Origin of the sequence: Campylobacter sp. CNRCH_2014_2452, from assembly GCF_025772865.1 — a bacterium.
Lineage (GTDB): Bacteria > Campylobacterota > Campylobacteria > Campylobacterales > Campylobacteraceae > Campylobacter_D > Campylobacter_D lari_D.
In genome coordinates, this window is record NZ_JAKMSX010000001.1 from 57,672 (window position 1) to 173,014 (window position 115,343).

A 115,343-nucleotide genomic window follows, 5' to 3' on the forward strand; every position below is an offset into this window, starting at 1 on the left:
TTTTTTAAAGGTATAAATTGCTCTTTATTATCACTTAATGCAAGATTGATTACTCCATAACTTACTCTTTTTACAAAACCATCAGCTCTAACTTCACTAAGTTGAGCAAAAAGCATAGCTTTTTCTTGATCGCTTGCAATTTTTACATTTAACATAGGAAAGCCTAAGACATCTAAATCTTGTTCTAAAAAATCACTTTCAAAAACAACTGCCATCCCATCATCTAACCTTTGATCGCTAGGACTTTCTCCTAAAACACCAGCTCCCATCCACTCTCCTGATAAAAGCCCATGATTTAATGGAGTGTTAATTTTGATAAATTCACTTGATTTTTTACATGTTAATTTATGCGGATTTAAATAGTATCTTTTATAGCTAATATCATTTTTAAAATCATTTAAAGCAACAAAACGACCTTCTACTTTCTCTGTTTTTGAATTTGGCTTAGAGCTATTTTCAATATATGCTTGTATCATAGGAGCTTCAAGCACATCGTTTTCTTCATTTTTAAGCCATTTATCCCACCATTTAAGTGCTTCTTGTAAAAAACCCATTGCAGGCAAAGGTAAACCATCATGAGGATAAACATGAGCCCAAGGACCAACGATAGCTTTTTTTGGAACTTTCAAACCATTCATTAGAGTAAAAACAGGATTAGTATAAGAATCAGCCCATCCATCTAATGCAAAAACAGGGACTTGTATATCATCATAATTTTCCCCAACAGATCCATGCTTCCAATAATCATCTTTTAAAGTATGCTCAAGCCATAATGTGGGCCATAAAGGCATATTCTCAAGCCTATTGAGCCATTTTTTTCTACCATTTGGATCAATTTTTGGATCAACAAAGCGTGATTGATATGCAAGCATGATATTACCCCACCAAAAATTATCATTAAGCAAACATCCGCCTTTATAATGAATATCCTCATTAAACCTATCATCAGTAAAACCTACTACTATAATTGCTTTTAAATTTTTAGGTCTTCTTGCTGCAACTTGTAAAGAATTAAAGCCACCCCAAGATTTACCCATCATACCAATATTCCCATCACACCATTCTTGCTTTGCAATCCACTCAATGACTTCTAAGGCATCATCTTGTTCTTGTTTTAAATATTCATCTTCTAATAAACCATCAGATTCCCCACTTCCTCTAATATCAACCCTAACAACCGCATAGCCATTACCACTAAAATATCCGTGCATAGGCTCATCTCTACCCCTTGTTCCATCATTTTTTCTATAAGGAATGTATTCTAATATAGCAGGAACTTTTTCTTTTACTTGAGGAAGCCAAATTCGTGATGAAAGCTTAGTGCCATCTTTTAAAACTATCCATTCATTTTCTATTACTCTAACCTTGTTTTTAAAGTTAAAAACAATTTCCTTCATTTCATCTCCTTTTTATTGTATTTTTTAATCCAAATCAAACAAAACATTACACCCAAAATAGCCATAACTATCATGATGGTAAAATATATATGAAAACCTTTTACACCTGGGTATCTATCTAATAAATCTCCAGCAAGTAATGGTGCAAAAACTTCAGGCAAATACCCAAAAGTAGATACAATACCTATAGCCATACCCGCTAAATGTATAGGAATTTTTCCCTTACTAAGTAAAGAATAATAAATTCCAAAATTAGAATACATAGCTATATAAATTACGACACAAGCAGAAGTTAAAACACTCATTTGTAAAAATCCATTTAATTTTGAACTAAGCATTAAAAAAATAACACCAATTCCCATTAAAATAAAGCCTATCATCATTATTTTAGCTTTTCCATATCCATCTGCTATAAATCCACCCACTACAGAAGAAACCGGACGAATATATTGAGCCAATACCGTTAAAATAGCTGCAAAAACAGCAGAAGTTCCTATAACATTGCTTGCATAAGGAGTAAAATAATAAAAACTCATGTTAAAAAAATATGTACAAAAAGTAATAGCAACCACAAGCCAAAGAGCAGAATTTTTCAAAAGAAAAACCAAGTCTTTGATTTTAATCTTCTCACTTTGCTCATTAATATCATCTTTCAAAAGAAAAAACAATAAAATAGCACTTGCAATAGGAGCTATAGAATAAAACACAATAACCATTTCTATACCTTGTGCGGCCAAGGCTTTTGTTTGAAAATATCCAAAAATACTCGTAGCTATAGCCAAATGTGCAGCACCAACAACTCCTCTACCGCCTTCAAAAATTCCATAAGCCCTTGCTTGTTCTTTAGAATTTGCTAAACTCCTTACTATTTTCATCAAAGAAGGCCAAAAAGTTAATAATGAAGTAATCCCCCAAATTCCATAAATAATCAAAAGTGCATTTAAAGAAGTAAAATATAAATGCAATAAACCACCAAGTCCTGTAGCAATTAAAGAAAAAATCAATAATTTTTTTGGTGCAAAACGATCTGCTAAATAACCTCCTAAAGCATAAGAAAACAAACCAAGCAATCCATAAGCACTACCCAAAAGCCCCATTTCAAAATTATTTAAATGATAAAGACTCATATAATCATCATAATAATACTTTCTAAAATAAGGTAAACCATAAATAATAGATCCGCAAAAGGATAATAACAATAATGTTAAAAAATTATTTTTTAAACTTTGTCCTGTATTTTGTCCCATCAAAAACTCCTTTTGCATACTATATATAATTTTTATGTTTTTTTGCTTTTATATAAGTGATTTTATGCAAAAAATATTATAATAATATATTTTTTACACATTTTAATCTACTTTATTATAAAATTTTATTAATTTAATAATTTATAAGCATAAAAAATTTATTTACAAAATAAAAATAATTTCTGTTTTTTATTTTTTATTATTGTTTTTTTGATACATTTACATAAACTAAAAATTAAAAAAGGGAAATAATGAAAATTTTTGATATGGTAGTTATTGGCGCTGGCCCTGCAGGTATTGCAGCAGGAGTAGAAGCTAAAATAAAAAATAAAGAAGTTATTGTTTTAGAAAAAGCTGATGCGATTTGTCAAACCTTAGTAAAATTTTACAAAGAAGGTAAAAGAGTAGACAAAGCTTATAAAGGTTGTGATAGCACAAATCACGGGCATATAAATTTTGAAGATGGAACTAGAGAAAGTACGATAGAAACTTTCCAAAATGCTATCAAAGAGCATAATCTTGAAGTAAAGCTTTCTAGTGAAGTTGAAAGTGTTAAAAAAGATGGAGAAAATTTCATCGTTAGTACTGCAAATGAAAATTATATTTGTAAAAATGCAGTTATTGCCATAGGTAGAATGGGTAAGCCAAATAAACCAAGCTATACTTTACCTATAACTTTAACAAAAATCATCAATTTTAATGCAAATTCAACAAGCCAAGATGAAAAAATCTTAGTTGTAGGCGGTGGAAATTCAGCAGCAGAATACGCTATAGATTTAGCTAAAAATAACGATGTTACACTTTGCTATAGAAGAGAAACTTTCTCAAGATTAAACGATATTAATCTTGAAGATATTCAAAAAGCTTTTGAGCAAGGCAGTGTAAAAGCAAAACTCGGCATAGATATAACTGGTATTGAAGATGAAAATGGCAAAGCTAAAGTAAATTTCACTAACAATACAAGTGAAATTTATGATCGCATTATTTATGCTATTGGTGGTTCAACTCCACTTGATTTCTTACAAAAATGCTCTATAGAAGTTGATGAAAAAGGTGTGCCAAGCTTTGATGAAAACAAAGAAAGTAATGTAAAAGGATTATTTGTAGCAGGCGATATAGCGAGTAAAAACGGAGCTTCTATTGTAGTGGGTTTAAATGATTCATTTAAAATCTGCGATCATCTTTATAAATGCTAAAACTCTTTCAATATTCAAAAGGCTATCGTTATAATAATGATAGCCTTTTACTTTTTGACTTTTTATCTAAAAATAACTTAAAAGGAAATATCCTTGATATAGGATGTGGATGTGGAATTTTAGGACTTTTAGTAAAGCAAAAATTTCCAAATTCAAAAGTTTATCTACTAGATATTCAAGAGCAAAATATCAAACTAAGTTATAAAAATGCCAAAGAAAATAAACTTGAAATTCAAAGCATTTGCGAAGACTTTTTAAACTATAAAAGTGATATAAAATTTGATTTTTTAATCTCTAATCCTCCATTTTATAAAAAAAATACACAAAAAAGCCAAGATTTGCATTTATGTATATCAAGATATCAAGAATTTATGCCGCTTGAGAAGATGTTTGCTAAAATAAATACTTTAATCAAGCCAAATGGTAGTTTTTTTATGTGCTATGAGGCAAGTTTTTTAGATGAAATTTGTGCTTCTTTAAAGCAATTTAAATTAAAGCTAGTTTCTCTTCAATGCATTCACACCAATACACAAACTAATGCAAGGCTTGTTTTAATGCATATTAAAAAAAATAGTAAAAGCCCTTGTGTGATAATGCCTACGCTTTTTATGTATGAAAATAATGTTTTAAATCCAAAAATTAGCGAAATTTATGAAAATACAGGAACTATAAGCTATGATATGTGAAAAAAACTTTGATTATTCTTTTGATGAAAATGCTTGTAAAACATGCGGTGGAAAATGCTGCACTGGAGAAAGTGGATATATCTATGCTAGCAAAGAAGAGCTAGAAGCTATTGCTGCTTTTTTAAATTTAAGCTTTGAAGCCTTTAAAGAACAATACCTTATCAAAGTTGGATTTAAATATAGTTTTAAAGAAGTAAAGCATGAAAATGGCTATCGTTGTATTTTTTTTGATACAATGTATAAAAAATGTTTAATTTACAAGCATAGACCAAAACAATGTAAAACTTTTCCATTTTGGGAGTATTTTAAAACACACAAAGAGGAGTTGAAAGAAGAATGTATAGGGGTTTGCTTTCACTAATTATCGTTTTTATCCTAACAAACCTTGCTTTGGCTAAAAGCGAAGATAAAATCTTACAAGCACTCATTTATGAAGAACATGGACAGTTTCAAAAAGCATGTGATATTTATACAAATTTATTTCATGAAAATAATGAAAGTATCTATTTACAAAAAGCATTGCTTTTAGCTTTGGGTGCTAACTTAAAACAAAAAGATGAACTTTTAAAAGCCTCTAAAGAATTTTTAAATCATACAGCTATTGCAAGATTAAATGCTTTGCATTTTTTTGAAATAGGAGATTATAAACAAGCCGAAACTATACTTTATAAACTCATTAAAGAAGAGCAAGATTATAGAAACTATGAAATACTAGGTGATATTTTTGCTAAAAAAGCTTTATACACCAAAGCTTTAGAGCAATACAATCTTGCTTATAAGCTTTTTGAACATGAAAATTTATTACTTAAAATAGTTGAAATTAATATTAAAAATAAAAATATCGATCAAGCTAAAAAAGCTTTAGAAGAATTTGTAAAAAATTCACAATGCACTCTTAAAACATGCACCCTACTTTTAAAAATTTATCAAGAGCAAAAAAACAATAAGGCAAGCATTCAAACCCTTGAAAAACTATATAAACTCAACAATGATATTAAATATATATATGCTATGATAGAATTACTAGTGCAAGAAAAAAATTATAAACAAGCTCTAAATTTAGTCCAACAATACAACATAGATCCTGATACTAAAATTTTCTTATATACACAAACAAAAAATTATAAAAAAGCTTACGAAATAGCTTTAAAACATTATGAACTTAGCAAAGATAAAAAATACCTTTCTATGGCAGGGGTTTTAGAATTTGAAATTTATATGGATTCTAAAAGTAAAAAAATCACGGATCCAAAAATTCTAGCTTCTATTATGAAAAAATTTGAACAAAGTGTAGATGTGCGTAGCGATGCTTTATATCAAAACTACTATGGCTATGCCTTAATCGAATATGATATTGATATTGCAAAAGGCATAGAATTAGTAGGCTGGGCACTTGAACAAGAACCACAAAATCTTTACTACCTAGACTCTTTAGCTTGGGGCTATTATAAACTTAAAAATTGCAAAAAAGCTTATGAAATTTTACAAAAAACATTCCACGATAAAGAATTTGCAAATTCCCAAGAAAGCAAAGATCACTTAAAGGCCATTGAAAAATGTTTAAAACAATAGATTTAAAAGATCATTTTTCAAAAACACAAAAAATTCTAGAAAATAAAAAAGAAATTTTTCCTTATGATATGCTGGGCAGAAGCCTAGCTTCTAATGCTTTTTATCCTAAAGATATTTACACACTTTTGCTTGAAAGAAAACTTTCGCATTTTTTATACTCCAAAGATTTAAATTTTAATCATGAAAATTTTGATGCTATCGTTTTACCAACAAGTCCTTTGCTTAATCAAGACATACAAAATTTAAGTCTTTTTAGACGCTATCATGACAAACCCATTGTGCAATTTGACTTTATTTTTGATGAATATCAAATTTTGGAAAGCTTGGTATATGGAGCTGATGCGTTTATTGTATTTCCTAAAATACTAAAAACTATGCAACTAAAAAAACTTTATAGTTTTGCAATACATCTTGGCTTAGAGGCCATTTTTTATATTGAAAGCAAAAGCGATCTTAATAATGCTATTTTAGCAGGAGCTAGAATTTTTTTATTAGAAGATGAAAAGCTATTACCTTTGATACCAAAAAATAAAGCTCTTATAAGTAAAAATATCAAAAATCTACATGCTTGCATAAAGGAGAGTTGATGGAGTATTTATACGCACCTTGGAGAGATGTTTATTTTAATAATAAAGATAAAAATTTTTGTCCTTTTTGTCATTGTAAGTATGAACTCAATGAAGATGAAAAACTTGGGGTAATTTTTAGAGCTAAAGAATGTTTTGGCATTATGAATAAATACCCTTATAGTCCGGGTCATTTCATGATTATCCCTTATGATCATTTAGAAAATATAGAAGATTTAAATAATGATACATGGCTAGAAATTAGCCATTTTGTGCGTATTGGAGTTAAAATTTTAAAAGAAAACTTTCATGCCAAGGGTGTTAATATAGGTATGAATTTAGGCAGTGCAGCAGGAGCTGGCATAGCGCCGCATTGTCATTATCATTTAATCCCAAGATGGCAAGGGGATACAAATTTTATCACTACCATAGGACAAACTAGAGTTTGTGGGAGTGATTTGGGAAAAGTTTATACCACCTTATACAAAGCTTTTAAAGATTATGTATAAAGAAGTTGATTTTGAAAATTTTTTAAAATTTAATTTTGATCTTTTAATTGATGTAAGAAGTCCCAAAGAATACAAACTTGCTCATATAAAATCTGCGCAAAATTACTACGCATTAAATGATAATGAATTTGAAGAAATAGGCACACTTTATAAGAAAAATAAAGGCTTAGCTAAAGCAAAAGGTGCAAGTTATATTTGTAAAAATATGAGTGAACATATTAATAAACTTTATCAAAATTATAAAATAGGTTCTTTGGTGGGAATTTATTGTGCAAGAGGTGGTAAAAGATCAAAAGCTATTGCTTTAATCTTGGCTGAACTTGGTTATAGAGTTGTAAGATTAGAAGGTGGATACAAGGCCTATAGAAGTTATGTGAGTGAGTTTTTTAGGAAAGATTTAAATATTGAGTTTTTATGTCTTTGTGGTAATACGGCAAGCGGTAAAAGTGATTTAATCGAAACTTTAAATAATGCTTTAAATTTAGAAAAACTAGCTAACCACCAAGGATCAAGTTTTGGTAAAATTTATGGAGAACAACCAAGCCAAAAAGCCTTTGAAGATAAGTTGTTTTATTTTTTAAAAGATTATACTCACAAAACTTGTTTTATAGAAGCTGAAAGCAGACAAATTGGAAATTTAACTATCCCGCTAAATTTATATAATAGTATGCAAAAAGCTAAGAAAATTTGGTGCGAGTGTGATATAAATTTACGCATTCAAAGAGTTTTAAAAAACTATACTCCAATGGATAAAAAAGTATTTTATCAATGCGTTGAAAAAATATCACCTTATATCAGCAAGGATTTTAAATTAAGACTTTGTAAAAATTATGAAGAAAATAATTTAGAACTTTGTGTAAAAATGCTTTTTGAATATTATGATAAAGTATATAAAAAACCTGCAAAAATTGATTATTTTATAAATAGCTCTAATTTAAATGAAGCTAAAAAATATCTTATGAGTTTAAACTCATAAGATTATATTTACAAAAATTACAAAAATAATACTTGAAAGAATTCCAGCAACTGGTAAAGTAATAACCCAAGCTAAACCAATAGGTTTCATCATACCCCATTTAGCATCTTTATTAAACACCCCTATACCCAAAATAGCGCCGATTAAAATATGGGTTGAGCTAACTGGAATTCCAAGTTGAGTTGCTAAAAGTATAACAATACTTGCACCAAGTTCAGCACTAAAGCCTGTTGTTGGCTTAATTTCTGCTAGTTTTGAACCAACAGTTTGAATAACTTCTTTACCTAAAAACCAAAGTCCAATAACCAAAGCTATACCAAACATAAGCATTACAGCAAATGGCACTGGCGAACTTGGATTAATGGTATTATTTTTAAGCACATCTAAAATCGCAGCAAATGGTCCAAGAGCATTAGCTATATCATTAGCTCCATGCGAAAAAGCAAAACTAGAAGCAGTAAAAATTTGAAACCACGAAAAAATCTTTTCTATAGTTTTATTTACTTCAGTTTTTTTCATCAATCTTACAACAGCCAAAGTAACTATATAAGCAAAAATAGAAATAATAGAAACTATCCATAAATTCTGCACCATATCTAAAGTAGAAACTTTATTTAAACCTTTAAATAAAAACATTGACGCTATTATTAAAGCAGCTATCCCTGCAACCAAAGGAACATGAAATTTCATTTTAGAAAAAACATCTATATTTTTTTCTTTTTCTTTTAATTCTTTAATTTTTAACTTATATTCACTTCTTTTTTCATCATCATCTAAAACAATGGCACTTAATTCTTTAATTTGCTCTTCTTGACTTTTGTTTTTTAAATTGATAAAAAAATTTTCTTTAAACTCCTTTTTTTCTTTTTTAATTTCTTTTATTTGCATATTAATCAAAGCCGAAGGTTGAAGTATTTTTTTATAAATATAAGCATAAATTAAATACGCCACAAGTCCACCAAGTAAAGGAGAAATAACCCAACTCATAGCTATTTTATAAATACCATTCCAATTTACCATAGAAAAAGCTTGGTCTTGATCAAAAAATACAAACCCCATAGCTATACTTGAACCTACAATACCACCTATAATGCTATGAGTAGTAGAAACTGGAAGTCCTTTTTTTGTTGCTATAAATAACCAAATACCTGAACTTAGCAAAGCTGAAAGCATTACACATACAAACACCATAGGATCAACACTATCTGGTAAAACTACTATACCACTTCTTATAGTATTAGTTACTTCCCCACCTGCAAACACAGCTCCACTTAATTCAAATACTGCTGCAATAATTAAAGCTTGCTTAATAGTAACTGTCTTAGCTCCCACGCTAGTGCCAAATGAATTTGCAACATCATTACCACCAACATTAAAGGCCATAAAAATTCCAAATACACTAGCAAGAATAAATAATATCATGGAATTATTAGGAATATAATTATAACCCCAAACAAAAAAACACAAAACGCTTACAATAAAAATAAAAAATGCAATGGTATTGTCTTTACTCAAGCATTCTCCTTAAGAAATTATTTTAAGAATATTTTAGTAACTTTTACTTATTTTTTTCTTTGATTTGTAAAAATTGTAAAGCAGATTTTACTGCTTGCATATAACTTTGTAAGTTTATTTTTTCATTTTTATAAGCCTTATCATAAGCTGTTCCATGATCAACACTAGTTCGAATTATGGGTAAATTTAAACTCGCATTAATGCTTTTATCAAAATATAAAGCTTTTAAAGGTGCTAAGGCTAAATCATGATACATACTGACTAAATACTTGCATTTACTTAATGCAAAAGGAGTAAAAGCACTATCGGCCACTAAAGGCTCACTTAAAAAAATATTTTCCTTATAAGAAAACTCTTTTTCTTTTTGACTTAAAAAATATTCATTTTCTAAATTTTGTAAATTTAATGCATGATCTTTTAAAAATACATTTGCCATTCTTATAGCCTTTTTTATTTCTTGCTCTTCCTCTCCACCTATTACGCCATTATCGCTTGCATGAGGATTAAAACCCAAAACTCCAATTTTTTCAAATAAAGTGCATTGATAAAAATTAATTAAAAATTTCGCAAGTTCAAAAGCCTTAATTTCTTTATAAACATCTCTTAAAGGCATATGCTCAGTATATAAAGCCACAAAAAGCTCATCACACCCTAACATCATAATAGCATCTTGTTTGAAAAAATCTCTTAGTGCTTCAGTATGACCTTTATAGCTCACTCCTGCCATTTGCCAAGTTTTTTTATTAATCGGTAAAGTTACTAAAGCATCTAAAAATAAATGCGTGCAATAACTAGCTCCTTCAAAACTTAAAAAAGAATAAGCTCCACTTTTAGCGTCTAAATTTGCAGGATTTAACTCAAAATCAAAATCAATAATTTTATTAGCTTGATATGAAAACTCATAAATTAAAAAATTTTCTTTTTCTTCTTTAAAGGCAAAATGTGGTTTTGAAGCATTAGAAATTTCAACTAAATTGATTTTAGATTTAGGATTTATTTTTAAAAGTTTATTTGCTTTTTGAAATAATTCATAATGCACAAAATAATATGGCTCACAAATTTTTACTAGCTCATCATGACAAGATAATAAAATTTGCATACCTATACCATTTAAATCTCCTATACTAATAGCAATTTTTTTCATCTTTTAATCAAAGCTTTCATTTGCAATATAGCTTTTTCTAAGCCTACAAAAACCGATCTTGCTACTATGCTTTGACCTATATTTAACTCTTCTATTTCTAAAATATCCACAATATTTTTTACATTTTTATAATTAAGCCCATGACCAGCTGCCACTCTTAAATTTAAACCCTTAGCCAAACTCGCACTTTGTTTTAATCTTTGGAGTTCATTTTCTAAAAGCTTTTTGAGTTCATTTTTACTTAAAATTAATTCAGGCAATGCATAAGAAGTTTGATTGATATTGGTATATAATGCATTATAAATATTAGCATACAATCCTGTATGAAGCTCTATAAAATCAGCATTTAAAGAAGATGATTTATTAATATCTTCTAAATTTGGATCAATAAATAAAGAAACTTCAATTTGCTCTTGTTTTAAAGCATTAATGGCTTCTTGTAGTTTTTTATTGTCTAAATTTAAACCACCTTCTGTTGTAAGCTCTTGTCTTTTTTCAGGTACTAAAGTAACGCGCGAGGGTTTGTATTTTAAAGCATATTCTATCATATCAATAGAGCATTCTAAATTCACTACACACTTGCAGTATTTTAAGATATTTTCTAAATCAAACTCATTAGCATGACGACGATCTTCTCTTACATGGATAGTGATTTGATCAGCTAAATTTGCACTCAAAAACGCAGCTTCAAGCAAATCAGGATCATTTACTTTTCTAGCTTCTCTTAAAACTGCTATATGATCGATATTAACCCCTAAAAGCATAAGTTTTCCTTATAAGTTTTTTGCTATTATACTTTAAATTTTTTAAGGAGAGCTAGTGCTAGGTATTGATATGGGTTCAAATACATTGAGAGCTGTTTTGATGGATGAGAATTTTAATAAATTAAAAAGCGAAGAATTTATCATAGGAGCAGCTAAAAATATGCAAAATGACACCATTAGTGATGAAGCTATAGAAAGAATTTTTAGCGCTTTGAAAATCTTAAAAGAAAAAAATTATAACTTAAGTCAAGCTAAAGCAGTCGCCACAGCTGCTTTTAGAAAAGCAAAAAATACTAAGCTTATTTTTGAAAAAATTCAAAAAGAATTTAAACTTGATATAAAATTAATCGATGCAAAAACCGAAGCAAAACTAAGCATTTTAGGTATGCAAGAGCGTCTTAAAGCTCTTAAACTTTTTAGAAAAGACTTAAGTTATTGTGATTTGGGCGGTGCTTCTTGTGAAATTTCAAATGATAAATTTAGCAAAAGTTATGATTTTGGAATCATTAGTTTTTATGAAAGAATGCATTTTAAAGCCATAAAACCAAGTGTTTATGTAAGATTTTTTAAAAAATATCCACAAAATCTTGTGCGTATTAAAGATGAAAAATTAAAAATTCATCTAAGCCCCTACCCTGCGCATTTAAAGCAACTTGCCTTAAAAGCTTTTAATCTTAGTAAAGATATAAAATTAAAAGGAAATTTTTTCATACTAAATTCAGGAGTACCTACCACACTTTGTGCTTATAAACAAAACATAAAATACAAAGACTACCTAGAAGAAAGTGTAAATGGTAAAATACTCAAACGCAAAGATTTTTTTGATTTTGCATTAAAAATTTGGAATTTAGAACAAGAAAAAGCTAAAATTTATCTTGGAGAAAATAGAAAAAAATACCTCATAGCAGGCTCAATGATACTTTTTGCTTTATTTAATAAGCAAAAGCTCATTGTGATTGATGATGGTGTTAGAGAAGGTGTGTGTATAGCACATTTTAAAAATATCAAATTTTAAAGGAGAAAAAATGAGTTTAAAAGATCAAATTTTAGAAGATATCAAAGAAGCTATGCGTAATAAAGATGATTTTAAAAGAAACACTTTAAGAACACTTAATGCTAGCTTTAAACAAATAGAAGTTGATGAGAGAATCACACTTAATGATGAAAGAATATATAAAATCATTGCGAGTGAGATTAAAAAACGAAATGAAGCTGCACTTGCTTTTAGCAAAGGTTCTAGAGAAGATTTAGCACAAAAGGAACTCCAAGAAGTAGCTATTTTAAGTGCTTATTTACCAAAACAACTTAGCGATGAGGAATTAGAAAGTGAGCTAAAAAAACTTATAGAAAAATTACAAATTAGCTCTTTAAAAGAACAAGGTATTTTGATGAAAGAAGCTAAAGCGGCTTTTGGTGCAAGCGTTGATGGTAAAAGACTTAATGAAATGGTAAGAAAGCTTTTAGCATGAAAAAAGTTTTAACACTTTGCGCCTTAGCTTTAAGCTCTTTTGCTTATACTCAATATGAATTACATCCTAGTTTTAAAGCTTATTTTAAAGACTGCTCTTTATTAATGGATAAATATTATTATATTAATTGTTATGATTATAATTATAAAGGCACTAAAGCAATTGCTTATAAACTAGAAGCTAAAATTTTAAATCAAGGACACATCAAAAAACGCCCAAAATTTAAAGATGATACCAATATTCCTAAAAAGTATAGAACTTATTGGGAGGATTATCTAAGAAGTGGTTATACAAGAGGACATGTCGTGCCAAATCAATCCATGAATGCAACCCCACAAGCCCAACTTAGCACTTTTTTAATGAGCAATATCACTCCGCAAAAAAAAGATATTAATGCAGAAATTTGGAATGAAATCGAACAAAGAGAAAGATATTTAGCAAAGAAAAATAAAGAATTAGAAGTCTTAAATTTAGTACTTTATGATGATAAGCCAAAACGCATTAAAAACAACATAGCCATTCCTAGTTTTTATATCAAAATTCTTAAGGCTAAAAATTTCAGCGAATGTTATAAAGTGCCAAATAATGATAATTTTGCAAGATTTGATAGAAATTATTTTAAGGAAGATTGTAAAAAATATATTGATTAAACTAGAAGCAACAAGGCTTCTAGTTTAGTTTTTACTCAACCTCAGCATCGATTACATCATCGTCTTTTTTCTTTTGAGCGTTTGGTTCTTCTTTTTTATACATATTTTCTGCTAATTTATGAGAAACTTCACTTAAAGCTTTCATTTTGCCTTCGATTTCTTCTTTAGAAGCATTAGCATTTTTCAATGTCTCTTTTAACTCATCTAAAGCTTTTTGAATATTTGCTTTATCATCATCACCTACTTTATCTCCAAGCTCACTTAAAGATTTTTCTACTTGATGTACCAAACTATCAGCAGCATTTCTAGCTTCTACTGCTTCTTTGCGTTTTCTATCTTCTTCTTTGTGAAGCTCTGCATCTTTTACCATATTATTGATTTCTTCTTCACTTAATCCACTTGAACCTGTGATTTTAATCTCTTGAGCCTTACCTGTAGCTTTATCTTTTGCACTAACTGTTAAAATACCATTTGCATCAATATCAAAAGTTACTTCAATTTGTGGCATACCACGAGGTGCTGGTGGAATTCCTTCAAGATTGAAATTTCCTAAAGATTTATTATCACGGCTAAATTCTCTCTCACCTTGTAAAACATTGATAGTAACTGCGCTTTGATTATCTTCAGCAGTTGAGAAAACTTGCTCTTTTTTAGTTGGTATAGTTGTACCTTTTTCGATGATTTTAGTCATCACACCACCTAAAGTTTCAATACCTAAAGAAAGCGGAGTAACATCAAGCAATAATACATCTTTAACATCACCTTTAATAACCGCACCTTGAATCGCCGCTCCAATTGCAACAACTTCATCAGGATTTACTGATTTATTAAGCTCTTTTCCAAAGGCTTTTTTAACTTCTTCTTGTACTAGTGGAACACGAGTAGAACCACCCACCATAACGATTTCTTTTACTTCACTTTTATCAAGTCCTGCATCTTTTACTACTTCGTTAATTTTACTAATAGTTTCAGCAACTAAACCATCAATCATACTTTCAAATTTAGCTCTTGTTAGAGTTTTAGTTAAGTGTTTTGGGCCACTTGCATCAGCTGTGATAAATGGTAAATTAATATTAGTTTCATTAGCTGAACTTAATTCTTTTTTAGCATTTTCAGCTGCTTCTTTTAATCTTTGTAAAGCCATTACATCGTTTTTAAGATCAATACCTGTTTCATCTTTAAACTCATTTGCTAAAAAGTCGATTAATTTATTATCAAAATCATCACCGCCTAAAAATGCATTACCGCCTGTTGCTAAAACTTCTACAACATTATCACCTGTTTCAAGCACAGTAACATCAAATGTACCACCACCTAAATCATAAACTACAATTTTTTCACTTTCTTTTTTATCAAGTCCGTAAGCTAAAGCTGCTGCAGTTGGTTCGTTGATAATTCTTAATACATTCAACCCTGCAATTTGTCCTGCTTCTTTTGTAGCTTTTCTTTGTGCATCATTAAAATACGCTGGAACAGTAATAACCGCATCTTCTACTTTTTCACCCAAGAAAGCTTCTGCATCTTCTTTTAATTTCATTAAAACTTTTGCTGAAATTTCTTGTGGAGTATAAATTTTACCTGCTATTTCAATCGCACAAGCCCCATTTCTCTCTGTGATATGATAAGGTAAGCGATTTTTAGCTTCTTTTGCTGCTTCTTCATTGATCATCAAACCCATAATTCTTTTTATAGAATAAATAGTTTTTTCAGGATTAGTCACAGCTTGACGCTTAGCGCTATCTCCAACTAAAACTTCTCCCTTATCTGTAAAAGCAACTACTGAAGGAGTAGTGTTTTTACCTTCTTTATTTGGGATAACTTTACTCTCGCCTCTTTCATATACACTCACACAAGAATTTGTTGTACCTAAATCTATACCTATAACTTTTGCCATTTTTTATCCTTTTTATTAAATTTTATTTTGCAACACTAACTTTTGCTGATCTAATTACTCTATCATTCATCATATAGCCCTTTTGTAAAAGTTGGACAATATGATTACTTTCATGATCGGCGCTTTCAACATGAAACATCGCTTCATGTAAATTTGGATCAAACTCACCATTTGCTTCTATTGCTTTAACCATATGTTTTTCAAGTTTTTTCAAAAGCAAGTCTAAAGTGTTTTGAACCCCTTCTTTTATTTTCAAACTTAATTCATCATTAGCTTCTACATTAATAGCCGCCTCTAATGCATCAACTACATCAAGCAAATCTTTAGCAAAACTTTCATTTGCATAAATTGTTGCTGAAATTTTTTCTTTTTCCATTCTTTTTTTGATATTTTCAAATTCAGCATTTGCTCTTAAATAAGTATCTTTTAACTCATTATACTCTGCTTGAAGTTTTTCTAATTCATTGTTTTGATTTTCTGAATTTTCCACTGCTTCTTCTTGCATTTGCTCATTTTGCTTTTCTTCGCTCACGCAGCCTCCTTTATAATATTTAACATTGTTTTAAAATCAGAATACACACTACCAGCAAAAACCACATTAGATTCTTTGCCTAAAAATGTACTCTTAAGCTTTAATCCCATAAAACCCTCTTCAAATAAAGGATCAAATTGCAATTTATCGTTAAAATAAAATCCAATTTGAGGAGATAAAAGCTTAGCAAATTCATCATTTTGATAAATTTGATAAGCTTTACTCTCATTATATCTATAATAAACCATAGCTTCTTTTAGCATAGTTATTTTTTCCAATAACTCTTTAAACTCAACTCTAAAAGCTAAATTTTCAATACTTTTTAGATCAAGCCCTATAAGTCTTTGTAAGAAAACCAGACTATCTTGGCTAAATCTTAAAACCAACTCATTTTGTCCAAAATCAAGTATGATAAATTTATCATTAACCTTGGTAATATCTTGCAAAATAAGCTCATCGCCACCATAAACTAAGGTATAAATTTCAAACTTATCAAGCAAAAACTCCAACAATGCAAGATCGTTAATCACAATCTCATCTTCGCAAAGTTGCTCATACCAATAAGCCTTCATAGCACTAAAAGTTGGTATGCGACCACTGCTAATATGAAGTTGCGTTAATACACCCTCATCGCTTAATTTTTTAAAATAAACTCTTATAGTAGAAGCAGGTATGCTAACTTTATGATTTAACTCATTAGAACCCACAGGGTTATTACCCTCTAGATAGGTTTCAATGATAGTTTTTAAAATTAAATCTTTTTTACTATAAGACTTCACTATAAAACCTTAAATTTTTTATTTTAGCACTCAATGTTTTTAAGTGACAAAATAATTATACAACTTTAGTATAATAATGTCAAGTTATTTTTAAATAAAAATATTTAAAATTATTTAGTCTATATAACTAAAGTTTATTTAGCCATTTATATATAATATATAAAAACTTATTTTTCAGTTTTTTTAAAAGAAAAGATAATATAATTGCGTCTAGCAATATTTTTTAAAAGGTTTATAATAATGAAAAATCTTACTTTAAGAGAAAAGCAAGATCTTGAAGCTTATGTGTTTTCCAATATAGAAAGAAAAAAAATGGCTTTAAGTAGAATTTTAAAGTTATATTATTTAAGATTTTTTAGATTAGTTTTTTAATTTATATTTTCTCATACCCTCTTTTGTGAAAGATAAGTCTTTAAAATCAGGGGATGAGATTAACTCCATACAAGTTTTATCCAAATTTTCTATTCCACTTACTTGCATACTAGCTTGCAAATTTTCATCTAAATATAAATCAAAAATTACACAAGCTTGATTATTGACCTTGTAGAGAATTTTTCCACCTTTTTTCTCATCTAGTTCATACGCTTGTAATTTATCATTTTTACTCATTTTTTTAATTTCATTTGCAAAAGATTGATGTAAGGTATAATAAATCATAAAATCGCGCATAATATTTTTAATATCAGCAATTTCTTTTCTTAGTTTTGATAAATCTTTAGTGTATAAACTTATAAATTGCGTATTTAAGTATTCATTTAGACTTTTTTCGTTTAATTTTTCACACAATGGATAAATTTTAACCACGAAAGCCTTATCTTTAGCAAGTACTATATCCACACAAGCTTGCTTGTTTTGTTTGTATTCTAAAAATAAAGCTTGACTAGAGCTTAAATTTAGCGTGTTTTGTTTATTATAAGCAAAATCACTTAAATCTTCATAGATATTTGCATAAGAAAAAATTCCTATAAAAAGCAATAATAAATTTTTCATTCAAATAAATCTTTATGATGAATTTTTAAGTACTCCACTACTTCTAAAATCTCATCAACTCCTTCTTTTTGGGTATTTTGACAAACCTCATCAATACAATCAATATAAACTCCAATTGCTTTTTCTAATTTTGTTCTTTTTACCCCAGTAAACAAGAGCATTGCTTCTAAAACTATGCTTAATTCATATTGTAAATTTTCTATTTCTTCTTTAAAATCATGATTTGTTTTCATTATTTTCCTTTAATTCTTTGCTTTTAATCAAATCTACAAATTGTGCTTTTATAAAATCATAATTAGAGCTATCTTTATACGCAGCAAACAATCCTCCGCTAGCATTTTTATGCCCTCCCCCATTGACCAAACTTTTAGCCATCAAACTCACATCGATTTTATTATTTGCTCTAAAACTTAAGGTTTTTCTCGAACTAAGATCAACAAAAAAATCAAAATCAGGATTTTGCATTAAAAAATCATTTCCAATTACGGAAGTATTGCCTATATTTGAAGTTAATAAACCTTTACTTCCTTTATAAAATACACTAAATTTTTCTTTATTTACACTTAGTCTTTCTACCACAAATTTTGAAATTAAATTGCTTAAGGTATCATCATTTTCTTTTTTAAAAAAAGATTTTTTTAAGCCATGCAAATCATCATCTAAATTAATATGAGCATTTTTTTGATGAATGTATTTTCTACAAACATCAAAAAGATAAAAAAGATATTTGATATTTTCTTGTGCAAACATTACCCTATTGATTTCTTTTGCTCCAGAAACCATACCAAGCAGTACTTTTCCAAGTTCAAAATTCTCATCTTCACTCAACCAAATATCTACTGCATTTACCACATCCACAAATTCTGACAAAGCCTTATTTTCACCATAACATTTACTAAAAAAATCATAAACAATCTTAGTAGCACATCTTTTATCATCTAAAAAATACCAAGGATATTTTTGCATACATTCTAAGCCACTTTGATGATGATCTAAAAGTAAAAGTTTGATTTTTTTGCCTTCTATGGCTTTTTGAAAATCTTCACATTGACTTAATGTTAAATTTAAATCCGTGATTAAAATCACAAATTCTTCATTAGGATTTTGCTTTAAATCTTCCTCTATATTTTTAAAAATCACATTAAAATTTTCATTAATCTCTTTACCATAATTAGAATTATAAAAATAACAATTCTTAAAATAAAAATCTAGCACATACTGACAAGTATAGCCATCTAAATCCGTATGTGAAAGATGATAAATTTTCATATTTTTCCTTTATAAATTATCAACTTTTATGATACCTTCTGTTTCAAACTTGGTATTTTCTGCAATCTCAGCAAAACTTAAGACCGTAATATTAATACCAAAATTAGAACAAATATCAGCAATGAATTTTCTAAGTTGTGGCTCAACACAAAGCAAGAAAGGCTTAATTCTTGTATTTGCCACACTTGCAAGTTCAGCTTTTAAAGCTTCTACTAAAGCACCAGTTTGAGCTACATTTATCATTAAATGATACGAACCATCTTTAAACTGCACATGTTCCATTAATTTTGCAGCTGCAGCAGCATCAAAAATATAAAAGCTAATTTGCCCTTTTTCATCCACATATAAATTTGTAATTGCTCTTGCTAAAGAAGCCCTTACATGCTCAATAATCATATCCAAACTCTTGCTTACTTCAGCTATATCACTAATTGATTCTAAAATTGTAAGCATATCTTTAATAGGAATATGCTCTTTAAGTAAAGCTTTTAAAACTTTTTGAATTAAACCTATGCTAGCAACCCTTAAACAATCATCTACCACGATAGGATAATCATTTTTGATTTTATCTAGTAAATTTTGCACTTCTTGTTTAGTTAAAAGCTCTGAAGCATTAGCTTTTATAAGCTCACTCATATGGGTTGAAATCACACTTGCTGGATCAATTACAATATAACCATTCAGCGTTGCCTCATCTTTTAAAGATGATTCTATCCACAAAGCATCAGAATTAAAAGCAGGTTCTTTAGTAGCTATACCTTCGATAGGTTCAGTGATAAAACCACTATCCATAGCTAGATATTTATCAGGATAAATTTCAGCACTAGCTATACCCACACCTTTGAGTTTAAAAGTATATTCATTTGGTTTTAATTGCAAATTATCTCTAATTCTAATTTTTGGCATTAAAAAACCTAAACTTTGAGCTATATTGCGTCTTGTTGATCTAATACGCTCTGTTAATTCACTTTCTGCTAACTTAATAAGTCCATAGCCTAATTCTAATTCTAAAATTTCTAATTTTAAAATATCTGTGATTTTATTTTCTTCTTCTTTTAAGATTTCTTCTTCGCTGCGTTTTTGAGGTTTAGCTTGTTCTTCTTCATGGGTTTCTTGAGACTTTTTAGCTGAAATTGCATTGATTTGAATTTTACCTTCTTGCACTTGCTTTATCATATAACCAAGTCCTAAAAACACCAAAGCCATAAAGCCCAAAGAAAAATGTGGTAAGCCTGGTACTAAAGCAAATATAAATAAAACAAAGCCTACAATTAATAAAGTTTTGTATTCCCCTAAAAGCTGATTGATAGAACCTTCAGCAAAATTATCCTCATCTTTACTAGCACGCGTGATGATAATTGCAGTTGCCGTTGAAGTTATAAGTCCAGGAATTTGAGAAACAAGTCCATCACCTATTGTTAATATAGTATAAGTTGAAGCACATTCTCCAAGCTCCATATCATGCTGAAAATAACCTATCATAAAACCACCAATTAAATTTACAATGGTGATAATAATCCCAGCAACAGCATCCCCTTTTATAAATTTAGAAGAACCATCCATTGCTCCATAAAAATTTGCTTCAGCTATGATTTCTTGGCGTCTTGCGCGTGCAGTTTTTTCATCAATCAAACCTGCATTTAAATCCGCATCAATAGCCATTTGCTTACCTGGCATTGCATCAAGGGTAAATCTTGCTTGAACTTCAGAAACCCTTGTACTACCTTTAGTTACAACCATAAAATTGATTAAAACTAAAATACAAAAAACAACCATACCTATAACATAATTTCCACCAACAACAAATTCACCAAAACTTGCCACTATATCACTAACAGCAGCTGGACCTTGATGACCTTCGCTTAAAATCATACGCGTTGTAGCTATGTTAAGTGAAAGTCTAAAAAGCGTAATAATTAAAATCATAGTTGGAAAAGTTGTTAAATCTGTAGGTTTTGGTATATATAAAGAAATTAAAATAATTAAAACTGAAATTGCTATACTTAATGCAAGAAAAAAATCTAAAACTATACTTGGTAAAGGTACTATAATAATAGCTAAAATTGCAATAATTACAGCTACTATAGTTAGACTCTTTGCCTTTAAAATAGGTGCAACAAGTGGAGCAATCCAAGGCAATACTAAGCTAAAAATATCCCTTTTAGCCATTATTTTGAATAATATCCTCTAGAGTAATAGAAACTAAAAAATCATCTATCTTATTTTGAAGCTTCACCAACACAGGCATAATTTTACAATTTTCTTCTTTTTGCGAAGGACAAATTCCATTACTGCACTCAAATACATTGATAGATTTTTTCTCTACACTATTAATAATTTCTTTTAAAGTGTATTCACTTGGCTTTTTAACAAGCATAAATCCACCTTTAGCACCCTTATAAGATTTCAAAAGTGCGTCTTTGGCAAGCGCTTGTAAAATTTTCGCCAAAAAACTTTTTGGTATATCTAAAACACTTGACATAGTATCTACATCTTGTGGTTCTTGGGATTTTGCTATATGAATTAAAGACAATAAAGCATATTCGCTAGCTTTGGTAAATAACACTTTTTTCCTTTTCATTGAAATATTAATAAACAATATCTATTTTTAACTTTAAATAAAAATTTTAATTATATCAAAAATATGTGTTGTTAAATATTAAATTTCTTATTTTTTAAATTTCAGCATTTTTTTTGTTTTTTTAGTTATAATTGCACTTTTTATTTTAAATACCGCTCAGGAGGTCTATTATGGCTTTAGATTCGGCTAAAAAAGCAGAAATAGTTGCAAAATTTGCTAGAAAAGAAGGAGATACGGGTTCTCCAGAAGTTCAAATCGCACTTTTAAGCGCAAGAATTTCAGATTTAACAGAACATTTAAAAATCTACAAAAAAGATTTTTCTTCTCGTTTAGGTCTTTTAAAGCTTGTTGGTCAAAGAAAAAGACTTTTATCTTATCTAAAAAGAAAAGATTATCAAGCTTATTCTAAATTAATCAGCGAATTAAATTTAAGAGATAAATAAGCCTCGTGCTTATTTATCTTTAATATATTTTATTTTAGTTATTTACCACTTCTTTAATTTAAGTTTTCAAAATTTCAATATTTTATTCACAAGAGTTTCACGATGTGATTTTAGCTTCTAAGTATCTAAAAATAGCACTTTAAGTTTTATGAGTAAAAATATTTTTCACATTTAATTTTATTGATTTTTAATGTTTTTTCACTTTTGCTATAAAAAACCCATCTGCATAATTATCTGGTAAAACTCTTTTGGCAAATGACAAGTCAAAATCATCACTTTTTGCATTAATGAAGTTAACATTTAATAAATCAAAATCTAGTAATTCTAATTTAAAATTTTCATTTCTTAACGCATTTTCTAAAACAGCTTCATTTTCTTCTCTTAAAAATGTACAAGTACTATAAACCAATTCCCCACCATGTTTTAAGGCTAGTAATGCTGAATGTAAAAGTTTTTTTTGTAAATTTGCTATTTGCTTAATTTCTTTTGTGTTTTTTTGTATTTCAAAACCCATTTTTGCAAAAGTTGAACAAGGCGCATCAAGCAAAATTTTATCAAATTTCAAAGGACAAGCTTTACCTATAGTGCGTGCGTCTTTTAAAAAGCATTTTGCAATTTTAACTTGATAATTTTCCATAGTTGTTTTTAAGGTAAAAAAGCGTGTTTTAGATAATTCACAACTTGCTAAATAACCTTCATTTTGCATAAAATTGGCCAAATTTAAACTTTTTCCACCAGGAGCTGCACACATATCTAATACACTCTCACCAGCTTTAACGCCCAAGGTTTTAGCACATAAATACGAAGAATAATTTTGTATATAAAACTTACCCTCATTAAAAGCATTCATTGAGCTTAATTTGCTTTTAAAAATACTAGGTATTTTATAACAATACAAATCAATTTTTTTAAATTTTATATTTTTTTCATTTAGAATTTCTTCTAGTTTTTCATTGTCAATAAGCAAAGAATTTCTAAAAATATTGACATATTTTTCTTGATTAAAACTTTGAAGGATTTGTTCTTTTTGCTCTTTTGTATAAATTTCATCTAAAGCTGTATTTAAATCAATCAAGGCCATAAAAATCCTTTAAAAGTAAATATGCAGCTAAAGAATCAAGTTTGCCATCTTTTTTCTTTAAATTCACTACACCAAGCTCTTGTGCATTTTTAGAGCTAAAACTCTCATCAACAAAAAAAACTTCTTTATCAAAATCAAGTAAAGATATGAAATGCTCTATTCTTTTTCGCATTTCATCTTCACTAGATCCGCCCAAAGGAATTCCTACCACCAAAGTATTTACATCATAGTCTTTAATGTATTTTTTTACCTCATTTGCTGCTTGATTGCGGTTTTTTCTAATGATAGCTTCAAGCGGCATGGCCATGCTTTTATTAATACACAAAGCAACACCAATACGCTTTAAACCTATATCTAACGCTAAAGTATTCATATGTAAGCTCTTATTTTCACTCCAGAAATTTCCACCAGACCCTCAAGTTCATATTCATAAACTCTATCACCAAATTTTTTCAAAACTTTTTCTAAATCATTTTCATGCTTTAAAAAGCTTAACAAATCATCCTCACTTTGATCTTGATAAAGCTCTCCAAACATTTTTGCAAATTCCTCAAAATTATGAATTAAATTTGCTTTTTTTGTGGCTAAAAGTAAATTTGTTCCTTCACTTTCATCTTTCCTATGAGGTAATACATATATAGGTTTATTCATACTCAAAGCAAGCCTTGCACTTTGCATAGAACCACTTTTTAAATCAGCTTGAGCTATTATAACAACCTCACTTAAAGCAATAATAAGCCTATTTCTTAATAAAAAATCATATGGCTTTGCTTTATATTTTGCTTCATTTTCACTTAAAGCTAATGCATTTTCATAAATATTTAAAATTTCATTTGTATTAGCTTTTGGATAAATCTCATCAAGTCCATTAGCAAATATGGCTATAGTTTGAGGATAAGCTATTTTAGCTGCTTGGATATCCACACCCAAAGCCCCACCACTTACTACACAAACCTTAGTCTTTTTTAACAAAGATACTAACTCAATGAGACAATTTTTAGTATAAGCACTCATTTTTCTAGAACCTATAATAGCTACTTTTCTAGCATTTAAAAGCTCTAAATTGCCTTTATAATAAATCTTTGAAGGTGGATTTAAAAGATTTTTAAAATCTTCAATATTCTCAATAAATTTCATTTAAATATACAAGTTCAACTGAATTTAACAAATCTTTACTTTGCACCAAAGCTTTAAAAGTCTTTTCTCTTGGATGACCAATAGCTATAGCAAAACCTTTCTTTCTTGCCTCTTCTACTGCTTGTTTGAGTTGATTTTTAATATATGCTATATCATCTTCATTATCTAAAAAAATATCTCTGGCTATATAAGGCTGATTAAATTGACTTACTAAATTTTTAGCTTTAGAATTTCCTATGGTTCTTGAATCTACAAAAATAAAATCATTTTGTTTAAAAGCATTAAATAATTTTTCCATAGCCTGCTTATTTGCAGTAAATAAACTTCCTGTATGGTTGTTAATAAATTTTACTTTTGGAAATTGTTCTTTTACAAAAGCTACGCGCTTGCTTATTTTTTCCATATCATCACTAGGGTGTAAAGTGTTTAATTCTGCCTTGTCATATTTTATAGCAGCAAGAGGCAAATGCACCATAAAAAAGTCAAAATCCTTTGCAAACTCAGCTGTATAAGGATGGCGTTTATCAGGTGGAAAAAAAGATGGGATTAATTTTAAATTTGTTTTTTTAAGCATATCTACATGAGTGTGACTTGCCATATCATCTATGATAATTGCTAGACGAGGCTTGGTATTTTTTTGTACTAGAATTTGAGTTTTATTATCCTCGCTTTTATCTGATATATTTTGCTCTTCATTTTTTGATTCTTTGCTTGTATTTTGATCTATTACTTCTAAAATTGAAGTTTGATTATCTTCTTTAGTTTGATTTAACTCTGTATTTACAGGGTTTAAATTTAAAATTTCACTAATATTTTTATCTAAAAATTCTAAATTTTCATTTTCTAAAGTCAAATTTATATCATTAAAACTAAAATTATTTTCTTGTCCTATTATAGGTAATGGTTCTTTTTTGTTTATTGTTTGATTGTAATCTGAACCTTTATTTTCTTCTTTTTTTAAAAACAAAGCTCCAAATGCAAAAAGAAAAATTCCAATTACAACAAGACAAAGCGCTAAAAGCACTTTGTATTTTTTATTTATAGTTTTCAAATTAGTTTTTATCTTTATCAACTAATTTTTTAGCACTAATCCAAGGCATCATAGCGCGAAGTTCGCGTCCTGTTTTTTCTATTAAAGAATCATTCATTAATTTACGCTCTGCATGCATTCTTGCAAAATTCGCTCTTCTTTCTAAGATAAAATCTTTGGCAAAACTTCCATTTTGTATATCTTTTAAAACACCTTTCATAGCTTCTTTAGTTTCTTTGGTAATAATCTTAGGTCCTGTGATATAATCTCCATATTCAGCAGTATTAGAAACAGAATATCTCATATCAGCAATACCACCTTGATAAATCAAATCTACAATTAATTTCATTTCATGCAAACACTCAAAATACGCCATTTCAGGTTCATACCCTGCTTCAACTAAGGTTTCAAAACCAGCTTGGATTAAAGCACTAAGTCCTCCACAAAGCACCGCTTGTTCGCCAAATAAATCTGTTTCAGTTTCAGCTTTAAAAGTCGTTTCTATAATACCTGTTCTACCACCACCTATAGCACTAGCATAACTTAAAGCTAAATTTTTAGCATTTTTACTTTCATCTTGGTGGATAGCAATTAAGCAAGGAGTACCCCCGCCTATACTAAATTCATGTCTTACAGTATGACCTGGAGCTTTAGGAGCTATCATAATCACATCTATACCTTTTGGAGCAACAATTTGTCCATAATGGATATTAAATCCATGTGCAAATGCTAGAGTTTTACCTGCTTTTAATTCAGGTTTAATTTCTTCATTAAAAATTTCACTTTGAATTTCATCAGGAGCTAAAATCATAATCAAATCTGCTTCTTTAGTAGCTTCTTTTACACTTTTTACTATAAAATTTGCTTTTTGAGCTTTTGCCCAACTTTGCCCACCCTCTTTTAAGCCTATGATCACTTCTACACCACTATCTCTTAAATTCATAGCATGAGCATGACCTTGAGAGCCAAAACCTATAATAGCTACTTTTTTTGATTTTATTAAATTAATATCACAATCTTTATCATAATAAATTGACACAGCCATTATACACTCCTAAAATTAAAATTAAAGCAAAGATTATAACTAAAAAATATAAATTTAATCCTTTTATGATAAAATTTAAGTTTTGAAAAATTACTATAAAGAGTATTATGAAAGAATTATTTAATCAACTAAGCTATGGTCTAAATGCTGATGAAATTACCAATAAAAGCAAGCAAATCATTAGAGAGTTACTAACTTGCGATATCATTAAATTTTATAAAAACAAATACTATTTAAAAGATGGCTTTACTTTTGGTAAGATTGATATTTCAGCTAATGGAACGGGATTTTTAGAAAGTTTTGATCCTGCTTTTAAGCGTGATTTGCTCATAGAAAATAAAAATTTAAAAGGAGCAAATTATGCTGATATAGTTGTGGCAAAATTACTTCCTCTTAAAAAAAAGCGTCCAAGTGCTAAAGTTATCTTAATACTTAAAAGAGCCCATGAAACTTCTTTGGTTATAACTAAAAAATACGGCGAAGCAGTCCTTGGAGTAAATATTCAAACAGGACTCACATGTGCCTTAAAAGCCTCTCAAAAATCCTTAAAAACTCTACCTTTAGGAACTATTTTAAAAATAGAAAATCATGATAATAATATCACTGAAGTGATAGGGCATATTGATGATGATTTTGTAGATGACAAAATTTCCTTAGCACTTTTTAATAAAAATGCAGTTTTTGATAATTTATGTGAAAATGAAGCAAGAGCTTATGGAAATGAAGTTGATGCGAGTATGTATCCATCAAGAAAAGATCTTAGAAATTTAAATTTTTGTACCATTGATCCAATTGATGCAAAAGATTTTGATGATGCAATTTATTATGATAAAAATGAGCATGCTATTTATGTAGCCATAGCTGATGTAAGTGCTTATGTGCATGCTTATAGTGCTATTGATAAAGAAGCAAGATCGAGGGGTTTTTCGATTTATTTTCCTCATATTGCTATACCTATGTTACCAAGAGCTTTGAGTGAAAATATTTGCTCACTAAAACCTAATGAAGATAGGTTAGCATTTTGTTTTAAAATAAGCTTAGATCAAAACAATGAAGTGATTAAAGAAGAGCTTTTTGAGGCTATTATCAACTCAAAACGCCGTTTTAATTACGATGAAGTTGATGAGTATTTACAAAAGCAAGAAGATTTAGGCACAATCAATTGGCTTTATGAGGTTTTCAAAATCACTCAAAATTTACGAAAAAAACGATTAAAAAATGCTTGTGAGTTTAAAACCCAAGAGCTAAGAATGACTTTAGATGAAAATAATAAACTCATAAAAACACGCCTTGAAAATGACACTGCCTCGCATAATTTAATCGAAGATTGCATGCTTTTAGCTAATAAAGCTGCAGCAAAACTCATTGATATAGGAGTTTTTAGAAATCATTTAAATCCTGATTATAAAAAAATAGATCAATTGCTAGCTGATCTTTCAACACTTAGTATAGATATTAATCCTAAAAATAATGTCATAGAATTATTTAAAGACATTCAAGTCTTAGCAAATGAGCTAAATATAAGAGAAGAAGTAGATAAACTCATCATCAAAGCGCAAAAAAAAGCAGAATATTCTAGTGAAAATGCAGGGCATTTTGGCTTAGGTTTTGATAAATATACCCATTTTACAAGTCCTATTAGAAGATATTCTGATCTTATATTGCATAGACTTTTAAAAGCTAAAATCAACAATGATGAAAAAATGTTTAATTATTTGCTTTTAAATATACAAAGTACTTGCGAGGAATTAAGTTTATTAGAAAGAGAAGCAGATAAGGTTGCTTGGCATTTTATGGATAGAAAATTTGCAAGATGGGCAAAAGAAAATATAGGAAAAAGATTTAAGGCTTTAGTGGTAGAAAATCAAAGTTCATTGCAAGTAAAATTAAATGATGAAATTAAGGGAGCTTTGATTACCATCATAGGTTCAAGGGCAAATTTATTAGAAAATGTAGAAGTAGAAATCACTGAAGTAGATATTGTTAGTGCTAAAATTTTTGGCAAAATTACCAAGCATTTTAGTTTAGAAAGAAACTAAAATGTATAAAAATCAACTCCAAAGCTTACTTAATGGTAATAGTTTTCCCAATTATTTCTTGCTTTATGGAGCGGATAATTTCCAAATAGAGCTTTATACTAAATTTATTAAAGACAAATACTCTTTTGATGAGAGTTTAAGATTTTATTTTGAAGAATATGATTTTAAGCAAGCATATGATTATTTATCTAGCGCTTCTTTATTTAGCGAGAGAAAACTGCTAGAAATCAAAACTCAAAAGAAAATCTCAAGTAAAGAACTCAAGCAACTTTTACAGCTTTGTCAAAATTCGCAAGATAATTATTTTTTACTTGAAATTTATGATGAAAGCTCCAAACAAAGTGAAGCGGAGAAAATTTTTGCTAATAATTTTTGTAGATTTTATAAAGTAAATTCAGCTAAGGAAGGCATGGAATTACTAGCTTTAAAAGCTAAAGAATTAAATATTAACATTACTCAAAATGCCCTTTATGCTCTTTTTTATAATTTTAATGAAAATTTATATTTAGCGGCTAATGAGTTAAATAAATTTAGTGGTCTAAATATCAATGAAAAAATCATCCAAGAGCATTGTTATAGTTTAAGTACTATTAGCTTTGAAAGTTTTTTTGATAAATTAATGCAAAAACAAGATTTAAGAAACGAACTTGAAAATATTTTAGAAAATTATAATGAAATAGCATTGATTAATGCCTTATATGCAAATTTTTCTAGACTTTTTAAAATAGCTTTACATATTAAAATTTATGGAAATTTAGACTTAAAAGAAATTTTAGGCTATGCTCCACCTATTTCTGTGGCACAAAATCTTCAAAAACAAGCTCTTATGATCAAAATATCACAATACAAAAATATCTTTCTGACACTTTGTAATTGCGAATATGAATTAAAAAAGAATTCTAAAATAGAAAAAAAAGAATTTTTAATCGCAACACTTTTACAACTTAGCTCCATATTAAAAAGTTAAATTAAGAAAACTTATGGTAAAATGAAATTTGCATTTTATGCAAATCCTTGCCTAAAATTTTAGGCTTTATATCCATAAGGAGAAATTAAATGAGACATTATGAAGTTTTATTCATATTAAAACCAACACTTACAGAAGAAGAAGTAAGTGCTAAGTTGGAATTCGTAAAAGAAGTCCTTACAAAAAATGGCGCAGAAATTGAAAGCGTAGTTCCAATGGGAACAAGAAAACTTGCGTACAAAATTAAAAAATACGAAAGAGGAACTTATTTTGTAATTTATTTCAAAGCTCCTACAAATTTAATAGCAGAGCTTGAAAGGGTATTAAGAATCACTGAAGAAGTAATCAGATTTTTAATCGTAAAATATGAAAATAAAAAAGAAATTGCAGCTTGGGAAAGACTAAGCAAGGGTATCAAACAAAATAAAAAAGAAATTAAAGCTAGTGAAAGCACAGAAAGCTAATTAATGTTTAACAAAGTCGTTTTAGTAGGGAATCTTACAAGGGACATAGAAATGCGTTATGCTCCATCAGGTAGCGCAATAGGCTCTTCTGCTATAGCTGTAACAAGAAGATTTAGTACAAATACAGGAGAAAAAAGAGAGGAAACCTGCTTTATCGACATTAGCTTTTTTGGAAGAACTGCAGAAATTGCTAATCAATACCTTAACAAAGGTAGTAAAATTTTAATCGAAGGTCGTTTGAGATTTGAGCAATGGAGCGATCAAAATGGACAAAACAGATCAAAGCATAGTATTCAAGTTGAAAATTTAGAAATGCTAGGTTCAACTGTACAAAATAATCAACAAAGTAATTTTGAAAATCAAAATTATGGTTATAATCAAAATTTTAATCAACAACAAAGCTTTGATCCTTATGCTCAAGTACAAACTAGAACAAATTCATCTAATAATACCTATCAAAATCCTCAAAAGGAAGCCCCTATGAAGGAAATTGATATTGATAAATATGATGATGATACAGAATTACCATTTTAAAGGAAAAAACATGGCAGAAAAAAGAAAATACTCACGCAAATATTGTAAATATACTGAAGCTAAAGTTGATTTTATAGACTATAAAGATACAGCATTGCTAAAACATGCTTTATCAGAAAGATTTAAAATTATGCCACGCCGTTTAACAGGTACTAGCAAAAAACACCAAGAAATGGTTGAAGTTGCTATTAAGCGTGCAAGACATGTAGCACTTATCCCTTATATCGTAGATAGAAAAGAAGTTGTTACTAATCCTTTTGAAGGACTATAATTATTAAATCAAACCCAAGCTTTTTAAGCTTGGGAAAATAAAAGGTTGTTTTATGTTTTCAGATATAGAATCTGAAATTTATGTTATTTTACTTGCATCCGTTGCTATTATAGCGGTTTTAAATCCTTTTGGAAATCTTCCACAATTTATTGCAATGACTGAAGGTTTAGATGCTGATACAAGAAAAAAACTTTTTAGAAATATCATTTACACTGCATTTTGTATTGTTTTAGTTTTTTTACTTTCTGGACCATTTATCATGAAATATTTATTTAAAATAGATATTAATGATTTACGAGTTGCAGGTGGTTTGATTTTAATCATTATGAGTACAAAAAATCTACTTTTCACCCCATCAAGCACTCAATTTCAACACTATCAAGGATTAAGCCACAAAGAATTATTAAAAAAAAGTATAGTACCAATGGCATTTCCTATGCTTGTAGGACCTGGAACACTTTCTACCATAGTAGTTATTTCAGAAGATCAAAATTTAGCTATAGCCATAGCTTCTGTATTACTTACTTTTGCTTTTATTTTTGCTTTATTTCACTTTTCAGCTACTATTGAAAAAGTTATCGGTAAGCTTGTGCTTTATGTTTTTTCGCGCATTGCTTTAGTTTTTATTATGGCTATGGGAGTAAAAATGATAGCTATTGGGGTTCAAACTTACATTCAATCTACCTAGGATAAATAAAAAAACTTTTTTGCAAAAACACTTCTTCATTTACTGCTTTATTAGTATTTAACAACACACTAATATTTACCACTACAATACTTTTTGCATGAACATACTTTGCAATTAATTTATTATTTTTACATTCACCCAAAGGATAAGCATAATCAATTCGTATTTTTGTATTATTATATTCAAAATTATATTCACTTAAGCATTCTTTACCCTCCAAATAGGCTTGATATAAAAAATATTTAGCAAACTCTTTAGCATCATGAAGTAAAATATTTCCTTGGGTATAAAGCGTTAAATCTTTCATAATTCTTGGTGGATATGAAGAAATTTTTATTATAAACGCCATAATAAAAGAAATAAATAAAATAAAAAATATTGTATATATCATTGCAAATGATTTTTTCACAAAAGCATCCATTTATCTAAACATCTATTTTGAGTATTACTGCAAATTGTAATTTTTAATAACTCACCATCATGCTTGAAAATAAGTTTTGAAATATTTTGAGCTAATAAAAATACTTGTTTGTTATGATTTAAATCATCAATTTGCATATAAATATTTTTATTTTTCAAATACACCTTAATATAAGCATATAAAATAGTATAAAATCCGCTAAAACTCTCATCAAAAAAATTGATTTTTTCTCTATCATCAACTAATATTTTATAGATTTTTGAATTTTTTATATCATAAATATACATATAATCACTAGTGTATATTTTCAACTTCTTCATACTATGCATATCTTTATAATTGCTCAAAATTCCTTCAGAAATTCCATTTTCTATAAAATACAAATTACTTTTTGGGCTAAAAAAACTTTCATTATTTTCTAAAATAATACCACTGAAGTTTAATTTTTTTAATGACAAATCATAAAAAATATCATCATTTGCGCTCATATAACACTCAAAAGAATTACTTGTAAATATTGCATTCAAGCAAGAATTATAAATTTTCTCCATGCTAAGTAAAGCTTGATTTAAATCAAAAAATATTTCACTAGATTTTTTAACATTAAAACTATAATTATAAATATACATAGCTGGATTAATTAAAATAGTAATCAAAATACCCAAAATAACAAGGCTTAACGCAAGTTCCAATAAACTAAAAGCCTTTTTCATCTACAAAAGCTTCTTTATAGGATAAATCTTTTATTTTTAAAGATTTGAGTTTAAATTCATCACTAGTGTATTCTAAAAAGTTGTAATTATTTATATTTATCTCTTTTGCTTTATATGAAGGAATTTTCTTTAGCAATTCTTTTTCTTCATTAAAAAGGGTTTGATTTTGCCATATAGCATTTAAAGATTTATTTGCAAATACAAGATAATAAGATCCAAAAATAAAAGATAAAATTACAATACAAAAAGCAAGCTCTAGGAGACTAAAAGCTTGCTTCATTTATTTAAACTTGCATTAAAAGCTTCAAAAAAGGCACCGCGTAAAGCTCTTTTTTCTAAAGCTTCAATTCCTTTTATAGTTACTCCTGCTGGAGAACAAATTTTTTCTTTAATAATAGCAGGATGAGCATGATTAAACAAAGCACTAAAGCTTTCAAAACTTGCACGAGTAAGCCCATAACTAAGCTCATTTTTTAAACCATTTTTCACACCTGCATTAGCTAAACTTTCTGCTACCAAAGCTAAAAATGCAGGAGCACAACCGCTCAAAACCATAGCTATATCAAATTCTTTTTCATTTTGCAAACTTATGGCTTTACCAAAAGTATTTAACAAAGATAAAATTTCATCTTTAAATAAATCTTTTTCCATTAAATAAGCAGTTGTAGAAGCTTTAAATTCGGCTGCTGTATTTGGCATAATTTTCACATAATTTTGTGCATCAATACAATGAAGCCGCTCAAAAGTAGTGTTTGCTAAAACCGAAATAAGCCATCTTGCCTTGCCTTTTAATTTAACAGCTACTTCTTCTAACGCATAAGGTTTAAAAGCCAAAATAATATTTTTATTATCCATATCAAACTCATCATATGATAATACTTTTAAATTTAAACCACTGGCTTTTTTTAAATCCCTAGCAACAATAACTACTTTATAAGTATCCTCTAAACCTTTAGCTATAGCACTTGCCATAGCACCATTTCCTAAAATATAAATTTCAGACATTATTTTGTTTGTTTAATAAAAGCTGAAATCTTTTCAGACTGAAAATAATTAGGATATTTGCTTGTATCTAAAATCACTTGCACTAAAGAGTTATTATCATAATTCATCACAACAGGTGCTAAAAAATTTACCGTAGATTCTTCTAATGGCTCATTAATAGCCACTATAACAAACACACCAAAATTAGTTTGCTCATTTAAAGCTAATAATTCTTGATAATAATCAGGCACTTCAAAATCATAATCAGGACGGATCATATAAGGATCAATCATCACAAAAGAAAAATCTTTACCATCAAGGCTTTTAAGTCTATAAAAAACCTCGTCTATTTTATAAAAATTCATATTTTTGGTATCTTCAAAACCTAAAATAGGACATTTAACTTCTAAGTTCATCTTGCCTCCTAAAATCTATTGACTAAGAAATTACAACTCATTAAGCAATTTTAGTTCCAATTTTAAAAATTACACTAATTAAGAGTTTTTGACTATAATTTTAGTTTTAAAAATTAACAATTTCATAAACATAAAAACATTATAATTACAATTATTAAATTTATTAAGGTAACACAATGAAAAAACTTTTTATTTTTTCACTTATTATTGCAGGTTTATTTTTAGGAGCATGTAGCTCGAAAAAAGCTGAAGATTTATATAATCTAAGTTCTATGGAATGGTATCAACAAATTATAAAAGATTTACAAGAAAAAAATCTTGAAGCAGCTGATAAACACTATACTTCAATGGCAGGTGAGCATATTGCTGATCCATTATTAGAACAAACTTTACTTATATTAGCTCAAGCTCATATTAGCGAAGAAGAATATGAAATGGCAAATTTTTATCTTGATGAATATTTAAATAAATTTGGCGATTCTAAAAATGTAGCTTATATAAGATATTTAAAAATCAAAGCTAAATTTGACTCTTTTGCTGTTCCAAATCGTAACCAAGCCTTAATGCTAAAAACAATAGAAGAAATCAAAGAATACAATCAAAACTATCCTAATGTACAATATAATGATTTAATCGATACTATGCTAACTAAATTTAATCTTGCAGTTTTTTACCTTGATACAAGTATAGCAGAGTTATATCAGAAAAAAAACAGAGAGCAAAGCTATGAGATTTATAAGCAAAAAATCGAAAATTCCGATTTTAATAAAATCGATATGATTAAACCAGAACTTCCATGGTATAGAAAAATATTTGAAGAAGGTATAATGTAATGAAATTAGAAAATACTCAAAACTATCCAACAAAACTTCCCATTCTTGTAGAAGATGAGCTTTTTTTATACCCCTTTATGATAACACCTATTTTTTTAAATGATATGCAAAATATTAAAGCCTTAGATACCGCTTTACAAAATGAAAGTATGATTTTTGTGGCACCATCAAAAATTGAAGGTGGGCGTGGCTTTGATGATATATATGATTGTGGTGTCATTGGGAGTATTATGAGAAAAGTTCCACTGCCTGATGGTAGGATAAAAATTTTATTCCAAGGATATGCAAAAGCCAAGATTGTTGAGAGAATTTCGGATGATCCTTTATATGCTTTAGTTGATTTAATTCATCAAGAGCCAATTTGCAATACAAAAAAAGAAGCTATTATAGAAGTAGTTAGAGAAAAAGCAAAAGCTTTATCGACTGTGAGTCATTATTTTCCACCTGATCTTTTAAGAACTATAGAAGAAGATGTCGAGCCTAGCAGAATTTGTGATCTAATATTAAATTCTATTAAAATCAAAAAACAACAAGCTTATGAATTTTTTATCGAAACTAATTTAGAAACCAAGCTTTTAAATTTAATTGATTATTTAGCTAAAGAAATTGAAGCAAATAAAATCCAAAAAGAAATCAAAAATAAAGTTCATTCTAAAATTGACAAGGTTAATAAAGAATACTTTTTAAAAGAACAACTCAAACAAATTCAAAGAGAGCTTGGAAGCGATATACAAAAAGAAAGCGAAGTAGAGGAATATAATAAAAAATTAGAAAAGAAAAAAGCTTTTATGTATGAAGAGGCTTATAAAGAAATCAAAAAGCAAATTCAAAAATATGAAAGAATTCATCAAGATAATTCAGAAGCTTCTATGGTGCAAACTTACATAGAAACGGTTTTAGATATACCTTTTGAGCACTCCTCAAAGAAAAAACTAAATTTAAAAGATATATCTTTACAACTCAATAGTGATCACTATGCTCTAGAAAAACCAAAAGAGCGTATTGAAGAATACTTTGCAGTTAAAGAACTTTTAGAAAAACGCAAGATTAAAGATAGAGATGGTGCAAAAGTCATCTTGTGCTTAGTTGGCCCTCCTGGTGTTGGCAAGACTTCTTTAGCAAATTCAGTCGCAAAGGCATTAAAAAGAGAGTTAGTGCGCATAGCTTTAGGTGGTTTAGAAGATGTTAATGAACTAAGAGGACATAGAAGAACCTATATAGGAGCTATGCCAGGACGCATTATACAAGGCCTTATAGAAGCAAAACAAAGCAACCCAGTAGTTGTGCTTGATGAGATTGATAAACTAAGTCGCAATCATAGAGGAGATCCAAGTGCAGTTTTACTTGAAATCTTAGATCCTGAACAAAATACTAAATTTAGAGATTATTATCTAAATTTCAACATCGATTTAAGCAAAATCATTTTCATAGCTACTGCAAATGATGCAAGTTTAATTCCACCTGCTCTAAAAGATAGAATGGAATTTATAGAACTTAGCTCTTACACCCCTCAAGAGAAATTCCAAATAGCCAAAAACTATCTCATACCTGATGAAATAAAAAAACATGGATTAAAAAAAGAAGAAATAAGCTTTAGTGATGATGCTATAGAATTAATAGTAAATGAATATACTAGAGAATCAGGTGTAAGAAATTTAAGAAGAAAAATTGCTGAAATTTGTAGAAAATGTGTTAAAAAACTTCTTTTAGAAAAAGATATTAAAAATATTGAAATTGATGATAAAAATTTAAAAGATTTTTTAAGTAAAAAAGTCTTTGAAATAGAAAAGCACGAAAAAGAAAATAAAATCGGACAGGTAAATGGACTTGCTTGGACTGCAGTAGGTGGAGATGTATTGAAAATCGAAGCCATTAAAATCAAAGGCAAGGGTGATCTAACTTTAACAGGGAGCTTAGGTGATGTAATGAAAGAATCAGCAAAAATTGCTCAAAGTCTTGTTAAGAATTTAATCGATGATGAACAAATTAAAGTCTCAAAGAAACTTTTCTACAAAGAAGATGAAAACATATACAATCAATACAATCTTCACATTCATGTACCAGATGGAGCCACTCCAAAAGACGGACCAAGTGCAGGCATAACTATTACCACAGCCATTGCTTCTATTTTTAGCGACAAGAAAGTAAAATCAAATGTTGCAATGACTGGAGAAATTGATCTAATGGGCAATGTTCTACCAATAGGTGGTTTAAAAGAAAAACTTATTGCTGCTTATAAAGCTGATATTAAAACAGCCATTATCCCACATAAAAACTATGAAAGAGATTTGAAAGATATTCCTGAAGAAGTAGTAAAAAATATGAAAATTATTGGGGTGAAAAATTTACAAGAAGTTTTAAAAATAGCTCTTATCTAAATTAGAAGCTTTAAGCTTCTAATTTATTCATAACTACTCTACTTTCATTTTCAAGTTCTCTTATATCATTAATAATAGAGTCATAATCTTCTTTTGATATATTATCCTTTTTAGCTATTTTTATAGCTTTACTTGCCGCGCTTTGTATTTTCTCACTCTTAATCTCCATTTCATTTTGAGAAATTAAAGGACAGAAAATACTTTTTGCATCTTCATCTTTACATAAAGTTGAAATAGGATCTAGATTTTGAAGATTTTCTTGAGAACCATTTAGAGTTAAATAAACATCAGATTTATATAATATATGATCTATTTTCATTGCAGAAAGAGTTAAATCAGAAGCAAAATTAACAAATTCTTTTCCTAAATGAGAGCTTTTATCCTCTAATTCTTTAAATGCCTCACTAAAATCAGCAACTTTACTATCAGAAGAATTTGCAATATCAAACACTTTTTCGCTATTTTCTTGTATAGAAGCAATTTCTTGATTCATTACTTGAATTGCTAAAGTAATTTCACCTGTTGCTTTTTGTGTTTTTTCAGCAAGTTGTCTTACTTCATCTGCAACTACCGCAAAACCTCTACCATGCTCTCCCGCACGAGCTGCTTCAATAGCTGCATTTAATGCAAGTAGGTTAGTTTGATCTGCAATATCCCTAATTACCTCAACAATTGCATTGATACTCTGAGCATTAGATGCAAAAGTATTTACAGCATTTTTACTTTCATCAGCCACTTGCATCATTGATGAAATTGAATCCTGTAAATTACCTACTTCTAAACCATTTTTTTGTGCTGTATTTGAGATTATTCTAATATCACCAAAAACTTCTCTCATAAGTTTGATGATTTTATTTAATGCAGAAGACAAATCGTTTAAATTTTTATTTTGACTATTTAAACTCAAGTCCATAAGTTCTCTTGATAAAGCATTTTTAAAAACAGATTTTCCTGTTTTTTCTATATCATCTAAAGCTTTATTAATAAAGTTAATATTATGAACAAAAATACCTTTTAAACCTTCAGGGATAGCTCTTCTAAAATATTCACCTTTTTGAGAACAAGCAATTGAAGTATTTATCTCTCTTAAATAAGCTTCTAAACCATCTATTGTATTATTAAGATTATCAGCAATTTCTTTTAATTTTTTATTAGCACATTTAATATATACAATTCTTGAATCAAAATTACCATTTTTTAACTCTCTACTAAGATGTAAAATCTTATCGCTAAATTGTTCTTCTTTTTTTAAAATAAACAATCCATATATAAATAAACAAAACAAAACTAAAAAGAAACCTAAGGAAATAAACTCTGCATAAAACAAAGAATTAATACAAGCTACTATGCTTAAAACTATACCAAGAAACAAAATATTTTTCATAAGAAATCCTTTTTTATTTTTGAATTTTCATCATTAGTTCATTATAGGTCACCCCATAAGATTTTACTATTGCTTTTAACTCTTCTATTCCAGATTTAATACCACCATCTTTTTCTTTCAACAAAAGAACTTTATAAATTTCTTCTATTGTTTTGATAGCTTCCATATTTGGTTTTCTTCTAACTGAATAATAATTTAAAATGTTTCCATTTTCATCACATGAAGCAGTTATATTAGCAAAAACCCAATAATAATCATTATATTTTGTTTTATTTTTTACAAAAGCAAAAACTTCTTTTTTAAGCTGAATGTTATCCCATAAATATTTAAAAACCGTTCTTGGCATATCAGGATGACGCATGATACTGTGAGGTTTGTATAAAATTTCCTCAATTTTATAATCAGAATATCTCAAAAAATCCTCATTTGCATAAATAATCTCACCTTTTAAATTAGTTTTTGATGTTATTAAAACATCCGAGGTTAGAATTTTTTCTGAAGACATAACACAATCTCCTTAGTTTAAAATTAAAATGGGAGTAATTATATCTCAATATAAAATAATAATTTATAAACAAAATTTATCAAATTCATCTTTGAAGCTCTAAAATTAATTGATTATAACTCATACCATAAGAATTAACTATCTTAACAAGTTCATCCACTCCGGCTTTTATACCATCTTTTTCTTCTATTTCTAAAAGAATTTTATAAACTTGCTCTATGGTTGATATTGCCTCTCTTTTAGGTTTTCTTCTAACTGAATAATAATTTATAATATTTCCTTGTTCATCAAAAGAAGCTGTAACATTAGTAAAAACCCAATAATAATCATTTTGTTTGGTTTTATTTTTAACAAAAGCAAAAATTTCTTTTCCATCTTGTATATAATCCCATAAACATTTAAAAACAGTTTTTGGCATATCAGGATGACGCACAATATTGTGAGGTTTATATAAAATTTCCTCCATTTTATAACCCGCATATTTTAAAAAATCATCATTAGCATAAATAATATCCCCTTTTAAATCTGTCTTAGAGGTTATTAATGTATCTGGTTCTAAAATTTTTTCTTGCGACATTTTTTTCCTTATAATTTATTTACAAAATATTATATTTCATTTATCATAAAATTTCATTGAAATTAAAACCTTTGTCATAAAGTATCTTTCTGACTAATTCTTGATGTTCTTTTCCTTTTGTTTCCAAAGTAATTGAAATCATCGCATCACCATATTCTAGCTTAGTGGAAAATCTATCATAATCAATTTTAACTATATTAGCTTGAGCTTCTTTTATAGCATCACTCAAAGTACTCAAAGCTCCTGGTTTATCAACCAAAGTAACATTGATAAGCATTTTTCTAAAAGCTTTAAACAAACCTTTTTCTATGATAATATTTAACATTTGTACATCAATATTTCCACCGCTTAAAATCACGCCTATTTTTTTATGATTTTTTAAATCTATTTTTTTATGTAAAAGTGCAGCAACTGCTGATGCTCCAGCACCTTCAACTGTGATTTTATGTTTTTCAAGTAAATATAACACCGCATTAGCTATTTCTTCATCATCAACTTGAATAAAATCATCAACACATTCAAGAATAATATCAAAATTAATTTTATTTACATCACGCACTGCAATACCATCAGCTATGGTTCTCACAGCCTTTGAATTGATTATTTTTTTACTTTTAAAACTCTCATACATAGCAGGAGCTCCTTTAGCACTCACTCCAATAACTTTTATATTAGGATTAATCTGCTTAGCAGCACTCGCCACTCCACTAATCAAACCTCCACCACCAACTGGAGCTAAAATCATATCTAAATCACTTATTTCATCAAGCATTTCAAGCATTAAAGTACCCTGCCCTGCTATAATACTTTCATTTTCAAAAGGATGAATAAAATTTAAATGATGTTCTTTAGCATAATTTAACGCATAAGCATAAGCCTCATCAAAATTATCTCCTTTTAAAATCACTTTTGCACCTAAATTTTTAGTCGCACTTACTTTTAGCAAAGGTGTAGCTTCAGGCATAACAATCACAGCTTCTATCCCAAATTTTTTAGCACTAATTGCAACTCCTTGTGCATGATTTCCAGCGCTTGCAGCTATTACACCTGCTTGCTTTTGTTCTTTACTTAAATTAGCAATAGCATTATAAGCACCTCTGATTTTATAAGCACCTGTTTTTTGCAAATTTTCACATTTTAGAAAAACATCAGTATCTAAAAACTCACTTAAAAAAGAAGAGTGCACAAAAGGGGTTTTTAATACAAAATCTGCAATTTTTTGCTTTGCTTGATAAATTTTATTTAACTCAATCATGATTTACCTTTTTTATCTAATTCTATTTTGATACAACGATCTTGAACACAATTTATACCAAATTTTTTACATTTTTGCATTATTTCATCGTTAATAATACCAAGTTGCATCCAAAAATTTTTAACATTTTTAGCTAAAAGATCTTCAAAAATTTCATTTGCGTAACTTGCTTTTCTAAACATTACAACCGTGTCGATTTCAAAAGGAATTTCACTTAAATTTCTATAAACTTTCTCGTTTAAAATAAAATCTTCTTTAGGATAGATAGGATAAATTATGTAAGATAAATCTTGTAAATATTTGCTTACAAAATACGAAGGTTTTTCTTGATTAGGACTAAGTCCTATAATGGCGATATTTTTCATAGAACTTAGTATTTTATGAGTATCACACAATGCTTTTTCCTTATTTTAAAAAAAGCATTGTATCTAAAATAAAATTAACAAAAAGTTTTTTTAACTATTAATAAATAATATAAAACAAGAGCAAACAAAACAAGTACAGCACAAAGTACATAGACATTAGCAAAACCTATACTTGGTTCAACAATACCCAACAAATAAGGACTAACTCCTATGCCAAAATCCAAAGATAGAAAAAAAGTAGAATTAGCTAACCCCATTTTTTCTTTAGGAGCTAGTTTGATAGCCAAAGCTTGTGCACTTGAAGTAGCATTTGCATAACCTAGTGCACAAAATATACCGGCGATAATAATCATATAAAAATTTTTTGCAAACGCAAGTAAAAGTAAACACAATATAAAACTAAATAATGAAAAAATTATTACAATATTAGCTCCATGTTTATCAAATACCTTTCCAGCAAGAGGTCTAAAAACTATAGAAAATCCAGCATATATTACAAAAAACATAGATCCAGCAAAGCTTAAATTTAAACTTTGAGTATAAGCACTCATATAAGCTATAATAGCTCCAAAAGGACATGCGATCAAAAAAGTAATCAAAGCCAAATTTAAAACTGATTTTTCAAAGTAATTATAAATACTAAATTTTCTTTTTACATGATAATGTTTTTTAAATCTTCTTACTTTTAAAAAAATTGATAAAACTAATGCAAAGATAATACTCACACTTGCAATTAAAAAGCTTAGTTGAAATAAGTTGATAGAGTCAAGTTTTATGGCCAAAAAAGGCCCTAAAGCTGAAGTTAAAACAACACTCGTAGCATAATACCCTATACCAATTCCTCTTTTATTACTAGGTATTATTCTAGCAATAGCTGCCCCACAAGCACAAGAACAAATTCCATAGCAAACTCCAGCTAAAAAGCGTATCAATACCAAAAAATACACATTATAAAATTTCAAATACATTAAATTAATAAAAAGATAAAATAAAAGTGAAAATATAATCACTTTTTTTATATTAATACCATCAATAATAGAACCAAAATAAAGTCTAGAAAGCAAAGCACCTATAACAAAAGCACCCATTATAAGTCCTGCGGTGCTAGTTTGAAGATTTAAAACACCCAAAACATAATCTGTACTAGAAATAGTACTCATATAAAAAACAAGACAAATAACAAAATTTATCCCAAAAATACAGAAAAAATTTATATTAAATAAATTATATTTCTTACTAAGACCCATGAAAAAACCTTTCTTAAATTTTTTCATTGATATAATCAAGTAATTTTAAAAGCACTTCTTGATCTTGTTCATCTAATATATCTAAGATTTCTTTTTCATATTTTCTTATACAAACATTTGCATCAAAAAAAATTTCTTTACCCTTGGCACTTAAAGTAATGATCTTTTCTCTTTTATCATCAGCTTTTAAAAACTCTATATATTCAAGTTTTGTTAGTTTAGAAACAACTCTAGAAAGTATAGCTTTATCCATTTGATAAAATTCACATATTGGAGCTAAAGTGCTATTTTGATGATGGCTTAAATAAACAAAAACTCTCCAATCGCTTGATTTCAATCCAAATGGCTTCAAAATTTCATTGACCTTATAGAGTATTTTTCTATTTGTATAAGTAATTTTTTGAAAAAATATGAGAAATCCTTTGTAAAAATTAATTGATTAAATCAACTATTTTAATAGTAACAAAGATTACATAAATTCTAACTTATATAAGTTTTTTCCTTAAATACATTCTACATTTAAGATAAAAAATATCAAAAAAATTAAAGCTTGTAACTTTGTTATAATATTTTAAATTTACAAATATTTGTAGTATTGACAAACTCAATTTAGCTTAGATTAAACTATGACATTAGAGACTTTATTTATACTAATAAAACTTGCATTATTATTTTATAATGCTTAATATAATTTAACATAAGTCAATAAATTTTACCACTGAGTATTGTAAAATATTAAAAATTATCGCAATAAAGGTTGTAATCATGATCGATATTTATCCTTATATACTAATAATACATTTATTTTGTGCTATATTTTTTATAGGATTTTTATTTACCGATGTATTCTTATTAAGAAAATTAAATTTGGATATAAAAAATACAATTAAAATAATGCCACCTATTGTATTGATTTTATTTCTTAGCGGTTTATATTTAGCTCATTTTCACTTAAATTCATTAAATTGGATATTTATTTGCAAAATATTCTTTGCTTTTTGTATTTTTATATTAATACTATTTTCTCTTTTTTATAAAATAATCTTAAAAAAACAAAATCCTTTTCATGCATATATTCACCCTATTGTATTTATTTTTACTATAATTATTGTAATATGTGCAAAATTAATGTTTTATATTGTTATTTGATTTTCAAATAAACACCACATTCAAGATGATTTGTGTTTGCAAATTGATCAAAAAATGCAAATTTGGATATTTTATGAGTTTTGCATAATTTCTCAAGGTTTTCTTTTAAAGTGATAGGATTGCACGATATATAAATGATATTTTCATAATTTTTAATAAGTTCGATCACGCTTAAATCAAGTCCTGCTCTTGGAGGATCAACTAAGACATGAGATATTTTAAAACCATCTAAATCTATGTCTTTTAAGCGATTAAATTCCCTTTCTTTTTTCAATGCTTGACTTAACTCTTCACTAGAAAGCCTTGTAAAAGTTATATTTTCAATAGAATTTAAAACGCAATTTTTTAAAGCAAACTCAATATTTTTCTTAGAAATTTCAGTTGCTAAAACTTTTTTAAAATTTCTTGCTAAAGCTATAGTAAAATTTCCATAACCACAATAAAGCTCTAATAAATCTTGCTTAAAATCACTCTCTACACAAGATACAACCCATTCGATCATCTTTTCATTAATAAAAGTATTGGGTTGGATAAAACAATCATTATTAAACTCATATGAAAATTCATTTGTATTGATGTTTAAAATTTGTCTTAAATTTTCTCCATTAAATACAAGTTTTTTACCCCTACTTCTTGCTATGAGCTTAAGGTTTAATTTTTCTGCTAATTCTTGTAAATCTTGTGCAATTAGCTCTATATTTTTATGGAAAAGTAAAGTTATACTTAAATCTAATTTTGTAGCTAAAAACTCTACTCCAAAAAGCTTTTGTTTTAAATTTTCATTTAGATTATTTAATAAAATAGGCATATATTTTTGAATTTTTTCATCTGCTATATCAAAATTTTCAATAGGAATTTTTTTCTTATTTTCAAACATTGCATAAGAAATTTTCCCATTTTCATGATGATATATAGAAAATTCCGCCCTAGTTCTATAAGCTTTTAAAGGTGATTTAAAGCACTGAATTTCTCCATCATATAAAGAAGAAAACAATGCTTTGTTTAAAGCAATTTTTTCTTCAAAATGCATTTACGCATCTACCTTTTTGCCAACCACAAAAAGTAAAACTATCATAGCTAAGATTCCAAAAACAAGTCCTAGCCACACATTAAGTCCTAATGCTACCGGTAAATAACCACAAAGTATACTAATAGCACAAACACTCAAAGCATAAGGCATTTGTGTACTAACATGAGCTAAAAGATCACACTTACTTCCCATAGACGAAAGTATAGTTGTATCAGAAATTGGCGAGCAATGATCTCCAAAAATAGCTCCTGTTAAAACCCCTGAAATATTAATAATCATATATTGGTGTAACTCTGCTCCGCTTAATTCATTATGAACCCCAACAGCCATAGCTAAAGGAATAGCCAAAGGCATTAAAATACCCATAGTTCCATAACTAGTTCCCGTTGAAAAAGAAATAATAGAAGCAAAAATAAAAATTGCTGTAGGAAGCAAATAAAGAGGTGTTTTATCTGAAAATAAGTCAATTAAATATTTAGAAGTCCCCAAATCTTTAATCACAGAAGCTAATGACCATGCACAAAGTAAAATAATCACAGTCATAATCATAGTTCTCCAGCCATGAGTCCAAACCGCAATAGCTTCTTTTAAAGTAAATATTTTTCTATACATTCCCAAAATAATAGCTACTATGGTAGCTAAAAGTGCTGCTTGAAACAATACAACTGAAGCATCAGCTGCGCCAAAAGTCTCTCTAAAAGCAAATAAACTAAGCGGTGCTGCATCAATTTGTGCTTTAACACTCACATCATCTAAGGCATTATAACCACTAAAATAAAAACCTATAAATGAAAACACAATCAAAACAGCCAAAGGTATAATAGCATTAGAAGCTTGTAATTTTACATGCTCTTTTGGCTCTAAGACCTTATCTTCTATATTATCAATTTGTTCATGACCATGAGAAAATTTACCCGCTCTAGCTCTAAGCTCAGCTTTTAACATAGGTCCAAATTCCCTACCTGTATAAATAGTCAAAACAACAAAAATCAACATAAAAAGATTATAAAATCTATAAGGTAAGGTTTGTACAAAGATTTCAAAAGCGTTAATTTCTTCTTTTACTACACCTAAATGTGCAAAAGTTGCATTATCAATTAGATCATATCCGCTACGAATTAAAGAAATTTCAAGTCCTATCCAAGTAGAAATGATAGCAAGACCGGTAATTGGTGCTGCAGTTGCATCCATAATAAAAGCAAGTTTTTCACGGCTTACTCTAAATTTATCTGTTACCGGACGCATGATAGGACCTACGATTAATGAATTGGCATAATCATCAAAGAAAATAAAAATTCCCATACACCAAGTAGCAAATTGTGAGCTTTTTGCTTGTTTAGCTTTAGTAGAAAGCCAAAGAGCTACTGCTTTTGTCCCCCCTGTTTTAGTAATAAGAGCTACAACACCACCTATGGTTAAAACTTGCAATAAAATTCCTGCATTACCAGGACTTGCCATAGCATTTACCACTTTAGAAATAAAGCCTGTAAAAGAAGCTATGATAGCATGGTAAATACTATTTTCAATAAGTCCTAACATAAAAGTACCACTTAATGCACCAATAAATAACGAAAGTACTACATCTTTAGTAACAAAAGCTAAAATAATAGCTATCACCGGTGGTAAAAGCGTCCAAGCTCCAAAAAGTTCTGCATTTGCTTGTGCATCAGCAAATAACAACAAAGGAGCTAATAATAAATAAAAAATTTTCATAATTATCCTTAGTTTTTATATTTTTTCGCTAAAAGTTCCCGCCCAAGTTTGAGTCACAGGCATAAGCTCTATTTCATTAATATTAATATGCTCAGGCAAGCTAATAATAAAAGTAATAATTTTTGCTATATCTTCAGCTTTGATATATTTAGTATTTTCATAAACCTCATCAGCTTTTTTAATATCACCTTTAAATCTCACTTCACTAAATTCAGTTTTACAAAGTCCTGGAGCAATATTTGTTACTTTTATATTACTTCCACGCAAATCCGTTCTTAAAGCTTTGGAAAATTGTGCCACAAAAGCCTTGGTTCCACAATAAACATTACCTCCATAATAAGGCACATTAGCTGCAATTGAGCCAAGATTAATTATGTGGGCATTTTTTACTTTTCTAAGTAAAGGTAAAGCAGCTCTTGCTACATATAAAAAGCCTTTGATATTAGTATCTACCATGGCTTCAATATCTTCAATATCCAAAGAATCAAATTCATTTAAACCTAAAGCAAGACCTGCGTTGTTAATAAGCAAAGAAATATTGCCAAAATCTTGAGGTAAATTTTCAATTGATGCAAAAACTGCTTGTTTATCTCTAACATCAAGTTCTATGGGATAAATTTTATCCCCATAAAGCTCTTGTAGTTTTTCTAATCTATCTTTGCGTCTTGCTATAGCTATAACTTTATAATCAAGTTCTATCAAAGCTTTTAAACTCTCTAGTCCAAAACCTGAACTTACTCCAGTTATTAAAGCAGTTTTCATGGTTGTGTCTCTTCATATAGCATCAAATTCTCATTTTCCTTTAAACCAAGTTTTTTTAGATATTTAATATTTTGTTCTTTTTTTGCAATTATGGCAAAATCAAGAGCGTTAAATCCCAAATCATCAATTTCTTTATAATTTGCTTTGTAATCTATAAGTAACTTAAGCATTTTTACATCTGCATAGTTTGCTCCATGCATAAAAATATTTTTAGAAGTATGCTCAAGTGCACATAAAGTAATGAAATATGGCGTATTGCTTCCCATACTAGTAATAGAAAGTTTTTCATTATCGTTAATGTATTTTTGATTTACATTAGCTCCATTTTCTAACAAAACTTTTGCGACCTTATAATTGTTATATTCAACTGCATAAAACAAAGGTGTTTTTCCAAAAGAATTTCTATAATCAATAATAGCTCCATTTTCTAATAAAAGCTTGACATTATCTGCACTATCTAATGCAAAAAACAAAGCAGACTCATAACCTTCATTTATTTTTACACCTAATTTTATAAACTCACTTATAATTTGACTTTCTCTATTGTTTAACAAAGCAGATTTAAAACCATTATTTAATTCTAAATTGCTAATTTTTTTAGAATAAATATATTCTTTTATTTGTTCTAAAGAGTTGTTTTTATTAGCCACAAATTTTTCAAAGTCCGAAATATCTTTAAAGATTTTAGTCTCACCAACTGCCCAATTTAAAAATTCATTCAAAGCATTACTAGCAAAGTAAATAGCACTTGCTTTATCCAGATTAAATTCGTTTTGAAAATATTTTGTTAAAGGATTAATCGCATTATTATACTCTTTCCAAAATTCCTTAAAGAGCTTAAAATTTCCTATACTTTGATAAGCCCAAAATCTAAAATAAGCTTTTAATTTTGCAAATTTTTCTTCAAGTATTATAGGATCTTGTAAAGTTTTTTGATAAACTTGCGGATCAAGCGCAATTTCTAATAATTTAAAATCAAATTTTCTCAAATCGCTAAAATATTCCCCTCCCATACAGGCACTATTACTTCCTCTAATTTCATTAGCAAGCTCATATAATCTTTTTGTAATTTGACTATTTTTTAAAGAAAAATCGCAATTTAAATCTACTTGAGCAAAATCTTGAGAAACTTGTGGTTTAAACTCTTTAAAAAAATCCATCTTATTTTCTTTGACATACCCGCAAGTGTAATCTAAAGCTAATGCATTTAAACTTATAATCAAACTAAATAATAAAATCCTCAAATATTTTCCTTTGATATAAATTAAATCACTATTTTAACTAAATTTTTGCTTTAATAACAATTAATTAATTTAAAATTCATACAATGATTATTTTAAAATGAGGAAAAAATGTATCAAAGTTTTTACAAAGCTAGTTTTGCTTATATTCTTTTGCAGAGCAATGAAAATAAACTTATCAATGTTGATTTTATAACATATAAGCCCAATTTTACTAAAGATAAACACACTATTTTAGAACAAGCCTTAGAAGAGTTAGACCTTTATTTTAATAAAAAACTTTTTTTCTTTAACACACCCCTAGCTCTTCAGGGGAGCGAATTTGAGCAAAAAGTATATAAAGCTTTAATTAAAATTCCCTATGGACAAACTAAAACATATCAAGAAATTGCTTCTTTTGTCAATCATCCAAAAGCTTTTAGAGCGGTAGGCAATGCAAATTCTAAAAACAAACTTGCAATTTTTATACCTTGTCATAGAGTGGTAGCTAAAAATCACTTAGGCGGATACAATGGTGGTTTATTTATCAAAGAAGCTTTACTTAAATTAGAAGGTGTGCTTTAAAATGCCAAGTTTATTACTAGCAAGTTTTATTTGGGCTTTTTCTTTTCCATTAATTGGGCATTTTATAACCTTAGAAATGGATAGTTTTTTTGCTGCATTTGCAAAAGTTTTTTTGTCTTTATTAGTATTTTTACCTTTTTTAAATTTTAAGCTGAATTTGCATTTAAAACTAAAACTCATAAGCATTGGAGCTTTACAACTTGGTGTGATGAATTTATTTTATTATCATTCTTTTTTATATTTAAGTGTAAGCGAAGTGGCACTTTTTACTATTTTTACACCTTTTTATGTTGTACTTTTTTATGGGCTTTTTTCAAAAAATCTTAGATATTTATATTTTATAAGTATTTTTATATGTATTGTAGGTGCTTTTGTAGTTAAATTTGATAATATTAACTCTAATTTTTTATATGGTTTTTTACTTATTCAAGGAGCTAATTTAGTATTTGGCGCTGGACAAAGTTTTTATAAAATTTTATTAGAAAAAAATACAAATTTAAATCAAAAAGAAGCTTTCGCTTATTTTTATTTAGGCGCAACTAGTATAACCCTACCTGCTTTTTTATTTTTTGGAGATTATAATAATTTACCATCCAATTTAAGTTCTTGGATAGCTTTGATTTATCTTGGAACTATTGCTTCAGGATTTGGATATTTTTTATGGAACAAAGGCTCCACTGAAGTAGATAGCGGGGTTTTAGCTTTGATGAATAATGCTATTATACCTATAAGTATTTTTATCAATATGAGTATTTTTGGAGTAGATGTAGAGCTACTACCTTTTTGCATAGGAACCTTGATCATTCTTTTTTCATTTTTTATACATAAAAAAATCATGCATTATTATAATAAGAAATCTTACTCAAATACAAACCACTAGCAGGAGCTAAAAATCTACAATGAGCTTTTTTGGCATTGATTTGATCTAAAAGCTCATTTTTGCTCATTTTTCCTTCTAATACTTTTAAAATACTTGCCATCATCATTCTAATTTGAGATCTTAAAAAACCATTTGCTTCAAAATAAAACACAGTGTAATTTTTATAAGCATAAACTCTAGTTTTATACATTTTTCTTATACTTGTTTTATTATCAGAGCCTTCTTTTTGAAAGAGTTTAAAATTATGCTCTCCTTCAAATAAAAAAGCAATTTCCTTGGCTAATTTAATATTTATTTTTGGATAAAAATACACATATGAGGCTAAAAAGGGATTATATTTTCCATGACTTATAATATAGCGATATGCTCTTTTTTGCACATCAAAACGCACTTGGAAATTTTCTTGCATTCTTTGGATATGCTTTATATGTATAAATGGGTGTGCAAAATGATTGATTTTATTTTTTAAATATACAAAATCCTTAAAATGTTCTCCCGCTTTTACGCAAGCGACTGCATTAAATGCATGCACACCTTTATCAGTTCTTGAAGCAAATAAAGGCTTTTCATAAATACCCAAATGCGACAAGGCCTGCGCTAAGGTATCTTGAACACTAAGCTTATGTGGCTGGGTGGCTGAACCTTGAAATTTAGAACCATCATAAGAAAAAGTTAATTTTAAAAGCATTAATACTTACTTGCAATTTTTGCTTTAAAATAAAACAAAGAAGTAATTAAAAAGCTTGAAAAAATCACAGCAATAGCTACAAAAGGAGGATTATAAAAACTAATCAAAAGCGTAAAATAGGCAAAAATAATCACAAAAATTCCAAAATAAGCAAAACCTTTTTCATAACGATAAGTTACTATACCAAAAGAGAGTGCAAAAAGCACACTAGCTAAAGGAAATAAAGCTATAAGAATATAAATAACAAATTCTTTTGCTTTTTCTTTATTGCTTGTTACATCAGACCAATACCCATAAAAACTTTGAGTATTTAATTCTTTAGAAGAAAGTTTGCTTTTAATTAATAAATTTTTAAAACTAGAAATATGCCAATCTTCTTCTTTAATCTCATAAGCTTTTCCTTCATCTAGCTTAAAAGTAATAACCCCATCATTTGTTTCTAACTTTCCTTCTTTAGCTAAAATCACTTGTTCTTTATCTTGTGGGTTTTTCTTTGGATGATACATTATGATATTTTTATAAGTTTCATCAGAATTTTTGGCATCGATAAAAACAAGCCATTCTCCATATCTTTGTCCAAATTCCCCTGTTTTTATACTTACTTTAGCACTAATTTTTTTATAATCTACAAAATTATCAAAAAGTTCAAAAGATATAGGTATAAAAACCAAGACCACCACAAGCATAAAAGCACTTACTAAAGCTGCAATTTTTGCAAAAAAACTTGCTATCATGCTTGGAGCTATACTCAAAGCAAACAGCACTGTGCTTTCATTTTCCCTAGAAAGTCTATAAAAGGCCAAAGTCAAAGCTATGAAAAAAGATATGGGTAGAGTAAAAATTAATATCTTTGGTAAAAGAAAAATATATAATTTGATTAATTCAAAAAAAGTAATTTCAATATAAGCGGTAATTTTAGCAAGTTGTATAAAAAAAATAATCGAAACAATAATAAATAAAGTAAAAAATAAAGATAACATTGTACTTAAAAACTGATTAAGCAAATACTTATAAACTAGTTTCATAATATACTTTCTACACTTAGATTAATCAAAATTCCACAAAATAAAAAAGGAATCATAGGCATTTGATAATCTTTCTTGGCTATTTTTATAAACATCAAAAGACTTAAAAAACTTGCAATAAATAAAATCAAAAAGCCTTTTTCATAGCCAAAAATTCCAAAAATCAAAGCTATTATTATAACATCACCTTCCCCTAAACTTTCTAAAATTTCATCTCTTTTTTTAAAATTTTTAATAAAATTAATCACACTTTTTAGTATGAAAATTAACCCCGCTCCAAAACACACTCTAAATAAAAAGCTATCTTGAAAATCCTCTAAATTTAAACCATTTTGCAAAAAATCAAAACAAAAAGCTAAAACAAACAAAATCCAAAGCCAAAGCTCACTCACTGCTTTTAGATAATAATCCATCCAAGAAAGTGCTAGTAATACAGCTAGCATACAAGCAAAAATTAAAATTTGAAAAACATCTTCGATTAAATAAAAAGCAAAGACAAACAAACACGCACAAATAAATTCATTAAAAGGATAAATCAAAGAAATTCTTTCTTTACAAAAAGCACATTTGCCTTTTAAAAATACAAAAGATAATAAAGGAAAAAGATGATAAAATTTCAAAGTTTTAAAACACTTAGGGCATTTTGATCTTGGGCTTATTATGCTTTCTTTATTAATCGTTCTTAAAATCAAAACATTGACAAAAGAACCCACACAAAGCCCTAGTGATAAAAATAAAAATATCATTTACCAAAGGTTCTTTTGCGTTTTTTAAACTCAGTAATGATATTTGTGATTTCTTTTTTAGTAAGTGCAGGAAATAAAGTTTGACTAAAATAAATTTCTGCATAACTTGACTGCCATAATAAAAAATTTGAAATTCTTTTAGCACTCCCTACCCTTAAAAACAAATCCACATCTTCACTTAAGTCAAGATTTGCTTGTATATTTGCTTCATTAATTTCAAGATTTTTTTCAATCACCTTTTTAACCGCTCTAACTATTTCATCCTTGCCTCCGTAAGAAATAGCTAAATTTACGCATAATTTTGTGTAATTTTTAGTTTGTTCTTGAAAATTTTGTATTTTTTTTAAGGTTAATTCATCTAAAAGACTTAAATTTCCTATGGCTTTAAAACGCACTTCATTAGCTATAAATTTATTTAAAGATTCATCAAGATATTTATTTAACAGCTTAAAAAGAAACTCCACTTCTTCTTTTGGTCTTTGCCAATTTTCTGTACTAAAAGCATAAAGGGTTAGATTTTGAATTTTTTCATCTATACATACTTCTATAATTTTTTCAACAACTTTAGCACCTTGACTATAACCAATTTTTTCTAAAAGTCCATTTTTTCTAGCCCATCTTCTATTACCATCCATTACTACAGCAAGATGCTTTAACTCATTCATTCTATCCCTTTATATCCATCAATCTTTTAAAAACAAACATAGGATTGAGCGTATTAACTACTTCAAATTTAAAATACTCGTTTAAAAAATGTGCTACTTTGGCAAAAGGTGTTTGTATGCGTATGATTTTACCATTATCAATTATAATTTTTAAAGCACCAAAAATTTCAAAATACAAATATACCTCTAAAATATTTCCATTTTTCTTAGCTTCAAATAAAGCTCTATTTCCCTCATAAACAAAAGGTATATGATAAATTCCTTCAAAAAACGCAAAAAACATTTCCTTATAAATTTCAAACTCATATGCGCTTTTGCTTTCCATAAGTCTTTGGATAATGAATTTTTTATACCAAGCTTTTTCATCACCTTCTTGTAAAAGCTTTTCTATAAGTTCAGTCCCTTCTTCAAAAAGTCTAATTTTAGGCTTTTTCAAAAGATTTTTAAAAGAAATCACGCCTTTGTCTTCATAAACTTCAGCTAAATACTCCTCCCCTACTTCAAGCTCTATCAAACTTTTTGTTTCAAGCTTTTTAGTGTTTAAAAGCAATACATAGCGATTATATGCGCGTTTTTCTAAAATTTGCATTCTTACAGGTAAGGTTGAGTTGATGATATTCACCAAAGCTTCCTTAATTCTTGTGCTAAAATAAAACCAAGTTTTTCTTTGCTTTGTTTAGAACTTTGAGAGATGCTATCTTTAGTGATAAAACAAATGCTATTTTCATCACTTCCAAAGTTCATTTGCTCATTTAAGACATTTAAACACACCATATCTAAATTTTTACCAACTAAAGATTTTTTAGCATTTTCTAAAGCATTTTGCTCATCAAATTCCATCTTAAAGCCTATTTTTTTGCCTTTAAAATCTAAATTTTTTAAGATATCCTCATTAAGCTTTAATTTTAAATCAAGTCCGTTTAAATGCTCATTTTTCTTAATCTTACCCTTATAAGCTTTTAGAGTAAAATCACTCACAGCAGCAGCCATAATTAAAGCATCAAAATCTTTGTATTTTTGCAATTTTTCTTTTAGTTCTAAAGAAGATTCAAATTTTTCTAATTTATAAGGTGTTTTAAGCCCTACTGAGCTAACTAACACTACTTTAGCACCTAAAAAATACAAGGCATCGGCAACCGCCTTTGCCATTTTTCCACTTGAAAAATTACTAATACATCTTACATCATCAATTTTTTCTTTAGTGCCACCACCACTTACAATAAAACTTTTATCTTTAAAAAAATCTTCTTGCATTAGACTTCTTTTTAAAGCATTTATAATACTATCAAGCTCAGCCAAAGCTCCTAATCCTTCATCTTTACAAGCTAGAGTTTTAACTATAGGATCAATGATAATACAACCTTGCTCTTTTAAATTTTTTAAAGAATTTTGAGTGCTAAAATGTAAATACATGTTTGTATTTGCAGCGGGTGCGATTAAAAATGGTTTATTTTTATCTACTGCTATTAAAGTTTGAATAAATAAATTATCTGCTATACCATAGTTTAATTTATTAATAGAATTTATACTAGCAGGCGCAAAAAGTACACAATCGCAAGTCTTGCTAAAAGCTATGTGATTATTAGTATTTTGCCAACTTTCATTATCTTCACATAAAACTTCATCCGCTAAAGCTTCAAAGCTAAGCTTAGTGCCAAATTTTAAAACTCCCAAACTTAGTAAAACTTTAACCCTAAAACCTTCTTTTTTTAATAAAGAAATAAGCTCATAAGCTTTATAAAAGGCTATGCTTCCACTTACTGCTAGTAAGATTGTTTTCATTTTTTACCTAGTTTTTTATAGTAAAAATCTTCTATAATTTGCGTCTTTGCTCTATTAATATACAAAGAGCCTTTTTCTACATCCTTACACACAGTACTTCCTGCTGCGATGATTACCTCATCTTTTATCTCAACCGGAGCGATAAATTGCGTATCTGAACCCACAAAAACATTTTTACCTATTTTGGTCTTATGCTTTTTAACCCCATCATAATTACAAGTGATAGTACCACAACCTATATTAGTTCCCTCATCTATCTCACAATCCCCTAAATAACTCAAATGCCCTGCTTTAACTCCATTTAATAAAGCATTTTTACATTCTACGAAATTTCCTATATGGGTATTTTTAAGCTGGCATTTTGGACGCAAATGCGCTAAAGGCCCTACATCGCTATTTTCTACTATACTATCTTCAATCACACTTGAACTTTTGATGATAGAATTAATGATTTTTGATTTTCCCTCTATACGCACATTTTCATACACTTCACACTCACCTACAAACTCAACTTCATCTGAAATAAAAGTCGTCGCAGGCATGTGAAAAATCACTCCTTGCTTCATCCATTCTTTTTTAATCGCTTCCTGCATAAGATCTTGAGCTAGGCAAAGCTCAATTTTATCATTTACCCCCATAAAATCTTGCTCATTTACAAACACCGCATCGATTTCATAGCCCTTTTCTTTTGCTAAATAAACCGCATCGGTTAAATAATACTCTTTAGCTTTATTATCATTTTTTATCAAAGGCAATACTTCTTTTAAAATTTGTGCTTTTATAGCATAAACACCACTATTGCAAATGTTTATAGCAAGTTCTTCTTTGCTTGCATCTTTTGTTTCTACTATTTTTTGAATTTTATTTTCTTTTAAAACTATTCTTCCATAACTTTTTGGATCTTTTGCCTCAAAAACTGCCACATTAAAATCACTCTCATTTAAAGCTATTTTTTCTAAATCATCTACTTTAACCAAAGGCATATCGCCACATAAAATCAACACTTTTTCATGCTTACTCTCATAACCCCTTAAAGCCCCTGCAGTACCTGGAAAATTTTGCAAGTCTTGTTCTAAAAAGCGTGTATTTGGAAAATGCTCTAAAACAACTTGTTCAACCTTTTCTTTTTGATGAGAAAGCACCACACATACATCATCACTAATTTTATATGCTTGTTTTAAAATATGTAAAATCATTGCTTTTGAGCAAATTTTTTGAAGCACTTTTGGATTTTGTGATTTCATACGCGTGCCAAGTCCAGCAGCCAAAATAAGCACAGAAATTTTCATAATTTACCTTTGTTTTAAAAATTATTGCTTATTTTAACAAGCTAAAGTAAAAATTCTTACTAGTTGTTATTTGTTTTTTACAGATTTTCATTTACTTTAAACTTAAATTTATGGGGGGGGTATAATGCTTTTTTTCAATTTAAATTTACAAGGAGTAATCAAATGAAACTTTCTTATTACACAAGTAAAGTTTTAATGGGAGTTAGCATTAGTGCTTTATTAAGCGGTGCTGCTTTAGCTCAAGAGATAAATCATGGAAATTTTTCTGATTTTTTTAACTATAAAGATGGAATTTGGAGTTTAGATTCTAAAGAAAATATAGAATTAAAAATAAGTCCTTCAGATATTCAATCATACTATGGTGGAGAAAATAATGATAAACCTATAAATGAATTTAACATCAAAACAAGTGGCGTTTTAACCATAGGATCTGATTCAGACTGGATAGATGTAGGTAGCACTTCAACTAATGAAGCAAAATATGATTTATATAGTGTTAATTTAGAAGCAAAAGAAATCATTTTAAATTCTGATAGAGCTACCTTAGAAGCAAATAAAGCTTTTAATATAAAAGGAAATGTTACACTAAAAGGCAGCTCACCTATAACAAATGATAATATAAGCAACGAAGAACTTGATAGACCTGCTTTAAATGTATGGAATGGATATGGCGAAAAAGATGGCTATATGAGCATACAAGGAAATTTAAATGTAAATAATTCTTTTATTGGTATATTTGATGCAAATAAAAAAGGTGGCTTAATCTCTGTAGATGGAGATGTAAATATAAAAGATTCAGCTATAGGTATAAGCACAAATAGTGTTTCAAATTTAGGTATAAACAACTATGTAGCTATAAAAACTACAGGTAGTTTTAACCAAGATATAGATAAAAACTTAGTAACGGCACTATATACTAAAGATATAACAAGCATGCTTGAAACAAGCAATTTACTACCAAAAAATGTATTTTTTGAAGATACTGATTTGGCTCAATTTACAGATTATAAACTTAGTGTTTCTAATGATGGCAAAAGTCTTTTAATTAGCGGTGGTGCTAATGAAAATGTAAGAGATTTATCAAAAATATTAAAATCTGAAATTGATATTAGAAAAGAAGCCTTAGATACTTTTGAGAATATAAAAAAGAATATAGAATATGATGAAGAATATAACAAAAATTCCTACCAAAAACCAGGATATATTGGCGATGATGCTATGCTTGAAGCCATAGCACAAGCAGAAAAAGAACTGCAAGAACAAATTAAAAAATTAGAACAACAAATCCAAGATATACAAAATAATGGTGGAAAATTTGATGGTAGTGATTTAGTTGAAAATATGAAAGATGTTAGCTTAGAAAATAAAAATTTAGCTGTAAATATGCTAAATAGTATTTTAGATTCTAAACTTAGCAATGATACTATCGCAGCACTCACTCTAGATACCACAGGAAAAAATCTAAACACACTTACCACAAATACAAAAGCAAGTGCAAAAGCTATAGTAAATAATGCTCAAAATTCTTCTGTTAATTCATCTATAGGTGTAGCAAATGACCTAGCAATTGGAACAAGAATAGCAAAACTTTCAAATCCTTATCAAGATAAAACTTTAGTAGAAAAATTTGCTACAACCCATATAGCAGCACTAGCAAGCGATGTTTATAATTATTATGGAAATTCTTCATTTAATAATAGCTTTTGGGGTAATGTTTTTGGTGGTGCAAATATCATAGATGGAGATAGTGGTGCTTTATATGGATTTACACTAGGTGCTGATAGAAAAATCAATGATAATGCTTTGCTTGGTTTTTACTTTACTTATGCTGATTCAACTATCAAAGATGGAGTTATGGAACAAAAATCAGATAACTATCAATTTGGTATTTATTCTTTAATTAATCCAAACGATCAATGGGAAATTAATCTAAGAGCTTACGGGCAAATTTCTCCAACAGATCAAAGTGTTGTAATGTTAAATGATTCTAATAAGGCTGATTTTGATAGTAAATTCTTTGGTTTAAGTGCTAATGCTGGTAGAATTTTTAATCCAAATTCATCATCATTATTCATCAAGCCTTTTGCTGGTATAAATTACTACTACGCACACACTCCAAGTTATAAAGAAAGTGGTATGTTTGCAAAAGATGTTCAAAGTATGACAAATAATTCCATATCTTTAGAACTTGGTGCTGAATTTAGAAAATATATGAGCGAAACATCGTATTTATTTATCACTCCAAAAATAGAACAATATGTAATGAATAATGGAGATGATTATATAGCTGGATTTGTTGGATCAAATTCAAATTTTATCATCAAAGGTAATGATAAGAAAAAAACTTATGGACAAATCATCATAGGTGGAAATGTAGATATTAACGAGCAATTTAGCCTAAATGCAGGTGTTGGAACTAAACAAATACTAGCTGGTAAAACAGATGGTAAAAATGAAACTTATGTAAGTGGTCAAGTAGGTTTTAAATACAAATTCTAAAAAAAATATTTTTTGAGAAACTCCTAAATGCTAGAGTTTTTCACTCTAGCATTTTAAAAATAAACCATTAATTCAATCATATAAATTGCATTTTTAAGAGTAAAATTGCTAAAATAATGCTTTTAATTTTAACCAAGGAAATATTTTGAGGGTTTTACTAGTTTTATTTTTATCAAGCCTAGCTCTTTTTGGTGCTGAAGCAACTATACCAACTGTAAATTTAAGCCTTAGTGCCCCAAATAGCCCTCAACAGCTCGTAACAACTTTAAATATAATTATAGTTTTAACTATACTAGCACTTGCTCCAACTATCATCTTTGTAATGACTTCATTTTTAAGACTTATAGTAGTTTTTTCTTTTTTAAGAACTGCTCTTGGCACACAAACCATGCCTCCAAATACTATCTTAGCGACACTAGCTTTGATTTTAACTTTTTTTATTATGGAACCTGTTGCTACAAAATCATACAATGAAGGCATAAAACCCTATATTGCTGAACAAATAGGCTATGAAGAAGCCTTTGCTAAAGGCGTTAAACCTTTTAAAGATTTCATGTTAAAAAATACCAGAGAAAAAGACTTAGCACTTTTTTATAGGATCAGAAATTTAGAAAATCCAAAAACCATAGATGATGTTCCTTTAACGGTTTTAGTGCCTGCTTTTATGATAAGTGAACTCAAAACTGCTTTTGAAATAGGCTTTTTACTTTTCTTGCCATTTTTAGTTATTGATATGGTAGTAAGCTCAGTGCTAATGGCTATGGGTATGATGATGTTACCACCTGTTATGATTTCCATGCCTTTTAAATTGCTTATTTTTGTTTTGGTAGATGGATGGAATTTGCTTATACAAAATCTCGTCAAAAGCTTTTTAACTTAGCAATTTAGAGCAAAAATATGTGTATTACTAGCTTTATTTGTATTTTTCTAAATCAAAGATTTTAAATGGCATTTGCTATATTTGGAAAATACCTTTATGATGATCTTGCCTTCACTCTTAAAGCTCACACTCAAAAAGAAAGTAAAAAAGCTTTTAAAATCATAGAAAAATATAAAAATCAATATTATTTTTTAGGCTATATTCAATATGAATTCTATAAATATCTAGAAAATAAAAATTATAAAAGCAAAGAGCCTTTTTTATATTTTTTTGCTTTTAAATCAAAAAAAATCTTTACAAACGAAGAAAAAAATTTAGACTTTTATCCAAGTTTTTCATCCAATTTAAACCAAGAAAAGTATTTTGAAAACTTTGACAAAGTCAAAGAAGCCATAGCTAAAGGTCAAAGTTATCAAGTTAATCTTACTCAAGAACTACATTTACAATCAAATCTTAATGTGTATGAGAGTTTTTTAAGCCTTTATCCTAAGCAAAATACCCCATATAAAGCTTATATGAAAAATGAATTTTTAGAATTGGCTTCATTTTCACCTGAACTTTTTTTTAAAATCAAAAATAAAAAAATCATCACAAAACCCATGAAAGGCACAATCAAACGCTCAAATAATCCAAAAGAAGATGAAAATCTAAAAAACTTTTTAAAATGCGATGAAAAAACTATTAGCGAAAATGTAATGATAGTTGATTTATTACGCAATGATATTTCAAAACTCACCAAAAAACATTCTTTAAAATGCGAACTTTTTAAGGTTAAAACCTACCCTACCTTACACCAACTCATTTCAAAAATAAGTGGGAAATTAAAGCCAAAAAATGATTATTTTAAAATTTTCAAAGCCCTTTTTCCATGTGGATCTATCACAGGTGCACCCAAAATAGAAACTATTAAACTCATAGAAAATTTAGAGCAAAGAAAACGCGGGATTTATTGTGGAGCGATAGGTTTAATCCATAAAGATAAAGCAAAATTTAGCGTAGCCATACGCACTTTAGAGAAAAAAAATAATGATGATTTTTTAAGATATGGTGTGGGAAGCGGACTTGTGTGGGATTCACAAAAACAAGATGAATTTGAAGAATTAAAACTAAAAAGTAAAATTTTAAAACCTAACTTTTATTTATTTGAAACAATGTATTATAAAAATCATTCTATTTTATTTTTCAAAGAACATTTGACAAGAATTTTAAACTCAGCTAATTTTTTTGGCTTTGATACTCAAAGATTAAAACATGATTTTAAAAATATACTAGAGAGTAAAGATAAAAAATTCCATTTTAAATCTTTACAAAATTTTAACAATTTTGTTTTCAATCATCATCATTTTTTTACAAAAAGTAATTTTACTCAAAAAGGCTCAAAGGCTATTAAATTAAAACTTTTTAAAAATGGCCTTTATGAGTTTGATTTTAGCAATATACAAGAAAATTCAAGCAAAAAACTACTCATAAGTAAAGACATCATAAAAGTAAATCTTTTAACACACCATAAAACTTCTCTGCGTAGTTTATATGAGGCAAATTCTCATCTATGGAAAGAAAATATTTGCTATGACATAGTTTTTTTTGATGAAAAAGGCATACTTTGTGAGGGTTCAAGAAGTAACATTATTATAAATTTAAATGATGAGTATTTTACCCCTTATGCTAAAAACTGCCTAAATGGTATTTATAGACAAACACTCTTAAAACACAAGCTCATCAAAGAAAAAGATATTACTAAAGATGAGCTTTTAAATGCTAAAGAAATTTATGCTATTAATTCTTTAAGAGGCTTAAAAAAGGTATTTTTGTGAAAGTTTTGATTATAGATAATTATGATTCTTTTACCTACACCATAGCCTTTTATTTAAAAGAATTAAACATTACTTATAAAATTATTAAAAACGATAAATTCAAAAATCCAAAAAAGCTTAAAAAATATGATTTTACCCATCTTCTAATCTCCCCTGGACCAAATTCTCCAAAAGAATCAAAGTTAAGTTTAAAAGCTATAAAATATTTTAAGAAAGATAAAAAAATTCTTGGAATTTGTCTAGGACACCAATGTATAGCACATGTTTTTGGTGGTAAAATTTCTAAACTTCCAAACCCAACTCATGGTAAGGTAAAAACTATAAAATTTAAACCAAACCCACTTTTTAAAAACCTTGAGCAAAATTTTAAAATTTGTTTATATCACTCTCTTTATGTCAGTCATATAGGCAAAAAATGTGAAATTTTAGCCCATAGTGAAGATAATATCATCATGGCTTTAAAACATAAAAAATACGATATTTATGGAGTTCAATTCCACCCTGAAGCCATACTGAGTCAAAATGGCAAAAAGCTACTTAAAAACTTTCTTACTTTGCAATAATCTAATATTTATATTTTTTTCATTTACTTTAAACTTAAATTTATGGGGGGGGTATAATGCTTTTTTCAATTTAAATTTACAAGGAGTAATCAAATGAAACTTTCTTATTACACAAGTAAAGTTTTAATGGGAGTTGGTATTAGTGCTTTATTAAGCAATGCTGCTTTAGCTCAAGAAATTACTATTAACGGCTATGATGGCAGCATGAAGAAACATTTTGAAACAAACGATGGACGAAATTTTAATTTAAAAACAGACTATACCAATGGTGATTTAACAATAGATCTTTTTCACGCAGACCTAGCTAATGATATAGTTAATGATGAATATAAAGATCTCTCAAGAGTAAATATTAACTTAAATTCTAATAATCTTAGTTTTAAAAATACTTCCGAAGGTGCTAGTTATGTAACAAACTATACCATTAATGCTAAAAAAACTGAGGCAACAGATGTGATATTTCAAAGCTTAGATGGAAAATCCATCGTAAATGGAGATTTTAGCATAAAAGGTTCATCTAATCCTACAGATGGTGTTTTAGATGATATAAAATCTTCAGCTATTTTAATCGCTGATGGGCATGGCCTACAAGGTTCTCTTGAAGTAAATGGAAATTTTACAGCAGATAAATCTACTCTATTTACCATAGGTGGTAATAAAAGTCAAAACCACATACAAGTAAATGGTAAAGCAAATATCACAAATTCAAACTTTTCCATAGGAACAACAAGCTTTGGTGATTTGGCTTTAAATAATTATGTTTTCATGAGTGCAAGCGAAGGATTTAATGAAGATATAACAAGCTCAAACAAAGCTAGTGCAAACATAAGTAAAAATTTTGAAAACATTGTAGGTATGAGTAGCAAAGATTTAGGACTTGATTATGAAATTGTAAGAGCTATAGATGTAAAAGATTTTGTTGATTATGAACTTTCTACAAAAGATAATAAGCTTTTAATTAGTGGTGGCGCAAATGAAAATGTACTTAATAATAAGAAAGTCTTAGAAAGTGATAAAAAATATCTAGAATTAATTAAAACTGATTTAGAAGATGCCAAAGATGAAGAAGGTGTTAATATAGAAAAAATAGATGAAGCCATTGCAAAAATTGATGAGCAAATAAAGCAAATTCAAGATATGATTAGCAATGCTGAAAGTGGAATAATCTCTAATGATGATTATATTAAAAACGATTCTAGTGTTTCAACTTCTAACAAAGACTTTGTTTCTAAAATTTTAGATGGACTTGCACTCGGTAAAGATTTTAATGCAATAGGTAGTATTAAATTTGATAAAGCTGGAGAGCAAGTAGCAAATGATATAAAAGATTCAGCTAAATCTATCTCAAATGTAAATCAAGCCTCATCGGGTATAAACTCGACTATCAATGTATCAAATGATGTATCTATAGGTTCTCGTGTAGCTATGTTAAATAATCCTTATGGAAATTACGCTACAAAATTATCTCAAATAAGATTTGCTACTAATGATTATAGAGGAAATTATGTTGATAATTATAATAACAGCATTTGGGGTAATGTAATAGGCGGTGCAAACATCATAGATGGAGATAGTGGTGCTTTATATGGAGCCACTATAGGTATGGATAGAAAAATCAATGATGATGTTATTATTGGTGCTTATTTTACTTATGCAAACGCTGAAATAAAAGATAATCTTTTAACCCAAAAATCAGATAATTTCCAATTTGGCGCTTATTCTAATATCCATATAAGTCCAAAGGTAGAAGTTAATGTTAAGGCTTATGCTCAAATTTCTCCAACAGATCAAGATATTGTAAATAGAGGATTTAACACTACAAATAGTGCTGACTTTAATAGAAAATTCCTTGGTTTGAGTGCTAACATGGGATATATTTTTGATTTTAGTAATAATACCTTATTTATCAAACCTTTTGCCGGAGCAAACTACTACTATGCACATACCCCAAGCTATAAAGAAAATGGAATTGCAGGAAAAGATGTCAATAGCGCTAGTAATAATTCTATTTCTTTAGAACTCGGTGCTGAATTTAGAAAATATATGAGCGAAACATCATATTTATTTATCACTCCAAAAATAGAACAATATGTAATGAATAATGGAGATGATTATGTAGCAAGTTTAAATGGAGTAGCACTACCTAGCGTAAAAAGTGATGATAAGAAAAAAACTTATGGACAAATCATCATAGGTGGAAATGTAGATATTAATGAACAATTTAGCCTAAATGCAGGTATTGGAGCTAAACAAATACTAGCTGGTAAAACAGATGGTAAAAATGAAACTTATGTAAGTGGTCAAGTAGGTTTTAAATACAAATTCTAAAAAAAATATTTTTTGAGAAACTCCTAAATGCTAGAGTTTTTCACTCTAGCATTTTAAAAACTCTCATATTCTTTAGCTATAAAAACTTCATCATCTTCTATAATTAATGGGCGTTTTATAAGCGTTGGGTTTTGCAAAATCATCACTTTAATTTCATCTTGGTTTAAATTTTGAAGTTTTTCTTTATTTAACCCTAATTTTCTAGCACTCATACCCGCTGTATTTACAAGCTCTAAAACACTCCTTTTGCTAAACCAAAAATTTAAAGTTTCTTCATCTAGCTTTTTAATGTCTAAAAATTCAAATTCAATTTGCTTAGAATTTAAATAATCCATGGCCTTTTTAACACTATTACAATTTTTAATACCATAAAATTTTAACATTTTCTTGCCTTTTTAACTAAGTCTGCTATGATAAATGCTAATTCTAAAGCTTGGTCAGCATTTAATCTTGGATCACATTGTGTTTCATAGCGTTTAGAAAGTTCTTCTTGAGTGATATTTAAAGAGCCTCCTACACATTCTGTTACATTTTGCCCTGTCATTTCCAAATGTACCCCACCAGGATACACTCCTTCACTCATAGCTATCTCAAAAAACGCACGCACTTCTTGAATAATTTTATCAAATTCTCTTGTTTTAAAATTACCTGATTTAACCGTATTTGCATGCATAGGATCTATGCTATAAAGTATATTAAACCCTTCTTGTTTTAACTCTTTAAATAATTTTGGCAAGGCATTTTCTATCTTATCACATCCCATACGGATGATGAAATTTAATCTTCCTGCTTCATTATGTGGATTTAAAATACTTACTAGCTTTTTTATCTCACCTAAATCATAATTAGCGCTAAGCTTAACACCGAGTGGATTTTTTACTCCACTTAAAAAATGCACATGTGCTTCATCTGCTTTTCTAGTACGCTCGCCTATCCAAAGCATATGTGCTGAACAATCATAAATTTCCCCGCTTAAACTATCTACTCTAGTTAAAGCTTCTTCATAAGACAAAAGCAAGGCTTCATGAGAAGTATAAAAGGCTGTTTGAGAAAGATTTGGGGTATCAGTGATACCACAAGCTTGCATAAAAGCTAAAGCTTGAGTGATTTTTTCACTAAGTTCATTATATTTTTTCCCAAGCTCTGCTTTTTTTAAAAAACCCAAATTCCACTTATGCACTACTCTTAAATCCGCTAAACCACCTCTTGAAAAAGCTCTTAATAAATTTAAAGTTGTAGCACTTTGATAATACGCTTCTAGCATTCTTTTAGGATCGGCTATTCTTGATTTTTCATTAAATTCAAAACCATTAATAATATCCCCACGATAACTTGGAAGTGTTACTCCATCTACTTCTTCAAAATCACTACTTCTTGGCTTTGCAAATTGTCCTGCAACACGCCCTACTTTAACAATAGGACAAGATCCTGCAAAAGTAAGTACTATGGCCATTTGAAGCATAACTTTAAACATATCTCTTATATTATCAGCACCAAAATTTACAAAACTCTCTGCGCAATCTCCTCCTTGGAGTAAAAATGCTTGAGAATTTACAACATTAGCAAGGGATTTTTTTAACTTATCTACCTCACCTGCAAAAACAAGTGGTGGTAATTTTTCTAATTTTTTAACAACATCTTGTAATTCATTTTCATCAGGATATTGCGGCTGTTGCTGAATTTTATAATTTTTCCAAGAATCTTTAGTCCATTTCATAGCTTAACTTCCTAATTTTAAGTAAGCTAAAATTATACAAAATGAGACTTAAATTAAGATTTCAAAACACTCTCAACGCGTTCAAGGCTATCTTGTTTATATAGAGTTAAACGCACTATAGAATCTTCTAGTGCTAAAAGATTATGAATTTCATTAGCTTTTAAACTAATGCTATCTAAAGATTTAAGTAGAATTTGCTGATTTAAAACTCCAAAATCAATAGAGCCTTTTAATACTTGTATAGTAATATCAAAAGGTGCTTTATGATCTTTCATAAAGCTATCCTTTGACATATTTATGCATATTTCCTTAGCATAAGCATTTTCTATTTTTTTAGATATATTTATGCCATTTTCAATTTCTTGTTCCCAAGAAATTACTTCATGCATTTGAGTTCTAAATTTCATTTTATTTTTTAAGTTCTTTAATACGAGCAGCCTTACCTCTTCTATCTCTTAAATAGAATAATCTAGCACGGCGTACACGACCTCTTCTTAATACTGTAATACTTTCTAAACTTTCACTATAAATAGGGAAAATTCTTTCAACACCTACATTATTAGCGCCTATTTTACGCACAATGAAAGTTTCATCTACACCATTTCCTCTACGCGCTATACAAATACCTTCAAAATTTTGAATTCTTGTTTTATCGCCTTCTTTAATGCGAATAGCAAGTCTTAAAGTATCTCCAGCACGAAATTCTGGAACATTTTTACCTTCAATTTGTTTTTGCTCAAATTGCTCAATGTATTTATTTTTCATAACGATATTCCTTAAAATTTGCGTTCATGCTTTTGATACAAATCAGGACGAAAATATTTCGTTTTGCAAGACGCCAAAGTAGTTTTTAAAGCTGTAATTTTAGCGTGATTTCCCTTTAAAAACTCTGAAGGAACATAAAATTTTTTATTTTCCTTTTCAAAAACAAATGGCTTAGAAAATGATGGTGCTTCTAATAAATCATTTTCAAAACTTTCTTCACTTAAACTTTCACTATTTCCAAGAACATCTTGAATATTTCTACTAATAGCATCACACATCACCAAAGATGCTAACTCTCCACCTGTAAGTATAAAATCTCCTATAGAAAACACTTCATTAGCAAATTCTTCCACAATACGCTCATCTAAACCCTCATATCTACTACATACAAAACAAATATGCTCTTTGATGCTTAATCTTTTAGCATCTATTTGCTTAAAAGTTTTAGCACATGGTAAAAGAAAAATAAAATGCGTATTTTTATCTTGGCTTTTAATATGCGTTAAACAATCATATAAAGGCTGAGCTTGTAATAAAAGTCCCGCACCACCGCCTATTTTATAATCATCTACTTTTAGATGTTTATTTGTAGTAAAATTTCTAGGATTAACAAAATCAAATTCTAAAATTCCTTTTTCTTTTGCCCTTGCCAAAATAGAAGTTTTAAAATAAGGCTCAATAAGCTCTGGGAATAAACTTACAAAAGTATATTTCATGAATTTTCTAAAATATCTAAAGCAGATTGTGTGAATATTTTTTTATTTTCTATATCAACTTTTTGAATATATTTATCAACATAAGGAATATAAAAGTTTTTAACCTTTGTCTGTAGTTTTTCATCGCATTTTATATAGAATAAAAATCCAGCTCCATTTTCTAAAATATCTTCAACTACACCTAATTTTTGTTCATTTTCAAAAATTTCACAGCCTATAATATCAAAATAAAAATACTCATCTTTTTTTAACTTACAAGTTTCTTTTGTAGTTTTTATGCTTTGAAATAGTGTAATATTAGTTAGTTTTTTTGCAGATTCTAAATTCTCAAAATCTTCAAATAAAACCAAAGATCTTGTTTTATCGAAAGCTTTTATGGTGTAAATTTTTTGATTACCATCAAAAAATTTAGCACCTGCTTTAAACTGCTCAAAAAAATCACTTAAATTATGTAATTTTACATAACCTTTCAAACCAACACTTTTCCCAAGTTTAGCAACTTGGACCAAATCATTCTTCAATAGCTTTTACCGTTATACGATATGAAGTTGCATCTTTAACTTTATAAGCCATAATAACTGTTTTTATTGCGTTGATTAATTTCCCGTTTTTTCCGATCAACTTACCAGTATCAGTTGGATCAACATAAATGATAATTTCAGCAAAATTGTTTTCTAAATTTTGTTTTTGTATATCAACTTTTTCAGGAAAATCAACAATTAATTTTGCGTATTCTCTTAAAAAATTTTCAACCATTTTTATTTGCTTGTAATAGCTGCTACTCTATCGCTTAATTTAGCACCTACGCTCTTCCAATAAGCTAAACGCTCAGCATCAAATTTTACCACTTCAGGTTCAACCATAGGATTATAATATCCAATGCTTTCTATCCAACTACCATCGCGTCTTTTTCTACTATCAGTTACAACTATACGATAAAATGGTCTTTTTTTGCGTCCCATTTTTGTAAGTCTGATTACTGTCATTTTAATACTCCTAAAAAAATTAAAATTTTGTTATAGATATTTTAACTCATATATCCATAAAAAAGCTTTAATTATTGCGGTCTTTTAGCTTGCTGCAACATATTCATAAAATTTTCCATTCCTTTTTTGTTTGAAAATTTCTTTGCCAACTTAGCCGCATTACTAAATTGTTTTAAAAAGCGATTTACTTCCATTTGAGATAAACCAGCACCCTCTGCAATACGACGCTTTCTTGCGTTGTTTAACAAATCAGGATTTTCTCTTTCTTTTGGCGTCATTGATGAAATCATTGCTTTAATATGAATAATTTCTTTAGAATTATCCAAATCAATATCTTTAATATTTGCTGCCATAGATGATAAACCAGGTATCATACCAATGATTGATTTCATACTACCAAGTTTTTTAACACTTTCCATTTGATTTAAAAAGTCATTGAAATTAAATTCACCTTTTTTGATTTTTTTATTAAGTTTTTTTGCTTCTTTTTCATCTATAATAGCGGCAGTTTTTTCAGCCAAAGTCACCAAATCACCCTCACCCATGATACGATTAACAATCCTATCAGGGATAAATACTTCTAAATCAGCTACTTTCTCGCCAACACCAATAAATCTTAAAGGCACACCAATTTGTTTAGCTATACCTAGCGCAACACCACCTTTAGTATCTGCATCAAATTTACTTAAAATAATTCCAGTGATTTCTAAAGCTTCATTAAAGCTACTTGCTGTTTTAACTCCATCTTGACCACTCATAGCATCAGCTACATAAAATACTTCATCAGGATTTAAAATAGCTTTTACTTCTTTAAGCTCATTCATCAAAGCTATATCAATTGCCAGACGGCCGGCAGTATCTACAAGCAAAACATCATACATAGAATTTTTTGCTTTTTCTAAAGCTTGTTTAGCTACATTTAAAGGATTGCTTTCATTTTCTATGAAAAATAAATCGAGCTCATTAGCCTGAGTGAGTTGTCTTAATTGCTCTACCGCAGCTAATCTTTGCAAGTCACATGCAGCAATTAATACTTTTTTATTTCTTAGTTTTAAGTAATTAGCAATTTTTACCGTAGTAGTAGTTTTACCACCACCTTGCAAACCACACATCAAAACAACCGTAGGTGGCTTACTAGCAAATACAAAACCTTGATTTTTACCTTTAACACTAAGAATTTCTTCTAAATTTTTCTTAATTGAGTCTAAAAATTGCTTTTGGCCTATGCCATTAGTTTTTACATCATTTTCTACTAAAGTGAGTAATTCTTTCGTAACTTTATGATGCACATCTGCTTTTAAAAGGGCTTTTTTTAAAGTGTCAAGAGCATTTTTTAAAGCTTTTTCATCATCAACAAAACGAAGTTTATTAACCGCGGATTTAAATGACTCACTAACTATTTCAAACACTTTATTTTCCCTTTATTAAAATTTTAAAAAGCTAAATTATAAACCCTTTTAGCTTTAAACGCCTTTAAAAATTTAAATTTTTTATTTCAAAACCATAAGCATTAAAACTCTCATCAAGTAAAGCTTTAAATTGATAATCAAAAATATGCGTTTCATAAGAATGCAAATACATTCTAGGAGAGCTATTTTTTGCATATTTTTCATCGCCAATAATACCATGTTTTATATGATTTAAATGCACTCTGATTTGATGTGTTCTACCTGTTTTAATGACCGCTTTTATTAAAGTTTTTTTTGCATTTACCATTAAAGGTATAACCTGAGTATGAGCTTCTAAGCCAAATTTATCGATTTTACTAAAAGCTCCGGATTTATTTTTTATAGTAGTTATTTTTTCACAAATTTCAAGTTCTTCAGCAATCACTCCATCGACAATAGCTAAATAGCTTTTATAAACATTTTGTTTTTTATACTCTTGAATGCATTTTAGTCTAAATTCCTCATCTTTGCTTAAAAGCAAAACTCCACTTGTTTCTTTATCAAGCCTGTTAATTAATTTAGCATTATAAACACCTTCTAAATTCTCGCTAATTTCCCCATAAGGCTTATTTAAAACTATGATTTTATCATCTTCAAAAAGTATTTTTGCTTTTTTTATTTTTTGTACGACAAATCTTGTTTTTGAGCTCATCAAAGCTCTAGCTATAACAACCTTTTTTCCCATAGCAAAAACACAACCTTTATCAATCAAATCCTTTGCTGCATTATTAGAAATTTTTTCTTGCAGTGCAAGCAATTTATAAGCTTTTTCTTGCATCTAAACCTTCTTTTATACTTAATATAACTTCATTTAAATCATTTTGCTCTTTGACTCGTGCTTGTGATAATTTTTGCTTTAAAAAATCATTTATATCTTTTACACTCTCACAAATATACAAATCATCAACTTCTTGATATAAACTTTCTTGATTAAAATAATATTTCCCCGAGATAATAACATTATTCCATCTAGCCGCTTCTATAGGATTATGCCCACCTATATTATTTACAAAAGAGCCACACAAAAAAACCACATCACTAATCTTATAAAAACTTTCTAGCTTACCCAAAGCATCTAGCAATAAACACTTAGTCTTAAAAAAATTTGCAAAATCATTTTCGCTTAAAGTAAAGTCTGAAAATTTTTGCATATTATAATAATTTTTTTGACAAAAATCTTTTAAAATCCCCTCAACCTCGCCAAAACGCTCCGGATGTCTTGGAGCGATAATTAATCTATCGTTTTCTTCTAGTTTAATCTCATTAAGCAATAATCGTTCTTCATTTTCATGCGTACTAGCAAATATAATAACCCTAGCCTTAGGTTTTGAATAATTTTTCACTTGTTCTTGTTTTATATATGCTTTGATATTTTTATATGCTACAACATTTTTAGCACCCAAGCATTCTAATCTTTCTTTGTCTTTTTGACTTTGTGCAAACACAACATCAATATATTTAAAAATTAAACGATAAAAAAAGCTAAAACGCTTGTAGTTTTTTAAAGATCTATCACTAATCCTAGCATTTAATAAAATAACTTTTGCATTATAAAATTTAGCCATCAATACAAGCATAAGCCAAAGCTCTGCTTCAAAAATAATCAAAACTTTGCAAGGTTTCATCCAAAATGGTATAAAAATTTCAAATGGTAAAAAATTTACTTTTTTAGAATGTCTTAAAGCTTCATTAAATCCAGTTTGCGTGATAGTTGAAATTTTACAAGTTGGAAAAAGTTTTATTAAGGGAACAATGCTTTTAATCTCCCCAAAGGAGCAAGCATGAAAATATATATCTCCTTGTTCTTGTTTTAAGTTTTTGTAAAGAAAAAATCTAGATTTTAGAGATACTTTATATTTTTCTTTACAAAAACTTAAAATCAACAAAAAAGGAACTGCGATTACATATATAATCACAGCAAAAATGTAATAAAAAAAAATCAATTTTGATTTTCTTCTTTTTCTTTATATAAAATTCTTCCGCAATGCGGACAAGTTACGATTTCATCACCTTTTAAAACTGCTAAATAAGTTTTATCATAAATTCTCATAAAACAGCCATAACAAGCATGTTTTTTCACAGGAACTACAGCACTATTTCCCGCCCATTTTCTAATTTTCTCATAAAAAGTTAAAACTTTTTGATTTATTTCGCCAACCAGCTTTACTTTTTTATCATAAATCTCTAATCTTTCTTTTTCAATATCAACTAATACAACTTTTGTTTGAGCATCTATTTGATCCACTTCATTTTCAAGTTCAGTTCTCTTAGTTTGCAATTCTTGTATAAATTTTTCTTTGTTTTCTAAAATTTTATCTAATCTTTCTATCTCTTCATTTGCTGCATCAAGTTGCTCTTTAGCTATATCTTCTTCGATTTTTAAAGCATTTGCTTCTTTTTCAGTTTTCACTGCAGCACTTTTTTTGGCTATTTCTTTAATTTTCACACCAAATTCTGCAATATGGTTATTGTTTTGTATTTTTTGATTTTCTATATCTTTAATATCTTTTTCAAAACCTGCAATTTCTTCTTCAGTTTTATCAAGCAAATTACGCTTTTCTTTTAAATCCTTTGTAGCTTCTTCTACTTTATTTGCAAAACCATCTAACTCTTTATCAATTTGCGATAAAGCTATAAGTTGTTCTAAATATTTATTCATTGATTTTTTCCTTAAAAATATTGAAATGGATTTTTTGAAACTGATATTATAACTTCTAAATGAAATTTTTGCAAATCTTTTGCTAAAATTTCACCAAAGTATGACTCACTTTCATAGTGACCTATATCAATCAAATTGAGTTTATTATGATAACTTTCTAAGGCCTGATGATACTTAAAATCCCCACTTAAAAAACAATCTGCTTTTACACTAGAAATCAAATCTCCACCACTACCTGTACATATTGCTAAAGTTTTTATTTTTTCTTGATGAGCATTAACAACCCTAATATGATTAAGCTTTAAACACTTTTTAACATGATCAACTAATGTATCTAATTGAAAATCTACATCACAATAGATCAAAAATTCATTTTGTTCTTTGATCTTAAAACCCAAAATTTCGCTAGTAAAATAAGTATTTAAATGACTTAAATCAAAATTTGTATGCATAGCAATCAAGGCTATATTTTTTTGTATCATTTTTGTAAGAAGATTTTGCGGATAAAGCACTCCACTTAAATTCTTCAAACCTTTAAAAATTAAAGGATGATGAACTATAAAAAGTGAATTTTCGCTTGCATTTTCAATTAAATGCATATCTACATCAAGCGCAAGATAAATCTTATTTATGTCTTGATCGAAATTTCCAAGCAATAAACCACTATTGTCCCATGAACTTTGCGTATTAAATGGACTAATAGTATCTAAATAATCATAAATTTCTTTAATTTTCATCTAAACTTTCTTTATATACTAAAGCACAATTTTTAGATAATTCTCTAATTTTAAGCATAAAATCTTGTCTTTGAGTTACTGAAATAGCTCCTCTTGCATCAAGCAAGTTAAAAGTATGTGCTGCTAACATACAATAATCATATGCTGGTAAAGCAAGTTTTGCATCTAATGCATTTTTACACTCATTGTAAGCATTTTCAAATTGTACATTTAAAGTTTTTACATCACTTACTTCAAAATTATATTTACTAAATTCAAACTCACCTTGCTTATGAACATCTTTATAGGTAATTTTTTCGCCGTTAAATTCATTCCAAACTATGTCATATACATTATCTACATCTTGTAAATACATTGCAAGTCTTTCCAAGCCATAAGTAATTTCAGCACTAACTAAATCTACGCTTATACCACCAACTTGTTGAAAATAAGTAAATTGTGTAACTTCCATACCATCAAGCCAAACTTCCCAGCCCAAACCCCAAGCACCTAAACTTGGACTTTCCCAATTATCTTCAACAAAACGAATATCATGTGATTTCAAATCAAAGCCTAAATTTTCTAAACTTTTTAAATATAATTCTTGGATATTATCAGGACTTGGTTTAATTAAAACTTGAAATTGATAATAAGCACCCAACCTATTAGGATTTTCACCATATCTTCCATCAGTTGGTCTTCTACTTGGTGCTACATAAGCAGCCGCCCAAGGTTTTTTACCTAAACTTCTTAAAAAAGTTGCCGGGTGAAATGTCCCTGCACCTGCTGGAAAATCATAAGGTTGCATAATAGCACAACCTTGCTTTTGCCAAAATTCTTGTAAATTTAAAATCATTTGAGAAAAAGTCATTTTTCTTCCTTTAATTCTTCAGACTTCTCAGGCGAATTTGCATATAATTCCACTGTTTTATTCCACATCATTTTATATTTTCTTTTTAGAAATTCAACTTCATTACGCGCATATTTAAGTTGCTCGTTAAGATTTTCTATAGTTTTTCTATCCTCATCATAAAGCTCTTGCATAGAATAAAGAGCATCTTTTAAAAATTTATTTTCACCCTTTAAAGCTTCTAAGGTTTCATCCTTAGCATCAAGAACTTTTTCATGTAAATTTAAAATAGTCCCTATAGTTTTTTCTACAAAACTTTCTCCTGCCAAGGTCATAGAATTTACCATAACAGGTTGCTTTGAACTTGAAGGAACTACGCTAAAAGTACCTTGATTAGCTTCTATATAAATTTTACCTTCTTCTTCTTTGAAATTTAAAGCACCATTTGCCATCATTCCTTTTACAACATCTTCGGATAAATGAACTAACTGACAAAATTCTTTTAATTCCAAGTAAGTTTGCATATACGCTCCTTAAAGAAAAACTTCAATTGTATTAGAATCTTGGATTAATTTTTCTTGTTGTTTTTGTCTATCTTCTAATAATTTTTGCGCTAAAGACTCATCTTCTATTGCTAAAATTTGCACTGCCAAATAAGCTGCATTAATAGCCCCTGCTTTACCTATAGCCACAGTTGCTACAGGAATTCCACTTGGCATTTGCACAGTAGAAAATAAAGAATCCATACTAGCTAAATTACTTCCTGGCATAGGTATACCTAAAACAGGTTTTGTTGTATGTGCTGCAACAGCTCCTGCTAAATGAGCTGCCATACCCGCTGCAGCAATAAATACTTTTGCACCTTTTTCTTCAGCATTTTTGATGTATTCTTGGGTTCTTTGAGGACTTCTATGAGCTGAAGTGATCAAGACTTCATATTTTACATCAAATTTTTCCAAAATTCCTAAAGCTTCTTTTACTATATCATAATCACTCTTACTTCCCATCAATATGGAAACAAATTTCATTCAACACTCCTTCTTAAAAAGCTAAATTCTGGAAGTTTAAATGGTAAAGTAATTTCATTTTCATTACCACTATGAATTTCACTAAATTCTTTATTGTTTTTTGCTAATAATTGTTTAAACACTATGAATTTTTTTCCTTCATTTTCATATACTAAACCTAGTTTATTTTCCCCTAATTCTATATTAGAATCAACCGGAGCTAGAATTTCATATTCTTTGTTTAATTCTATCCTACCCTTACATTTAAAAAATTCACCATCTTCGCTAATAGCATGCACTTGATGGGTTCCTTCTTCTATACTTGTATTATGATTTATTGAATCGGTTTTTTCATAAGCTCTTGAAACTAAATATCCATCTGTAAAACCTCTGTGTTTTAAAGTATGAATTTCTTTTTCATACTTAGCCGCATCAAAAGTATTTTGCAACACATCTTGCACTGCCATTTTATAAGTTCTTGTAGTCAAAGCTACATAATACTCACTTTTCGTTCTTCCTTCTATTTTAAAAGCATGAATGCAATCTTCTTGCATAATTTTTTGAATATACGAGCTTAAATTTAAATCTTTAGAATTAAACACATGCGTGCCATTCTCATCTTCTTCAAGTCTAAAAAGTGTATTAGTTTCTGGGTTCTTTGCATAAAGTTCATAGTTAAATCTACAATCATTTGCACATGATCCACGATTACTCATGCGTCCACTTTGCACTGAGCTTATCAAACATCTGCCAGAATACGCAAAACACATAGAACCATGGACAAAACTTTCAAGCTCTATGTCACAATTATTTTTCAAATCTTTTGCATCTTTTAAACCAAGTTCCCTTGCTATAACAACACGCTTAGCTCCCATATCTTTATAAACTTGAGCGTCTAAGTAATTTAAAATATTAGCTTGGGTTGATACATGAAGATTGATTTCAGGTGCAAGCTCTTTAACCAAACGCATAGCACCTACAGAAGCTACTATAAAAGCATCAGGTTTCATTTCTTTTAGTTTTAAAATATGCCTTTTCAAACCTTCAATTTGCGAACTAAAATGAAATCCATTAATCGTTACATAAATTTTTTTTCCTTTTGCATGCGTATAATCAATAGCTTCTTTAAAAGTTTCATAATTAAAATCTCTAGCAGTTCTTGCTCTTAATGAAAAATTACTCACTCCTGCATAAACAGCATCAGCTCCATAAGCTAAAGCTATTTTTAATTTTGTAAAATTACCTGCAGGAGCTACTATTTCAGGAATAATCATTTTTTTCCTAAACTTGCGATTAATGCCTCAATATCATCATTACTTACAACATCTGCAGTTGTATCTCCTTCGATATGCACAGCAGATCCCACGCGTTTTTCATCATCAATTTTACCTTCAAACAAACTACTCATATATCTACTTAAAGCTCTCATAACATTAATAACACGCTCAATTTTTTGACGATGAATATCTTGATATTGCATAGCATCCATTGCCATCATAACTTCATCTTGTCCAGTTTGCAAACAACCTGTAATCTCATCTATGATATTTTTAGCATTGTTATTTATTTCAATAGCTTCTTTAAAGCTTACCACATTAGGAAATTTTGCATTTAATTTTTCAAAAATTTCTATATTTTTATTTAAAGCATCACTGATTACACAAAGATCACTCTCAGAATTTGCAAAAAAGTCGTTAATAGCTTCTAATTTTTCCATCATCTCTGTGGCTTTTATTTCACTATCTCTTGTAACATCATCAAGTTGATGTACAACTTTATGTTCTTTACTAGGTGGTGGTGGTGGCCAAGCCATATCCGCTCTTGCTTTATAATCACCATTAATCATATCATTAACAATTTGCTTATTTTTTTCCTCATCTTCATAATCTGTATCTGGTTTTTCTTCTGTTTCTTCTACAGAATCAAGATCTAAGTCTTCAGTGCCATTCATTAAAGCATCTAATTCTTCTTGGGTCATTGTTACACCTTTTTTAATAAAAAAACTAATGCGAGATTATATTACAAAAAAATATAAATCAACATTAATTTTACCAACTTAATTATTTTTTTACACAAAATAATCTTTTTTTTAATTTGATTATAAAAAAAATATTAATTTAAACTTAATTTAAAAAAAATATACTACAATCTATAAAATAAATTAAAAAACCCAAAAAATAAAAAGGAGAAAAAATGGGTAAATTTGTAAATAACATTGATGAGTTTTTTAGTTATTGTCAAGAACATGAAGTTTTATTTGTTGATTTTAGATTTACTGATATGATAGGCACTTGGCATCACATCACTTATAATATAAAAGCAATTGATGATAAAACCTTTGAAAACGGAATTCCTTTTGACGCAAGCTCTTTGCATGGTTGGCAGCCTATAGAAAAATCAGATATGATTTTAAAACCTGATGTGAAAAGTGCGTTTTTAGATCCTTTTACAGCTGATCCTACTATCATAGTAATTTGCGATGTATATGATATTTACAAAGATCAAATGTATGAAAAATGCCCAAGAAGTATTGCTAAAAAAGCAATGCAGCACTTAAGCACAAGCAATATCGCTGACACTGCTTATTTTGGTCCTGAAAATGAATTTTTTATTTTTGATAATGTAAAAATAGTTGATTCTTCTCACTGTGCAAAATATGAAGTAGATACTGAAGAAGGTGAATGGAATGATAATAAAGATTTTACAGATAGTTACAATAGTGGACATCGCCCAAGAAATAAAGGTGGATATTTTCCTGTAAGTCCTATTGATTCTAGTGTGGATATTAGAGCTGAAATGGTACAAGTTTTAGAAAGAGTTGGTTTAAAAACTTTCGTACATCATCATGAAGTAGCACAAGGACAAGCTGAGATTGGTGTAGAATTTGGGAATTTAGTTGAAGCTGCTGATAATGTACAAATTTATAAATATGTAGTTAAAATGGTAGCGCATTTAAATGGAAAAACAGCGACCTTTATGCCAAAACCACTCTATGGAGATAATGGAAGTGGTATGCATGTGCATATGAGCCTTTGGAAAGATGGAGTAAATTTATTTTATGATAAAGAAGGATATGGAAAATTAAGTGAATATGCGATTAATTACATCGGTGGAATTTTAGCTAATGCAAGAAGTGTTGCTGCATTTACCAATCCTAGTTCAAATTCTTATAAAAGAATAGTTCCAGGTTTTGAAGCACCTTGTATACTAACTTATTCTTGCCAAAATCGCTCTGCAAGTTGTCGCGTGCCTTATGGTATTAATGAAAAAAGCGCAAGAGTTGAAATAAGATTTCCTGATAGCACTTCCAATCCTTACCTAGCTTTTACAAGCTTGCTTATGGCAGGACTTGATGGTATTAAAAATAAAACCATACCGGTAGGCCCTATGGATGAAAATTTATTTGCACTAACCCTAGATGAGATTAGAGAAAAAGGTATAGAGCAATTACCTCACACTTTAAGAGGATCTTTGGAAGCACTCATTAGAAAAAATGCCTTCTTAAAGCCTGTTATGAGTGATGTATTTATTGATGATTATCAACATATGAAATTTGAAACCCAAGTATGGCCTGTAGAAGCTAGACCAACTGCATATGAGTTTAAAACTTGCTATTCATGCTAATCTTGATGCTTTTTAGCATCAAGATTAAAATACTATTGTTTTATTATCATATATAAAAATCCTATCATCAAACACTAAATCCAAGGCCTTAGAAAAAACATTTTTTTCTACATTGCGCCCTGCTTGTTGCATAGCTTGCCAAGAATATTCATGAGTAACTGGTATAACATCTTGGGTAATAATTGGCCCCTCATCTAAGTTATTATTTACAAAATGTGCTGTTGCGCCTATAATCTTTACCCCTCTTTCATAAGCTTGCTTATAAGGATTAGCTCCTATAAATGCAGGTAAAAAAGAATGGTGGATATTAATAATCTTTCCCTCAAAATTCTCTACAAAAGATGGAGATAATATTCTCATATATTTTGCTAAAACAATATAATCAAACTCATATTGTTTTAAACACTCTAGTAGTTTTTTTTCATGCTCTTGTCTGCTTAAATCCTGTGCTAAAATAGTATGAAAAGGTATGTTAAATTTATCCACTAAAGGTTTTAATACATCATAATTTGCAATAACTGCCTTAATATTTGCATTAAATTCTCCACTAAATTGACGGATAAGTAACTCACCTAAACAATGAGTTTCTTTAGTAGCTAAAACAATAATATCTTTTTTTCTCTTTGAAGTAATTTCAATTTGTGCATTATCAGGAAGCATAGCTTCAAGCGTTCCTTTAAAAGCTTTTATATCAAGCTCACCTTCTAAATGTGCCCTAAAGAAAAAACGATTTTCTCCAACAAATTCATCATTTTTTATAATATTGATTCTATATTTAAAAATAACATCTGAAATTCTATAAATCAATCCTTTTTCATCGCTGCATGAAATTTTTAAAATATACTCATTCATTTTTACTCCTTTATATAGTTTTTTAATTCTTGTAATTTTCTTTTTTCAAGTTCAATTCCAAGTTCTTTCCCGCTAAATCCTTCCTTTAGTAAGTCATTGGCGCTAATTTTACTTTCAAAAGCATGATGATATAAATTTATTTTTTTTGCTTGTGTTATACGCTCATTATTCCAAAGCCCAAGCCATTTGCAAAGTGGTATTTTTAAAGCAATTTTAGCTAAATTAAAATCATCAATTTTACCTAAAATAAATTCTTGTTCGCATTTTTTTAAAAGCTCTTTTTTTAATTTTGTTTTTTTGAAAAATTCCTCTTTATTTATATGAAAAAAATTCAAATACAAATACAAAAACAAAGCCTCATCACAAATTAAATTTTGGCTATACTCTAAAAGTCTCTCAAATTCTTTATTACAGCTTTGATAAAAAAAGATTTTTTCTTCTAAATTTAAAATTTTAAAATACTCATAAGCTTTATTTAGTCTTGAAGTTTTAAAAATTTTATAAAGTTCATTATTAATACGCTCTTTAGATAAATCGCTTATATCCATAGTTTGCATTAATTTTAAACTTTCTTTTGCAATTGTTAAATCAAACCTACATGCAAAAGAAATTCCACGAAGCACTCTTAAACTATCTTCAATAAAACTTTTATCATCAATATGTCTTATAATCTTTGCTTGCAAATCTTGCAAACCATTAAAAAAATCCAAAAATTCAAAATCAAAAATATTTACCATCAATGCATTAATGGTAAAATCTCTTCTTCTTGCTCCTTCTTGCTCATTATTACAAACTTTAACTTCAAAACCTCTATGGCCTGTAGAAATTTTATTTTCATAGCGTGCTAGAGCTAAATCAAATTTTTTATATTTATATACAAAAAAACTTTTTCCTACTCCATTTGCACCAAGTTTTTGCATAAGCTCATCAAAAAGCATAGGCTCAATATCATAAATTTCTATATCATAATCATCACTAGATAAATCTAAAAAAGAATTCCTTACACAACCACCTACTAAATAAACCCTTTGTGTGTAAGGCTTAAGTATATTTTTAATTCTTAAAAAATCTTGGTCATTTTTTAAGTCTATCTTCAATCTTTGCAAGTAAAAACTCTAAAAAAGTAATGGTCATATCTAGTCTTTTTTCCATATGCTCATCTTTGGTATTTTTTAATCCTTCAAATAAAACCAAAATACGCTCTCTAAGATTTTTCAAGAAAAATTCTTCATTATTTATAATGCTTTCTTCTTTTTCTTCTAAAGCTTCAACCTTAATAGCGACATTTTGTTTATCATCTTTTACTTTTACTTCTAAATCATCTAGTTCTTGGATTAGCTCTTGTGTAACCTTACTAATTTCTTCTTTGATTTTTTTCTCTTGAGTATTAACATTTTTTTCTTGAGTAATTTCTTCTACCATAGGAGCAAATTCATCGTTTTTATTTTTTTTATTATCTAACTCCGAATTAACTTCACTAATAGCCATTTTTGCTAAATCTTCTATATTCATAGTTTTATCAACCACCTTTTAAATTCATTAATTTCTTCTTCACTTTTCATATTGACAAAAAAATCAAGCATATCATAATTTAAATCTTCATGATTAGAACGCAAGCCACTCAAACGCCTTATAGCATCAATGGCATTTTTATTTTGCGGATCTTGTTTTAATATATTTTTATAAATCTCCAAAGCCTCATCTTTTAAGCCTTGTGCTTCATAAATAGAAGCCTCTGTTACTGTATATCGCATTATTAACTCACAAAAATAAAATCCTAAAATTCTAACAAAAAAGGCTTTAATTTATTTTTAATTTTCACTTAATCACAGGAGCCTTATATGCCAAAAATACAAAAATGTTAAGTATTATAGCTACTATAATAAGCATAATAAAGCCTGAAGTGAAATTTCTAAAATTATCATGAAGCATGCCTATAATCCAAGGTGATTGAGCAGCTATTAAATACCCTATACCTTGTGACATAGCAGAAAGTTTAGCCGCTATGATAGAATTTGAGCTTTTGATAGCAATAAATAATAGCGAAATTGTAAAAACTCCACTAGAAGCAAAACCTAAAAAAATAGCCGCTAAAAACAAAATCGCTTTTACTTTAAAAAGAAAAATCATCATAAAACTTAAAAAATACAAAAACCCTAACATCACTATAGCAAAACTTTTAGCACGAGATCTAAGCTTTCCTAAAATGATAGGTAGTAAAAATGCCACAGGCATTCCTATGATTTGAGATAATAATAAAACATTAGAACCAAAGTCAATTCCAAAGCCCTTTTCACTAATCATCACACTAAGCCATGCAAAAAGACTATAAGATAAAAAACTTTGTAATCCCATTACAATAGTAACTTTCCAGGCTGTTAAGTTTAAAAAGATATTCACTTTATTAATATTTTTCTTTTTAGGGCGTAATAATCTTTTATTTTTCAAATGTGGAAAATAAAAAATCAAAGCAATTAAAGCCAATATAGCCCAAAAAAACATAGCTTGAGGTACATCAAAAAATTTAAGCAAAGGAAGTGATAAGGCCACGCCAGCAATTGAAGATAAGCCTATAATTGATCCATATAAACCCATTATCTTATAAGTATTTTTAGAAAATTTTTCTTTTACAAAAGAAGGTAATAAAACATTAGCTATTGCAATGCCTGCTCCTATCAAAAAAACCCCAGAAAATAAACCTATAGTTCCTCCATAACTTCTAATAACTTCTCCAAAGACAATCAAAATTAAGGCAAAAAACAAAGCTTTAATTTGTGAAAAATACGCTACAAAAAACGATATAAGACCAAAAGCTATTAAAGGTAAGGTTGTTAGCATACCTGCTAAAGTAGAATTGATATTGTAATATTCTTGAATATGTTCTATCATAGGACCTATGGAAGTTATAGGTGCTCTTAAATTTAAAGCAAGAGTAATCACAACTAAAATATTAATCCAAAAGAATTTTTTATATGAAATTTGTGTGTGCATGATTATTTTTGATTTAATATATTTTCAAGATATCTTTGTTTATCAGAATCGGTATTTTTTTGCACTACTTGTTTTTTTTCTTTTACAACTTCATTCTCTTTGGAAAAATAAAAGTGATCAATGATAAAAATAGAAGAAATAATCACAATTAAAGGAATTAAAAAAATCATAATCAATACTTTCTAAAAACATTACCATAGTATTCTAAATTATCTTTTTTTAAATTTTCATCAAAAGTATTTGCCTCAAAATTTGCTTTTAAAATTTTTTCTCTTTCTTCATCCAAATCCTGATACGAAAATACCATATTAATACTTATCACCCCATCAAGCTGTTCTAATTGTTTATATGCTTTTAACTCATCATCTAAATTTTCACTTTCTATTACCACTATAATTTTTTCTTCTTGAGCCAATTCCACACTACAACATGGTGTTTGTTGAATTTGCTCTTTAAGTTTTTCTAATTTTTCCTCTTTAGTTAAAATCAATACACTAGAAAGATTCATCTATACTCCAAAATATAATTTTATCTTCATAACCAGCACTAATAAATTCATGCTCGTTTAAAAATATAAGATATTCTAGCAAAAAATCTTTATTTTGGAATTTTTTTATTGTTTTTAAATTTTTAGTATCTATAAGCTCTATAATATTTTTTTCATTATCTCCAAAAACCGCTATAGAACCACTTTTATTTAGACTACAAGCATATATTAAAAAGTCTCTTTCTATGCTTTTTTCTTGATCATTTCGCACTATGCCTAATTTTCTATCAGTGCTACAACTTGTAATAATTGCATTTTTAAAATCAAGTTGATAAATATTATCTTTATGAAGATTTTTATAACTTTTTATTTTTTGCCACTTTTTCACATCAAAAAGTATTATTTCACCACTTTCAAAACCTGCTACTAATTGAGTTTTTGCCTCATTTAAAACCACATCACTTAAACTTGAGTTAGAGAAAGTAAAATTTTTTATAATATTTTTTGTTTTTAGATCAAAAAGCTCTATATTAGAACCTAGCAAGGCTAATAAAATAGTATCATCATCTAAAAACAAAGCTTTTTTTACTCCATCACTTAAAAGCTTATAGTTGTAAAGTTGTTTATTTTTATAAATACTAAGCCTTTTACTACCAAAATTACCTTCACTTAAAATCAAAATAGCCCCATTTAAGTAATCAATACTATAAATTCTAGGGCTAAGATTTTCTTCGTAAAAATTTTTAATCTTATCAAGTTGAGTGATTTTTTGCATTTTTTTGTCTTTAATAAAGTACTGATTTAATTCTCCATTATCAAGTCCTATAAGCAAACTACTATCAACAAGTTTTAAGGCATTTAAATTTGAATCAAGTTTAAGCTCATAACTAAATACATATACACTCATTAGTAAGATTAAAAATATTTTTTTCATAGTTTTATTTTACGCCTTCATTTAAAACATCTAAAAGATTAGATTTTTTCTTTAGTTCCTCATTTTTAAATTTAGCTTCAAAACTATTTCCTACTAAAGGTTTTGCATCGCTTTGTGGCACATGGCATTGTGTACAATTAAATCTTGCATCACTTATCATATCTTTAGTAGATTTGTTTTTTCTTAAGTCAAAATAATGGCTACTTGGAAGCGGAGTGGCTCCAACATCTTTAGCTATAGCTTTATCATGACAGCTTAAACAAATATTATTATCCTTAGTAATTGGAAGCATATCCTCTAAAGTATGTGGAATTAATGGCGGAGCATTTTCAAATGATCTCTCAATTAAAACAGATTCTCCAGCCATTGCTTGAGAATACTTTGCATCCAATAACTCTACATTTTCACTTTCTAAACTTGTTTTTCTTAAACCTATATCTTTTGAATCAACACTTTTAACAGCAAGTCCGCAAGCACTTATTAAAACAGCTGCTGCTAAGGATAAAAAGATTTTATTTTTCATTTTCTCTCCTTAAATTTATTATACTAAAACCTAAAGCATCATCACCGCAAACATCAATACATTTTCCACATCTTATACACTCACCTGATTTTACATCTTGATTTTCTTTACCTATCATCCAAAGCACTTGCTTTTCAGGACATATCCCAAGGCATTTATAACACTTAGTACATTTTTGTAAGTTATATCTTACTTTTAGTAATGAAAAATGCGAACTTAAAGCCCAAAAAGCTCCTAAAGGACAAAAATGCGAGCAAGTAAATCTTGGACTAAAAAATGTATCTATACAAAAAACAATCAAAGCTACAAAAAGCCAAGAAATACCGCCGAAAATAATTCCTCTTTGGATTATTCCTATATAAGAAAATTCCTCAAAAACAGGAAAGGAAAAAAGAAAAGAAAAAATCAAAACAAAAGCCAAAACATAATAACGCAAATTTTTATTTACATTAAAAATCCTTGCTTGATTAAAACCTAATTTACTTCTAATAAAATAAGCAAAATCAGTAATGATATTTACAGGACAAACCCAAGCGCAAAACGCTCTTCCAGCAAAAATAGCATAAAATAAAAATACTATCAAAGCACCACTTAAAGCCATTAAATCTACTTGCAAACTTGCTAAAGCAAGTTGAATAAACGCAAAAGGATCACTTAGCGGCACCGAAGAAAATAAAACTGAAGAGCTTAAATTTCCTTTTAATATAAAATTAAATACACCAAAAGAAAAAAAAGTTAAGATAGACAATTGCACTATTCTTCTTAAAATAAGATATTTCATAACAATTCTCCATCATTAAGATAATCTTTAGCCTTGTTTTTATTGAAATTTTTATCTGTGTTTACATCTTGCAAGCGTTTTTCATCTTTTTCATCCCAACCTTTGATGTAATTATCCCCAGCTTTTCCCAAGACAAATTCTCTAGGTAAAACTCTAATAGCAGCTTTTTGCGTTATACAGGCTTTCTCACAAATCCCACATCCCACGCATACTTCATGATCTACTACAGGTAATAAAAATGCGTGCTTTGCAGTTCTTTCATTGCGTTTTATTTCAAGCTTTAATGCCTTATCTATCAATGGACAGGCTCTATAACAAGCATCACATTGAATTCCCCAATAAGCAACACAACTTGCACTATCAATTATAGCTATACCCATTTTTGTTTTATAAATTCCATCATTTTGCTCTAAATATTTATGATCTAGCGCATTTGTAGGGCAATCTCTTATACAAGGTATATCCTCGCACAATCTACAAGGATTTTCTCTTGCTATAAAAAAGGGTGTGCCATTTTTAGCACTATTTTCTAAATTTGCTAGTTTTAAAACATCATAAGGACAAGCTTTTACACAAAGTCCACATCGTATACATTTTGATAAAAATTCTTTTTCATCATCTGCCCCAGGAGGTCTTAAAAAATACTCCTGATTTGAGCTAAATGCTAAACTTGCTAAAAATGCACTTCCGCTTCCTATACATAAAAGCTTAAAAGTAAAGGCTAAAAATTCTCTTCTATTTTTCATTTTTATGCTTTAGTAATTTTTACGGCACATTTTTTGAAATCTGTTTGATTAGACAATGGACAAGTTGCATCTAATGTAACTTTGTTTATATATACATTTTCATCAAACCAAGGCACATACACAAGCCCTTTAGAAGGTTTATTTCTACCACGAAAATCTACTCTAGCTTTTACTTTACCACGGCGTGATTGTACCCATACGATATCACCTTGATTAATTTTCATTGCCCTAGCATCATCTTCATTCATATAACAAAGTGCTTCAGGTACTGCACGGAAAAGCTCAGGAACTCTCATAGTCATAGTTCCACTATGCCAATGCTCTAAAACCCTACCAGTACATAACCAAAATGGATACTCTTCACTCGGTCTTTCAGGAGCTTTCATAAATGGTCTAAAGAAAATTTTCACTTTGTTTTTCAAGCTATATTTTTCTTTAGTCTGCGGAGCCAGCAAATCTCCTTTTGGCAGTTCTTTAGCGAATTCACCATAAAATGCAAAATCTGAATTTGGAGCTGCTTTTTTAGCATAATAATCAAATTTAGTATTAAATCTCCATTGTGTTTCTTTACCGTTTACCACAGGCCATCTTAAACCTCTTACTTTATGATAAGTATCAAAATCCGCTAAATCATGCCCATGACCTAAACCGAATTTGCGGTATTCTTCCCATAGATATTTTTGCACAAAAAAGCCATAACCTTCAAATTCTTTACCATCACTACCTATAATTTTTCTTTCATCGCCATTAACATCACTATTATCAAATCCTTTTGCAATAGAATCGTTTGCTTTGAAAGATTTTGCTTCTTTGTTTGCAAATAATACATCATATAAAGTGTCATCTTCACTATAACCCATAGCTTTAGCTTCTTCTAAAACACTTGGCAGAGTAAGTTTATCATTTACCTTAGTTTCACCCCAAACTTCTTTTAATTTAAAGCGTTTTGCAAATTCCATAATTTGCCAAGTATCACTCATAGCCTCACCTACAGGCAGCACTTGCTGTTTCCAGTGTTGAGTTCTTCTTTCAGCATTACCATAAGCACCCCATTTTTCATAAATCATAGCACTTGGTAAAATTAAATCTGCCACCTTAGCACTAATTCCTGGGTAGCAATCACTCACAACGATAAAATTATCCATTTCTCTAGCTGCTGCTATCCAGTGATTTGCATTAGCAGTGTTTTGCCAAGGATTATTTACTTGCACCCAAGCAAATTTGATATTTCCATCTTCTAAATCTCTCATGATTTTTAAGTATGGAGCACCTGGTTTAGGATTGATTGTTTTTGCCGGAACTTTCCAAATTTTTTCGCTAATTTCTCTGTGTTTAGGATTTGCAACGACCATATCAGCAGGTAAACGATGCGAAAAAGTCCCTACTTCTCTTGCAGTTCCACAAGCACTTGGTTGCCCTGTCAATGAAAACGCACCGCTACCTGGCTTAGCTTGTTTACCAAGTAAGAAATGTACCATATAAGCTTGTTCATTCACCCAAGTACCTCTTGTGTGTTGATTAAAGCCCATAGTCCAAAAACTTACAACTTTTCTATTTTTTTCTATATATAAATTTGCTAATTCTTGAAGTTTTTTCTTAAATTCTTCAATGCTTTCATCTTCATTACCTTTAGCAACTTTAGCAACATAATCAAGCGTATAAGGTTCTAATGCTTTTTTGAAATCTTCAAATGAAATTTCCCAATGCGCATCAGAAGCACTTTGGTGTTTCATTTCAAATTTATCACCTGTTTTTACTCCTAAATAAGCCAAAGATACCGCTTCTTCTTCATCTACAATAATAGCATTTTGTTTTGCTACTGTATCTTTCTCACTTGCTTTAAATTTAGGATGGTTTGGATTATTTCTCATTCCATAACCAATATCAGCATAGCCTGTTGTAAAGATACAATGTTTTTCAATAAATTCTTTATCCATAGCTTCAGGATGATTATAAACAATCTCTCTAGCGATATAATTCCAAATAGCTAAATCAGTATTTGGCTTGAAGATGATTTCAGTATCTGCTATATGAGAAGTTCTATTAGAAAAAGTAGATAAATTTACAATTTTGACTTTATCTAAATTACTTAATTTTCTATCACTTACCCTTGACCATAAAATCGGATGCATTTCTGCCATATTTGCACCCCAAGTAATAATAGTATCAGTAAGCTCTATATCATCATAACAGCCAGAAGGCTCATCAACTCCAAAAGTTTGCATAAAACCAACAACTGCACTAGCCATACAATGGCGTGCATTTGGGTCTATATTGTTTGATCTAAAACCAGCTTTTACTAATTTTGCAGCAGCATATCCTTCTTGTATAGTATATTGACCGCTTGCAAAAATTCCAATTCCTTCAACACCTTTTTCTTTGTAAGCTTTTTTAAATTGTTTTTCCATTTCATCAAAGGCTCTTTGCCAAGAAACTTGTTGAAATTTTCCATTTTTATCAAACTCACCTTTTGCATTTACGCGAAGTAAAGGTGTTACTAAGCGATCTTCTCCATACATAATTTTTGCATTAAAATAACCTTTAATACAATTTAATCCACGATTTACAGGAGCTGCTGGATCTCCTTTTACAGCAACAATTTTACCATCTAAACTTGCAACTAAAATTCCACAGCCTGTACCACAAAATCTACAAACAGCCTTATCCCAACGCCATTTATTCTCAGTATTAGCAAGTACACTACTTGGAACACTAAGACCTGCAACACCACAAGCACTAGCAATAGCGGTGTTTTTAATGAAGTCTCTTCTGTTCATTATATCCCTCGTTATTGTTTATTCAATGTATTTTAATACATCTAAAAAATATTACTACATTAATGATAAAATTTAAATTATAAAAAAGAATATTTTATAAGTATTTATAAATAGGAGTTTTTTAGTATATTTTTAAATATTTTTACATATTATAAACGCTAGTTAATTCTAGCGTTTTAATTGATTTACAATTCCAAGCATATCATCACTTGTAGTGATTGCTTTTGAGCCTGCTTCGTAAGCTCTTTGTCCTGTAATAAGATCAGTCATTTCCTCTACAAGTTGAACATTACTAAGCTCCACAAAGCCGTGTTTGATAACAGAAAAACCGTTCTCGCCCGCTATACCTGCAATAGGCGCCCCACTTGCATCAGTTTCTACTAAAAGATTATCCCCTAAAGCATGTAAACCTGCAGGATTGATAAAATTTACAAGTTCAATTTGTCCTATTTGAGTTTCAGCTGTATTTCCTGGCTGCATTACTGAAACTGTTCCATCGCTTGCAACATTTATAGCAATAGCATCTTCAGGTATAGTCATTTCCGGTAAAAGTCTATAACCATCTGAATTTACTATGTTTCCTTCAGCATCTTTAGTAAATTGACCATTTCTAGTATAAGCTATAGTTCCATCAGGCATTTGAATTTGAAAAAAGCCATTATTACCAGCAATTGCCATATCAAGACCTGAAGTTGATGTTTGTTTTAAACTACCTTCACTAAAAATTTTACTTACAGCTGTTACTCTTGCTCCAAGCCCTACTTCAATACCACTTGGATGTTTTGTGGTACTTGAGGTTGAAGTTCCTGCGTATTTCATCGTTTGATACATCAAATCTGCAAATTCTGCACGCGATTTTTTATAACCTACTGTATTAACATTTGAAATATTATTTGAAGTCACATCAATTTGTGTTTGTTGCGATACCATCCCTGATGCTGCTGTGTATAATGATCTTAACATTTTATCTATCCTTAGTTTTATTTAGTACTTGCTAATTTATTAATAGCTTCTTGATTTAAATCATCCATATGAGATGTCATAACTTTTTGATACATCTCAACCATTCTATTTGCCTCAATTAACCCTACCATTTCTGTAACTGGATTAACATTTGATCCTTGAGTAAAACCTTGCTTAATGGCATTTGAATTTGGTAAATCTCTAATCTTGTTTAAATTATCAATTTTATACATATTATCGCCATCTTTTTGCAAATCTCTTAAATCATCAACTTGTGCTACAAATAATCTTGCAATATTTTGATTAGCTGCACTGATAATTCCATTTTTATCCACATTAATAAAAGAAGTAGAATCTCCTATGCGGATGCCATCATTTTCGGGATTATTAAAATAATCACTGCTTAAAACTCTGTATCCTTGACGATTTACCAAATAACCCTCATCATCAAGTTGGAAATTTCCATCTTGACTTAATCTTATTTCGCCATTATTTGTTTTAATCAAGTAAAAAGTATCTTCGCGAGTAAGAGCTAAATCCAAAGGATTATGCGTCATTTTCATAGAACCTACACTAAAATTTGTATAGACATGATTAACCTGCGGAACTCTATCTATAGTTGTATTAACAAATCTTGCAGCATTTCTTGTGTGATTTTGTATAGGTAACTCATCTTGAGTTTCTTTAAAAATCCTTTTAAAATCTGCAATAACAACATTATCTCTTTTATAGCCACTTGTATTTACATTTGCTAGATTGTTAGTTACAACATCTAAGCGATTAAATTGCGTAACCATAGCACCAGTGGCTTGATAATACCCATTTTGCATTATTTTTCCTAACTAAAATCTTAATTTTTCACTAACAAAGCAAAAGTCGTTCCAAAATATTTTTATTTGTTTTTAATTAATTTTTAGGCATAATATTTAGTTTTACACTCATTACTTAAATACAAGGGGTATCCATGGCTAATGAAACTAATGTTTTAGAAGAACTTTTCAAAGAAAATTCTAAAGATTATATCACATATGAAAAACTTGTCAAGTATTTTACAAAGCTTCCAAACGCAACAAGTGCAAAAAAAATCCGTGATCTAATGGATAAATATAAAGTAGAATTAATCTCTTCAGCTGAAATTGCCAAAAAAAGAAATTTAGAAGAAGCAAAAAAGCTACAAGAGGAAAAACAAAAATTACAAGATACAAGTTTGGAAAATGAATTTGATTTAGCCAATGAAAATGATTTACTTGAGTGGAGCAGATCAGACTCTCCTGTAAGAATGTATTTAAGAGAAATGGGACAAATTGCTCTTTTAAACAAAGATGAAGAAATTGAAATTTCTAAAAAGATTGAGCTAGGCGAAGACATTATCATCGATGCTTTTTGTTCTGTGCCTTATTTGATTGATTTTATACTTGATTATAAAGAACCTTTAATTAATAGAGAAAGAAGAGTGAAAGAGCTTTTTAAAAGCTTTGAGGATGATGATAAAAGCGATGATGATAAAAGCGATGAAGAAATAGACTCTGAAGAAGAAAACGAAAATGAGGAAAATGAAAATTCTAATGAAAAAAAACCTAAAAAAACAAATAAAAAAGAAGATGAAAGAACTTTAAAAGTCATAGAAAGCTTTAAAGCATTAGAAAAAGCAAAAAAAGAATGGTTAAAAACTATATCTACTATTAATGCAGAAAAAAATGATGATGAACTATTAGATAAACTCATAATTGCTTTTAAGAAAAATATACTAAAAGAAAAACTAATGGATCTAGGTCCAACATCAAAACTTATTTCTGAAATAGTAAAATCTATGGAAACAGCATTAAAAAGCGATGAGGAATTTGATAAAGAATTAAAACGCTTAGAGTATCGCTTACCAATGTTTTCAGAAGAATTAAAACAAAGACACCAAGATATTTTAAAAGATATTACCAAACTTAGCAAAGAAGAAATTGCAGAGCGTGCCCTAGAAACTACCATGGTAAGCACTTATATGGAGATTAAAAAACTCATTCAAACTAAAGAAGCTAGTCAAAATTCTTTTGATTTAGAAAAAGATCAATTAAAAGAAATTCTAGAGCAAATCAAACGCGGTAAAAAAATATCTGATGAGGCTAAAACTAGAATGGCAAAATCAAATTTACGCTTAGTTGTAAGCATTGCCAAAAGATATACTAACCGCGGATTACCATTTTTAGATTTAATCCAAGAAGGCAACATAGGCTTAATGAAAGCGGTAGATAAATTTGAATACAAACGCGGTTATAAGTTTTCAACCTATGCAACTTGGTGGATTAGACAAGCTATTTCAAGAGCAATTGCTGATCAAGCAAGAACTATAAGAATTCCTATTCATATGATAGAAACTATCAATCAAATCAATAAAATCATTCGCGAGTATTTACAAAAAGAAGGTAAAGAACCGGATGTAAGTATTATTGCAAAAGAAGTAGGACTTAGTATAGATAAAGTAAAACAAGTTATTAAAATTACTAAAGAACCAATTTCCCTAGAAGCACCTATTAGCAACGAGGATGATGGTAAATTTGGAGATTTTGTAGAAGATAGAACCTCAATTTCACCTATGGATCACATCTTAAAAGATGATTTAAAAGAACAAATTGATGAAGTTTTAGATCAGCTTAATGATAGAGAAAAGGCTGTTATTAGAATGCGTTTTGGCTTAATGGATGATGAAAGTGATAGAACTTTAGAAGAAATCGGTAAAGAATTAAATGTCACAAGAGAAAGAGTAAGACAAATAGAAAGCTCGGCTATAAAAAAACTTAAACACCCAAAAGTTGGTAGAAAACTTAAAAACTACATAGAAGGTTGGAAATAATCCTTGCTAAAAAAGCAAGGATTAGCTATCCCTAAAAAGCTTCGTTGCTAAGTGCGTCGCCCTACTGTGATCAGTATCTTTTTTCAAGGTATTAAAAATTCTACTAATATACTCTTCTAAAGTTTGTTGAGAATTGTTGATTTTTTCTGTCTCATTTAAAACAACCTTACGATATCTTCCCTCGCTGTCTAACTCATAAGCTAAATCATTGTCGCTTAATTGTAGTTTTAAAATTTGAGCCAATTTTGCACGAGAATGCTCATCAAAAATAGGAGTCATTAATTCTAGTCTTCTTTCTAAATTCCTTGGCATCCAATCAGCGCTTGAAATAAAATAATTTGGTGTTGTATGTTTAAAATATAAAATTCTAGCATGCTCTAAATATTTTCCCACTATACTTCTAACTCTTATATTTTCACTATATCCTTTTACTCCAGGTCTTAAACAACAAATTCCACGCACAATAAGATCTATTTTAACACCTTTATTTGAAGCTTCATATAAAGCTTTAATCACATCACCATCTACCAAAGCATTCATTTTGGCTATGATTACTCCATCTTTTCCATAGCTTGCTTCAGTAGCTATCATATCTAAAATTCTTTCTTTGATTTGCTTTGGACTCATTGATAAAGTCTTTAAACGACGACTTTTACTATATCCTGAAAGTATGTGAAAAAAAGTTGTAGTATCTTGAGAATATTCTTCTTTTGAAGTAAAATAACTCACATCAGTATAAATTTTAGCTGAACTTGCATTGTAATTACCCGTACTTAAATGATTATAAATTTTTAATTTATCCCCTTCTTTTCTAATCACTTGAGCTACTTTTGCATGCACTTTAAAACCAGTGATTCCATATACCACATGAGCCCCTGCATTTTCTAATGATTTTGCCCAATGCAAGTTATTTTCCTCATCAAAACGCGCTTTTAATTCTACCATTACAGTAACTTGTTTGCCATCACTTGCTGCATCAATTAAAGCTTGAACTATGTTTGAATTTTTTTCTACTCTATAAAGAGTCATTCTTATAGAAACAACCTTAGGATCTTTACTTGCCTCTTTGATAAATTGATATACAGGCTCAAAACTCTCATAAGGCTGTATAGCCAAAATATCTTGTTTATCTATTGCACTAAATATAGATACATTATCCCCAAAAGGTGGTAAAATTTTTGGTGTATACATAGGATTTAGCAAATGTGTAAATTCTTTGTTGGAAATGATTTGCCATAATGAAGCTAAATTTAAAAGTATATTATACTCATAAATATCTTTATGAAAAATATTCATATGAGAACTTAAAAATTCAATCAACTGCTCATCTGCGCCTTTTTCTATTTGCAAGCGTATAAAAGCACCTTTTCTACGAAGTTTTAAACCCTGCTCTAAAATCAACATAAAATCATCAGCTTCTTCTTCTTCTATTTCCATATCTGCATTTCTAGTTACTCTAAAAGCAGCAGAAGATAAGAGCTTATAGCCAGGAAAAATATGCTCAGTATGATAGCGTACTATACTTTCTATAGGCACATAAATATTAGAACTTACTTGATAAAATCTTGGTAAAACCCTAGGTATGCGTATCATGCCAAATTTTAAAAGCTCAGGGTGCATAGGATCACAAAGTTTTACCGCTAAAGAAAATGAAAGGTTATTTAAATGCGGAAAAGGATGAGTTGCATCAACTGCAATAGGCACTATCACAGGAAAAATATTAGAAAAAAAATGCTCATTACATTGCTGTTTTAAATCCTCATCAAGTTCTTCGTATGAGCGAATAAATAAATTTTCTTTTTCTAAATCTTGGGTAATTTTAGTAAAATACTGCTCTACTACATATTTTTCTTCATGTAGATAATTTCTAATAGCTTTAAGTTGCGCAAGAGGAGTCATTTCATCATTGCTTGTTGTGCTTATTCCTGCCACAAAAAGTTGTTTTAATCCAGCCACTCTTATCATATAAAACTCATCTAAATTTGTACAGTATATAGCAATAAATTTAAGTTTTTCAAGCAAAGGAAGATCTTTAGAGCATTGATCTAAAACACGAGAATTAAACGCAAGCCAAGAAAGTTCTCTGTTAATATACATTGATGGTTGAATTTGCATGATATACCTACCTTTATTTCTAGATATTTATATTTTAGTATTTCTTTCATTAAAATTTATTTTATTTGTATAATAGTAAATATAATTATATAAAAAAATAACACTTTTTTTATCTTATTAAAAAAATAATAAATGATTAATAAATATATATTTACTTTTTTACCTTTATGGTGTTATATAATTATACACAAGTTCTTGTAACTTAAACTTCATTCAAAGGAGAGACTTTGAAAAAAGCAAACTCGAAACTTTTTGCTGTTTTCCTCTTCTTACTTGTAATTTTAGCAGGAGTTGGAATGTATACTTTCCATAATGCTAAGGGCACTTCTTATTTTAGCGATGCTAGTGAAAGCTGTAATAATTGCCATATTATGAACGAGGTTTATAATGATTATTTAAAAGCTTCGCACTCTAAAGAAGTTGATGGTAAACCAAGAGCAACCTGTAATGATTGCCATTTGCCACATAGCTTTTTTGAAAAATGGATTGCTAAAGCTCAAAGTGGCTTAGGACATGCTTATGCATTTACTTTCAAACTAGATTCTTTACCTACACATTTGAGTGCAAATGCAAAAAGTAAAGAAATAGTCCAAAATAACTGTATAGAATGTCACAAAGAAATTGCGAGTAACACTATCAACCCTACCCTAGATCCACATAAAGATAATGCTTTAAGTTGTGTATCTTGCCACCAAGGTGTTGGTCATAAGAGAGGATTTTAAATGAAAGGAGTATTTAATGAATAACAAAGGCATTTTATATAGTGCTATAAGTGCTACTATAGTAGCTATTGCAGGTGTATTATGGCTTAATCAGGACATTACAGCTAAAACAAATGATTCAGTAGGTGGGATCATTTCACAAGAAATTGTAAAACTTGGTGATGAAAATCCTACTTTTGATTACTGGGGAAAGAACTTTCCTGATTATTTAGACATGCACACAGCAGTAGAAAAACAAACACCTAATGCAACAGAATTTGGTGGAAATTTAGCTTATTCAAAGCTTATTCGCTATCCACAACTAACTATTCTTTGGGCAGGTTATCCATTTAGCATTGATGCAAATGAAGAAAGAGGACACTTTTGGGTTCAAGTAGATCAAATGGATACAGCTAGAAATAATAAAGATTTCTTAAATGCACATGGTTTTACAGGATTTGGCGGTCAACCAACAGCTTGTATGAACTGCCATAGCGGATGGACTCCATGGCTTTTAAACAACACTGCAAAAGGCGATTGGGTAGCATTTAACTCTGCAAAATATTGGACTATGGTTAAAACTATCCCAGCTGTAAATGGAGCTAAAGAAAACTCACCTGAACACAGCGGACCTCATGGTGGAAAAAGAATGGGTGTAACATGCGCAGATTGCCACAACCCAACAGATATGAGTTTAAGACTTACAAGACCAGCTTTAATTAAAGCATTAATTTCAAGAGGTTATGAAGCAGACGAAAAACAAGGTGTTAAAGCTTCAAGAAGCGAAATGAGAACTTTAGTATGCTCTCAATGTCATGTTGAATACTACTTCAAACCAACAGGCACTAAAGTGAAAACTATAGGCGAAAGTATTGCTAATGATAGTTCTAAAAAATGGTGGAATGGCACTCAAAAAACTTACGATGAGTTTGATTCTTGGAGAGATGGTAACAAGCCAGTTGAAATCGAAGTTGATGGTATAGAGCTAGCATTTCCATGGAGTGAGTGGAAAAAAGGAGAGCCATTTAGAATAGAAATGATTGATGATTATTATGAAAAAAATAGAGAAAATTTTCCAAGTGATTGGGTTCATAAAATCACAAAAGCACCAATGATTAAAATTCAACACCCAGAAAGCGAACTTTATAGTGGTGGAGTACATGCTGCAAATGGTGTAAGTTGTGCAGATTGTCATATGCCTTATATTAGAAAAGGTGCAAAAAAAGTTACTAACCACAATATTACTTCACCTTTAGTTGATATTAACTCAGCTTGTAAAACTTGTCACACTCAAAGCGAAAGCTATCTAGCTAAACAAGTAAAAGATATTCAAAATTCAGTAGCTCATGATTTAAGAACAGCTGAATATTCTTTAGTAAGCTTGATTAAAGATGTAGAAACTATTCGTGCAGAACTTGGAAAAATGCCTAAATTTCAAACTGATGGCAAAGCAGATGATGCTAAAATTTCGGCTGAATTAAAAGAAGTATTAGAACTACATAGAAAATCTCAAATTAGAGCGGACTTTGTAGGTGCTGAAAACTCAACAGGTTTCCACAATCCTAGAGAAGCTTCAAGAATGCTTTTACAATCAGTTGATATGTCAAGACAAGGACAAACTAAGCTAGCAGAAATTGCGGCCAAAAATGGCATTAAAGATTTCAAAACTTCAAATTTAGGTTTTGAAGATATTCAAAAATTAAATCCAGGTGAAATTCACTATAAAGTAGATCTAAATGGCAATAAAGCAGGTGATCGCTACTATAAACACCAAGAAGTAAATGGTAATCCACCAGCAAAACTTCTTGAAGATGATAAAAATCTAAAACCTTATAATTATAAAGTAATAGATTAATCAAAATAAACCCTCACAATCGAGGGTTTATTCTTTTATCAAACTTACATCCTCACCTTTTAAAATTTTATTCATAGTATTCATAGCACACATTTTTCCACACATTGAACAAGAATTAAGCTCTTCAGGTTTTCTTTCATTAAACATTTTCTTAGCCTTTTCTCCATCAATTGCTAATTTAAACATTTTTTCCCAATCAATATCTTGTCTTGCTTTACTCATTTCATCATCTATTTTTCTTTCTTTGGGAAGCTTGGCTATATCTCCTGCATGAGCTGCTATTTTAGTTGCTACTATACCATCTCTTACATCTTCTAAATTTGGAAGTCTTAAATGTTCAGCAGGAGTTACATAACAAAGTATATCAGCGCCAGCTGCTGCTGCAACTGCTCCACCAATTGCTCCACTTATATGATCATATCCTGCACCTATATCAGTAACTAATGGTCCTAAAACATAAAATGGAGCTCCATTGCAAATTCTTTTTTCAAGTTGCATATTAGCTTCTATTTCGTTAATAGCCATATGACCAGGCCCTTCTATCATTACTTGTACATCTTGAGCCCATGCTTTTTTGGTTAGCAATGAAAGTTCTATAAGTTCAGCAATTTGAGCTCCATCACTTGCATCATGAGTACAACCAGGTCTTAGTGCATCACCCAAAGAAAGTGTCACATCAAATTCCTTACATATAGCAAGCAAATCATCATAATATTCATAGAATGGATTTTCAGCATCATTCATTTGCATCCAAGCATAAAGAACTGAACCTCCTCTTGAAACTATATTAGTAATCCTATCACACTCTTTAAAAACCCTAGCAGCACGAGAATTTATCCCTGCGTGAATTGTCATGAAATCCACTCCACTTTTAGCATGATGATATACTACATCTAAAAAATCTTTTGCTTTAATATCTTTTAAATCTTTTTCCAAAAAACCTACCGCATCATAAACAGGCACAGTTCCTATCATAGCTTTTGAAGTAGCAATTAGCTCATCTCTAAAACGACTGGTTTTACCATAATTACTAAGATCCATAATAGCTTCTATATTAAATTTGTGAGCCAATTCTACCTTTTTCATCTCTTCACTATAATCTACACAATCATTTGAAACACCTAAATTTACATTTACCTTTGTTTTAAGTCCATAACCGATACCATTTGGATCTAATGCTTTATGGTTGATATTTGCAGGAATGATGATTTTTCCACATGCTATATTTTCAAGTAAAAAACTTTCACTTACTTGTTCTTTTTGTGCAACAATTTGCATTTGCTTTGTGAAAATTCCTTCTTTTGCATAAGACATTTGAGTTTTCATTTGAATTTATCCTTGAAATAATTTTGGATAAATGAAGGGTATGTGAGTAGTTGATAAATTATCCCAACGCTAGTATTACCTAGTTCTGGTGCGGTCTAAGCTTTTAGCTTACTCTCAGCCTGTATCACAAGCTCCCGTCATTTATGCAAAAGAAGTATAGCAATAAATACAAAACAAAGTTTATTTTTTTGTTTGATTTTTAGCTTGCTTGCTAAAATGTAACAATTCTTCAGTAGTTTTAATGTAAAAAGGAATTTTTTTAAGACAGTATTTCAAAATTTCACTTGCGGCCAAAGCATCACTTAAAGCTCTATGATGCTTACTTTCAATACACAAAAACTCTTTTAGAGCATCAAGGCCGTATTTGGGACTTTCAATGCATTTTTTAGCTAAATCAATAGTACATAATCTTCTATTTAAAAGCACTCCAAAATCATTTTCATACATAGCTTTAGATATAAAATGATAATCAAAACGCACATTGTGTGCTACAAAAATGCTATCTTTTAAAAATAACTTAAAATCATTTAACACAGCTTTCAAAGAAGGAGCATTTTCTATCATATCTAAACTAATCCCAGTTAATTCTGTAATATTTTCAGGTATGCTATCTACTTTTACAAAACTCTCAAATCTATCAATTTCTTTATAATTTTGAATTTTTACAGCACCTATTTCTAAAATTTGACCACTTTTTATCCCGCCAGTACTTTCAATATCTACAACACAAAATATCTCATCTTTTATTTTTGTATTTTTACTTTTTAAACACAAACAATTTTGTGCATTAAGCTCTACCCCTAGTCCTAAAAGCTCAAAAATATATAAATCAAAATCATAGTGGTTTAATTCTTCTATTTTTGCAAGTTCTCTTAAAACCCAAGGAAAAGGTTTATTTTCTTTGCTTAGTTTGATGATTAAATCATCGATTTGTTGTTGGCTCAAAATTCAAGCTTTAAAGAATTAATTGCTGTTTTTTTATCTTGCGAAGAAAAAATATAACTACCCGCGACCAAAATATCAGCTCCTGCTTCATCCAAATCAGGTGCATTTAAGCCATTTACCCCACCATCAACCTCTATAAAAACTTTAAGATTTTTCCTATCTATCATTTCTCTCAACTGGCGAATTTTATTATACACCAAAGGTAAAAAACTTTGCCCGCCAAAGCCTGGATTAACACTCATTAAAAGCACCATATCTACAAATTCTAAAATATGTTCTATGCTTGAAACTGGAGTATGTGGATTTAATACAATAGCAGGATGAATGCCGTTTTTTCTTATATACTCACACACCCTAATAGGATGGTTTTCAGCTTCTAAATGAAAACTAATAAATTTTGGTTTTATAGGTATAAATAAATCTACAAAACTACTAACATTATACACCATTAAATGCACATCTAAAGGTACTGAAGTAATTTTTGAAATATTTTCAATCACACAAGGACCAAAAGTAAGATTTGGCACAAAATGTCCATCCATCACATCAATGTGCAACAAATCAGCTCCCGCTTGAGATACTTCTTTAATCTCATTTTCTAAGTTTAAAAAATTTGCAGACAATAAACTTGGCGCTACATACATTATATATCTCCAATAAAATAAAAAATAATTTTATCATACTTATTATCAAATTTTCTTTATGTATTTTTAATAATATTTGATTTTTTTAAGCTTGCTTTAGATATAATGCTAAAAATTATTTTTATTTCATAAGGAAAAATTTATGTCAAGAATTTGCCAAATTACAGGAAAAGGACCTATGGTAGGTAACAATGTTAGCCATGCTAACAACAAAACTAAAAGACGCTTTTTGCCAAATTTAAGAACAGTTCGTATTACTTTAGAAGATGGAACTACTAGAAAAGTTAGAGTTGCTGCTTCAACTTTAAGAACACTTAAAAAACAGAGTAGCAAATAATCCTTAATATAAACGAGGAATTATTATGTCTTTTTTGAAAAAGCTACAAAAATTCCTCAATTGGTCCCCTTCTCCAAAACCTTCAATCAACCTCAATGACGAGCTTTACGAGCAACTTAGATTTTTAAGAATTCCTCTTATTGCTGTCGTAATAATGACACTAATTGGAGCTTTTGGTTATATGCTTACAAGTAATTATAATCTCAATGATGCTATTTACCAAGCTGGTATGACATTTACCACTTTAGGCTACACTGAAGTCAATCCCATACCAACAGCGGGTAGAATTTTTACCGTTATATATGTATTATTAACTTTTACAATATTTACTTTTTGCATGGGTTTAGTGATAGAAATAGTAAAAAAAGGAATCTTGTCTAAAATAATCAAGGAGAGAAGAATGCTTCATAAAGTTGCAAGATTAAAAAATCATTTTGTAATATGCTATCACAATGATTTTACCATAGAACTAGCACAGCAATTCAAAGAAAATCACATTCCTTTTGTTGTTGTTGATGAAATAGAAAATTTTAGCGAGATAGCTGAAAAATATAATTATTCTTATTATATAGAAAGTGCTCCACATACAAATATAGCCTTTTTAAAGACCAATCTTTCTAGCGCAAAAGGTGTAATTACTCTTAGCAATAACATAGCAGATAATATAGCCATCATTGCTTCAGTGAGATTGTTTGAAAAAGAATTACAAAGAATCAATCCTTATTTTATACTAGCTAGCTCAAGCAATGAAGACGAAACTGAAAAACTAAAAAAACTTGGAGCAAATTCCATAGTTTCTGCTACAAAATTGGTCGCACAAAGACTTAGTGCTATGTCAGCAAGACCTGATATGGAAAATTTATTAGAAAATTATCTTTACAAAAAAAATAGCCCTATTGATTTAGAAGAGGTTAAAATTCCTGACGAGTCATGGGTAAGATTTAAAAGACTAAAAGAAATCCATTTAAGAGATATGGCAAATGTTAGCATAGTGGGAATTTTGGAAAATAAAAAATTTACCCCTATGCCAAGAGGAGACACTTTAATAGGCACTGGTGCAAAATTGTTAATCGTTGGTACAGCAGATAGTATAAAAATAGCTAAAAAGATTATTAAAAATAAACAAAAACCTGACGAGTTAAAATACATTTAACTTATTTAAGCTATAATCAATAACAATAAAATTTCAAAAAAAGGAGGCTTACATGCTACATGAATTTAGGGATTTAATCACCGAGTTAAAAGGCAAGGATATGCATTTTGATAAGTTGTTTGAAGAGCACAACAAACTTGATCACAAAATCAAAGATGCAGAAGAAGGTAGAATTCATCTAGATAGCTTAGAAATAGCAAATCTAAAGAAAGAAAAGTTAAAATTAAAGGATGAATTAAATACTTATTTATCAAATTATAAAAAATAATTTCTACCGATTTTTTTAACTTTTAAGGATTAAATATGTTTAGGAAAAAAAGTCAATTATCACAAGACTTTGAAAATTTACAAAATAAAATCAAAGAACTAGAAGAAGAAAACAAAAGACTTCTTTCAGAAAAACAAGAATTAATTAAAAATTATGAAAAACAACTTCAAGGAAATTGCGGAAAAACTGAACTTGAAACAAATCTTTTGGAAATGCTATTAAATGGTGTTTTAAAAGGTATTGCAAATGTTCAAAGTGATATGCAGGAAAATGTTAATAAAGCGGAAATGATTTCTCAATATTCCGATTCCTCTTTAAAAGATATGCAAGAGTTAAATTCAATAACTCACTCTATCATATCTTCACTTCAAAGCATTATAGAATCAGCTAATCGCTCAAGAGATACAGCGGGAAATTTACACCGCAGCGTTGATGAGATCACTAATGTTATTAACTTAATCAAAGATGTATCCGATCAAACCAATCTTTTAGCACTAAATGCCGCAATCGAAGCTGCTAGAGCAGGAGAACACGGCAGAGGCTTTGCTGTTGTTGCTGATGAAGTAAGAAAACTTGCTGAAAAAACACAAAAAGCAACTTCTGAAGTAGAATTAAATATTAACCTATTAAAACAAAATGCTGATGAGATGTATGGACAAAGTGAACAAGTAGAAAAAGTATCATTAGAATCTAATGAGCATATAGTAAAATTCTCTAGTAATTTTGCTCAATTAATTTCTAATGCAAATTCAACTAGTTCTCACGCTAAAAGCATTACCTCTGAAATATTCATATCACTAGCAAAACTAGATCATATTGCATTTAAATTAAATGGATATAATGAAATTATTCATGCTTCAGGAAAAACTTTATCTGATCATTTAAGTTGCAGACTTGCAAAATGGATTGCTGGTATTGGTAAGGAAAGATTTTCTGGCGGAAGAGCTTTTGGTAAGTTAAATTTACCACATCAAAAAGTACATGAAAATATGAACCAAGCCGTTGCTTTAGCACATAATGAAGATACAAGTGATAAACTAGTACAAAATCAAATTTTAGATAAATGCTCTAATGCTGAAAAGGCTTCTGAAGATTTATTTGGAATCTTTAAAGAAATGCTTGATGAAAAAGATCTAAATATTGAAAATAAAGAGGAAAAATAAAAAGAGGTAAGATTAATTCTTACCCTTAAACCACAAATACGCATACTCAAGTAAAGGAGTTTTTATAGGATTTTCTTTAGAAAATTTTTCAAAATCTTTTCTTTTTATCCATACTGCTTGGATATCTTCTCCCTCAATTCCACCACCATTACCAATTTTATTATCTTCATTAATTTCAGCAAAAAATAAAAATTGTCTACTAACACCTGAACCAAAACCTGTATAAAATTCCCCTATTTTTTCTACAACCTTAGGAGCATAACCTAGTTCTTCAATACATTCTTCTTTAGCTATTTCCTCTAAACTCAAATCTTTATCAACAAGACCTGAACAAAGCTCTATGCTAAATCCCATCTCGTTTAAATTTAAGTTATTGCGTTTTTGATAATCCCATAAAGGAATTCTAAATTGCTTTACAAAAACAAAAGAATCTTTTTGAGTATGATATAAAAAAACAGAAACACTATCTAATGCTTCTATAAAATCCCAAGTGTATTTTTTGTTATCTTTACCTATATAAGTATATCTTTTAGGTTTAATATATTTTGAGTTAGAAAATTGCTCTTCTTGTAAATTTTTCATGTAAAATCCTTATAATTTTACATCTATTATAACAAAATAAAACGAGTATGAAAAAATATGAAAGAATTTAAAAGAGTTGCTACAAAAAGCAACTCTATAAAGAAAGCTAAAGAATATAAAGGCGGTTATTACATCATACCACCCATGCCTCCCATACCACCCATGCCACTCATATCAGGCATAGCAGGTTTGTCTTCTTTAATTTCGCTAATTGTAGCTTCAGTTGTTAAAAGCATGCTAGCTACTGATACCGCATTAAGCAAGGCTACTCTTTCTACTTTAACAGGATCGATAATACCGCTTTCAAGCATATTTACATATTCACCTTTTGCAGCATCAAAACCAGTATTTTCTTCTTTACTATTTTCTACTGTATTTACAACTACACCAGCATCAAATCCAGCATTTTCAGCAATTTGTCTTAAAGGTGCTCTTAATGCTCTTTCTACAATAGCTGCACCAATAGCCTCATCGCCTTGCAAACTCAAGCTGATTTTTGATTTTGCTTTGATTAATGCAGCGCCACCACCTATTACTATACCTTCTTCAACTGCAGCTTTTGTAGCACTTAATGCATCATCAACTCTATCTTTTTTCTCTTTCATTTCAGTTTCAGTAGCCGCACCAACTTTAATCACCGCTACACCACCGCTTAATTTAGCTAATCTTTCTTGTAATTTTTCTCTATCATAATCTGAACTTGTTTCAGCAATTTGAGCTTTGATTTGGTTAATTCTTGCATCAATATTTGCTTTTTCACCTGCGCCATTTACAATAGTTGTATTGTCTTTATCAATAATCACGCTTGAAGCTTGACCTAAATCTTGAATACTAGCACTTTCTAAAGTTCTTCCAAGCTCTTCAGAAATCACTTCACCACCTGTTAAAATAGCAATATCTTCAAGCATAGCTTTTCTTCTATCGCCAAAACCAGGAGCTTTAACTGCTGAAATATTTAAAACACCTCTTAATTTATTTACAACTAAAGTTGCCAAAGCTTCGCCTTCAATGTCTTCAGCTATAATTAAAAGTGGTTTTCCTGTTTTTTGAATTTGTTCTAAAATTGGCAATAAATCTTTTAAGTTGGCAATTTTTTTATCAAATAACAAAATAAAAGGATTTTGCAATTCAGCTGTCATTTTTTCAGTATTTGTAATGAAATATGGGCTTAAATAACCTCTATCAAATTGCATACCTTCAACTACATTTAATTCATCATTGATTGATTTTGCTTCTTCAACAGTGATAACACCATCTTTTCCAACTTTTTCCATAGCATCAGCGATTAAATTTCCGATTTTCTCATCTGAATTCGCAGAAATTGTTGCAACTTGAGCTATTTCTTTTTTATCTTTAACTTCACGAGAAAGTTTTTTAAGTTCAGCTACTATAGCTTCGCAAGCTTTATCCATACCTCTTTTAACTTCGATAGGATTAGCACCTGCTGTAATATTTCTCAAACCTTCTTTAAAAATAGCATGCGCTAAAACTGTTGCTGTTGTTGTTCCATCGCCTGCTTGATCAGCTGTTTTACTAGCTACTTCTCTAACTAAAGAAGCACCCATATTTTCTAAAGAATCTTTTAATTCCACTTCTTTAGCTACACTCACACCATCTTTTGTGATAGTTGGAGCACCAAAACTTTTTTGGATTAATACATTACGACCGCGTGGCCCCATAGTGACTTTTACAGCATCATTAAGTTTTTTAACACCTTCATAAAGTTTATTTCTTGCTTCATCTGAAAAAAATATTTCTTTTGCCATTTTTTATCCTTTTTTATTTAATAATCCCTAAAACATCTTCAACATTAAGAACTAAATACTCTTCATTATCAAGTTTAATTTCAGTTCCACCGTATTTTGCAAACATTACTTTATCATTTACCTTAATATCTTCTATTTCTTTGCTTACTGCAACAACTTCACCATTTAATGGTTTTTCTTTAGCATTATCTGGTATAATAATCCCAGAAGCAGTAGTTTTCATTTCTTCTAAGCGTTTTACTAAAATACGCTTTCCTAGAGGTTGAAAATTCATTTTTTATCCTTTCTAAAATGTGCCATTTTTAGCACTCTTTGTTTTTGAGTGATAGAATTATACATTAAAGAAAGTTAATTGTCAATAAATTAAGTAAAATATATCATATAAGTTTAGTCTATATCACTAAATTTATATGATATATCATTATAAAGGTTTCTCATGAAAAAAATTCTTTACATTCTTTTAGGTGTAGTGTGTATAGCATTTCTAGCTATATATACATTATTATTTACAAGCATGGGTAATGGTTTTTTAAAGCCAAGAATCGAAACGATTATTGCTCAAAAAAGCGGTATGAATGTTAAATTTGAAAATTTTAAAATTAGTTTTTTACAACTTGACATTAAAGCAAATATTGATGATAAATTTTTTGCTAACATAGAAGGTGGTATATCACCTTTAAGACTAGGATTTGATTTAAACTATCTTTTAGGACTCAAACAAAATTATATTCAAGAACTTGGCTTAAAAAGCGATAAAGATTTTACATTTAAAGGTAGTGCTGTAGGTAAAAGTAGTAATTTTTCAGTAAAAGGCAATGGATTTTTGTTTGATTCTAATCTTAGCTTAGATGCAAAAATTGTTGATTTTTCTCCTATAAATCTTGAATTTATTGGCAAAAATATAGATTTGGCTCAAATTTTAGATTTTGCTAATCTACCAAGATATGCTCAAGGAAAAATTAGTATTATAAGCGATATACAAGCTAAAAATTTAAAACCAAATGGTAATGCTTTGATTAATTTTTACACAAGTTCTATCAACAATACTCTAATTGAAAAAGATTTTAATCTAAGCTTACCAAAACAAAGCTATATAAAAGGTGAAATAAGATCTTTAATCCAAAGCAATGAAGTTATTTCTAAAAGTGAAATTTTAAGTAACTTCTTCAAACTTTATACACAAAAAAGTATTTATGATATAGCAAAACAAAGCTTAACTAGTGATTTTGATATCAAAATAGATGATTTTAATCAATTTTCATCTCTAGCCAAAATGAAACTCCAAGGTAAAAGTCAAATTCAAGGTAATTTACTTTTTGCAAACAATCAATTGCAAAAATTAGATGCTGACTTACTTGGATTTGGTGGTAGCTTAAAAGCTGTTTTAGAAAATAATAATCTTAATATCAATACAACTAATATAGAAGTAGCAGAACTTTTAAAAACCATATCCATACCTGCTTTTATTAATTCTAAATTAGTTTTAGATTTAAAAGCACAAGGGCTTGATTTTAAAAATTTCAATCTAAATACTAGGTTAAACAATGCAAATATAAATGTTATGGAATTTAAAAAACTAAGCAATCTTGATTTTCCAAAAACAAATTTTAACTTACAAGCTAAAGCAAATGTGAAAAATTCTTTGATTGATTATGAAGCTTTACTTGATTCAAACATAGCAAAAATACCTCATCTAAAAGGTTCGTATAACCTTACAAACAAAGATTTAAATGTACAAATTAGTGCTTTTATAGATAATCTTAACAAATTAAAACTTTTAACCAAACAAGATCTCAATGGACCTTTAAATTTAGATGCCAAAGTTGATCTTAAGTCAAATCAAATTCAAAATCTTGATGCAAATATTAAAATCATGCAAGGGCTTATCAATGCAAAATCCAATGGAAAAAGTTTACAAGCAAAGATTGATAATATAAAATTAGAACAACTTTTTCCTTTGATAGGACAAAAAGTTTTAGCATTTGGTAATGTAAATGCAGATATTGACTTAAAGTCACTTGATTTTAACAATATTAATGGTGATTTTAAAGCAAATATTAATTCTTCTTTTAATGAAGTAGAATTATCCAAGCTTTTAGAGAAAAAATTTCCAAAGAATACTTCAGCAAAAATCAATCTTGATGGAAAAATTTCTAAATCAGTCATTGATTTTAACGCTAAAGTTTTAAGTTCATTTGCAAATATTAATTCATTAAAAGGTAAATTTGATCTTAATCAAATGGCTCTAGCAAGCACTTATAATATATCATTACAAGATTTTTCTAAGCTAGGATTTTTAGTTGATAGAAACTTAAAAGGCAAGGCTGATTTTGAAGGAAAATTTGATTTTAAAAACGCTTTAATAGATGCAAGTATTAATAGTAAAAATATATTTAACGGCTCATTAAATGCCACTTTAAAAAATAATATTTTTAACGCTAAAATGCAAAATACCGATCTTTCAAATTTAACTCAAAGCTTAGATTTACCTGATTATTACCAAGCAAAATCAAATTTAAGCATTGATTATAATCTTTTAAAAGAAAGTGGTGTAGTGCTAATGAATTTAGCCGATGGGCAACTTAAGAAAAATCTCATCACAGGTGCTTTAATGTTACTTTTACAAAAAGATATCACTCAAGATGTATATCGCAACGGTGAAGCCAAAATAAATATCAACAAAAATCTTATAGATTTAAATTTAAACCTAGTGGCTGATAGAAGCAATATAAATATTAGCAAAGGTAAGGTTGATACAAAAAGTACCAAATTAAACATTCCTTTTAATATCGTCATTGATAGAGCAAACTTCAAAGGTGTTATAAAAGGAACAACGCAAGATCCAAAAGTAAGTCTTGATACAAAAAGTGTTGTAAATTCTATTGTTAATACAATAGGTGGAAATGCTAGTGATGGTGCTAAAAATACAGGTAAAAAAGTAGATCAAGCAATAGATAAAATTTTTAACAAACTCTTCTAATAAATCTAGCCTTTAAAAAAAGGCTAGATTTTTATTAAAATAAACCAAATTTACCATCTTTTTTCTTATATAACACCCTCATTTTTGCATCTATGTCATTAAAAACTAAAAATATATCTTTACTTGCTTTTAATTTTTCCAATGCTTCTTCAATTTCCAAAGGCTTATATAGCTCAAGTTCTGTTGGAACTATCTCATCTTCCTCAATCAAGCTCGGTAATACTAAATTTTCTTTTATCTCATCTTGATGTTTATGGGTAATATTTTTATCATGCAATCTTCTTAAAACCTTAGAAATTCTATCAATAGCTAAATCTATAGCAGCATATAAGTCTTTATCTTTTTGCTTTACAACCACTGTATTAATACCGGCTAGATTAATGCTAAATTCAGCCCAAAATCCTTTCTTTCCATGCCTTTCATCAGCACTTATAACACAACGCGCAGAAATCACATCTAAGCCATATTTACTTAAAGCATCAAAGCTTTTTTCCACATACTCTTTTATAGACTCAGTTAGCTCAAATTGCTTTCCAACTATACTTGTATTCATTACTTCTCCTTTTTATGAAGTTAAATACATTATAGCACTTTAATCGTAAAAAAATAACTTTTTAAATAAAAAATAAATTTAAAATTTTAAAGGATCTAGAATAAGCACACCATCCTCTGAAAGTTTTTTACCTTGAAAGTGTGTTTTACAAAAAGAAACAATTAAAGCATGAAAAATTTGATAAAGCTCATATAATTTACATTCTTTTTTTAATAAAACACACAATTCTTGTTGATTTTTAGCTATGTCTTTTTTTAAAAAATCTGCCAACTCATCATAACTTTGACACTCATAGCCTAAATAATTAGCTATTTTTGCACTATAAGCATCAACTACTAAAACTTCTTTTTTGCATATATAATTTAAAATTCCATCAGCACTTTCTTGACCAAAACCCTTAATATCCAAAAGCCATTCTCTATCAACTTCTTCTTTAAAAAGCTCAAAAGAATTAAAATATTGAAAATATTTTTGAGTAAAATTTTTAATATATTTTGCCTTAGTATTATAAAATCCACTTGGCTTTATTAAAAACGCTAAATCTTGGGTATTTAAATTTAATAAATCTTCTATCTTAGTAATATTTGCTTGTTTTAAATTTATCAAAGCTTTCAATACATTTTTCCAGTTTGTATTTTGAGTTAAAACTACAGAAATTAAAATTTCAAACTCACTTAAAGTATTATTTTCTAGCCATTCAAAATCTTTATAATCAATATTTGCATTAACTAAAGCTTTAAAAATTTCATATCCACTCATGCTTTTTCACTCTTTCTTAAATGCATCAAAATAGCCTCAATTACATCATCATCGTCTTTACTTTTTGCTTTAATGACTTCTTTGCTCTCATCATCTTTTACAAAACAAATATTTTGTTCATAATTGCTCACTAATTTATAATGTTTGCTAGCTAAAATTTTTATGATGATTAAATCCAAAAACTGCTTTGTGAAGATATCAGGCCTTCCAAAACGATCATTCATCTCACTTTCTATCTCATAAACTTCATTAGCACTCATACACTTACTAAGTCTTCTGTAAAGTTCTAATCTCAAACGATCTTCACTAATATACTCACTATTTAAAAAAGCATTGATATTAAGCTTTAGATCTATTTTTTTCTCTTTAATTTCTTCTTTTTTACTTAATTTATTAATCTCATCTTCTAACATTTTAAGATACAAACTATAACCAATTTGTTCTATATGTCCACTTTGATCCACACCTAATAAATTTCCACCACCACGAATTTCTAAATCATGATAAGCAAGCACGCTTCCTGAACCTAAATAAGAATTACTCTCTAAACTCGTAAGTCTTTTTAAAGAATCTTTTGTGATTTTTTCCTTATCTTCAATCAAAAAATAACAATATCCTTGCTTGGCACTACGCCCTACTCTTCCTCTAAGTTGGTGTAAATCAGCCATACCAAAGCGATCTGAATTTTCTACTATAATAGTGTTTGCATTTGCCAAATCAATACCACTTTCAACTATAGAAGTACAAAGCAATAAATCATATTCTTTATTTTCGAATTTAATCATTTCTTCTTCAGTAATTTTTGCATCAATTTTAGAATGCAAGATTAAAATTTTTAAATTTGGAAACAAATCTAAAAGATATTTTTTACATCCATCAATACTTGCTATATGATTGTGTATATAAAAAACCTGTCCTGCTCTTCTTAATTCTCTTGAAATAGCTTCTTTAACCAAAGCATCACTACTTTCTCTAACAAAGGTACGCACATCCAAACGATCCTCAGGTGGAGTTTGTAAAACACTATATGATTTTAAAGAACTAAGAGCCTGATTTAAACTTCTTGGTATAGGCGTTGCTGACATAGATAGAATATGTGAATTTTTACTTAGTTCTTTGAGTTTTTCTTTTTGTTTTACACCAAATTTATGCTCCTCATCTATCACGACTAAACCCAAATTTTCACACTCAACCCCTAAAAGAGAATGCGTTCCAACCACTACACAAGGCTTATTTTCTTTTAAAAATGCTAAAACTTGTTTTTTTTCTTTAGCACTAGCAAAACGATCTAGCTTAAAAACCTCTATATCAAAAGAATCAAATCTTCGTTTTAAGGTTTTAAAATGCTGGGCTGAAAGCAAAGTAGTTGGCACAAAAAATAAAGCCGTATAACCACTTTTTACACAAGTAAATATAGCATTCATAGCAACTTCTGTTTTACCAAAACCCACATCGCCACTTAAAAGCCTATCCATCACCTGCATACTTTTTAAATCTTGAGTGATTTCTTGACAAACTTGACTTTGATCTTTAGTGTAAAAAAATCCTGCCTTATTGATAAATTCATCTTGTAATTCTTGAGAAATTTTTAATTCTTTTGCTTTTATCAAAGCTCTAGCCGCTGCTAAAGAAACTATATTTGAAGCAATGGCAAATAATTTTTCTTTTAATCTTTCCTTGATTTTTAAAAAACTTCCTTTTCCAAGCTTATCAAGTAAAGGCACGCCACCACTTGCACCGATATATTTATCAATCATATATAAATTTTCAACAGGTAATAAAAGCTTATCGTTATTTAAATACCCAAGAGCGACAAATTCTTTTTTTGCTCCTGCTATTGCAATAATCTCAAGACCTAAAAATTTAGCTACACCATAATCTTCATGCACAACAAAATCCCCAACTCTAAGTTCATCTATTACCAAACTTGCTTTTCTAACTCTTTTATTTTTTTCTTTTTTATTTAAAGATATGATAAGCTCATCTTGAGTACTTAAATTAATTCTTTCTTGGGATATTTTTAATTTAATATTTGAAAATTCTTGTAAATTTAAAGCTTTAAACAAAGCTTCATTTTTTGCTAAAATAATAATTTTTTTATCTTTGTGAAAAGTGAAAAAATCATAATTATAAGAACTTACCAAATCTTTATAAAATTTTGGTTCGGGTAAAATATTTTGATTGATTTTACTAATATCTTCTTCAAAATCATTTACATCAAATTTTTTTATGCTTACAAAATTTAAATCTAAATAATCACAAAAATCATCAACACACCAAAAACCTAAAGAATTAACATCATTTATAATGCTTTGACTTTGGAAATTTTGAATTTTTTCTTGTAAATTTTCATATTGCTCTTGACTAAAAGCACTCAAAAAAGGACAAATTTCTATATTGGAGAGTTCAGTAGGGATTGATTTTTGTGTATGTATATCAAAATATCTTATACTTTCTATCTCATCTGAAAAAAGTAAAATTCTGAAAGGTTGTTCTTCATTAATCGCAAAAATATCTATAATATCCCCGCGTATTGAAATTTCACCCTTATCTTGAACTATATCTACAAACTCATATCCACTATGTAAAATTTCTTCTTTAAATTTCTCTAAAGCAAGAAGTGAATTTCTTTTAAGAATAATGTTTTTTAGATGCTTTTTACCTGGTAACTTTTGCAAAATTGTTTTTATAGGAGATATTAAAATTTTATTTTCATTTTCTTTATGATAAGCATTTAATACTTTACAAATTTCAAAAAGTTCTTTAGAAAAAGAGCGTAAATCGCTACCAAATTCTGCTCTAAAATCAGGTAAAATAAAAGTTTTTAATTTTAAAAATAAGCAAACTTGAGCTAATTCATCTGCTTCTTTATCATTCTCACAAATTATTAACTCAGTTTTATTACTTAATAAATATTCATATAATTTAGCTTGCATTTTCTGAATTTTCTATACTCACATCAATAGTTGCAAACTCTTCTTCTTTTTCAATTATTTTACTACTTCCGTTAAATTTCCCACCATTTTCAATACTTAATTGTTTAACTATGATATTACCATTAAGCACACCGCCAGATAAAATTTCTAAAGAATCAACTTGCATTTCTCCCTCAAAAACTCCATTGATTACTATTTTACTTGCCTTAACTTGTCCTTTTAAAACACCACTTTTACCTATCACTATCACATTAGAAGAATTAATTACTCCTGTAATTTCTCCATCTAAATGAAGCATAGAATCAAAATAAAATTTTCCTTCTATTTTTGCTCCGTTTGAAATGACTGTAGTTTCGGATACTGCAGCAATAGAGCCTTTATTAAAGATTGCCATGGCACTCTCCTTTCTTTTTCAAAAATTTGTTCATAGTTTTTTCGGTTTAAATCTATAAAAATCTTAGGATCTAAAAGTTTATTAATAAATCTAACCTCATAATGCAAATGCGGCCCCGTAGAAAGACCTGTATTTCCTGTATAACCCAACAAATCACCTTTTTTTACAAATTGCCCTGCTTTGACAACATCCTGACGCGTCATATGCGCATAAACCGTTTTAAAACCAAAATTATGGATCAAAATCACTGAGTAACCATAGCCATTATTGCTATATGCAGCGTATTCAACCACTCCATTTGCAGGCGCATAAATAGGAGTTTTTAAAGCTGCTCTTAAATCAATACCTGGATGAAATTCTTTTTTATTTAATATAGGATGATGACGCCATCCGAAATTACCTGTGACTCCATTATCTTCTATCACATGACCATTTGGAATTTGTGTTAAAAATAAATAAGCTTGATCATTAGTAAGTTTGACTTTTTCTAATCTTTCTGGTATATCTAAACTTTCATCTTGCTTTAAGCCTAAATTATCCTCAATATCTGCAAGTTGGGTTTGGAGTTCATCATATAAGGCTGTTTTTTCCTCTAAACTTTTTTGCATACTCTCATTTTGAGAAAACAATTTAGTATTCTTTGAAGATAATATTTCTTGTTCTTTTAAAAGCTCTGAACGCTTATCTGCTAGATAATTAATATATAAAGCACCTAAAACTATAACAACAAAAACAAAAGTAGTAAAATAAATTATTACTTTTTTTATAATCTGACTTAATAAAAAATGTCTAGAACCATTTACATCTGTAATAGTTAGCGTAAATTTATCTTTCATTATAGCCTCTTAAAAATTTTTCTACCAATACAAAAGAACCAAAAACTAAATATAACTCATCTTTTTTTATTTGTTCAAATTTTTGATAAACAATATCTAATTTTTCTAAATTTTCTAGCAAAACAGAACCCGCCAAAGGTCTATCTTTACTTTCATAATCATAAATTTCAACTATTTTTATTATAGGTTTTAAAACCTTTAAAATTTTATAAGAATCTTTATCTAAAAAGCAATTATAAACTAAATGAACTTTTTTTTCCTTGAAAATTTCAACTAAAGCTAAAGCCGCCATTTCATTATGTCCTACATCAATAAAAATATTTTGACTTATTTGCTCGCACCTTCCTTTTAAATCAAGTTTTGGTAGATTTTTGATACTTTGAATTAATTCTTTTTCATTTTTAGCACAAATTTTAGAAAAAGCTTCTAAAGCTAAAAAAAGATTATCTTTTAAAAAAGTCGCAAAATTATATTTTTGAATATATTCTTGTACATAAGGATAAATAAAATTATTTTTTTCTAGCAAACTGATACTTAAACTAGCTCGTTTTAAATTTGCTATTTTTTGAGCCAAATTTAATACTTTTGCTTCTTGCTTATGATTAATTAAAGCTTTGGCACTCATGGCTTTTAATTTTGTTCTTGCTATTTCTTCTAAATTTTTACCTAATAAATCTTGATGATCAAATCCTATTTTAGTAAAAATACTAAAATCTATTTCAAAAACACTTGTCGCATCATACTCCCCACCTACTCCGGCTTCTAAAATCACATAATCACAATCTTTAAAAATAAAAAAAGCTAAAAAAGTAGCGTATTCAAAATAACTAAGTTTTTTCACATCTTCCAAAAAAACACTTTCTAGTTTTTCATGCGCTTTTTCTAAAAGTTCATTGCTTGCAATTTTGCCATTTAACCAAAATCTTTCATTAAATTCAAAAATATGTGGACTTGTATAATGACCTACTTTATATCCTTGCTCTAAAAGTAAAAGCGCTAAAAATCTACCCGTACTTCCTTTACCATTAGTGCCAATAATTTGGATATTTTTAGTTTTTGGAATAAATTTTTTATACTTCTCATACATGCTAAACATAAAAAATCTACTAATTTTTTGCACATACATAGTTTTTTGTGAAAGTGTTTGTTGAAATTTCATGCTAAGCTTTTTGGATTAATTCTTTTAAAATATCACCATCTGGAAATTCTTTTTTTTCTATGCAAGAAGATGATAAAATAAGTTTAACTACTTCTTCTTTATAAATGAATTTATAATCATCTATAAGCTTTAAGGCTTTTTCTATAAAAATCTGAGCACTTTCTAAATTTTTACCTGGAAGTATAACCAAATAAGAACTTTCATCTAAAATCCAAATTTCACCCATATCTTTACATAAATCTTTAAGTATCTTTTTAAACTTTCCACTAATTGCCTTAAAACTATCAACACCATAAACATTAATAACATGCTCTATATTATTAATTTTAAAAAAACATAATGCATAATTAACAGCA

At 28.9% G+C, this 115,343-nt stretch carries 123 protein-coding genes, 1 pseudogene and 1 riboswitch (2 of these 125 cut by a window edge); of the genes and pseudogenes, 37 read left to right on the plus strand and 87 right to left on the minus strand.

Going from position 1 to position 115,343, the window contains the following annotated elements; all coding sequences use genetic code 11:
• On the minus strand, positions 1-1,397 hold the 5' portion of the coding sequence (locus tag L8X38_RS00255; RefSeq protein ID WP_263660939.1) for a CocE/NonD family hydrolase. Its footprint begins 613 nt before the window's first position; 1,397 of the gene's 2,010 nt are visible here — the first part of the coding sequence; its start codon is at positions 1,395-1,397; the stop codon falls past the left edge of the window.
• Complete coding sequence (locus L8X38_RS00260) at positions 1,394-2,644, minus strand: MFS transporter (RefSeq protein WP_263660940.1); 1,251 nt, start codon at positions 2,642-2,644, stop codon at positions 1,394-1,396. The genes L8X38_RS00255 and L8X38_RS00260 overlap by 4 nt, the downstream gene beginning before the upstream one ends.
• Positions 2,645-2,895: 251 nt before the next feature.
• Here L8X38_RS00260 and L8X38_RS00265 point away from each other — a divergent pair, with 251 nt between their 5' ends.
• From L8X38_RS00265 to mnmH, 7 genes are read left to right on the plus strand one after another with little or no spacing between them, the layout of a single operon-like run.
• Positions 2,896-3,840: an NAD(P)-binding domain-containing protein gene (locus L8X38_RS00265; RefSeq protein ID WP_263660070.1), complete on the plus strand. Its 945-nt coding sequence runs from the start codon at positions 2,896-2,898 to the stop codon at positions 3,838-3,840.
• Positions 3,834-4,526, plus strand: coding sequence for a tRNA1(Val) (adenine(37)-N6)-methyltransferase (locus tag L8X38_RS00270; RefSeq protein ID WP_263660941.1), 693 nt, complete (start codon positions 3,834-3,836; stop codon positions 4,524-4,526). The genes L8X38_RS00265 and L8X38_RS00270 overlap by 7 nt, the downstream gene beginning before the upstream one ends.
• Entirely contained in the window at positions 4,516-4,887 is a 372-nt protein-coding gene (locus L8X38_RS00275) for a YkgJ family cysteine cluster protein (RefSeq protein WP_263660942.1), read from the plus strand. Before L8X38_RS00270 ends, L8X38_RS00275 begins: the two co-directional genes overlap by 11 nt.
• Entirely contained in the window at positions 4,863-6,098 is a 1,236-nt protein-coding gene (locus tag L8X38_RS00280) for a tetratricopeptide repeat protein (RefSeq protein WP_220567118.1), read from the plus strand. Before L8X38_RS00275 ends, L8X38_RS00280 begins: the two co-directional genes overlap by 25 nt.
• Entirely contained in the window at positions 6,083-6,685 is a 603-nt protein-coding gene (locus L8X38_RS00285; protein WP_263660943.1) for an indole-3-glycerol-phosphate synthase TrpC, read from the plus strand. Before L8X38_RS00280 ends, L8X38_RS00285 begins: the two co-directional genes overlap by 16 nt.
• Positions 6,685-7,173, plus strand: coding sequence for an HIT family protein (locus L8X38_RS00290; protein ID WP_263660944.1), 489 nt, complete (start codon positions 6,685-6,687; stop codon positions 7,171-7,173). The genes L8X38_RS00285 and L8X38_RS00290 overlap by 1 nt, the downstream gene beginning before the upstream one ends.
• Positions 7,166-8,149, plus strand: a complete 984-nt coding sequence (gene mnmH / locus L8X38_RS00295; protein ID WP_263659103.1) for a tRNA 2-selenouridine(34) synthase MnmH — start codon at positions 7,166-7,168, stop codon at positions 8,147-8,149. The genes L8X38_RS00290 and mnmH overlap by 8 nt, the downstream gene beginning before the upstream one ends.
• Here the strand turns inward: mnmH and L8X38_RS00300 are convergent.
• From L8X38_RS00300 to L8X38_RS00310, 3 genes are read right to left on the minus strand one after another with little or no spacing between them, the layout of a single operon-like run.
• Positions 8,144-9,664: an inorganic phosphate transporter gene (locus L8X38_RS00300; protein ID WP_133318806.1), complete on the minus strand. Its 1,521-nt coding sequence runs from the start codon at positions 9,662-9,664 to the stop codon at positions 8,144-8,146. The genes mnmH and L8X38_RS00300 overlap by 6 nt on opposite strands.
• A gap of 43 nt (positions 9,665-9,707) precedes the next feature.
• Complete coding sequence (pdxA, locus tag L8X38_RS00305) at positions 9,708-10,808, minus strand: 4-hydroxythreonine-4-phosphate dehydrogenase (protein ID WP_263660945.1); 1,101 nt, start codon at positions 10,806-10,808, stop codon at positions 9,708-9,710.
• Entirely contained in the window at positions 10,805-11,572 is a 768-nt protein-coding gene (locus tag L8X38_RS00310; RefSeq protein ID WP_263660947.1) for a pyridoxine 5'-phosphate synthase, read from the minus strand. The genes pdxA and L8X38_RS00310 overlap by 4 nt, the downstream gene beginning before the upstream one ends.
• A gap of 55 nt (positions 11,573-11,627) precedes the next feature.
• Between L8X38_RS00310 and L8X38_RS00315 the strand changes: the two genes are divergently transcribed.
• The 3 genes from L8X38_RS00315 to L8X38_RS00325 are packed head-to-tail and all read left to right on the plus strand — an operon-like array spanning position 11,628 to position 13,691.
• Complete coding sequence (locus L8X38_RS00315; protein WP_263660948.1) at positions 11,628-12,587, plus strand: Ppx/GppA family phosphatase; 960 nt, start codon at positions 11,628-11,630, stop codon at positions 12,585-12,587.
• A 10-nt stretch (positions 12,588-12,597) separates the two neighbouring features.
• Positions 12,598-13,041, plus strand: coding sequence for a GatB/YqeY domain-containing protein (locus L8X38_RS00320; protein ID WP_263660949.1), 444 nt, complete (start codon positions 12,598-12,600; stop codon positions 13,039-13,041).
• Positions 13,038-13,691 (plus strand): DNA/RNA non-specific endonuclease, encoded by a 654-nt coding sequence (locus tag L8X38_RS00325; protein WP_258107532.1) that lies wholly within the window; start codon positions 13,038-13,040, stop codon positions 13,689-13,691. The genes L8X38_RS00320 and L8X38_RS00325 overlap by 4 nt, the downstream gene beginning before the upstream one ends.
• A gap of 31 nt (positions 13,692-13,722) precedes the next feature.
• Here L8X38_RS00325 and dnaK read toward each other — a convergent pair whose 3' ends face one another.
• Genes dnaK through L8X38_RS00340 form a run of 3 tightly spaced genes read right to left on the minus strand, consistent with a single transcriptional unit; the run spans position 13,723 to position 16,896 of the window.
• Entirely contained in the window at positions 13,723-15,585 is a 1,863-nt protein-coding gene (gene dnaK, locus L8X38_RS00330) for a molecular chaperone DnaK (RefSeq protein WP_114640400.1), read from the minus strand.
• Positions 15,586-15,607: 22 nt separating this feature from the next.
• Positions 15,608-16,117 (minus strand): nucleotide exchange factor GrpE, encoded by a 510-nt coding sequence (gene grpE, locus L8X38_RS00335; RefSeq protein WP_114640401.1) that lies wholly within the window; start codon positions 16,115-16,117, stop codon positions 15,608-15,610.
• The gene (locus L8X38_RS00340; protein ID WP_258107533.1) at positions 16,114-16,896 is read right to left on the minus strand and encodes an HrcA family transcriptional regulator; all 783 of its coding nucleotides are present in this window, start codon (positions 16,894-16,896) and stop codon (positions 16,114-16,116) included. The genes grpE and L8X38_RS00340 overlap by 4 nt, the downstream gene beginning before the upstream one ends.
• 240 nt (positions 16,897-17,136) lie before the next feature.
• Here L8X38_RS00340 and L8X38_RS00345 point away from each other — a divergent pair, with 240 nt between their 5' ends.
• On the plus strand, positions 17,137-17,268 hold the full coding sequence (locus L8X38_RS00345) for a hypothetical protein (protein WP_256374638.1): 132 nt from the start codon (positions 17,137-17,139) through the stop codon (positions 17,266-17,268).
• On the opposite strand, the gene L8X38_RS00350 is transcribed toward L8X38_RS00345, so the two are convergent.
• The 5 genes from L8X38_RS00350 to L8X38_RS00370 are packed head-to-tail and all read right to left on the minus strand — an operon-like array spanning position 17,257 to position 21,721.
• Positions 17,257-17,886, minus strand: coding sequence for a hypothetical protein (locus L8X38_RS00350; protein WP_263660950.1), 630 nt, complete (start codon positions 17,884-17,886; stop codon positions 17,257-17,259). The genes L8X38_RS00345 and L8X38_RS00350 overlap by 12 nt on opposite strands.
• Positions 17,883-18,119 carry a hypothetical protein gene (locus L8X38_RS00355; RefSeq protein WP_263660951.1) on the minus strand — a complete coding sequence of 79 codons (237 nt, stop codon included), beginning with the start codon at positions 18,117-18,119 and terminating at the stop codon, positions 17,883-17,885. Before L8X38_RS00355 ends, L8X38_RS00350 begins: the two co-directional genes overlap by 4 nt.
• Positions 18,103-19,155 carry a DHH family phosphoesterase gene (locus L8X38_RS00360; protein ID WP_263660952.1) on the minus strand — a complete coding sequence of 351 codons (1,053 nt, stop codon included), beginning with the start codon at positions 19,153-19,155 and terminating at the stop codon, positions 18,103-18,105. The genes L8X38_RS00355 and L8X38_RS00360 overlap by 17 nt, the downstream gene beginning before the upstream one ends.
• Before the next feature lie 9 nt (positions 19,156-19,164).
• Complete coding sequence (gene flhA, locus L8X38_RS00365) at positions 19,165-21,324, minus strand: flagellar biosynthesis protein FlhA (protein ID WP_133318796.1); 2,160 nt, start codon at positions 21,322-21,324, stop codon at positions 19,165-19,167.
• The gene (locus L8X38_RS00370; RefSeq protein ID WP_220567238.1) at positions 21,317-21,721 is read right to left on the minus strand and encodes an Rrf2 family transcriptional regulator; all 405 of its coding nucleotides are present in this window, start codon (positions 21,719-21,721) and stop codon (positions 21,317-21,319) included. The genes flhA and L8X38_RS00370 overlap by 8 nt, the downstream gene beginning before the upstream one ends.
• A gap of 185 nt (positions 21,722-21,906) precedes the next feature.
• Between L8X38_RS00370 and rpsO the strand changes: the two genes are divergently transcribed.
• Positions 21,907-22,179, plus strand: coding sequence for a 30S ribosomal protein S15 (rpsO, locus tag L8X38_RS00375; RefSeq protein ID WP_012661650.1), 273 nt, complete (start codon positions 21,907-21,909; stop codon positions 22,177-22,179).
• 187 nt (positions 22,180-22,366) lie between these two features.
• Here the strand turns inward: rpsO and L8X38_RS00380 are convergent, their stop codons facing one another.
• From L8X38_RS00380 to ilvC, 5 genes are read right to left on the minus strand one after another with little or no spacing between them, the layout of a single operon-like run.
• Positions 22,367-23,260, minus strand: a complete 894-nt coding sequence (locus tag L8X38_RS00380; RefSeq protein WP_263660953.1) for an RsmB/NOP family class I SAM-dependent RNA methyltransferase — start codon at positions 23,258-23,260, stop codon at positions 22,367-22,369.
• Positions 23,247-23,633 (minus strand): Holliday junction resolvase RuvX, encoded by a 387-nt coding sequence (gene ruvX / locus L8X38_RS00385; RefSeq protein WP_263660954.1) that lies wholly within the window; start codon positions 23,631-23,633, stop codon positions 23,247-23,249. The genes L8X38_RS00380 and ruvX overlap by 14 nt, the downstream gene beginning before the upstream one ends.
• On the minus strand, positions 23,630-24,397 hold the full coding sequence (locus L8X38_RS00390; protein WP_263660955.1) for a DNA-protecting protein DprA: 768 nt from the start codon (positions 24,395-24,397) through the stop codon (positions 23,630-23,632). Before L8X38_RS00390 ends, ruvX begins: the two co-directional genes overlap by 4 nt.
• On the minus strand, positions 24,384-25,448 hold the full coding sequence (locus L8X38_RS00395; protein ID WP_263660956.1) for a divergent polysaccharide deacetylase family protein: 1,065 nt from the start codon (positions 25,446-25,448) through the stop codon (positions 24,384-24,386). The genes L8X38_RS00390 and L8X38_RS00395 overlap by 14 nt, the downstream gene beginning before the upstream one ends.
• Before the next feature lies 1 nt (position 25,449).
• Entirely contained in the window at positions 25,450-26,472 is a 1,023-nt protein-coding gene (ilvC, locus tag L8X38_RS00400) for a ketol-acid reductoisomerase (RefSeq protein WP_012661655.1), read from the minus strand.
• Between the two features lie 107 nt (positions 26,473-26,579).
• Here ilvC and L8X38_RS00405 point away from each other — a divergent pair, with 107 nt between their 5' ends.
• The 6 genes from L8X38_RS00405 to L8X38_RS00430 all read left to right on the plus strand — a co-directional run bounded on the left by L8X38_RS00405 (position 26,580) and on the right by L8X38_RS00430 (position 31,435).
• Positions 26,580-28,511, plus strand: coding sequence for a VacB/RNase II family 3'-5' exoribonuclease (locus L8X38_RS00405; RefSeq protein ID WP_263660957.1), 1,932 nt, complete (start codon positions 26,580-26,582; stop codon positions 28,509-28,511).
• A 1-nt stretch (position 28,512) separates the two neighbouring features.
• Positions 28,513-29,478, plus strand: a complete 966-nt coding sequence (gene holA, locus L8X38_RS00410; protein WP_263660088.1) for a DNA polymerase III subunit delta — start codon at positions 28,513-28,515, stop codon at positions 29,476-29,478.
• Between the two features lie 89 nt (positions 29,479-29,567).
• A complete protein-coding gene (gene rpsF, locus L8X38_RS00415; protein ID WP_263660958.1) occupies positions 29,568-29,942 on the plus strand; it encodes a 30S ribosomal protein S6 in 375 nt (124 codons plus the stop codon).
• A 3-nt stretch (positions 29,943-29,945) separates the two neighbouring features.
• Positions 29,946-30,476 carry a single-stranded DNA-binding protein gene (locus L8X38_RS00420; RefSeq protein WP_133318788.1) on the plus strand — a complete coding sequence of 177 codons (531 nt, stop codon included), beginning with the start codon at positions 29,946-29,948 and terminating at the stop codon, positions 30,474-30,476.
• A gap of 10 nt (positions 30,477-30,486) precedes the next feature.
• Positions 30,487-30,747, plus strand: coding sequence for a 30S ribosomal protein S18 (rpsR, locus tag L8X38_RS00425; RefSeq protein WP_039618521.1), 261 nt, complete (start codon positions 30,487-30,489; stop codon positions 30,745-30,747).
• Positions 30,748-30,799: 52 nt separating this feature from the next.
• On the plus strand, positions 30,800-31,435 hold the full coding sequence (locus L8X38_RS00430; protein ID WP_263660959.1) for a MarC family protein: 636 nt from the start codon (positions 30,800-30,802) through the stop codon (positions 31,433-31,435).
• Here L8X38_RS00430 and L8X38_RS00435 read toward each other — a convergent pair.
• From L8X38_RS00435 to fliW, 5 genes are all read right to left on the minus strand, one after another.
• A complete protein-coding gene (locus L8X38_RS00435) occupies positions 31,428-31,742 on the minus strand; it encodes a hypothetical protein (RefSeq protein ID WP_263660960.1) in 315 nt (104 codons plus the stop codon). The genes L8X38_RS00430 and L8X38_RS00435 overlap by 8 nt on opposite strands.
• Positions 31,743-31,840: 98 nt before the next feature.
• Positions 31,841-32,569 carry a prepilin-type N-terminal cleavage/methylation domain-containing protein gene (locus L8X38_RS00440; RefSeq protein WP_263660961.1) on the minus strand — a complete coding sequence of 243 codons (729 nt, stop codon included), beginning with the start codon at positions 32,567-32,569 and terminating at the stop codon, positions 31,841-31,843.
• The gene (locus tag L8X38_RS00445; RefSeq protein WP_263660963.1) at positions 32,553-32,849 is read right to left on the minus strand and encodes a hypothetical protein; all 297 of its coding nucleotides are present in this window, start codon (positions 32,847-32,849) and stop codon (positions 32,553-32,555) included. Before L8X38_RS00445 ends, L8X38_RS00440 begins: the two co-directional genes overlap by 17 nt.
• Positions 32,846-33,574 carry a pyrroline-5-carboxylate reductase gene (locus L8X38_RS00450; RefSeq protein ID WP_263660964.1) on the minus strand — a complete coding sequence of 243 codons (729 nt, stop codon included), beginning with the start codon at positions 33,572-33,574 and terminating at the stop codon, positions 32,846-32,848. The genes L8X38_RS00445 and L8X38_RS00450 overlap by 4 nt, the downstream gene beginning before the upstream one ends.
• Positions 33,574-33,969 (minus strand): flagellar assembly protein FliW, encoded by a 396-nt coding sequence (gene fliW, locus L8X38_RS00455; RefSeq protein WP_012661666.1) that lies wholly within the window; start codon positions 33,967-33,969, stop codon positions 33,574-33,576. The genes L8X38_RS00450 and fliW overlap by 1 nt, the downstream gene beginning before the upstream one ends.
• Positions 33,970-34,145: 176 nt before the next feature.
• Between fliW and bamD the strand changes: the two genes are divergently transcribed.
• Positions 34,146-34,802, plus strand: a complete 657-nt coding sequence (bamD, locus tag L8X38_RS00460; RefSeq protein ID WP_133318782.1) for an outer membrane protein assembly factor BamD — start codon at positions 34,146-34,148, stop codon at positions 34,800-34,802.
• Positions 34,802-37,180 (plus strand): endopeptidase La, encoded by a 2,379-nt coding sequence (lon, locus tag L8X38_RS00465; protein WP_263660966.1) that lies wholly within the window; start codon positions 34,802-34,804, stop codon positions 37,178-37,180. Before bamD ends, lon begins: the two co-directional genes overlap by 1 nt.
• Before the next feature lie 10 nt (positions 37,181-37,190).
• Here the strand turns inward: lon and L8X38_RS08420 are convergent, their stop codons facing one another.
• The 11 genes from L8X38_RS08420 to L8X38_RS00520 all read right to left on the minus strand — a co-directional run bounded on the left by L8X38_RS08420 (position 37,191) and on the right by L8X38_RS00520 (position 48,411).
• Positions 37,191-38,564 (minus strand): methyl-accepting chemotaxis protein, encoded by a 1,374-nt coding sequence (locus L8X38_RS08420; RefSeq protein WP_133318780.1) that lies wholly within the window; start codon positions 38,562-38,564, stop codon positions 37,191-37,193.
• Between the two features lie 13 nt (positions 38,565-38,577).
• Positions 38,578-39,069, minus strand: coding sequence for a PAS domain-containing protein (locus L8X38_RS00475; RefSeq protein ID WP_133318779.1), 492 nt, complete (start codon positions 39,067-39,069; stop codon positions 38,578-38,580).
• An 85-nt stretch (positions 39,070-39,154) separates the two neighbouring features.
• Positions 39,155-39,646: a PAS domain-containing protein gene (locus L8X38_RS00480; RefSeq protein WP_133318778.1), complete on the minus strand. Its 492-nt coding sequence runs from the start codon at positions 39,644-39,646 to the stop codon at positions 39,155-39,157.
• Between the two features lie 43 nt (positions 39,647-39,689).
• A complete protein-coding gene (gene ilvA, locus L8X38_RS00485; protein ID WP_263660967.1) occupies positions 39,690-40,901 on the minus strand; it encodes a threonine ammonia-lyase in 1,212 nt (403 codons plus the stop codon).
• Positions 40,898-41,266, minus strand: coding sequence for a CoA-binding protein (locus tag L8X38_RS00490; protein ID WP_263661039.1), 369 nt, complete (start codon positions 41,264-41,266; stop codon positions 40,898-40,900). The genes ilvA and L8X38_RS00490 overlap by 4 nt, the downstream gene beginning before the upstream one ends.
• A 74-nt stretch (positions 41,267-41,340) precedes the next feature.
• Entirely contained in the window at positions 41,341-42,513 is a 1,173-nt protein-coding gene (locus L8X38_RS00495; protein ID WP_263660969.1) for an MFS transporter, read from the minus strand.
• A 13-nt stretch (positions 42,514-42,526) separates the two neighbouring features.
• Positions 42,527-42,865: a MarR family winged helix-turn-helix transcriptional regulator gene (locus L8X38_RS00500; protein ID WP_263660970.1), complete on the minus strand. Its 339-nt coding sequence runs from the start codon at positions 42,863-42,865 to the stop codon at positions 42,527-42,529.
• Between the two features lie 789 nt (positions 42,866-43,654).
• Complete coding sequence (gene trmA, locus L8X38_RS00505) at positions 43,655-44,692, minus strand: tRNA (uridine(54)-C5)-methyltransferase TrmA (protein WP_263660971.1); 1,038 nt, start codon at positions 44,690-44,692, stop codon at positions 43,655-43,657.
• On the minus strand, positions 44,693-46,405 hold the full coding sequence (locus L8X38_RS00510) for a Na+/H+ antiporter NhaC family protein (protein ID WP_263660972.1): 1,713 nt from the start codon (positions 46,403-46,405) through the stop codon (positions 44,693-44,695).
• A gap of 15 nt (positions 46,406-46,420) precedes the next feature.
• On the minus strand, positions 46,421-47,167 hold the full coding sequence (locus tag L8X38_RS00515; RefSeq protein WP_263659074.1) for an SDR family NAD(P)-dependent oxidoreductase: 747 nt from the start codon (positions 47,165-47,167) through the stop codon (positions 46,421-46,423).
• Entirely contained in the window at positions 47,164-48,411 is a 1,248-nt protein-coding gene (locus tag L8X38_RS00520) for an ankyrin repeat domain-containing protein (protein ID WP_412175434.1), read from the minus strand. Before L8X38_RS00520 ends, L8X38_RS00515 begins: the two co-directional genes overlap by 4 nt.
• Before the next feature lie 108 nt (positions 48,412-48,519).
• Between L8X38_RS00520 and L8X38_RS00525 the strand changes: the two genes are divergently transcribed.
• Complete coding sequence (locus L8X38_RS00525; RefSeq protein WP_263660973.1) at positions 48,520-48,972, plus strand: methylated-DNA--[protein]-cysteine S-methyltransferase; 453 nt, start codon at positions 48,520-48,522, stop codon at positions 48,970-48,972.
• Position 48,973: 1 nt separating this feature from the next.
• On the plus strand, positions 48,974-49,852 hold the full coding sequence (locus L8X38_RS00530; RefSeq protein WP_263660096.1) for an EamA family transporter: 879 nt from the start codon (positions 48,974-48,976) through the stop codon (positions 49,850-49,852).
• Here L8X38_RS00530 and truA read toward each other — a convergent pair.
• Genes truA through glmU form a run of 7 tightly spaced genes read right to left on the minus strand, consistent with a single transcriptional unit; the run spans position 49,806 to position 56,047 of the window.
• Entirely contained in the window at positions 49,806-50,540 is a 735-nt protein-coding gene (gene truA / locus L8X38_RS00535) for a tRNA pseudouridine(38-40) synthase TruA (protein ID WP_133318766.1), read from the minus strand. The two genes, L8X38_RS00530 and truA, sit on opposite strands and share 47 nt — an antisense overlap.
• Complete coding sequence (locus tag L8X38_RS00540; protein ID WP_214100351.1) at positions 50,540-51,565, minus strand: LptF/LptG family permease; 1,026 nt, start codon at positions 51,563-51,565, stop codon at positions 50,540-50,542. The genes truA and L8X38_RS00540 overlap by 1 nt, the downstream gene beginning before the upstream one ends.
• Positions 51,562-52,311: a prepilin peptidase gene (locus L8X38_RS00545; protein WP_263660974.1), complete on the minus strand. Its 750-nt coding sequence runs from the start codon at positions 52,309-52,311 to the stop codon at positions 51,562-51,564. Before L8X38_RS00545 ends, L8X38_RS00540 begins: the two co-directional genes overlap by 4 nt.
• Complete coding sequence (gene uppS / locus L8X38_RS00550; RefSeq protein WP_263660975.1) at positions 52,308-52,976, minus strand: polyprenyl diphosphate synthase; 669 nt, start codon at positions 52,974-52,976, stop codon at positions 52,308-52,310. Before uppS ends, L8X38_RS00545 begins: the two co-directional genes overlap by 4 nt.
• A 1-nt stretch (position 52,977) precedes the next feature.
• A complete protein-coding gene (locus L8X38_RS00555; protein WP_263660976.1) occupies positions 52,978-53,598 on the minus strand; it encodes a hypothetical protein in 621 nt (206 codons plus the stop codon).
• Positions 53,595-54,758, minus strand: coding sequence for a bifunctional phosphopantothenoylcysteine decarboxylase/phosphopantothenate--cysteine ligase CoaBC (coaBC, locus tag L8X38_RS00560; RefSeq protein ID WP_263660977.1), 1,164 nt, complete (start codon positions 54,756-54,758; stop codon positions 53,595-53,597). The genes L8X38_RS00555 and coaBC overlap by 4 nt, the downstream gene beginning before the upstream one ends.
• Entirely contained in the window at positions 54,755-56,047 is a 1,293-nt protein-coding gene (gene glmU, locus L8X38_RS00565) for a bifunctional UDP-N-acetylglucosamine diphosphorylase/glucosamine-1-phosphate N-acetyltransferase GlmU (protein WP_263660978.1), read from the minus strand. The genes coaBC and glmU overlap by 4 nt, the downstream gene beginning before the upstream one ends.
• 162 nt (positions 56,048-56,209) lie before the next feature.
• Between glmU and L8X38_RS00570 the strand changes: the two genes are divergently transcribed.
• The 5 genes from L8X38_RS00570 (at position 56,210) to L8X38_RS00590 (ending at position 64,131) form a co-directional block, all read left to right on the plus strand.
• Positions 56,210-58,546: an autotransporter outer membrane beta-barrel domain-containing protein gene (locus L8X38_RS00570; protein WP_263660979.1), complete on the plus strand. Its 2,337-nt coding sequence runs from the start codon at positions 56,210-56,212 to the stop codon at positions 58,544-58,546.
• A 145-nt stretch (positions 58,547-58,691) separates the two neighbouring features.
• A complete protein-coding gene (gene fliP / locus L8X38_RS00575; RefSeq protein ID WP_133318758.1) occupies positions 58,692-59,426 on the plus strand; it encodes a flagellar type III secretion system pore protein FliP in 735 nt (244 codons plus the stop codon).
• Positions 59,427-59,491: 65 nt separating this feature from the next.
• The gene (locus L8X38_RS00580; protein WP_263660980.1) at positions 59,492-61,240 is read left to right on the plus strand and encodes a bifunctional anthranilate synthase component I family protein/class IV aminotransferase; all 1,749 of its coding nucleotides are present in this window, start codon (positions 59,492-59,494) and stop codon (positions 61,238-61,240) included.
• Positions 61,237-61,803: an anthranilate synthase component II gene (locus tag L8X38_RS00585; protein WP_263659065.1), complete on the plus strand. Its 567-nt coding sequence runs from the start codon at positions 61,237-61,239 to the stop codon at positions 61,801-61,803. Before L8X38_RS00580 ends, L8X38_RS00585 begins: the two co-directional genes overlap by 4 nt.
• A 93-nt stretch (positions 61,804-61,896) precedes the next feature.
• Positions 61,897-64,131 carry an autotransporter outer membrane beta-barrel domain-containing protein gene (locus tag L8X38_RS00590; protein ID WP_263660981.1) on the plus strand — a complete coding sequence of 745 codons (2,235 nt, stop codon included), beginning with the start codon at positions 61,897-61,899 and terminating at the stop codon, positions 64,129-64,131.
• Between the two features lie 53 nt (positions 64,132-64,184).
• Here L8X38_RS00590 and L8X38_RS00595 read toward each other — a convergent pair whose 3' ends face one another.
• The 18 genes from L8X38_RS00595 to L8X38_RS00680 all read right to left on the minus strand — a co-directional run bounded on the left by L8X38_RS00595 (position 64,185) and on the right by L8X38_RS00680 (position 76,973).
• A complete protein-coding gene (locus L8X38_RS00595) occupies positions 64,185-64,514 on the minus strand; it encodes an ArsC/Spx/MgsR family protein (RefSeq protein WP_263660983.1) in 330 nt (109 codons plus the stop codon).
• Positions 64,508-65,848, minus strand: a complete 1,341-nt coding sequence (locus L8X38_RS00600) for a class II 3-deoxy-7-phosphoheptulonate synthase (RefSeq protein WP_263660984.1) — start codon at positions 65,846-65,848, stop codon at positions 64,508-64,510. The genes L8X38_RS00595 and L8X38_RS00600 overlap by 7 nt, the downstream gene beginning before the upstream one ends.
• A 53-nt stretch (positions 65,849-65,901) precedes the next feature.
• Complete coding sequence (locus tag L8X38_RS00605; RefSeq protein WP_243705616.1) at positions 65,902-66,255, minus strand: cupin domain-containing protein; 354 nt, start codon at positions 66,253-66,255, stop codon at positions 65,902-65,904.
• Between the two features lies 1 nt (position 66,256).
• The gene (rplS, locus tag L8X38_RS00610) at positions 66,257-66,613 is read right to left on the minus strand and encodes a 50S ribosomal protein L19 (protein ID WP_012661698.1); all 357 of its coding nucleotides are present in this window, start codon (positions 66,611-66,613) and stop codon (positions 66,257-66,259) included.
• Positions 66,614-66,624: 11 nt separating this feature from the next.
• Positions 66,625-67,329 (minus strand): tRNA (guanosine(37)-N1)-methyltransferase TrmD, encoded by a 705-nt coding sequence (gene trmD / locus L8X38_RS00615; RefSeq protein WP_263660985.1) that lies wholly within the window; start codon positions 67,327-67,329, stop codon positions 66,625-66,627.
• Entirely contained in the window at positions 67,326-67,850 is a 525-nt protein-coding gene (gene rimM, locus L8X38_RS00620; RefSeq protein ID WP_263660986.1) for a ribosome maturation factor RimM, read from the minus strand. Before rimM ends, trmD begins: the two co-directional genes overlap by 4 nt.
• Positions 67,840-68,085, minus strand: a complete 246-nt coding sequence (locus L8X38_RS00625) for a KH domain-containing protein (RefSeq protein WP_043019956.1) — start codon at positions 68,083-68,085, stop codon at positions 67,840-67,842. The genes rimM and L8X38_RS00625 overlap by 11 nt, the downstream gene beginning before the upstream one ends.
• Positions 68,086-68,087: 2 nt before the next feature.
• On the minus strand, positions 68,088-68,315 hold the full coding sequence (gene rpsP / locus L8X38_RS00630; protein ID WP_012661702.1) for a 30S ribosomal protein S16: 228 nt from the start codon (positions 68,313-68,315) through the stop codon (positions 68,088-68,090).
• Between the two features lie 71 nt (positions 68,316-68,386).
• Positions 68,387-69,724 carry a signal recognition particle protein gene (gene ffh, locus L8X38_RS00635; protein WP_263660987.1) on the minus strand — a complete coding sequence of 446 codons (1,338 nt, stop codon included), beginning with the start codon at positions 69,722-69,724 and terminating at the stop codon, positions 68,387-68,389.
• 64 nt (positions 69,725-69,788) lie between these two features.
• Positions 69,789-70,541: a pseudouridine synthase family protein gene (locus tag L8X38_RS00640; RefSeq protein ID WP_263660988.1), complete on the minus strand. Its 753-nt coding sequence runs from the start codon at positions 70,539-70,541 to the stop codon at positions 69,789-69,791.
• The gene (gene waaA / locus L8X38_RS00645; RefSeq protein ID WP_263660989.1) at positions 70,522-71,706 is read right to left on the minus strand and encodes a lipid IV(A) 3-deoxy-D-manno-octulosonic acid transferase; all 1,185 of its coding nucleotides are present in this window, start codon (positions 71,704-71,706) and stop codon (positions 70,522-70,524) included. Before waaA ends, L8X38_RS00640 begins: the two co-directional genes overlap by 20 nt.
• Entirely contained in the window at positions 71,703-72,422 is a 720-nt protein-coding gene (locus L8X38_RS00650) for a zinc ribbon domain-containing protein (RefSeq protein WP_258107572.1), read from the minus strand. Before L8X38_RS00650 ends, waaA begins: the two co-directional genes overlap by 4 nt.
• Positions 72,423-72,433: 11 nt before the next feature.
• A complete protein-coding gene (locus tag L8X38_RS00655; protein WP_258107573.1) occupies positions 72,434-73,159 on the minus strand; it encodes a Nif3-like dinuclear metal center hexameric protein in 726 nt (241 codons plus the stop codon).
• Positions 73,149-74,009: a glycine--tRNA ligase subunit alpha gene (gene glyQ / locus L8X38_RS00660; protein WP_258107574.1), complete on the minus strand. Its 861-nt coding sequence runs from the start codon at positions 74,007-74,009 to the stop codon at positions 73,149-73,151. Before glyQ ends, L8X38_RS00655 begins: the two co-directional genes overlap by 11 nt.
• Positions 74,006-74,512 carry a DUF3972 domain-containing protein gene (locus tag L8X38_RS00665; RefSeq protein WP_263660990.1) on the minus strand — a complete coding sequence of 169 codons (507 nt, stop codon included), beginning with the start codon at positions 74,510-74,512 and terminating at the stop codon, positions 74,006-74,008. The genes glyQ and L8X38_RS00665 overlap by 4 nt, the downstream gene beginning before the upstream one ends.
• A 9-nt stretch (positions 74,513-74,521) precedes the next feature.
• Positions 74,522-75,016 (minus strand): 5-(carboxyamino)imidazole ribonucleotide mutase, encoded by a 495-nt coding sequence (gene purE / locus L8X38_RS00670; RefSeq protein ID WP_133318743.1) that lies wholly within the window; start codon positions 75,014-75,016, stop codon positions 74,522-74,524.
• On the minus strand, positions 75,013-76,269 hold the full coding sequence (locus tag L8X38_RS00675) for a peptidase U32 family protein (RefSeq protein ID WP_263660991.1): 1,257 nt from the start codon (positions 76,267-76,269) through the stop codon (positions 75,013-75,015). The genes purE and L8X38_RS00675 overlap by 4 nt, the downstream gene beginning before the upstream one ends.
• Positions 76,266-76,973, minus strand: a complete 708-nt coding sequence (locus tag L8X38_RS00680) for a protein phosphatase CheZ (protein ID WP_263659057.1) — start codon at positions 76,971-76,973, stop codon at positions 76,266-76,268. Before L8X38_RS00680 ends, L8X38_RS00675 begins: the two co-directional genes overlap by 4 nt.
• 215 nt (positions 76,974-77,188) lie before the next feature.
• Here L8X38_RS00680 and glnA point away from each other — a divergent pair, with 215 nt between their 5' ends.
• The gene (gene glnA, locus L8X38_RS00685; RefSeq protein WP_263660992.1) at positions 77,189-78,619 is read left to right on the plus strand and encodes a type I glutamate--ammonia ligase; all 1,431 of its coding nucleotides are present in this window, start codon (positions 77,189-77,191) and stop codon (positions 78,617-78,619) included.
• Between the two features lie 24 nt (positions 78,620-78,643).
• On the opposite strand, the gene purU is transcribed toward glnA, so the two are convergent.
• The 14 genes from purU to L8X38_RS00755 all read right to left on the minus strand — a co-directional run bounded on the left by purU (position 78,644) and on the right by L8X38_RS00755 (position 90,503).
• On the minus strand, positions 78,644-79,471 hold the full coding sequence (gene purU, locus L8X38_RS00690; protein WP_133318739.1) for a formyltetrahydrofolate deformylase: 828 nt from the start codon (positions 79,469-79,471) through the stop codon (positions 78,644-78,646).
• Positions 79,472-79,473: 2 nt separating this feature from the next.
• A complete protein-coding gene (locus L8X38_RS00695) occupies positions 79,474-80,577 on the minus strand; it encodes a CCA tRNA nucleotidyltransferase (protein WP_263660993.1) in 1,104 nt (367 codons plus the stop codon).
• Positions 80,546-80,983 (minus strand): effector protein CiaD, encoded by a 438-nt coding sequence (gene ciaD / locus L8X38_RS00700; RefSeq protein ID WP_263660994.1) that lies wholly within the window; start codon positions 80,981-80,983, stop codon positions 80,546-80,548. The genes L8X38_RS00695 and ciaD overlap by 32 nt, the downstream gene beginning before the upstream one ends.
• The gene (locus tag L8X38_RS00705; protein ID WP_087691144.1) at positions 80,980-81,228 is read right to left on the minus strand and encodes a hypothetical protein; all 249 of its coding nucleotides are present in this window, start codon (positions 81,226-81,228) and stop codon (positions 80,980-80,982) included. The genes ciaD and L8X38_RS00705 overlap by 4 nt, the downstream gene beginning before the upstream one ends.
• Positions 81,229-81,289: 61 nt before the next feature.
• Positions 81,290-82,462: an MFS transporter gene (locus L8X38_RS00710; RefSeq protein WP_263660995.1), complete on the minus strand. Its 1,173-nt coding sequence runs from the start codon at positions 82,460-82,462 to the stop codon at positions 81,290-81,292.
• 2 nt (positions 82,463-82,464) lie between these two features.
• A complete protein-coding gene (locus tag L8X38_RS00715; protein ID WP_087699327.1) occupies positions 82,465-82,632 on the minus strand; it encodes a hypothetical protein in 168 nt (55 codons plus the stop codon).
• A gap of 2 nt (positions 82,633-82,634) precedes the next feature.
• Positions 82,635-82,970, minus strand: coding sequence for a chaperone NapD (locus L8X38_RS00720; RefSeq protein ID WP_133318735.1), 336 nt, complete (start codon positions 82,968-82,970; stop codon positions 82,635-82,637).
• A complete protein-coding gene (locus L8X38_RS00725) occupies positions 82,957-83,883 on the minus strand; it encodes a WD40 repeat domain-containing protein (RefSeq protein ID WP_263660996.1) in 927 nt (308 codons plus the stop codon). Before L8X38_RS00725 ends, L8X38_RS00720 begins: the two co-directional genes overlap by 14 nt.
• A 4-nt stretch (positions 83,884-83,887) precedes the next feature.
• Positions 83,888-84,406 carry a nitrate reductase cytochrome c-type subunit gene (locus tag L8X38_RS00730; protein WP_133318733.1) on the minus strand — a complete coding sequence of 173 codons (519 nt, stop codon included), beginning with the start codon at positions 84,404-84,406 and terminating at the stop codon, positions 83,888-83,890.
• Positions 84,396-85,187 carry a quinol dehydrogenase ferredoxin subunit NapH gene (gene napH / locus L8X38_RS00735; RefSeq protein ID WP_263660997.1) on the minus strand — a complete coding sequence of 264 codons (792 nt, stop codon included), beginning with the start codon at positions 85,185-85,187 and terminating at the stop codon, positions 84,396-84,398. Before napH ends, L8X38_RS00730 begins: the two co-directional genes overlap by 11 nt.
• Positions 85,184-85,933 carry a ferredoxin-type protein NapG gene (gene napG / locus L8X38_RS00740; RefSeq protein WP_133318731.1) on the minus strand — a complete coding sequence of 250 codons (750 nt, stop codon included), beginning with the start codon at positions 85,931-85,933 and terminating at the stop codon, positions 85,184-85,186. Before napG ends, napH begins: the two co-directional genes overlap by 4 nt.
• A gap of 2 nt (positions 85,934-85,935) precedes the next feature.
• Positions 85,936-88,710: a periplasmic nitrate reductase subunit alpha gene (gene napA / locus L8X38_RS00745; protein ID WP_263660998.1), complete on the minus strand. Its 2,775-nt coding sequence runs from the start codon at positions 88,708-88,710 to the stop codon at positions 85,936-85,938.
• 168 nt (positions 88,711-88,878) lie between these two features.
• A complete protein-coding gene (gene flgG / locus L8X38_RS00750; RefSeq protein WP_133318729.1) occupies positions 88,879-89,673 on the minus strand; it encodes a flagellar basal-body rod protein FlgG in 795 nt (264 codons plus the stop codon).
• Positions 89,674-89,690: 17 nt separating this feature from the next.
• Positions 89,691-90,503, minus strand: a complete 813-nt coding sequence (locus L8X38_RS00755) for a flagellar hook-basal body protein (protein WP_263660999.1) — start codon at positions 90,501-90,503, stop codon at positions 89,691-89,693.
• Positions 90,504-90,637: 134 nt separating this feature from the next.
• On the opposite strand from L8X38_RS00755, the gene rpoD reads away from it, so the two are divergent.
• Positions 90,638-92,515 (plus strand): RNA polymerase sigma factor RpoD, encoded by a 1,878-nt coding sequence (rpoD, locus tag L8X38_RS00760; protein WP_263661000.1) that lies wholly within the window; start codon positions 90,638-90,640, stop codon positions 92,513-92,515.
• A 21-nt stretch (positions 92,516-92,536) separates the two neighbouring features.
• Here the strand turns inward: rpoD and L8X38_RS00765 are convergent, their stop codons facing one another.
• Entirely contained in the window at positions 92,537-94,630 is a 2,094-nt protein-coding gene (locus L8X38_RS00765) for an RNA degradosome polyphosphate kinase (RefSeq protein ID WP_220566850.1), read from the minus strand.
• Positions 94,631-94,857: 227 nt separating this feature from the next.
• Between L8X38_RS00765 and nrfH the strand changes: the two genes are divergently transcribed.
• Both nrfH and L8X38_RS00775 read left to right on the plus strand, forming a co-directional pair.
• Positions 94,858-95,352, plus strand: a complete 495-nt coding sequence (nrfH, locus tag L8X38_RS00770; protein ID WP_039618639.1) for a cytochrome c nitrite reductase small subunit — start codon at positions 94,858-94,860, stop codon at positions 95,350-95,352.
• 16 nt (positions 95,353-95,368) lie between these two features.
• A complete protein-coding gene (locus L8X38_RS00775; protein ID WP_263661001.1) occupies positions 95,369-97,186 on the plus strand; it encodes an ammonia-forming cytochrome c nitrite reductase subunit c552 in 1,818 nt (605 codons plus the stop codon).
• Positions 97,187-97,213: 27 nt separating this feature from the next.
• On the opposite strand, the gene thiC is transcribed toward L8X38_RS00775, so the two are convergent.
• From thiC to rpe, 3 genes are all read right to left on the minus strand, one after another.
• Complete coding sequence (gene thiC / locus L8X38_RS00780) at positions 97,214-98,512, minus strand: phosphomethylpyrimidine synthase ThiC (protein WP_263661002.1); 1,299 nt, start codon at positions 98,510-98,512, stop codon at positions 97,214-97,216.
• Between the two features lie 43 nt (positions 98,513-98,555).
• Positions 98,556-98,660, minus strand: a riboswitch (TPP riboswitch).
• 32 nt (positions 98,661-98,692) lie between these two features.
• On the minus strand, positions 98,693-99,457 hold the full coding sequence (locus tag L8X38_RS00785) for a 3'-5' exonuclease (protein WP_263661003.1): 765 nt from the start codon (positions 99,455-99,457) through the stop codon (positions 98,693-98,695).
• Entirely contained in the window at positions 99,454-100,101 is a 648-nt protein-coding gene (gene rpe / locus L8X38_RS00790) for a ribulose-phosphate 3-epimerase (protein WP_263661004.1), read from the minus strand. The genes L8X38_RS00785 and rpe overlap by 4 nt, the downstream gene beginning before the upstream one ends.
• Positions 100,102-100,243: 142 nt before the next feature.
• On the opposite strand from rpe, the gene rpmB reads away from it, so the two are divergent.
• From rpmB to L8X38_RS08480, 5 genes and pseudogenes are all read left to right on the plus strand, one after another.
• The gene (gene rpmB, locus L8X38_RS00795; RefSeq protein WP_012661734.1) at positions 100,244-100,438 is read left to right on the plus strand and encodes a 50S ribosomal protein L28; all 195 of its coding nucleotides are present in this window, start codon (positions 100,244-100,246) and stop codon (positions 100,436-100,438) included.
• Positions 100,439-100,463: 25 nt separating this feature from the next.
• Positions 100,464-101,591, plus strand: coding sequence for a potassium channel family protein (locus tag L8X38_RS00800; protein WP_263661005.1), 1,128 nt, complete (start codon positions 100,464-100,466; stop codon positions 101,589-101,591).
• A 52-nt stretch (positions 101,592-101,643) separates the two neighbouring features.
• Positions 101,644-101,859 (plus strand): YdcH family protein, encoded by a 216-nt coding sequence (locus tag L8X38_RS00805; RefSeq protein ID WP_133318720.1) that lies wholly within the window; start codon positions 101,644-101,646, stop codon positions 101,857-101,859.
• Positions 101,860-102,290: 431 nt separating this feature from the next.
• Positions 102,291-102,575, plus strand: a pseudogene (locus tag L8X38_RS08475) (methyl-accepting chemotaxis protein); the annotation flags it as partial.
• Between the two features lie 99 nt (positions 102,576-102,674).
• Positions 102,675-103,022, plus strand: a complete 348-nt coding sequence (locus L8X38_RS08480) for a CZB domain-containing protein (protein WP_404842196.1) — start codon at positions 102,675-102,677, stop codon at positions 103,020-103,022.
• A gap of 12 nt (positions 103,023-103,034) precedes the next feature.
• On the opposite strand, the gene L8X38_RS00815 is transcribed toward L8X38_RS08480, so the two are convergent.
• The 3 genes from L8X38_RS00815 to groES form a co-directional block, all read right to left on the minus strand.
• Positions 103,035-103,604 (minus strand): NUDIX domain-containing protein, encoded by a 570-nt coding sequence (locus tag L8X38_RS00815; RefSeq protein WP_263661007.1) that lies wholly within the window; start codon positions 103,602-103,604, stop codon positions 103,035-103,037.
• Between the two features lie 128 nt (positions 103,605-103,732).
• Complete coding sequence (gene groL / locus L8X38_RS00820; protein WP_263659042.1) at positions 103,733-105,370, minus strand: chaperonin GroEL; 1,638 nt, start codon at positions 105,368-105,370, stop codon at positions 103,733-103,735.
• A gap of 13 nt (positions 105,371-105,383) precedes the next feature.
• Positions 105,384-105,644 (minus strand): co-chaperone GroES, encoded by a 261-nt coding sequence (gene groES, locus L8X38_RS00825; protein ID WP_039626536.1) that lies wholly within the window; start codon positions 105,642-105,644, stop codon positions 105,384-105,386.
• A 162-nt stretch (positions 105,645-105,806) separates the two neighbouring features.
• On the opposite strand from groES, the gene L8X38_RS00830 reads away from it, so the two are divergent.
• Positions 105,807-108,350, plus strand: a complete 2,544-nt coding sequence (locus L8X38_RS00830) for a hypothetical protein (protein WP_263661008.1) — start codon at positions 105,807-105,809, stop codon at positions 108,348-108,350.
• Between the two features lie 34 nt (positions 108,351-108,384).
• Here L8X38_RS00830 and hpf read toward each other — a convergent pair whose 3' ends face one another.
• The 7 genes from hpf to L8X38_RS00865 all read right to left on the minus strand — a co-directional run.
• Entirely contained in the window at positions 108,385-108,903 is a 519-nt protein-coding gene (gene hpf, locus L8X38_RS00835) for a ribosome hibernation-promoting factor, HPF/YfiA family (RefSeq protein ID WP_133318716.1), read from the minus strand.
• 78 nt (positions 108,904-108,981) lie between these two features.
• Entirely contained in the window at positions 108,982-109,662 is a 681-nt protein-coding gene (locus L8X38_RS00840) for an endonuclease III domain-containing protein (protein ID WP_263660125.1), read from the minus strand.
• Complete coding sequence (locus L8X38_RS00845) at positions 109,659-112,598, minus strand: DEAD/DEAH box helicase (protein WP_263661009.1); 2,940 nt, start codon at positions 112,596-112,598, stop codon at positions 109,659-109,661. Before L8X38_RS00845 ends, L8X38_RS00840 begins: the two co-directional genes overlap by 4 nt.
• Entirely contained in the window at positions 112,588-112,992 is a 405-nt protein-coding gene (locus tag L8X38_RS00850; RefSeq protein ID WP_263661010.1) for a bactofilin family protein, read from the minus strand. Before L8X38_RS00850 ends, L8X38_RS00845 begins: the two co-directional genes overlap by 11 nt.
• Positions 112,920-113,831, minus strand: coding sequence for a M23 family metallopeptidase (locus tag L8X38_RS00855; protein WP_243705623.1), 912 nt, complete (start codon positions 113,829-113,831; stop codon positions 112,920-112,922). Before L8X38_RS00855 ends, L8X38_RS00850 begins: the two co-directional genes overlap by 73 nt.
• Positions 113,818-114,987 (minus strand): Mur ligase family protein, encoded by a 1,170-nt coding sequence (locus tag L8X38_RS00860; protein WP_263661012.1) that lies wholly within the window; start codon positions 114,985-114,987, stop codon positions 113,818-113,820. The genes L8X38_RS00855 and L8X38_RS00860 overlap by 14 nt, the downstream gene beginning before the upstream one ends.
• A gap of 1 nt (position 114,988) precedes the next feature.
• Positions 114,989-115,343, minus strand: the end of a protein-coding gene (locus tag L8X38_RS00865; RefSeq protein WP_263661013.1) for a hypothetical protein. It continues 1,013 nt past the right edge of the window; the window shows 355 of its 1,368 coding nt (coding positions 1,014-1,368); its start codon lies beyond the right edge, outside the window; the stop codon is at positions 114,989-114,991.

What these genes read in the sequence shown, in the direction of transcription:
- L8X38_RS00260 (WP_263660940.1), bottom strand. Translation starts at nt 2,644, where the DNA reads ATGGGACAAAATACAGGACAAAGTTTAAAAAATAATTTTTTAACATTA.
- L8X38_RS00265 (WP_263660070.1), top strand. Translation starts at nt 2,896, where the DNA reads ATGAAAATTTTTGATATGGTAGTTATTGGCGCTGGCCCTGCAGGTATT.
- L8X38_RS00270 (WP_263660941.1), top strand. Translation starts at nt 3,834, where the DNA reads ATGCTAAAACTCTTTCAATATTCAAAAGGCTATCGTTATAATAATGAT.
- L8X38_RS00275 (WP_263660942.1), top strand. Translation starts at nt 4,516, where the DNA reads ATGATATGTGAAAAAAACTTTGATTATTCTTTTGATGAAAATGCTTGT.
- L8X38_RS00280 (WP_220567118.1), top strand. Translation starts at nt 4,863, where the DNA reads ATGTATAGGGGTTTGCTTTCACTAATTATCGTTTTTATCCTAACAAAC.
- L8X38_RS00285 (WP_263660943.1), top strand. Translation starts at nt 6,083, where the DNA reads ATGTTTAAAACAATAGATTTAAAAGATCATTTTTCAAAAACACAAAAA.
- L8X38_RS00290 (WP_263660944.1), top strand. Translation starts at nt 6,685, where the DNA reads ATGGAGTATTTATACGCACCTTGGAGAGATGTTTATTTTAATAATAAA.
- mnmH (WP_263659103.1), top strand. Translation starts at nt 7,166, where the DNA reads ATGTATAAAGAAGTTGATTTTGAAAATTTTTTAAAATTTAATTTTGAT.
- pdxA (WP_263660945.1), bottom strand. Translation starts at nt 10,808, where the DNA reads ATGAAAAAAATTGCTATTAGTATAGGAGATTTAAATGGTATAGGTATG.
- L8X38_RS00310 (WP_263660947.1), bottom strand. Translation starts at nt 11,572, where the DNA reads ATGCTTTTAGGGGTTAATATCGATCATATAGCAGTTTTAAGAGAAGCT.
- L8X38_RS00320 (WP_263660949.1), top strand. Translation starts at nt 12,598, where the DNA reads ATGAGTTTAAAAGATCAAATTTTAGAAGATATCAAAGAAGCTATGCGT.
- L8X38_RS00325 (WP_258107532.1), top strand. Translation starts at nt 13,038, where the DNA reads ATGAAAAAAGTTTTAACACTTTGCGCCTTAGCTTTAAGCTCTTTTGCT.
- dnaK (WP_114640400.1), bottom strand. Translation starts at nt 15,585, where the DNA reads ATGGCAAAAGTTATAGGTATAGATTTAGGTACAACAAATTCTTGTGTG.
- L8X38_RS00345 (WP_256374638.1), top strand. Translation starts at nt 17,137, where the DNA reads ATGAAAAATCTTACTTTAAGAGAAAAGCAAGATCTTGAAGCTTATGTG.
- L8X38_RS00350 (WP_263660950.1), bottom strand. Translation starts at nt 17,886, where the DNA reads ATGAAAAATTTATTATTGCTTTTTATAGGAATTTTTTCTTATGCAAAT.
- L8X38_RS00355 (WP_263660951.1), bottom strand. Translation starts at nt 18,119, where the DNA reads ATGAAAACAAATCATGATTTTAAAGAAGAAATAGAAAATTTACAATAT.
- L8X38_RS00360 (WP_263660952.1), bottom strand. Translation starts at nt 19,155, where the DNA reads ATGAAAATTTATCATCTTTCACATACGGATTTAGATGGCTATACTTGT.
- flhA (WP_133318796.1), bottom strand. Translation starts at nt 21,324, where the DNA reads ATGGCTAAAAGGGATATTTTTAGCTTAGTATTGCCTTGGATTGCTCCA.
- rpsO (WP_012661650.1), top strand. Translation starts at nt 21,907, where the DNA reads ATGGCTTTAGATTCGGCTAAAAAAGCAGAAATAGTTGCAAAATTTGCT.
- L8X38_RS00380 (WP_263660953.1), bottom strand. Translation starts at nt 23,260, where the DNA reads ATGGCCTTGATTGATTTAAATACAGCTTTAGATGAAATTTATACAAAA.
- ruvX (WP_263660954.1), bottom strand. Translation starts at nt 23,633, where the DNA reads ATGAATACTTTAGCGTTAGATATAGGTTTAAAGCGTATTGGTGTTGCT.
- L8X38_RS00390 (WP_263660955.1), bottom strand. Translation starts at nt 24,397, where the DNA reads ATGAAATTTATTGAGAATATTGAAGATTTTAAAAATCTTTTAAATCCA.
- ilvC (WP_012661655.1), bottom strand. Translation starts at nt 26,472, where the DNA reads ATGGCTGTGTCAATTTATTATGATAAAGATTGTGATATTAATTTAATA.
- L8X38_RS00405 (WP_263660957.1), top strand. Translation starts at nt 26,580, where the DNA reads ATGAAAGAATTATTTAATCAACTAAGCTATGGTCTAAATGCTGATGAA.
- holA (WP_263660088.1), top strand. Translation starts at nt 28,513, where the DNA reads ATGTATAAAAATCAACTCCAAAGCTTACTTAATGGTAATAGTTTTCCC.
- rpsF (WP_263660958.1), top strand. Translation starts at nt 29,568, where the DNA reads ATGAGACATTATGAAGTTTTATTCATATTAAAACCAACACTTACAGAA.
- L8X38_RS00420 (WP_133318788.1), top strand. Translation starts at nt 29,946, where the DNA reads ATGTTTAACAAAGTCGTTTTAGTAGGGAATCTTACAAGGGACATAGAA.
- rpsR (WP_039618521.1), top strand. Translation starts at nt 30,487, where the DNA reads ATGGCAGAAAAAAGAAAATACTCACGCAAATATTGTAAATATACTGAA.
- L8X38_RS00430 (WP_263660959.1), top strand. Translation starts at nt 30,800, where the DNA reads ATGTTTTCAGATATAGAATCTGAAATTTATGTTATTTTACTTGCATCC.
- L8X38_RS00435 (WP_263660960.1), bottom strand. Translation starts at nt 31,742, where the DNA reads ATGAAAGATTTAACGCTTTATACCCAAGGAAATATTTTACTTCATGAT.
- L8X38_RS00440 (WP_263660961.1), bottom strand. Translation starts at nt 32,569, where the DNA reads ATGAAAAAGGCTTTTAGTTTATTGGAACTTGCGTTAAGCCTTGTTATT.
- L8X38_RS00445 (WP_263660963.1), bottom strand. Translation starts at nt 32,849, where the DNA reads ATGAAGCAAGCTTTTAGTCTCCTAGAGCTTGCTTTTTGTATTGTAATT.
- L8X38_RS00450 (WP_263660964.1), bottom strand. Translation starts at nt 33,574, where the DNA reads ATGTCTGAAATTTATATTTTAGGAAATGGTGCTATGGCAAGTGCTATA.
- fliW (WP_012661666.1), bottom strand. Translation starts at nt 33,969, where the DNA reads ATGAACTTAGAAGTTAAATGTCCTATTTTAGGTTTTGAAGATACCAAA.
- bamD (WP_133318782.1), top strand. Translation starts at nt 34,146, where the DNA reads ATGAAAAAACTTTTTATTTTTTCACTTATTATTGCAGGTTTATTTTTA.
- lon (WP_263660966.1), top strand. Translation starts at nt 34,802, where the DNA reads ATGAAATTAGAAAATACTCAAAACTATCCAACAAAACTTCCCATTCTT.
- L8X38_RS08420 (WP_133318780.1), bottom strand. Translation starts at nt 38,564, where the DNA reads ATGAAAAATATTTTGTTTCTTGGTATAGTTTTAAGCATAGTAGCTTGT.
- L8X38_RS00475 (WP_133318779.1), bottom strand. Translation starts at nt 39,069, where the DNA reads ATGTCTTCAGAAAAAATTCTAACCTCGGATGTTTTAATAACATCAAAA.
- L8X38_RS00480 (WP_133318778.1), bottom strand. Translation starts at nt 39,646, where the DNA reads ATGTCGCAAGAAAAAATTTTAGAACCAGATACATTAATAACCTCTAAG.
- ilvA (WP_263660967.1), bottom strand. Translation starts at nt 40,901, where the DNA reads ATGATTGAGTTAAATAAAATTTATCAAGCAAAGCAAAAAATTGCAGAT.
- L8X38_RS00490 (WP_263661039.1), bottom strand. Translation starts at nt 41,266, where the DNA reads ATGAAAAATATCGCCATTATAGGACTTAGTCCTAATCAAGAAAAACCT.
- L8X38_RS00495 (WP_263660969.1), bottom strand. Translation starts at nt 42,513, where the DNA reads ATGGGTCTTAGTAAGAAATATAATTTATTTAATATAAATTTTTTCTGT.
- trmA (WP_263660971.1), bottom strand. Translation starts at nt 44,692, where the DNA reads ATGCATTTTGAAGAAAAAATTGCTTTAAACAAAGCATTGTTTTCTTCT.
- L8X38_RS00510 (WP_263660972.1), bottom strand. Translation starts at nt 46,405, where the DNA reads ATGAAAATTTTTTATTTATTATTAGCTCCTTTGTTGTTATTTGCTGAT.
- L8X38_RS00515 (WP_263659074.1), bottom strand. Translation starts at nt 47,167, where the DNA reads ATGAAAACTGCTTTAATAACTGGAGTAAGTTCAGGTTTTGGACTAGAG.
- L8X38_RS00525 (WP_263660973.1), top strand. Translation starts at nt 48,520, where the DNA reads ATGTATCAAAGTTTTTACAAAGCTAGTTTTGCTTATATTCTTTTGCAG.
- L8X38_RS00530 (WP_263660096.1), top strand. Translation starts at nt 48,974, where the DNA reads ATGCCAAGTTTATTACTAGCAAGTTTTATTTGGGCTTTTTCTTTTCCA.
- truA (WP_133318766.1), bottom strand. Translation starts at nt 50,540, where the DNA reads ATGCTTTTAAAATTAACTTTTTCTTATGATGGTTCTAAATTTCAAGGT.
- L8X38_RS00540 (WP_214100351.1), bottom strand. Translation starts at nt 51,565, where the DNA reads ATGAAACTAGTTTATAAGTATTTGCTTAATCAGTTTTTAAGTACAATG.
- L8X38_RS00545 (WP_263660974.1), bottom strand. Translation starts at nt 52,311, where the DNA reads ATGATATTTTTATTTTTATCACTAGGGCTTTGTGTGGGTTCTTTTGTC.
- uppS (WP_263660975.1), bottom strand. Translation starts at nt 52,976, where the DNA reads ATGAATGAGTTAAAGCATCTTGCTGTAGTAATGGATGGTAATAGAAGA.
- coaBC (WP_263660977.1), bottom strand. Translation starts at nt 54,758, where the DNA reads ATGAAAACAATCTTACTAGCAGTAAGTGGAAGCATAGCCTTTTATAAA.
- glmU (WP_263660978.1), bottom strand. Translation starts at nt 56,047, where the DNA reads ATGAAAATTTCTGTGCTTATTTTGGCTGCTGGACTTGGCACGCGTATG.
- L8X38_RS00570 (WP_263660979.1), top strand. Translation starts at nt 56,210, where the DNA reads ATGAAACTTTCTTATTACACAAGTAAAGTTTTAATGGGAGTTAGCATT.
- L8X38_RS00580 (WP_263660980.1), top strand. Translation starts at nt 59,492, where the DNA reads ATGGCATTTGCTATATTTGGAAAATACCTTTATGATGATCTTGCCTTC.
- L8X38_RS00590 (WP_263660981.1), top strand. Translation starts at nt 61,897, where the DNA reads ATGAAACTTTCTTATTACACAAGTAAAGTTTTAATGGGAGTTGGTATT.
- L8X38_RS00595 (WP_263660983.1), bottom strand. Translation starts at nt 64,514, where the DNA reads ATGTTAAAATTTTATGGTATTAAAAATTGTAATAGTGTTAAAAAGGCC.
- L8X38_RS00600 (WP_263660984.1), bottom strand. Translation starts at nt 65,848, where the DNA reads ATGAAATGGACTAAAGATTCTTGGAAAAATTATAAAATTCAGCAACAG.
- L8X38_RS00605 (WP_243705616.1), bottom strand. Translation starts at nt 66,255, where the DNA reads ATGAAATTTAGAACTCAAATGCATGAAGTAATTTCTTGGGAACAAGAA.
- rplS (WP_012661698.1), bottom strand. Translation starts at nt 66,613, where the DNA reads ATGAAAAATAAATACATTGAGCAATTTGAGCAAAAACAAATTGAAGGT.
- trmD (WP_263660985.1), bottom strand. Translation starts at nt 67,329, where the DNA reads ATGAAATATACTTTTGTAAGTTTATTCCCAGAGCTTATTGAGCCTTAT.
- L8X38_RS00625 (WP_043019956.1), bottom strand. Translation starts at nt 68,085, where the DNA reads ATGGTTGAAAATTTTTTAAGAGAATACGCAAAATTAATTGTTGATTTT.
- rpsP (WP_012661702.1), bottom strand. Translation starts at nt 68,315, where the DNA reads ATGACAGTAATCAGACTTACAAAAATGGGACGCAAAAAAAGACCATTT.
- L8X38_RS00640 (WP_263660988.1), bottom strand. Translation starts at nt 70,541, where the DNA reads ATGCAAGAAAAAGCTTATAAATTGCTTGCACTGCAAGAAAAAATTTCT.
- L8X38_RS00650 (WP_258107572.1), bottom strand. Translation starts at nt 72,422, where the DNA reads ATGAATAAATATTTAGAACAACTTATAGCTTTATCGCAAATTGATAAA.
- L8X38_RS00655 (WP_258107573.1), bottom strand. Translation starts at nt 73,159, where the DNA reads ATGAAAATTAAAGAAATTTATGATTATTTAGATACTATTAGTCCATTT.
- glyQ (WP_258107574.1), bottom strand. Translation starts at nt 74,009, where the DNA reads ATGACTTTTTCTCAAATGATTTTAAATTTACAAGAATTTTGGCAAAAG.
- L8X38_RS00665 (WP_263660990.1), bottom strand. Translation starts at nt 74,512, where the DNA reads ATGCAAACTTACTTGGAATTAAAAGAATTTTGTCAGTTAGTTCATTTA.
- purE (WP_133318743.1), bottom strand. Translation starts at nt 75,016, where the DNA reads ATGAAATTTGTTTCCATATTGATGGGAAGTAAGAGTGATTATGATATA.
- L8X38_RS00675 (WP_263660991.1), bottom strand. Translation starts at nt 76,269, where the DNA reads ATGATTATTCCTGAAATAGTAGCTCCTGCAGGTAATTTTACAAAATTA.
- L8X38_RS00680 (WP_263659057.1), bottom strand. Translation starts at nt 76,973, where the DNA reads ATGACCCAAGAAGAATTAGATGCTTTAATGAATGGCACTGAAGACTTA.
- glnA (WP_263660992.1), top strand. Translation starts at nt 77,189, where the DNA reads ATGGGTAAATTTGTAAATAACATTGATGAGTTTTTTAGTTATTGTCAA.
- purU (WP_133318739.1), bottom strand. Translation starts at nt 79,471, where the DNA reads ATGAATGAGTATATTTTAAAAATTTCATGCAGCGATGAAAAAGGATTG.
- ciaD (WP_263660994.1), bottom strand. Translation starts at nt 80,983, where the DNA reads ATGAATATAGAAGATTTAGCAAAAATGGCTATTAGTGAAGTTAATTCG.
- L8X38_RS00710 (WP_263660995.1), bottom strand. Translation starts at nt 82,462, where the DNA reads ATGCACACACAAATTTCATATAAAAAATTCTTTTGGATTAATATTTTA.
- L8X38_RS00715 (WP_087699327.1), bottom strand. Translation starts at nt 82,632, where the DNA reads ATGATTTTTTTAATTCCTTTAATTGTGATTATTTCTTCTATTTTTATC.
- L8X38_RS00720 (WP_133318735.1), bottom strand. Translation starts at nt 82,970, where the DNA reads ATGAATCTTTCTAGTGTATTGATTTTAACTAAAGAGGAAAAATTAGAA.
- L8X38_RS00725 (WP_263660996.1), bottom strand. Translation starts at nt 83,883, where the DNA reads ATGAAAAAAATATTTTTAATCTTACTAATGAGTGTATATGTATTTAGT.
- L8X38_RS00730 (WP_133318733.1), bottom strand. Translation starts at nt 84,406, where the DNA reads ATGAAAAATAAAATCTTTTTATCCTTAGCAGCAGCTGTTTTAATAAGT.
- napH (WP_263660997.1), bottom strand. Translation starts at nt 85,187, where the DNA reads ATGAAATATCTTATTTTAAGAAGAATAGTGCAATTGTCTATCTTAACT.
- napG (WP_133318731.1), bottom strand. Translation starts at nt 85,933, where the DNA reads ATGAAAAATAGAAGAGAATTTTTAGCCTTTACTTTTAAGCTTTTATGT.
- napA (WP_263660998.1), bottom strand. Translation starts at nt 88,710, where the DNA reads ATGAACAGAAGAGACTTCATTAAAAACACCGCTATTGCTAGTGCTTGT.
- flgG (WP_133318729.1), bottom strand. Translation starts at nt 89,673, where the DNA reads ATGTTAAGATCATTATACACAGCAGCATCAGGGATGGTATCGCAACAA.
- L8X38_RS00755 (WP_263660999.1), bottom strand. Translation starts at nt 90,503, where the DNA reads ATGCAAAATGGGTATTATCAAGCCACTGGTGCTATGGTTACGCAATTT.
- rpoD (WP_263661000.1), top strand. Translation starts at nt 90,638, where the DNA reads ATGGCTAATGAAACTAATGTTTTAGAAGAACTTTTCAAAGAAAATTCT.
- L8X38_RS00765 (WP_220566850.1), bottom strand. Translation starts at nt 94,630, where the DNA reads ATGCAAATTCAACCATCAATGTATATTAACAGAGAACTTTCTTGGCTT.
- L8X38_RS00775 (WP_263661001.1), top strand. Translation starts at nt 95,369, where the DNA reads ATGAATAACAAAGGCATTTTATATAGTGCTATAAGTGCTACTATAGTA.
- thiC (WP_263661002.1), bottom strand. Translation starts at nt 98,512, where the DNA reads ATGAAAACTCAAATGTCTTATGCAAAAGAAGGAATTTTCACAAAGCAA.
- rpe (WP_263661004.1), bottom strand. Translation starts at nt 100,101, where the DNA reads ATGTATGTAGCGCCAAGTTTATTGTCTGCAAATTTTTTAAACTTAGAA.
- rpmB (WP_012661734.1), top strand. Translation starts at nt 100,244, where the DNA reads ATGTCAAGAATTTGCCAAATTACAGGAAAAGGACCTATGGTAGGTAAC.
- L8X38_RS00800 (WP_263661005.1), top strand. Translation starts at nt 100,464, where the DNA reads ATGTCTTTTTTGAAAAAGCTACAAAAATTCCTCAATTGGTCCCCTTCT.
- L8X38_RS00805 (WP_133318720.1), top strand. Translation starts at nt 101,644, where the DNA reads ATGCTACATGAATTTAGGGATTTAATCACCGAGTTAAAAGGCAAGGAT.
- L8X38_RS00815 (WP_263661007.1), bottom strand. Translation starts at nt 103,604, where the DNA reads ATGAAAAATTTACAAGAAGAGCAATTTTCTAACTCAAAATATATTAAA.
- groL (WP_263659042.1), bottom strand. Translation starts at nt 105,370, where the DNA reads ATGGCAAAAGAAATATTTTTTTCAGATGAAGCAAGAAATAAACTTTAT.
- groES (WP_039626536.1), bottom strand. Translation starts at nt 105,644, where the DNA reads ATGAATTTTCAACCTCTAGGAAAGCGTATTTTAGTAAAACGCTTAGAA.
- L8X38_RS00830 (WP_263661008.1), top strand. Translation starts at nt 105,807, where the DNA reads ATGAAAAAAATTCTTTACATTCTTTTAGGTGTAGTGTGTATAGCATTT.
- hpf (WP_133318716.1), bottom strand. Translation starts at nt 108,903, where the DNA reads ATGAATACAAGTATAGTTGGAAAGCAATTTGAGCTAACTGAGTCTATA.
- L8X38_RS00840 (WP_263660125.1), bottom strand. Translation starts at nt 109,662, where the DNA reads ATGAGTGGATATGAAATTTTTAAAGCTTTAGTTAATGCAAATATTGAT.
- L8X38_RS00845 (WP_263661009.1), bottom strand. Translation starts at nt 112,598, where the DNA reads ATGCAAGCTAAATTATATGAATATTTATTAAGTAATAAAACTGAGTTA.
- L8X38_RS00850 (WP_263661010.1), bottom strand. Translation starts at nt 112,992, where the DNA reads ATGGCAATCTTTAATAAAGGCTCTATTGCTGCAGTATCCGAAACTACA.
- L8X38_RS00860 (WP_263661012.1), bottom strand. Translation starts at nt 114,987, where the DNA reads ATGAAATTTCAACAAACACTTTCACAAAAAACTATGTATGTGCAAAAA.